A 110,810-nucleotide genomic window follows, 5' to 3' on the forward strand; every position below is an offset into this window, starting at 1 on the left:
TGCCTGCCGACACCCCGGTCCCTGCTGCCTCCGCGAAGAAGAAGCCGGCCCGCAAGGCGGCCGCCAAGAAGGCGCCCGTGGCGAAGAAGGCCGCCGCCGAGGAGGAGCTGGCTGCGCCCGTGGCCGAGGCCACCGTCCCCACCGAGGCCGAGGCGGCCGCCGACGAGCCGCTCGTCGTCGACCTCGATCAGCCGGAGTCCGTGGCCATCGCCGGCGACTTCGCCTCCCACCTGGGCGCCCCCGCCGACTGGGAGCCCAGCGCGGACGCCGTGCAGATGGGCCTCGACGCGGCCTCCCGCCGCTGGGTTCGCACCGTGGACCTCCCGGCGGGCCACTACGCCTTCAAGATCGCGATCAACCGCTCCTGGGACGAGAACTACGGAGCGTTCGGCGCCTTCGACGGCCCCAACCACGAGCTGACGCACGACGGCGGCCCGGTCACCATCGCGTACGACCACGCCACCAAGGACATCGCCTACTCCTGATCCAACCGGGGCGCCCGTCCACATAGGGGCGCCCGAGGCGGGGATTGTCGGCGGCCTCCCGTACGGTGGAACAGTCATGTCAACCACCGGCGGGGGGGCCGTCCATGCTTCAGCGTTCATCCCGGCGCCTCCCGCGCCGCGGACAGCGTTCCAGGACCGTGGGCGTGGTGGCCGCCGGGACCTTCTTGGCGGCGGCGCTCGGCTGGTTCGCCGGCTTCCTCCAGATCCCCGGCTTCGAATCCCCGCTGACGGCCCAGACGCAGATCGGCGGGGTCCCCGCTGCGCAGCTTTCGGCGGCGAAGGCCTCGCTCGCAACGATCCCCGTAAGGGGGCGCGCGCCGAAGACCGGGTACAGCCGGACGGAGTTCGGCCAGGCGTGGTCGGACACCGACCACAACGGCTGCGACACCCGCAACGACATCCTCGCGCGCGATCTCCGCGGCCCCGCGTTCAAGGCGGGGACGCGGGACTGCGTGGTCCTCTCAGGCAGCCTCGAGGACCCCTATACCGGCAGCACGATCGCGTTTCAGCGCGGCGAGCGGTCGGCGGACGTCCAGATCGACCACCTCGTGCCCCTCTCGGACGCGTGGCAGAAGGGCGCGCAGCAGTGGACGCCGCAGAAGCGCCTCGGCTTCGCCAACGATCCGGCCAACCTGCGTGCGGTGGACGGCCCGGCGAACCAGCAGAAGAGCGACGGCGACCTCGCCACGTGGCTGCCGCCGAACCGGTCATTCCGCTGCGAGTACGCGGTGAATGTCGTGGAGGTCAAGGCCGGCTACGGACTGTGGATGACCCAGGCCGAGCATGACAAGGCCGCGGAGCTGCTCGGTGCCTGCCGGGCCGAGTGAACGGGCGGGTGCTCAGGAGGCCTTGAGGTACCGTTCGCGGGCGCCCCGCGGCAGCTTCTCGACCGCGTACCGGAGGGCCACCCGGGCCATCCGCGGCGCGCAGCGGTCCAGGAATGCCTCCAGCCCCGGCGTCCCGACGGCCCGCAGCGCCCAGCCCGTGGCCTTCTGCACGGACTCGTCCGGGTCGTCCGCGAGCAGGGTGGCGATCTCGAACAGGTCGTGGGGATCGCCGAGCCCCACAAAGTACGTCGCCGCGACGATCGCGGTCCGCCGCTCGTTCGGCCGGGGTGACCGGGCGAGCCCGTACAGCGGCTCCCGCGGCTTGTCGGCCAGATAGCTGCCCACCACGTGCACGGCCGCACGGTCCACGAGGTCCCACGAGTCGATCCGGTCGTGGCGGCGCAGGTACAGCTCGTAGAGCTCCCGCCGCTGCGGCGGCGGTGTGCTGGGGCTGCGCGCCTGGAAGTCCATGATGCTCACCGCCCCTGCACGGGCCTCGTGCCATGGGCTGTCGAGGAGCAACTCGACCTCGTCGAGCGGCATGTCCGCGGAAGCCCGCGCGAGCTCGAACACGGAGCCCATCGGGACTCCGAGGAACCGGTCTCCGCCGCGCCGCGCGAGCGGGAACGCCCGCTTGTACTTCCTCAGTTCATCGCCGGAGCTCAGCGACTCCAGCGCCGCCAGGAAGGCCCCGGCGGTGCGCGTTCCGAAGGCCATCCGCACACCCCCGCGAGATGCTCATTTGTACAGGCATTAGGCTAACCCCGGCGGGGGGTGAAAGTGCCGGGTCTAAATGCCCTTCCCGCGGGCCTCCGCCGTCCCCTCGATCTCGGCCGCGCGCGCGGCGAAGATGGCGCGCAGCACGTCGTCGGGCACCGGGTGCGCGGCGGTGAACCGGAGGGTGCCCTTGGACCAGTCGAAGCCCTCCAGACGGTCGCCCAGGGCAGCCAGCGCCCGACCGCTGAAGGGGAAGACGGAGAGGTGGTGCTTGGCCTGCCGGGCGCTCGCGTAGCCCTTGCCGTGCAGGAGCAGGGCGGGCATCCCGTAGCTGTGCCCCTCGGCCGCCGCGGGCGACACCTCGAGGGCTACGGCGTACACGTGCCCGATCGCCGCTCCCTCAGGTCCGCTCAGGCCCGCGAGATAGTCCGTGACCTCTCCCATGTGCCCCATGGTCCACCCGTGGGTGCGAGGAGTGGAAGGAGGCCGCGCGCGGCGCGGCCAGGAGCCTCACCTGCTCAGGGGCGGTCACCAGCGGGGGCGCGCGCTATGGTGATGCGGGGGAGCGGCCTGGAAGGGGAGCGGGCGTGGTCAAGCTGCTGGATGTGCTGTTGCTCGGACGGGCCCGGTTCCACGAGCTGAGCTTGCGGGGACGGGTCATGCTCAGCCAGCTGCCCGCCAATCTTGCGCTGCTGCTCGTCGTCGCGATCATCGCCGTGGCGGCGCCCGGGAAGCTCACCGAGCCCGCCTTCGTTGCGGGTCAGGCGCTTGCCGTCCTGCTCCTCATGCTCTCCGGATCCCTGCCGTGGCAGCGGCTGCCATACGGGTCGTTCCTTGTGGTGCCGTTCCTCGATTTCGTGCCCATCGGCCTGATCCAGGCCTCGGCCTCGGACCAGATGCCAGGGCTGACCTTCCTCGCCCTGTTCCCGATCATGTGGGTGGCTGGCTCGGGCTTCCGGCCCCGGCTCATGGTGCCACTCAGCGGCGCCGCGGCCCTGGCGATGGTCTGGTCACCGCTTCTCCTTGCGGGATCCCCTGACCCGGCCGCTCTGGCGGGACACCTCCTCGCGCCTTTCATGCTGCTCGCCGTGGGGGTCGGAACGTCGGTGATGACTCTGAGCGGAATGACCCAGCAGGCGCGGGTGGAGGAGCTGCTCGCCCAGGCGGAGCGGCGGGAGCGGCTTCTGGACGCGGTGCTCGAGACCGTGGACGTCGGCGTCGTCGTGATCGACACCCAAGGCCGCGGAACCTTCACGAACACCAAGCAGGTCGAGGTGTACGCCGCCGCGGTGCCCGCGGAGGAGGACGGGCAAGAGACGGGAATGATGATCTACCGGGATGGCTCCGAAGACGCGCTGCCGCCCGAGCAGTGGGCGCTGGAGCGCGCGCTCGCCGGTGAGCGGGTGGAGCACGAGTTATTCCGGCTCGGTCGGGGACCGGGCGCCCGCACCGTGTCCGTGACCGCCAGGGACTTCCTCGACGCGGACGGCGAGCGGGCCGGGACGGTGCTCGCTTCCTCCGACGTGACCGACGTGGTCCACGCCGTGCGGGCCCGGGACAGGTTCCTCTCGACGCTCTCGCACGAGTTCCGCACCCCGCTGGCGAACATCCTCGGCTACGCCGAGCTCATTGCCGATGACCCGGACCTCTCGGATGCTTCCCGTGCTGACGTCCACGTCATCGCCCGCAACGCGCAGCACGTGACCAGCATGGTCGACGAGCTGCTCGTGGTGGCGGTGACCGGAGCCGGCACCGCCGTCCGCCTGCCGCTGGATGTCGCGGTGATCGTCCGGGAAGCCGCGGAGTCGTTCGATGCCGCTGGGAGGGTCCGGGGCATCGAGGTCCGCGTCGAGGCGGACGGAGCGCTCATGGTCCTTGCCGACCGCACCGGGCTGGTGCGGGTCGTGGACAATCTGGTCTCCAACGCGCTCAAGTACTCAGGCGACGGCACCGAGGTCAGGCTGAGCGCCGTCCGCGAGGGCCAATGGGCCGTGGTGACGGTCGAGGACAGCGGGATCGGCATCGCCGAGGATGACCTCGAGCACATCTTCACGCGCTTCGGCCGCAGTGACGGCGTGCTCGGCGAGGACATCCCGGGCACGGGCCTCGGCCTGTCGCTCTCGAAGGAGGTGGTGGAGGCCCACGGGGGCACCATCGAGTGCACGAGCACCGTGGGCGAAGGGAGCACCTTCACGGTCCGGCTCCCCCTCCGAGGCGATTCCCGCTCCGGCCCGAGTCCGGCCGAGGAGGCCCGGCTGATAGGTGAGCCCGGCTGATCTGGCTGGGGCCGCCGCTTCTCAGCACGTGCGGGTGAGGGTCCACGCCGTACCGGACCAGGACCCGAGGAGCGCCTGGACAGTCAGCGTGTAGTTCCTGTTCCCTGCCGAGGTCGAGGTCCGTGAAAGCGGTGCCGGCAGGGTGGTGTTCCCAGCGCTGTCCGCTGGCCCCACCGTCGAGGACGTACTGGTGCCGTCCGGCGCTGTCAGCACGAAGCGGTAGCCGGTGGCGCGCTGCACCGCGCTGTAGGCGGTCACCGTGGCGCTCGCGGACTTCCCGTTGGAGCTGGTGCAGGTGATGGTGGCACTGACGTTGGCGGGGGCTTGGATCTGGTACGTGCTTGCCGAGAGGCCGGACGAGTCGGTCGCGCTGAAGGCGCCCTGGGCCGCAATCGGAGACATGGCCAGGAAGAGCAGGGCGCCGAGGAGCCCGGCAAGCGTCCGCCGCAGTGCCATGGCCACTCTCCCTCTTCTCTCCGATCGGTGCTATCCGTGACTCCATCCTGCCAACCCGTCCTCAAGCCGGGCGGCCCGCACAGTTCAAGATTTGCTCAACCGGGCGTTCAGCGCGGCCTCCGCCGATCTGCGAGACTCTGTGGCATGGGGACAGATTCCGCCGAGCGGCGCGCCGTGGTTGTCGAGGACGATGCTGACATGCGCAGCCTCCTGGCCCGGACCCTTCAGCGCCACGGCTTCGACGTCGCGCTGGCCGGGACAGGAGCGGAGGGCCTCCGCATGGTCGGGGAGCACCGGCCCGACCTCGTCACGTTGGACCTGAACCTGCCCGATCTGGACGGCACCGAGGTCTGCCGCCGGATCCGTGCCGTTTCGGACGCCTACGTCATGATGATCACCGGCCGGGCGGACGAGATCGACGAGCTGATGGGCCTCCAGATTGGGGCGGACGACTACATCAGCAAGCCGTTCAGCCCGCGGACCGTCCAAGCCCGGGTGGAGGCCATGTTCCGGCGTCCCCGCACGGCAGTGCCCGCTTCCGCGGTGCCGTCGCAGGAGGCCACCGTGGCCGCGGCCGCGCCGGCCCCGGGCGGATCGAGGCTGGCCCACGGGGCGCTGGAGGTCGACGTCGACGCTCGGCTCGTGCTGCTGGATGGCGAGGAGCTGGCCCTGACCCGGACCGAGTTCGACCTCCTGGTCCTCTTGGTCGGGGCGCCGAGGCGGGTGTGGACGCGGGAGATGCTGCTGCGGTCGGTGTGGGGCGACGAGTGGGCCTCGGACGAGCACCTCGTCGAGGTCCATGTCGGCAACCTGCGCCGCAAGTTGGGGGACCGCGGCAAGGCCCCCCGATTCATCCGCACCGTGCGCGGGGTGGGCTATGGGATGGTCGCCCCGGCCGGTTGAGCTGGGAGGGCATGTTGACTCAGCCGCCGGCCAGGAGGTCCTCGAGCGCCTGCGCGACGGCGCCGGCGCTGCGCCGCAAATCCGGCACGGAGGCCCGGGCCGAGGGGAGGTCCACCGCTCGGACCGCACGGTCCGTGCACCGGGCTGCCCGTTCGAGCTGGACGGCCCCGACCATCTCGGCCGAGGTCGCGAGGCTGAGCAGCGCCACGTGGGCGTCGTCCGTCCGCCCCGCCTCGACGGCGGCCGCGACCGTCCTGAGCCTCCGGGGGAGGAGGTCCAGGAACAGGGCCGCGAAACTCAGCGCATCGGCCGCGGAGTCGAGGTCGCCGGCGATCTCCCGCAGGCGGCCCCGTTCGAGGATGGGCAGCTCATGGGGCTCCACGGTTCTCCCCCTCCTCCCGCGATGCCCCCGGTGGACGCCGCCAGATCGAGGACAGCGCGATTCCGACAACGAGCATCGGGGCGCCGACCACGAGGGCCAGCCGCAACGACGGTGAGCGCAGGGCACGGATCACGTCGCCGAGGTGCGGAATCGCGGCCTTCGTGGTGTACACGGAGTCGTCTGTGATGCCGGCGGCCCACGGGTCGGCGCCGTTGTTGGCGTCACCCTTGGTCCTGACCACGGTTGCCCCGGCGGGGTTGCGCGTGACCTCGACGACCCGGTGGGTCTCGATGCGCTGGTCGTCCACGGGGATGCGATAGGTGATGATGTCCCCGACCGCCAGCTGCGCGGTCGGGGTCTTCACGCTCACCACGACGTCTCCGGGATTGATGAGCGGGGCCATGGATCCGGTGAGCATCGTCGAGGTCTGGTAGCCGAGGAACCGGGGGCCCACCGCCAGGAACAGGAACGCTGCGGCGGCCGCAGCGAGCACGAGGGCGAGTCCGGCGCGGAGCGCGAGGCGTGCGGCCCTGCGCCAAGGGCGCGCCGTCCGGCCGCCGGACCGGCCCGTGGAGGGCTCGGACCGGCGGCGCCGCGGCGTGGCTGCTGTGCCGTCGCGGGACAAGGTGGTGCTCATGGCAGGTCCTCCTGAGGCGTGCCGCGGTCGGGGTGCTACTGGTTGGTGGCGCTGCGCTGCGTGCCGGTGAAGGCGAAGTTCACCGTGCTCGTGATGCCCTGGAACGTGTTGTCCGCGCCGGAGGGCAGCGTCAGGGTGGCGCGGAGGTTGTCGGTGTGGCCGGCGGTGACGGCGCCGAGGCCGGTCAGCGCCACGTTGGAGCCGACGACGGCCCGCGTCGCCAGGACGGAGGTCACCGTCCCGGAGCACGTGTAGGTGTAGGCCGGGGCGGTGCCGGCTTCGGTCCAGGGGACCGAGCAGGCATCGATCGCCAGCTGGAGGCCGTTGACGGCGTCGGTGTCGAGCTTCGACGAGGGCGCCGCCGTGGTGGTCAGGGTGATGCCGGCGAGGTTCTGCGTCCCGGAGTTGGCGAGCGTCACGGCGCGCTGCACACTGTCCCCCGGCACGAGGCCCGTGGCGCCCACGCTCAGACGGTTCGCGGTTCCGGAGGCACCGAGGTTGACCGCGACGGTGCCGGAAGCGACGTTCGTGCTCGCGGAGGTCGTGGACGTGAAGGCGCCGTAGGTGCCGAGGCCGGCGACGCTCGCGGCTGCGCCGATGAGGGCGGCGGAGGCCAGGAGCTTGCCGGAGGTGGACTTGAGGCTGAGACCCATGTTCTTCCCCTTGATCGGGCCGGGCAGCAGGCCCGGTGCGTTGTCGTCGCCAGCCCCATCGGCTGACACAGACAACTCTCCCGCCCGGGTTTCAAGGCCACCGGCCGCCGACGGACAAGAAAGCCTCAAGATCGGCTCAAGCCGCTGCCTACGCGGAGAGGTAGGGTGCCGCCGCCGCGATGAGCTGCTCCCGCACGCACACCGAGGCGACGGAGAGGTCCACGGTCGCTGCGCCGAGGCGGTGGCCCGAGGAGATGAAGGATTCGGTGAGCGGGCTGCCCGCGGAGGGGTACAGGAGCAGTCCGCCGGCCTCGAGCGACGCCGGGTCGGCGGCGGACTCCTGCTCCCGCACGTAGGTGTAGAGCTGGTAGAGGTGCCCGGAATCGAGGGTCTCGCGCGCGAACCGCCCCGGCCGGATCGCTGCGGCGAACCGCGTGTCCACGATGAGGCGGCGTCCGGAGGCGGGCGCGTCGATCCACACGTCGGTGACCATGTGCGGCAGGACGGCGGCCATGCCGAGGGTGGCCCCGCTGGCCTTCCATCCGACCTTGCGCCCGCGCTGGACGGACCACCCGCGGCCGCGCCCGTGGACGGCGTAGAAGCCGCCCACCGCGCGCTCGAACAGGTGGCGGAACTGGCGCTCGTCGAGGGTTCCGCGGCCATGGCCGGGATTGGTGCGGCCGAAGGGCAGCGAGAGCTGCAGGGCGAGCCGGGCCGCGAGCAGCACGGAGCGGTCCTGCTGGTCGTTGCGGGTCAGCCGTGCAGCGGCTGACGCGGACTGGTCGCGTTGGCCTGCGCGGTCGTCGAGGATGCCGACGCCGAGCTGGGCGAGGCGCTGCGACTGCCCCTGGCAGCGGCGCACGAGCTCCTCATCGCCGCACAGGCGCGCGATCGAGGCCAGCGCCGTGCGGATGAGCCGGTTGCGGGGCGTGTCCACCGTCAGCTCCTCGAACCTGCACGCCACGAGCCCGCGCGAGAGCAGCTGGTGGGACTCGGTGCGCAGGGTGTCAATGCCGCCGCGCACCCGCGCGAGGTCGCGCGAGGTCTTCCTGAACGACGGCGTGAGCGGCCGCCGGAGGCGGTCCTCGGCGCTCGCGACGAGCAGCTCGGCGAGGAGCTCGGGCAGCTTCTCGGGGTAGTCCTCGATCCCGTCGAAGGCCTCGGGCCCGGACTGGTAGAACTCCGACGCGTACAGCAGCAGGAGCCAGACGTTGCGGACGGGGATGCGCACCCCGCCGGCGACGACGACGGAACCGTCGGCGGCCGCCGTCGTGCGCTCCGGACCGGAGGGGCCCGCAGGCGTCACGCGAGGCCCTCGAGGAGGGCGGCCGACGCCGACTCGGCCTTCGCCGCGTCGTCGAACCAGTACTCCTCGAGGGTCGGCACGATCTCGGTGTCGACGACCCCGCGGAACCAGTCCGCGAAGGAGGCGACGCGCTCCTCGGCCGGGGGCGTGACGAACGAGTGCCCGAGGCGGAACTCGGAGCCGAGCGCCGGGTCGTCGGCGATGCGGTCGTTGAGCGCCTCGAAGCGGAAGCGCACGAGCTCGAGCTCCTTGGGGTCCACGCCGTGCCGGGCGGACATCCACGCCTGCCACGCGTCGTTGACGCTGGGCTCGAGCGAGACGAACGCGAAGCGGCGGCGGAACGCGAGGTCCATGATCGCCAGCGACCGGTCCGCGAGGTTCATCGTGCCGATGATGTACAGGTTGCTCGGCACGTGCACGCTCTCGGTGCCCGAGCGGGGATAGGCGAGCTGGAGGGACTCGCGCGGGGAGCGCTTCCCGGCCTCGATCAGGGTCAGGAGCTCGCCGAAGACCTGGACGGGGTTGCCGCGGTTGATCTCCTCGATGAGCATCACGTGGGGGACGTCCGGGTTCGCGTTGGCCCGCTCGACCATCTCGAGGAACGGGCCGTCCACGAGCGTCAGCTTCCCGTCCGAGCCGGGGCGCCAGCCGCGCACGAAGTCCTCGTAGCTGGAGTTGGGGTGGAACTGGGTGGCGCGCAGGGCGGACTTGTTGTCCCGTGTGCCGATGAGCGCGTATGCGAGGCGGCGCGCGAGCCACGTCTTGCCGGTGCCCGGAGGGCCCTGCAGGATGAGGTTCTTCTTGGACCGCCACCGGGCCAGGTACCCGTTGAGGTCGGACTCGTCGACGAAGCAGCCGTCCGCCACGATGTCGCGCACCGTGTAGCTGGCCTGCGGGGACATCGGCGTCGGGTCGTCCTCGGGCTCCGGGGCCTCCCCGGCGCTGCCCGAGTCGGCGTGCGCGCCGTGCCCGTAGCGCTCGAGGTAGGCGGTCCAGGACAGCTCCGGGAAGGAGTGGACGGCGAACTGCGGGTCCTCGAACTTGGAGGCGAGGGTGTCCAGCAGCGTCACGTACGCGGTGCCGTCGGCCGTGAAGAAGTCCTGGTCGAGCATGAGCTCGGTCTTGAGGTACTGGCGCGAGCGGCCGTCGAGCGGCAGGTAGTTCCAGGGGCGCACCCAGAACAGGCCCATGGTGAGCTTGGTGCCGACGCGGTAGATGTCCCTGGCCCGGTCGTAGGCCGCGGCGAGGCGGAAGCGCTCGTGGTCCTCGCTCGAGTCGGCGGCGGCGAGGGCGGCCTCGAACACGTCCCAGAGGCTGTCGATGTCGTCCTTCTGGCGGGTGCCCGCGGGCGGGAAGAACCACGAGTTCTGGTTGTTCAGCAGCGGGATGCCGTCGAACCCCGTCGGGGCGGGGGCGGTGATCCCGAGGAAGGCCGCCCAGTCGGCGGCGATCTCGGTGCGCTTGGCCGGGCTCGCGCCGCGGTTGAACGTGCCCATCACGGTGAACGGGCAGATGTCCTTCAGCGGCACGGGGTTGTCCCGCCAGTCGCGGTCCATGAGGAAGCCGAGCTCCTCGTGCCGCTCCTGCATCGCGCGCAGGTGCGCGAGGAGCTCGCCGCGGCGGCGGCGGAAGCCGAGCAGCGCCGTCGCCATCGCCTCGTAGAAGGCGGTCCACTCGAAGCGCTGCTCCGGCGTGGGGTCGACGTCGCCGAACCGCTTCGCCCAGGCCGGGTCGTTGCGGAAGCGGTCGGTATCCTGGGGCTCGCCGAGGAAGGTGAAGCGCAGGAGGGCCTCGCGCATCCAGTGCCCCGGGGTGACCTTCCAGATGGTGTGCCGGCCGGTGTAGAGGTACCACTCGCGCGGCCGCCCCGCGCGGGTCCAGTCGACCCCGATCTTGCGGCCGTCGCCCGGATTGGCAGTGATCACTCCGACGGCGCGGACGGCCAGGACGGGGACGGCGTGTCCGTGGGCCTCGAAGGGGAGCCCGGAGCGGCGGACGTAGGTGGACTTGAGGGCGATCCTGTCGCCGACCTTCATCGACTTGACCGTGTCCAGGTAGCGGTCCTCGAAGCCGTTCTCCCAGATGCCCTGCGAGATGAACCGCTCGGCCTGGTCCTGGGACTCCTGGTCGGCGCCGGAGGCCCCGACGAACCAGTACTGACCCTCGGGAACGCCCGCTTCCACCATTGACTGCCCTGCCTTCAGATCCATGCCGCGTCCACGGCACCCAGAGCATTAGATCACGTTCTGCTGGACGACGCGCCCGGGATCCGGGGGCGCTGAGGGCCCCCCGCGGGGCCCTCCCGGCTAGGCGCGGACGGTGTAGTGCACGTACACGAAGCGGCCGATCCGGCGCTCGTTGACGAGCTCGAGGTCCAGCCTCGCCTCGGGCAGCGCGGGTGTCCCGCCGCCCACCGCGACCGGGGCGATGAACAGCCGGACGTCGTCCACGAGCCGCGCCCCGAAGGCCTCCGCCGCCAGCCCCGCGCCGCCGACCTCGAGGTCGGTGTGCTCCTTGAGGGCGCGCACCGCGGCGGGGTCGAAGCTGCGCTCGAGCCGGGTGCGCGCCGTCGTGACCTCCGGCAGCGTGCGTGAGTAGACCACCTTCTCCGCGGCGCGCCAGATCTGGGCGAAGTCGCGGACGACGCCGGCCGGCCCGGCATCGATGACCGGGTCCGCCCAGGCGCGCATCACCTCGCAGACCCGCCGGCCGTACAGGTAGGTGCCGACGGGCCGGAGGATCTCGTTCACCGCGGCATGGACGTCCTCGTCCGGCGCGGCCCAGTCGAAGCTGCCGCTGCGGTCGGCGATGTAGCCGTCGAGGGACGCGAGGTTCATGTACAGGAGCCGGCCCATGCGTCCACTCTCGGCTCCAGCGGCGCGCCCGGGCAAGGGCCCGCGCGCTCAGCCCACGTGGACCCAGGGCCGCTGGGTGACGTCCGGGACGGCCTGGCGGAGCACCTCGCGGGTCACGGGTGCGATCTCGCCCTCGCCGAAGAACATGAAGCGGAGCAGGTTGCGCACGGGGTTGCCCTCGGTCCAGCGGAAGTAGATGTGCGGCATGAGTCCGGTGACGTCGCGGATGTGGAGCAGCACCGAGGCGATGGTGTTGGGGATGACGGGCCCGTGGACTTCGAGTACCCGGTAGCCGTGGCGCATGATGCCGTGGACGTCGAGCTCGGTCTCGAAGTCGGAGGAGTCGTCCACGATCACCTCGAGGAAGATGACGTTCTCGTCGAGCGGGAGGTGGCTGACCTCGCTCGCGGAGGCGAGCTTGTCGCGGTACGCCTGGCTCGTGAGCCTGAGCGGCTCGTGGGCGATGATCTGGATGGGCCCGGATTCCGCCGAGGCGATGAACTCGATGGCCTTCTCGTCGAAGTGGATGCGGGTCGCGTGCAGCTCGAAGGAGCGGCGTGCCCTCGAGATGAAGGAGATCACGATGATCGCGGCGATGAAGATCGCAGCGATCTGGATGCCCTCGGGCCGCTCGATCATGTTCGCCGCGGTGGTGTAGACGAACACCGCGGCGATGATCCCGAAGCCGACCGTCAGCTTGCGCTGCCCGCGGTGCCGCGCGGAGAGGGTGACGGCGATGGCCGCGGAGGTCATCAGGACGAGGACCCCGGTGGCGTAGGCGCCGCCCTGGGCCTCGACGCTCGCCCGGAAGATGAGCGTGACCAAGAATGCGACGAACGTGAACACCAGGACGAGGGGCCGCGTGGCGCGCGTCCACTGGGGTGCCATGCCGTAGCGCGGCAGGTAGCGGGGCACGAGGTTGAGCAGGCCTGCCATGGCCGAGGCCCCCGCAAACCAGAGGATGGCGATCGTGCTGATGTCGTAGACGCTGCCGAAGCCCACACCCATGTACTCGTGGGCGAGGAGCGCCAGGGCGCGCCCGTCCGCCGCGCCGCCGGGCTCGAACTCCTTCTGCGGGATCAGCACCACGGACGTGAAGCTGCTCGTGATGAGGAACGTGCTCATGATCAGTGCCGCCGTGGTCAGGAGCCGCTTGGTCCCGCGGATGCGCCCGGCGGGATTCTCCTCGGTGTCGCTCGCGTCCCCGCGGATCTGGGGCATGACGGCCACGCCGGTCTCGAACCCGGACATGCCCAGCGCCAGCTTGGGGAAGACGAGGAGGGCCACGGCGACCATGAGGACGGGGCTGCCGTGCGAGGTGGTGAGCGCGTGCCACCAGTCGCCGACGAGGAGCGGATGGGCCAGGGCCTGGCCGAACGTGACGACCACGAGGACGGCGTTGAGGATGAGGTAGGCCCCGACGAGGACGACGGCGACGCCGATCGCCTCCTTGAACCCGCGGAGGAATACGGCCGCGAGCAGCGCGAGCAGCACGAGGGTGACCACCAGGTTCTGGTCCTGGAGCCACCCGGGCATGAGCGGGTTCGCGATGAGGTGCGCGGAGGCGTCAGCGGCGGAGAGCGTCATGGTGATCATGAAGTCGGTCGCCGCGAAGCCCAGCAGCGCGAGCACGAAGAACTTCCCGCCCCAGCGGGGGAGGAGCCGCTCGAGCATCGCGATCGACCCGGAGCCGCTGTGGCTCTCGACCGAGACCCGCCGGTAGACCGGGAGCGCGCCGAAGAGGGTGACGATCACGAGCACCACGGTGGCCAGCGGGGACAGCACCCCCGCCGCCACCACCGCGATGGCGGGGGCGTAGCCGAGGGACGAGAAGTAGTCCACGCCGGTGAGGCACATGACCTGCCACCACCGGTGCTTCTTCTCATGGCCCTGCGGTATCGCGTGCGGTCCTTGGTGGACGGCCTGTGGCTGCTGCAGGTCGTGCAGCAGCCAGGCGCGGAACGAGTGGGCCCGGGTCTCCCGCCCGAATCGGGGTTCGGCGGGTGGGCGGCTCAACGTGGTCACCGGGGTACCTTCCTGCTTGCGCCGCTAGTGCGACAGCCGAAAACGTACCCCGTCTACAGGTCCGCAGACCCGGTGTTTTACGGGATCTTTATGGCTCAGGCGGCTGCCGACTCCGGTGAGAGGACGTACACATCCCCGCGCACGCCGATGCGCACCGGTTCGCGCACGGGGAGGGCGCTCATGACGTCGATGCCCACGGCGAGCGTCCCCGAGCGCCGCTCGTCGCTGCGTGGGCTCCACAGGACGGAGCGCTCGGTGCCGTCGACCGAGACCGTGACGACCGAGGGCACGGTCGGGAACGCGGTCAGTGCGCTGCCCGGGATCCGCAGGACCTCGGAGTTGCGGTCGGACTCGGTCACCGGCTGCGAGGCCACCACGCGCTCATAGTCGTTCTCCCACGTCTGCATGCCTCAACGACTATCACAGACTTTCCCCCGGCGGCGGGCGGCAGGGCCGCGCGTGCCGGCCGGCCGCCGTCGTGCGGGCCGGGCTGCTAGGCGCCGACGGTCTTGACGATGTAGACGTCGCACGGGGCGGAGTGCGCCACTTTGTTGGCGACGCTGCCCAGCAGCCGCCCGAGCCCCTGCATCCCGCGGTTGCCGACCACGATCATCTGCGCGTCGATCCGCTCCGCCTCGGCCACGATCGCCTCGGCCGGCTTGCCGCGCGCGGCGGCGTAGGTGACGGTCAGGCCCGGCGCCTCGAGCGCGCGGGCCGTCTCCTTGGCGATCGCGACGGTCGTGTCGGCGTCCGAGACGATCCACGTGTCGCTGCCGCTGCCGAGGACCTCGGTGCGGTCGGTGTCGAACGCGGAGACGATGTGCAGCCGCGCCCCCAGCGCGAGAGCGAGCTGCTTGGCCTGCGCGGCAGCGCGCTCGGCAGTCTCGCTCCCGTCCACGCCGACCACGATCGGTCCAGTCATGATGTGCCCCTCCTCAAGGATGACCTGATGTGGCCACCGTACCCGGCGCCGCGCACGGGCCGCGCGAGGCGGCCCCGCCCGCGGGTCAGAGCGAGGCGAGGGCGTCCGCGATCGGGGTCTGGCCCTGGTTGAAGCCGACGAACTGGCGCACCGTGCGCGGCTCGCGCAGGGCGGCTGCCGCGACCGCGGCGACGTCCGCGCGGCTCACGTTGCGCGAGTCGGAGGAGTCCGCGAGGTCGATCCTGCCGGTGGCGGGATCGGAGGTGAGCGTCGAGGGGCCGAGGATCGTCCAGTCCAGCGAGGTCCCGCGCAGGTGCTCGTCCGCCGCGGCCTTGGCCTCGGCGTAGTGGAAGAACGGGTTCGACTCCGGGACGCCGTGGTCGGGCCGGGCGCCGAGGTAGGAGACCATGATGTAGCGCGGCACATCCGCGGCCGAGGCGGCGCGCATGGAGCGGATCGCGGCGTCGCGGTCCACGGCGCGCGTGCGCTCTGGGCTGCCGCCGCCGGCGCCGGCGGACCACACCACCGCGTTGTGGCCGGCGAGGACCTCGGCCAGGCCCTTCTCGTCCAGCGACTCGACGTCCGCGACGACCGCCGTGGCGCCCGTCGCCTCGACCTCGGCCACGTGCTCGGCGTTGCGGACGATCGAGGTGACCTCGTCTCCGCGCCGGACGAGCAGGGGTGCGAGGAGGAGGGCCACCTTGCCGTGGCCTCCGATGATGGCGATGCGTGACATGCGCTGCTCCTTCTTGCCGGTGGGCTCAAGACCACGTCCCACCTTGCCACGGCCCGGCCCTTCCGCCCACTTCCGGGGCCCGCGGCGCCCCGGACCCTAGCCCCGGCGTTCGGCCTCCCACTCGTCCAGGAGCCCCGGCATCCGGCGTGTCAGGAAGCGGTAGAAGTCCGCGGTCTCCCGCGCCCGGGCCCGCGCCGGGCCGTCGGGGAGCTCGTCCGCCAGGGTGCCCGCGAGGCCCGCGAGCCGCTCGTAGACGGGGTTCTGGCGCAGCGTGGCGACGTACCAGGGGTCGTCGGGGAGGGCGTAGCGGTCGCGGCGGCTGCCCGGCTGCGAGACCCGGTGGACGAACCCGACCGTCTGCAGGTAGCGGACGGCGCCGGAGACCGCGGCCGCGCTCGCGCCGAGGGCGTCGGCGAGCTCGGCCGCGGTCAGTGCGCCCTCGTCGGAGGCCACGAGGGCCAGGAGGGCCCGGGCGGGCATCCTGGGGAAGCCCGCGGCGGCCATGACCGCTGCGGAGGCCTCGGCCGCGTCGGGGAGGCGCGGCTGCTCAGGGCCCGAGCTCACGTCGCCCCGACCTCGCGCCGCCGCATGAGGGCCAGGGCCGCGGCCGCGGCCACCACGGAGATGCCGAGCATCCAGAACCCGCCCGTCCAGTCACGGCCGCCCGGGCCTGGAACCGGTGTATGCGAGAACGGCGAGACGTCGGTCATCGACTGGTCTACGCCGATCAGCCCGCCGAAGACCCCCAGCAGCACGGCGACTCCCAGGACGGTCCACCCGACGGGGATGGTCGCCTGCGGCCACACGACGAAGACGAGCGCCGGGACCGCCAGGAAGATGAGCGCGGCCGGGATCTGGTCGATCGCCGAGATCCAGACATCGCCCACCGCCGCCGAGGTGTCTCCGGAGGCAACGAGCGAGACCCATGCGCCGGCCGCGGTGAGGAGCATGACGGCGACGATCGTGAGCGCACCGAGGGCGAGGTAGTCCGCGAACCACCGGATCCGGCCGAGCGGCTGGGACACGAGCCACGGAGCGGTGCCGGCCGCTTCCTCCTGGCGCGCCCGGATCACGGCCTGGAGCGCGCAGGCAGCGGCGAGGACGCCTGCGAGCAGGAAGAAGACCGAGACAAGGAGCTGTGACGTCGAGACGCCCTGGGCCTCGACCATCCTGCGGAGGGCCTTGGTGGCCTCGGGGTTGGTCTGGGTCACCGCATCGACCGCCGTGCCGAGGCCTCCCGTGAGCAGGCCTGTGGCCAGGCCGCCGACGCACCAGCCGACGATGGAGCCCATCTGGAGCCGCGCCGCGAGGGCGAACGAGCCGTTCAGCGTCAGCCGGGCGTCCGCGCGTCCCGTGCGCCCTGCCACGAGCGCGGCACCGACGTCTCGGCGGTCCATGATCAGGGCGGTCACTGCGAGGCACAGGGCACCGAGGCCCAGGGGGAGGAGCAGGGGCCACCAGCGGTCCCCCGTGTAGGCGAAGGTCTGCTGGCCCCATCCGATCGGCGAGATCCAGCTCGGCCACGCCGCCGTCATCGACATCCCGTCGGCGCCCGGGGTGCCGGCGGCGTCGCCGAAGCCGCGGAGGAGGTAGGCGACGAGCACGAGGGAGGCCGAGACCGCGTTCGCGCCGCGTGAGGTGCTCATGAACTCGCCCGCGAGCAGCCCGATCCCGAGGAACGAGATCCCCACGGCGCCGGTGGCGGCGCCGGCGAGCACGGACCCGCCCGGGTCGAGGTTCTCCGCGATGAAGGCGAGGGCAACGACGGCTGAGGCCAGGACATTGGCAACCACACCGTGCAGCACGGTGGCGGCGAGGGGGAGCATCCGGCCGGCGGGCGTCGACGAGATCATCTCGGCGCGGCCGGCCTCCTCCTCGGCCCTGGAATGGCGCACGGCCATGAAGGTGCTCATCCAGCCCGCAAGCAGCGAGAGGAACGTGAAGATCTCGAAGAACGTGAAGGAGCCGAGGCCGGGCCCGCGCGCCAGGCCGCGGAAGACTAGGATCGCGGGCGTCGCGAGGGCGACCTTGAGGATCTCGGCCTGGGTGGCATAGTCGCCGTAGGTCTTGGCGACCGCGGCGACGGAGAACAGGGCCATGAGGGCGATGCCGAGGATCCACCCCACGAGCTGCCAGCGGTCACGGCGCAGCCGCTGTCGGTAGAGCATCAGGAAAGTACTCACCTCAGGCCCCCGTGCTGGTGCTGGCCGGGGCCTTCTCGGCGGCGCGGCGCCGGCGGCGGTGGACGTCGTCGTGCTCCCCGCTCTCCGACCGGGCGACGGTGTCGCCATAATGCCGCAGGAAGAGCTCCTCGAGCGAGGCCGGCGCGACGAGCAGGCCCTGGACGCCCAGGCTGCCGAGCAGCGGGAGGACCTCGGCGACCCGGTCGGAGTCAGCGCCGAACTTGACCCGGCCCTCCGCCACGGTGAGGTCGTGGACCTCGGGCCGGAGCCCGAGCGCCGCGGTATCGATGTGGTCCGCCGCAAAGGAGATCTCCGTGCGGGTGAGGTGGCGCAGCGAGTCGAGGGTGCCGCCGTCGACGATCTTCCCGGAGCGGATGATGCTCACCCGGTCGGCGAGCCGCTCGACCTCGGAGAGGATGTGGCTCGAGAGGAGCACGGTGGCCCCATTCTGGGCGAGGGTGCGGACCTCCCGGGTGAAGACGGCCTCCATGAGCGGGTCGAGGCCGCTCGTGGGCTCGTCAAAGAGGTACAGCTCGGCGTCGGTCGCGAGGGCCGCGATGAGGGCGACCTTCTGGCGGTTGCCCTTCGAGTAGGCGCGGCCCTTCTTGGTGGGGTCGAAATCGAAGGTCTCGCACAGCTCCTTCTTGCGCGCCCGGTACTTCGCACGGTCCGCCGTGCCGCCGCGGAGCCGGGAGATGAGGTCGATCGCCTCGCCGCCGGAGAGGTTGGGCCAGATGCTCACGTCGCCGGGGATGCTCGCGATGCGGCGGTGGAGCTCGACGGCGTCGGTCCACGGATCGCCGCCGAGGACCGTGGCCGTGCCCGAGGTGGCCCGTGCGAGCCCGAGGAGGATGCGCAGGGTAGTGGACTTCCCAGCGCCGTTGGGGCCCAGGAAGCCGTGGATCTCTCCGCGCGCGACCTCAAGGTCGAGGCCGTCGAGGGCGTGCACCCGGCCGAAGTGCTTGTGGAGCCCGGAGGTGGCAATGACGGTGTCCATGCCTGCAGTGTGCGCCCGTTTCACAATCTTGTGAATGTTCAGCAGCGCAAAGAAACCGCAAGGGTTTCCGGCCCCGGCGTATGCGAAGGTAGTGCGCATGACGTCCCCCGCCCTGACCCTCCCCAAGGCCGAGCTCCACCTGCACATCGAGGGCACGCTCGAGCCCGAGCTCGCCTTCGAGCTGGCCGACCGCAACGGCGTGCGCCTCCCGTTCGGCTCCGTCGAAGAGCTGCGGTCCGCGTACCGGTTCGCCGACCTGCAGTCCTTCCTCGACCTGTACTACGCGTGCATGGACGTGCTGCGCACCCGGGAGGACTTCCGCGACCTCGCCGCCGCCTACCTCCGCCGGGCCGCGGCGGAGGGCGTGCGGCACGCCGAGCTGTTCTTCGACGCCCAGGCGCACACCGCCCGCGGCGTGGCCTACGCGGACGTCGTCGCGGGGCTGCGGGACGCGCTCGACGACGCCGCGCGCCAGGGCGTGACCGGCGGCCTCATCCTCTGCTTCCTCCGCGACGCCCCCGTCGCCGAGGCCGAGGCGGTCTGGGCCGAGGCGAGCCGGCGCCCGGAGGAGCTGCTCGGGGTGGGCCTGGACTCCGCCGAGGTGGGCCACCGGGTCGGCCCCTTCGCCCACATCTTCGCCGAGGCCCGCGGGCTCGGCCTGCACGCGGTGGCGCACGCGGGGGAGGAGGGCGGGGCGGACTATGTCTGGGAGGCGCTGCGGGAGCTCGGCGCCGAGCGGATCGACCACGGCATCCGGTCCCTCGAGGACCCCGAGCTGGTCCGCCACCTCGCCGAGGAGCGCGTGCCGCTGACCGTGTGCCCGTTCTCCAACGTGCGCCTCCGCGCCGTGGACACGCTCGCGGACCACCCGCTGCCGGCCATGCTCGCCGCGGGCCTGCACGTGACCGTCAACTCGGACGACCCCGCCTACTTCGGCGGCTACGCGGGGGAGAACCTCGCGGCCGTGGCGGAGCAGTTCGGGCTGGGCAGCGCGGAGCTCGCCCGGCTGGCCCGCAACTCGGTCACCGGCAGCTTCGCGCCCGAGGCTCGCCGGCGTGAGCTCCTGGCAGACGTGGACGCGTGGGAGGCGTCCGCCCGCTAGCGACCGCGTGCGCGATGCCCGCCGCGGCTCCCGGGTCGATCACACCGTCCGCGCCGCGGGCGGAGGCGTGCACCGCGTGCACCCCGGCGTCGACCAGCGCGGGCACGAGGCCCGCGGTCACGCCGCCGCCGGCCATGATCTGCAGGCCCGGCGCGTGCTCCCGCGCCAGCGCGACGAGATCGCGCAGCCCTGCGGCGCCCTGGCCGCAGTCCGGGGCGCCGGCGCTGGTCAGCACCCGGTCTGCCCCGGCCGCCGCGAGCCGGGCGAGGGCCCCGGCGCGGTCCGCGCCCGCGGCCAGCGCGGCGTCGAACGCGCGGTGGAAGGTCACCTCCGCGCGCGGGTCCGCCCCGCGCACGACGCCGGCCACTCGCCGGAACGCCTCGGCGTCCGGGCCGCCGTCGGACGCCAGCATCCCCACAACCACCCCCGCGGCGCCGGCCCGGACGGCGAGCACGCAGTCCCGCTCGATGGTCCGCAGCTCCTCGCCCGAGTAGGCGAAGCCGCCGGCGCGGGGGCGGACGAGGACGTGCACGGGGACCCCCACCGCGCACGCGGCCTCGATCGCGGCCTGGCTCGGCGTGATCCCGTCCGTGGCCGCGAGCGCCGCGCACAGCTCCACGCGCGCGGCGCCCGCGGCGGCCGCCACCCGGGCGCCCGCGGCGGACTCCACGGCGAACTCGAGGGCCGGGGTGCTCAGAAGCCCTGCCACGCCGGCTTCCGGCCGAACGTGTACTGGTAGTACTCGGTGTGCGCGAGCCGGGATGCCGCCGCCGCGTCGACGAGCACCGTCACGTGCGGGTGCAGCTGGAGCGCCGAGGCGGGGCAGAGGGCGGCCACGGGTCCCTCGACCGCGGCCGCGACGGCCTCTGCCTTTGCCTCCCCGAGGCCCAGGAGCAGGAGGTGCCGCGCCTCGAGGATCGTGCCGAGGCCCTGCGTGAGGACGTGCTCCGGGACCTCATCCGGGCTGGCGAAGAAGCGCGCGTTGTCCCGCCGCGTCTGCTCGGTGAGGGTCTTGATTCGGGTGCGCGAGGCGAGGGAGCTCATGGGCTCGTTGAACCCGACGTGCCCGTCGGTGCCGATGCCGAGCAGCTGGACGTCCACCCCGCCCGCGGCGGCGATCGAGGCCTCGTAGCGGCGGGCTTCGGCGGCCGGGTCGGCGGCCTCGCCGTCGAGCCCGTGCACGGCGTCCGCGGCGAAGTCCACGTGGCCGGCGAACTCGCGCCGGATCACGGAACGGTACGACTCGGGGTGCTCAGCGGGCAGGCCCACGTACTCGTCGAGCAGGAATGCCTGGGCGTCGGCGAAGCTCAGGCCGTGCCGGTGCCGTTCGATGAGCTCGCGGTAGGTGCCCAGCGGGGTGGATCCGGTCGCGAGGCCCAGGACGGACGGGCCGCGGCGCACCCGCTCCTCGATGATGTCCGCGGCCGTGCGCGCCACCGCGTCGGGGTCGGGAAGGACGATGATCTCCATGCCTACTTGGCCGCCTCGGTGTCGACCGTGACCTCGTCGTCCTCGCGCCCCGGCGTGCGCAGGTTCCAGCGCTTGATGACGAACGAGAAGAGGAAGTAGTACACGAGGCCGTAGCCGATGCCGATCGGGATGAGCAGCCACGCGTTCTGGGCCTTGCCGAAGTTCAGGATGTAGTCGATCAGGCCGGCCGAGAAGGTGAAGCCGTCGTGGATGCCGAGGGCATTGACGAGGGCCAGCGAGGTCCCGGTGAGGAAGGCATGGACGATGTAGAGGGGGAACGCGACGAACATGAACGAGTACTCGAGAGGCTCGGTGATGCCCGTGAGGAACGCGGTGAGGGCGGTGGAGAGCATGATGCCGCCCACGATCTTCTTCTGCGACGGCTTCGCATGCCGCCAGATGGCCAGCGCGGCGGCGGGCAGGCCGAACATCATGATCGGGAAGAAGCCGGTCATGAACACGCCCGCGGAGGGGTCGCCGGCGAAGAAGCGGTTGAGGTCGCCGCGGACGAGGTGGCCGGAGGCGTCGGTGTAGTCGCCGATGAGGAACCAGACCACGGAGTTGAGGATGTGGTGCAGACCGGCGGGGATGAGCATGCGGTTGGCGAACCCGTACACGCCGCCGCCCACCACGGAGTTCGAGGCCACGGCCTGGCCCACCCAGCCCAGGGCCGAGTTGAAGATCGGGTAGAGCAGGGAGAGCACGACGCCGGCCACGAGGCTGGTCACGGAGGTCAGGATGGGCACGAGGCGGCGTCCGGAGAAGAAGCCGAGGAAGTCGGGCAGCTTGGTCCGGTAGAACCTCTGCCAGAGGCTCGCCGAGAAGAGGCCGACGATGATGCCCGCCAGGACGCCGTAGTTGATGACGGCCGGCTTGCCGGTCGGGTCCACCTGTCCGGCGAGGACGATCGGGGACATGGCCTTGAACACGCCGTCGATCACCATGTAGCCCACCACGGCGGCGAGCGCCGTGGAGCCGTCGGACTTCTTCGCCCAGCCGATCGCGATGCCGACGGCGAAGATGAGCGGGAGCCACTGGAACACGGCGTTGCCGGCGGCCGAGATGACGGACGCGCCCTGGCCGAAGCCGGGGATCGCGCCGAGGAGGTCGGCCTGGCCGAGCCGCAGGAGGATGCCCGCGGCGGGCAGGACCGCGATGGGCAGCATGAGCGTGCGGCCGAGCCGCTGCAGGGTCGCGAAGACCACGTTGGGCTTCTTTTCCGGCGCCTGGGCCGAGGTGTCAGTCGACATGGGATGCACCTTTGCGGGTTCGGGTCGAGGGGTCTTGTGGCGGGCCGGTCTCTGCCGGTACTGTCTGGTTATGACCAGTTCAGTGTGAGACGGCCCACCACGGGGTGTCAAGGGGGTGACCCCGTCGGCGGTTCCGCCCACACTGGTCCCACACGGGACCGGCTGGTCCCGGCAACAGGGTCAGACCAGCAGCACAGTTGCACCAGCAGCACAGTTGCACCAGCAGCACAGTCAGAGAGGACATGCCATGTCGAAGGCAGAGAAGATCGTCGCGGGCCTGGGCGGCGCCGCCAACATCGTGGAAGTGGAGGCCTGCATCACGCGCCTGCGCACCGAGGTCAAGGACGCCTCGCTCGTGAACGAGGCCGCGCTCAAGGCGGCCGGCGCCCACGGGGTGCTCGCCGCCGGCAGCGCGGTCCAGGTGATCGTGGGCCCCGAGGCGGACACGCTCGCCGAGGACATCGAGGACCTCCTCTGATGCCCCCGGCGCTCGTGGTCCGGGCCCCGCTCGCGGGCCGCTCCCTGCCGCTCGCCGAGGTCCCGGACCCGGTGTTCGCGGCGCAGATGGTCGGCTCCGGTGCGGCGGTCGAGCCCCCTGCGGGCGCGCCGTTCGAGGTCGTCTCGCCGGTGGCCGGCACGATCGTCAAGCTCCTGCCGCACGCGTTCATCGTGGTCGACGGCGCGGGGCGCGGCGTCCTGACCCACGTGGGGATCGACACCGTGAAGCTCAAGGGCGAGGGGTTCGAGCTGCTCGCCGCGAAGGGCGACACGGTCGACGCCGGCGCGCCGGTGATGCGCGTGGACCCGGCCGCCGCCGTGGCCGCCGGGTACTCGATGGTGAGCCCCGTCGTCGTGCTCGACACGAAGCCGGACACCGCGACCGTGCTGGCCTCCGGCGAGGTGGCCGCAGGGGCCGAGCTGTTCTCCGTCAACGGCGCCGGCTGAGCCAGGCCCCGGGCCCTACAGCCGCACCTCCATGCTGAGGGCGTACCGGTCGGAGCGGTACCACGAGCGGGCGTGCTCGATCGGCAGCTCGCCGGAGTAGGAGACGCGGTCGAAGAACAGGATCGGGGCCCCCGCCCCGGTGCCCAGGAGCACGCCGATGTCCGAGGGGGCGCCCTCGGCGCGGACGGTCTGGCGGGCGCGGTCGATCTGGTGGCCGAACTCGGAGGCGAGCGCCCTGTAGACCGAGCCCGTCAGGTCGATCCCCAGCAGGCCGGCTGCGTGCACCGGGTGGTACCACGCGTCGTCGACGCTCACCGGACGGCCGTCGGCCAGGCGCAGGCGGCGGAGGTGGATCGCCTCGGTCCCGGGGGAGAGGCCGAGCGCCTCGGCGGTGTCCTCGGGCGCCGCCGCATGCTCGGCCGTGAGCACCACCGTGCTGGCGGTGAGCCCGCGACCCTCCATCTCCTGCGTGAAGGAGGCGAGGTGGAGCGTGGACTGGATCGCGGAGTCGGCCACGAACGTGCCCTTGCCGGGCGCCCGGACCAGGTGCCCCTCCGTGACGAGCCGGCCGATCGCGGCGCGGACGGTGATGCGGGAGACCCCGTAGGCATCCATGAGGGCCCGCTCGCTGGGCAGGCGGTCGCCCGGTTCGAGCTCCTCCTTGGCCAGCCTGAGGATGATCGAGCGGAGCTGCTCGTGCTTGGGCACGCTCGAGTTGTTGATCGCGCTGCCCGTGGTCCGCGCGTCAGACGGAGTCGCTGGCACTGAGGCCTCCTCGCTGCTGGTTCGATCCAGATAGGACCACTACGGGGATTATGCCATGTACGGTGGAGACCCAGGAGGAGAACGCATGACCTTTGAGACCATCGCCGCCCGCGCCGTCCTGCTGGACATGGACGGCACCCTGGTGAACTCCGACGCCGTGGTGGAGCGCCTCTGGGCCGAGTGGGCCGCCGAGCACGGCCTCGCCTGGGCCACCGTGGAGCCGCTCATCCACGGCCGGCAGGGCTGGCTCACCATGTCCCTGCTGCTGCCCGACCGGCCGCACGCCGAGAACCTCGCCGACGAGGCCCGCATGCTCGACGCGTCCCGCGAGGACGTGGCCGGGGTGGTGCCGGTCCCGGGCGCCGCGGACCTCCTCGCGGCGCTCGCGGGCATCCCCCACACCCTCGTCACCTCGGCGGACGACGACCTCGCGCGCCGCCGCATGGCGGCCGCCGGGCTGCCCTTCCCCGACCTCGCCGTCACCGCGGAGCTGGTCGCCGCGAGCAAGCCCGACCCGGAGGGCTTCCTCCTCGCAGCCTCGCAGCTCGGTGCGCTCCCGGGGGAATGCCTCGTCCTCGAGGACTCCGAGGCCGGGATCATGGCGGGGCTCGCCGCCGGGGCGAGGGTGCTCGGCATCGGCGAGCGCGCGGCGTCGTACTCGCCGACCTACTGGGCCGCGGACCTCACCGGCGTGGCGCTCGCCAGGACCGACGACGGCGCCGCCCTCCTCACGCTCGCGGGCTGAGGGTTTCGGCTCCGCTCACCCCGCCGGGCCCCCGCCCGGCTACTTCGGCGGCAGGGACGCGGCATACTCGACGCCGATCCGGACCCAGCGGGCGAGGTCCTCGTCCGAGGCGACCGCGGCGTCGTCCACGCGCAGCCAGCCGTCCAGGGACCGGCCGCGCATCACCGCGCGCTCGGCCCCCGGCTCGGCGCACAGGGCGCCGCTCGAGGCCGGGTCGGCGCGCAGGAGCAGTCCGCCCTGCGCCGACGCGCTCACGGCCATGTTCCCGCCGATCAGGAAGGCGAGCCCGCCGAACATCTGCTGCTCCGTCGCGCCGCGGGCGCCGTCGATGCCGGCCAGGACAGCGCGGATGCGGTCCGCCAGCTCGTTGCAGTACACCACGCGCCCATGGTCGCAGCGGTGCCGTCCGCGGACAATGGGTGACCGCGGCGGTTCCCGGGTACGAGAACCAGCGTTGGACGAGGCGATTCAGGAGGATTACATGGCAACCACGGCAGCAGTGCTCGGGACCGGCATCATGGGCGCGGGGATGGCGAAGAACCTCGCGAAGGCGGGCTTCGACGTCGTCGTCTGGAACCGCAGCCACGACAAGGCGGCGGCGCTCGCGGACAGCGTCTCGCGGGTCGCCGGGAGCGCCAGGGAAGCGGTGGCGGACGCGGACATCGTGGTGACCATGCTCTTCGACGAGGCCGCCGTGAGGGACGTCATGGCCGATGCGCTGCCCGCCATGAAGGACGCGGCCGTGTGGGTGCAGAGCGCCACGATCGGTGTGGACGGCGCCCAGAGGCTCGCCGAGCAGGCCCGGTCCGCGCGCGTCGCCTTCGTGGACGCGCCGGTGGTCGGCACCCGGCAGCCGGCCGAGGAGGGGACCCTCACGGTGATGGCGGGATGCGCACCCGAGCTGCGCGACGCCGTCGCCCCCGTGTTCGAGGCTGTCGGCGCGAAGACGGTGTGGGTCGGCGACGAGCCCGGCGACGGGCAGCGGCTCAAGCTCGTGATGAACTCGTGGGTGCTCACGATCGTGGGCGGCACGGCGCAGGCGGTCGGCCTCGCCCGCGGCCTCGGCATCGACCCGCAGCTGTTCCTCGACTCGATCGCCGGCGGCGGGACGGACAGCCCGTACGCGCAGCTGAAGGGCAAGGCCATGCTCGCCGGCGAGTTCCCGCCCGCGTTCCCGCTCGACGGTGCCGCGAAGGACGCCGGCCTCATCGCCGACGCCCTGCGCGCCGCCGGAGTCAGCCCGGTGCTCATGGACGCGCTGCGGGACCGCTTCGAGGCTGGCATCGCCGCGGGGCACGGGGGCGAGGACATGGCCTCCGTCGTGGAGGCGTTCAGGGAGTAGCGCGCGCCCGCCGGAAGCCGCCGGCGGCCCAGTCCGGCGGTCGGGGCCAAGCCGGCCTCAGGACCGCGCCCGGCGGTACGAGTACTCCCGCAGCCGGCGGGTCCAGCCGTAGGTCCCGGCCGTGGGCAGCGGGTTGAGCAGCGGGTCGAAGCGCAGCGCGCTGTCCCGCACGGCACCATCGTCCCCGAGCGCGGGCGTCAGGTGCAGGGCGCCGAAGCGGTGCCAGCGGCCCAGCGGCGTGGCCCAGGACAGTGCCAGGGTCCACGTCGCGCTGTCCCGGAGGCGGCCCGGCGCCCCCGGGTCGGGGCCGAGCGTCCGCGCCCCGAGGAGCACCGGCCCGCGCGAACCGCGGTACGGCATGAGCGAGGTCAGCCGGGCGGCCCCGGCCGTGCGGTGCGCCGTCAGGCAGAAGCGGCCGGGCACCCGCCATCCGGTCGAGGCGAGCAGGAGGTCCGCGGCGCCGTCGTCCGTGGGGAAGCGCAGCGCGAGCCCGAGGATGTCCGGCCAGCCGGACGGCAGGCCGAGCGAGCGGGAGAGCCGGGCCGCCACCGTCCGCGAGGAGGGGGTGTCGAGGAACGGGATGCCCGCGGCGCCCCCGGTGATCTCGAGCGTCCCGTTCATCAGCACGCCCTGCGGGTGGATCGGGCGGTCCGGCCGGAGCGCCTTCACAGCGCCGAAGCCGGCGGCGAAGAGGCGTCCGAAGGAGGTGGTCAGACGGTGGGCCATGGGAACGTCCCTCTCTGGGTCAGCGGTGCGGCAGGAGCCGGTGGGTCACCCGGCCGCCGTCTGGGTAATACCCACCCGCATCCCAGCAATCGGCACATGGAGGAAGTATGAGCAGGATCCTGATGATCGTCACCGGCGCCACGGAGCTCCGCCTCGCCGACGGCACCTCGCATCCCACCGGCTTCTGGGCCGAGGAGCTCGCCACGGCCCACCGTGAACTGACCCGCGCCGGGCACTCCGTCGTCATCGCGACGCCGGACGGCGTGACCCCCACCCCGGATGCGGTCAGCCTCGACGCCGAGCAGGTCGGCTCCCAGGAGAAGGCCGACGAGCTCGCCGCCTACCTGCGCGAGATCTCCGGGGAGCTCGAGGCCGCCGTGCCCATCTCCTCGGTGGACGTCTCCGAGTTCGACGCGGTGGTGCTCCCGGGCGGCCACGGCCCCATGACCGACCTCGCGTTCGACGCCCAGACCGGCCGCGTGCTCGCGGCGGCGAACGCGGCGGGCACGGTCATCGCGCCGTTCTGCCACGGTCCCGCCGCGCTCCTGGCCGCCAAGGCCGAGGACGGCACCAACGTGTTCGCCGGGCGCAGGGTGACGGCCTTCACGGACGAGGAGGAGCGTACCGGCGGCACCGGCGAGAAGACGCCCTGGTGGGTCGAGTCCGCGCTGCGCGACGCGGGCCTCGAGGTCGAGACGGCGCCCGCCTGGAGCGACCACGTCGTGGTGGACGGGAACCTCATCTCGGGCCAGAACCCCCAGTCGAGCGCCTCGGTGGCCCGAGAGGTGATCGACGCCCTCGGGCGCGGCGCCAGCTGAGTGCCGCGGCCGGGCGCGCCCCGCTGGGCACCGAGGTGCTTGGCGGGGCGCGCTCTGCCTGCTTGACTGCCACCAGCGCACCCGACCCCGAAGGAGTCCGCATGCCCGCCTCCCGCACCATCCGCGGCGCCGTCCTGAACACCCTGGGCGCCGAGCCGCCCTACGCGGACTCCCGCCCCATCACGGTGGACGAGCTCGAGCTGGAGGGCCCCGGGCCCGGCGAGCTGATGGTCCGCATCGAGGCGGCGGGGCTGTGCCACTCCGACCTCTCGGTGGTCAACGGCTCCCGCCCCCGCCCCCTGCCCATGCTCCTGGGGCACGAGGCCGCCGGCATCGTCGAGGAGGTCGGCGAGGGCGTGGAGTCCGTGCGCCCCGGACAGCGCGTCGTGATGACCTTCCTGCCCCGCTGCGGCGAATGCTCCGCGTGCGCCACGGACGGCCGGCTGCCGTGCGAGCGGGGGAGCGCGGCGAACACGGCCGGGACGCTCCTCACCGGCACCCGGCGGCTGCGCCGCTCCGGGGAGACCGTCCAGCACCACTTAGGGGTCTCCGGCTTCGCGACCCACGCCGTGGTGGACGAGCGGTCCGTGGTCCCCGTCGGCGACGACGTCCCGCCCCACGTCGCGGCCCTGCTCGGCTGCGCGGTGCTCACGGGAGGCGGGGCGCTGCTGAACGCGGGCAGGATCACTCCCGAGACCACGGTCGCCGTGGTGGGCCTCGGGGGCGTGGGCATGGCCGGGCTGCTCACGGCCCTCGCCACGGGGTGCCCGGTCGTGGCGGTGGACGCGCAGGAGTCCAAGCTCGAGACCGCCCGCGCGTGGGGCGCAGCGGAGGCGCTCACCCCGGCCCAGGCCCTCGAGCGGGGCGTGCAGGCTGACGTGGTCCTCGAGGCGGTGGGCCATCCGCGGGCGTTCGAGACCGCGTACCGGCTGCTCGGCCTCGGCGGGACGCTCGTGACCGTCGGGCTGCCCGCCCCCGGCGCGACCGCTCAGATCGAGCCGCTGCAGCTGACCGCGAAGGCCCAGACCGTGGTGGGCAGCTACCTCGGCTCGGCGGTGCCCAAGCGCGATGTGCCCGCATTCGAGCGGCTCTGGCGCGAGGGCCGCCTCCCGCTCGAGCGGCTGGTGTCGCGCCGGATCGGCCTCGAGGAGATCAACGAGGGCATGGATGCGCTCGCCTCGGGCTCGGTGATCCGCCAGGTCGTGACGTTCGACGGCGTGTAGCGGCTGCCGCGCAGGCCTCGCCTCCGCGCTGCCTCGCGGGGCTCAGGCGTGGTCGTCGAGGAAGCGGGTCCACTCGCGCCGGAATCCGGCGCGGGCCTCGGCGGCACGCAGCTCCTCGAGGGCGTGGAGCCGGCCGAAGCTGAACGCGCTCTCCCCGTCGGCCTGGGCGGCGGCCGCGAGCTCGAGCAGGTGGGCCCTGCTCACCACGGTGTCCTGCAGCTCCCCGAGGGTGTCCTGGAGGCGCTCGGCGGACGCCGCGAGCTTCTTGGCGCGCTTGCCGAGCACCGGTTCGGCAGCCTCGCCCGCGTAGCGCAGCCGCTTGGCGCTCTTGCGCACCTCGTGGAGGGCCGCGTCGAGGGCGTCCACATCGAGGGGGTCGGCGTCCTCGAGCTCCTCGGCCGCCCGGACGGCGTCCTGCAGCCGCCCGACGTCCTTCGCGAGACGGCGCGCCACCGCCTTCCGTGCCGGCTTCCGGCCGCGGTCCACGAGCGGGGGCGCGTCGAGGAAGGCGTCGAGCGAGTCCAGGAGGCGGAAGTAGCGCTCGCTGTCCAAGGCGACCAGGCCGGCGTCGTGCGCCTGCCGGTAGCGGAAGTCCGACTCCTCCTCGATCCGGCGCACCACCGGCCCGAGCAGCAGCGCGTGCGGCTGGTCGCCGGCGAGGGCGGTCAGGCGCCCGCGCATGACTTCGACGTCGCGCGCCTGCCCGACGGTGCCCGCGAGCCACTGGAGCTCGTCGCGGAGCCGGTTCGCGGCGTCCGCGTCGACGAATTTCCTGAACGATGCGAGGGCCGAGCGCATGCGGCGTGCGCTGACGCGGAGCTGGTGCACGGCATCGGGCGCGTCGAGCCGGACGCCGGGGTCGTGGGCCAGGAGCGCCTCGGCGTGCCGGCGCACGTAGGCCACGAGCACGACGCCGGCTTCCCCCTTCCGCTCGGGCCCCGCCTGCTGCTCGGACGGGTGCTGGAGCGCGGGCCCGAGGGCGCGGACGAGCTTGGAGGGGAGCGCGGCGGGGTGGATCCCGTCGGCGGCGAGCAGCTCGTCGGCCGCCTCGAGCAGGTCCTCGCTGCCCGTGACGAGCTCGAGTTCCCATTCGCGCCACCGCTGGCCCGGGCCGATGCCGGGCGGGACCTGGGACTCGACGTGGTCGTCGCTGAACTCGGCGAGGACCCCGCCGGCGGCGTCGAAGAGCTCGGTCGCGGTGCGGCGGGTGGACAGGCGGGCGATCGGCACGAGGCCGGCGCCGCGGGTGTGGGCGCCCACCAGCCCGCGGAACCTGTCCGGCACCGTGGCGGTGTCCAGACGGAGGGGCTCGTGGAGCTCCTGCCGGGCGCCCGAGTCCGCGGGGAGCTTGAGGTGCCAGCCCGCGTCCGGACCGCCTGTCCGGCGCCGCAGCGTGATGCGGTGCCGGGCGAGGGCGAAGTCCTGGGTGTCGAAGTACACGGCGTCGAGCAGGCGCGTCTGGGGCGTGCCGATCCGTTCGACGCCGGGGAGCCCGGCGAGGGAGGGGACAGGCGTGTCCGCGTCGACGCTGTACTTGCGTTCCACCTCGAGGGCGTCCTGGCCGGCCATGGGCCCAGCCTACGGGGGCCCGGTGGGCAGCGCACCGGGCGGGGCCGCGGGGGGCGGGGCTGCTGCCGCGTAGGCGGCGGCGATCCCGGGGGCGACCGCCTGGAAGACGGTGGCACCGCCGGGCATGACCATGTAGGCGAGGAACTCCTCGTCGAAAGTGGTGATGCCCGCATCGACGGCATCGAGCTTGGCCTGGACGAGCGCGGAGAGCTGGCGCCAGCCGCGCCGGGCGGCCTCCTGTGCGTGGGGCAGGTCGGACGTCGCGGCCGGGAGGGCGAGGAGGAAGTGGTGGCCGCCGGAGCGGAAGGTGATCCTGGTCTTTCCGCGCTCGGAGGCGAACCGGATCCCGGTGGCCCCGGCGGAGGCGAGCATCGTCTGGATCTCGGCCTGGGAGGCCGAGCAGGTGACGGAGGCCCCGCGGATGTAGTTGCTTCTCATGGTGCGGAGTGCCCCCGGGGGCCGGCCCAGGTTCCGGGCGGCGATGTCGCAGCCTGCACAGTCGGCACCGCGCTGGAATGCGGTCTGCGCGCTGCAGGGTGGGACATCACGCGCGCCGGTACTGGGCGGTGATGGGGCACTCGAACGGGTCGCGGGCGGCGAGCCCGACCCGGTTGAGGTAGGCGATGACGATCCCGTAGGAGCGCCACAGGGTCGTCTCCGTGTAGGGGACCGCGAGGGCGCGGCATTGTTCGCGCACGAGCCTGCGGGCACGGCCCAGGTGGGGCCGGGGCATGCTGGGGAAGAGGTGGTGCTCGACCTGGTAGTTCAGGCCGCCCATGAGCCAGGTGGCCCACCAGCCGCCGGCGATGTTGCGGGAGGTGCGGACCTGCTTGCTGAAGAAGTCGAGCCTCGCGTCCCGGGCGATCACCGGCATCCCCTTGTGGTTGGGGGCGAACGTGGCCCCCATGTAGAGGCCGAAGACGGCGACCTGGACGCCGAGGAACGCGAAGGCCATGCCGACGGGGAGGAGCCAGAAGAGCGGGACCAGCAGGAGCCCGAACCGGAGGGTGAGGAGGCCGAGCTCGGTCCATCGGCCGCGGACCGGTCCGCGGGAGAAGAGGTGGCGGAAGCTCAGGAAGTGCAGGTTGAGGCCCTCGAGCGTCAGCAGCGGGAAGAACAGCCAGCCCTGGTGCCGCGTGATGAGCCTGCGCAGGCCACGGGCCTGGGACGCGTCCTCCTCGATGAACGAGATGGTGTCCACCTCGATGTCCGGGTCGCGGCCCACCCGGTTCGGGTTGGCGTGGTGCCGGGAGTGCTTGGAGTCCCACCACGAGTAGCTCATCCCGACGACGGCGGCGAGGGCGCGGGCCAGCCTGTCGTTCGCGGGGCCGGTGGAGAGGATCTGCCGGTGGGCGGCCTCGTGGGCCATGAAGGCGACCTGGGTGAACAGGATGCCCAGCCCTGCGGCGATGAGGAGCTGGAACCAGCTCTCGCCGAGGAGGACGGAGCCGGTGAGGAAACCGCCCAGAACGGCCAGCAGTGCTCCGCCGAGGAGCGAGTAGAACCACGGTGTGCGCCGCAGCAGGCCGTCGTCGCGCACCATCTGCGCCACGTGGAGGTAGGCCTTGGTCAGCGGCGGGAACGTATAGGTTCCTGCATGCGGCTGACGAGTCGAGGGGACTGCGGGGCTGGAGACTGTGGTTATCAGGCGACTTTCAGGTCTGGGGAGGGTGCTTGGAGTAGAAACGATGCCCGCGGGCGGGGCGCCGGCGGCGGCCCGCCCGCGGCGTCGCTCATGTCAGAGGGCGCGGATGTTCGCAGCCTGCGGGCCCTTGGGGCCGCGCTCGGAATCGAACTCGACGCGCTGACCCTCTTCGAGGGAGCGGTAGCCGGACGAGTTGATGGCGCTGTAGTGGGCGAAGACGTCGGGGGTGCCGTCCTCAGGCGCGATGAAGCCGAAGCCCTTTTCGGAGTTGAACCATTTCACGGTGCCAGTGGCCATGTTGCTTTCCTTCTGTGTGGATGTGACCCCTGTGCAGGGGCCGGTTGCCGGGCCGACGACGTCGACGCGGACAGCTGTGGTGGTGGGGGAATGATGTGCGAGGCAGTGCGCGGTGCGGGCGTCCAAGAGCGGTCGCGGCCCGGCGGTCGAAGGCCTTGCGGCAAGAAGTCTGAGAGGCGCCCTCAATCTGAGGGGCGGTGACCAGCCGCTTTTCTGACAGCTGGCGTTTGTATCACTCTACAGCTTTCCGGCCCCTGTGTCCCGCCAGCCCCAGGAGGGCGATGCCGACGGCCGCGATCCAGACCCACAGGAGCGGCCCGTAGACCGTGTAGAGGGCGGTGACGGCGAACCTGAGCACCTCGCTCGCCAGGCCGAGGGCCCCGGTGGCGATCCCGAGCCAGCCCATCCAGTGCGGGAGCGGGCCGCGGACCATGGGCACGCTGATGAGCAGGACGCCCAGCGGCGTGAGCGCTCCCGCGAGGGTGACGGTGTTGTTCTCTGCCACGAGCGCCTCCGCGGCCGCGACGAAAGCCGGCCGCGCGGCGTCGTCCGCGGCGGACCACGCATCGCTGAGCGTGACGAGCGAGAGGGTGCCCACGCTCGAGGTGGGCACCGCGAGCAGCGCCGTCCACGAGGCCGCCCCGACCACGAACCCCAGCAGCGCGAGGGCCGCGTTCGTGGGCAGCAGGGCGACCAGGAGCGCCGTGAACACCACGAGGCCGAACAGGGACGGGACGAGCCACAGGAGCTGCTGGGCGATATAGGAGGCCTTGTGCCCCGCGATGAACTGCAGCGTCGCCTCGCCGCCCGAGGCCGGGGGCGCGTCCACGGCGTAGAGCGCCAGCGCGGCCACATCGAAGAGGACGAACAGGAGCGCCGCCGCCCCCGCAACCCGGTACAGGGGAGTCCAGGTCCGGGAGGCCCAGGCACGGGTGCCGGGCCCGGTGGTCGCCGTCATGCTCTTCAGGCTAGGGCCGGCGGCCGCGGCCTGCTGGGGGCGAAGGGCCCGGCTCGGGGCGCGGCCGCGGCGGCGGGACTTGGTGCTCTGAACCGGGCGCCGGCGCCAGCCTAGCCTTGAGACCAGGTCCGTGCAGCGTCCGGGAGTGATCGCCATGAATCCGCTGGTCCAGATGGTGGTGTTCTTCGTCTTCGCCGTCCCCGCATTCCTCGGCAGCGTCCTCGCGGCCCGGTTCCCCTGGGCCAGGCGGGTGGGCCGCGTGGGGACGGGCCTGACCATGCTGCTCGGCGGGGCAGCCGTGAACGCCTCGTTCCTGATCGGGGGCGCCACCTACGCCGACTTCGCCGACGACGCGAAGTTCGCCTGGGTGACGGATGCCTGGCGGGCGGTGGTGCCCGGGGACTACGCCCTCTGGATCGGGCTGCTCATCGCGTTCGAGGCCGTGGCCGGGATCCTGATCCTTTCCGGCGGCCGCCCTGCCCGGGCCGGCCTCGTGGCCGCGATCGCGTTCCACGTGGGGCTCGGGGTGTTCTTCTCGTGGTTCCTGACGTACTACGCGGCGGTCATGCTCGTGGGCATGGGGCTCCTGCTGCGCGCCGAGTGGCGCCCGCGGGCCGCTGCGCCGCTCCGGGCGCCACCGCGGCAGCACCGCCTCGCGTAGGCGTGGACCTCAGTCCTCGTCCTCCCCGTCGTCGTCCTCGTCGTCCGCTTCGGCGAGGTTGAGGGAGGCTGCCTGCAGGATCGCCGCGACGTCCGCGTCCGGCGCGTCCTGCCGGTAGGCCTCGGCCACGGACTTGAAGCCGATCGCCATCCCCAGGACGAGGCGCGTGTAGTCGGGGGCGAGGGCCTCGATGATCTGGCGGATCACCTGGGGAAGGACCTCACGGAGCGCCGCCGCCTGTTCGGGCGAGCCGCCGCTGAAGGTCACGGAGACCGCGTCGTCCACACGGGCCAGGGTCTTGAGGGACTCCTTGAACATCTCCGTCGCCGCGGGGTCTTCCGGCTCCCAGGACAGGGCCGCCGTGAGGACACCGATGCCACGCTGGATCATCTCCGTCTCATCGCTCATGCCCCCATCCTGCCCCGCGGTGCCCCGCTGCAATCCGCGCGGCGCGGGATTCGGTGGCTGGCCGCCGGAAAGTAACCCACCCAGAGGTGCTGGATGGGTTACTTCTTGGAGGCGGGGCCGTCACCTTCCGCCGGTCGCGGCGTGCACCGGACGACGGCGGCCCTCGCCTGCCCGGTCAGCGGCTTCGGTCCGGATCCTCAGCCGACGGCGACCGTGAGCTCCGGGGAGTGCGTGAGTGTCGCGTGGACCGGGCAGTGCTGGCCCGCGCGCAGGAGGGCCTCCCGGTGCTTCTCGCTGAGGCCGTCGGGGAGGACGAGCTCCGCGCGGATCTCGCCCACGCGACGCGGCCGGTTCGCCATGGCGCCGGAGACCCTCACGCTGACCTCGCCCGGGAGGCCGATCCCGTTGCGCTCGGCGTAGTCCACCACCGTCCACAGGATGCACGAGCTCAGCGAGGCCAGCAGCAGCTCGCTCGGCCGCAGGCTGGCGTCCGAGACGACCGTGGCACTGCCCGTGGACACCGTGAACTGGTCGGTCCCGGTGCGGGTTGCGGTGGCGGTGTAGGAATCGGCCATGGGGAGGTTCCTTTTCGGTGGGCGGGGTGAGGGGGAGGCGGGGGAGGCTCAGCGGGTGAGGCCGCGCCGTCGTCCGCGCGCGTACTGCACCGAGGCGGCGGCCGCGCCGACCACGAGCCAGCCCGCGCCGACCAGGAGCGCATTCTGGTTCGCGAACACGACGATCACGGCCAGCACGACGATCGCGAGCGCGGGCACGGCCACGTGCACCAGCCGGCGGGTGCTGCGGCGGCGCACGGCGAAGTAGCCGATGACGGAGGCGTGCAGGAGCAGGAACGCGCTCAGCGCGCCGATCGAGACGGTCGAGGCGAGCAGGTCGAGCCCGTCCGGCTCATAGGCCGCCCACACGGCGAGGACGAGGGTGACGGCGGTGACGAGCGCCGTGGCGAGCATGGGCGAGCCGGACCGGTTGCCCACGCGCGAGAAGGCGCGGGGGAAGCGGCCGTCGCGGGCCATGGTCATGACCACCCGCGACCCGGCGGCCAGCCCCATCATGCCGGCGAAGCTCGCGCCGATCGCCTTCGCGACCGCCAGGAGCGTCGCGAGCCACGGCGCCACCTGGGAGCGGACCACGTCGTAGAACAGCGTGCCCTCCGAGGACGGGTCGGCGGCGAGGTCGGCCGGGGTGGCGGTGGTGAGGAGCTGGATCACGTAGCTCTGGAGGAAGAACAGGACGCCGGCCACCACGAGGCACGCGAGCATCGCCTTGCCCACGACCTTCGCCGCGCCGGCGGTCTCCTCGGCGAAGGTCGCGATCGCGTCGAAGCCCAGGTACGCCATGGCCGCGACCGAGACGGTGCCGACGATGGCCGTGGCGGAGAAGCCCCCCACCCCGGCGAACGGGGCCGCGAGGCTCTGCCGCGCCCCCGACGTGGCGAGGACGGCGAGCGCGCCGACGAGCACGACGGCGAGCACCGCCACCTCGGCGAGGACGACGGCGGCCGCCGCCCGCGCGATCGTCCTGCCGCCGGCGAGGTTGACCGCCGTGGTGACGAGCACGGCGAGCGCCGTGAACGCCCACGCCGGCACGGCGGGCAGGAACGAATGGAGGGCGTAGCCGGTGAAGAGGAACGCGACGCTCGGGATGAGGAGGTAGTCCAGGAGCACCATCCAGCCGGCGATGAAGCCCGCCGGCGCACTCAGCCCCGCTGAGGCGTACGAGTAGACCGATCCGGCCCGCGGTACCGCGGCGGACATCTGGGCGTAGGAGACGGCGGTGAGCGCCATGACGAGGGTCGCGACGAGGTAGACGGACAGGCTCGCGCCCTGGCTCTTGGCGTAGATGGTGCCGAAGATCCCCACCGGTGCGGCGGGGCCGATGAACACGAGTCCGTTGCCGATGAGCTGGCGGAGGCTGAGCGATCTCGGGAGGGAGGTCTGCGGCGGGGTCTGCTGCTGGGCGGTCATGGCTTTCCCTCTCAGTGGTCCTGAGCGCGGCGCGGTCCGGCGGGCGCACCTCCTCGGCAACGGGATGGGCGCCGGGGGCTATTCCCCGGCGGGTCCGGAACCGGGGCGCGGGGCCGTTGGCATGCTGATCCCCAGCCGGGCCATGCGCCGGTAGATGGTGGCCCGGCTGATGCCGATCTCCGTGGCGGCCCCGGCCACGGTGGCTCCCGGGCGCGAGAGGCTGCGGATGATTTCGTCCCGCTCGAGCGCCTCGAGGCGGGTCAGATGGGCCGGCGGCCGGCTGAGGACCTCCGGCGGGAGGTGCTGGAGGTCGATGGTCTCGGCGCGGGAGGCCGCGGACCGGACCGCACGGACCAGCTCGTCCGCGTTGCCGGGCCACTCGTACGCCGTCAGGGCGCGCTCGGCCGCCCGGGTGAAGGAGACCTCGCGCAGCCGGGCCTCGCGGGCGGCATGGCGGGCGATCGGCAGGACGTCGCCGGGGCGCTCCCGCAGCGGGGACAGCTGGACGAGGGCGCCCACGAGCGCGGCGATCGGCGCGGGGAGGTCCGCGAGCTGCTCGGCGGTGACGGCCCACAGGGGGCCGCCACCCGGGGCGGGGGAGCCCGCGTGGACGATCCGCTCCTGTACCTCGTGTGCGGCCCACGCCGGGAGCATGCCGGCATTCTCGAGGACGACTGCGGTGCCCGCCTTGGCGAGCTCGGGCCCCCAGAGGGCGAGCCACGCCTCGACCTCTGCGGGAGCGGGCACATCGACGGTGAGGATGCGCGTGCCCGGGTGGGCCTGCCGCAGGGCCTGGGCGAGCAGGGTGGCCCGCCCGGAGCCGCGTTCGCCGAGGGCGGCCACGGCGTGGCCGGCGGCGAGCGCGCCGGCGGCGGTGGCGGCCACGTCCGCCCAGGCGGGGGACATGGCCCGCAGCGTCTCGGGGGCCGGTTCGAGGCGGCTCCCCTGGATGCGGAAGACGCCGCCCCTGGGCTGGCTGCGCGGGGTGCGGCCCCGGGAGCGGGCGAGCATGAGGGCGGCGGTGCTGCTGGCGGCGGACTGGGCCAGGGCCAGCAGCAGCCCGTGGGACTGCTGGGACCAGGTGGTGATGTTCACGCTGCCCTCGAGCCGGCCCGTCACGGGGTCGAGGACCGGCACCGCGGCGCACGTGTAGGTGGCGAGGCTCGCGTTGTAGTGCTCGGCCGCGCGCACGAGGCTGGGGGTGCGGTCGGCGAGCGCCAGCCCCAGGCCCGTGGTGCCGGCCTCCCGCTCGGAGAACGCGAACCCCGGGGCGAGGTGCACGGCGTCGAGCGCGCGCAGGAGTGAGGCGTCGGAGCTGAAGCGGTTGAGGACGAGGCCGTCGGCGTCGGTGAGCATGAGGCTCACCGGCTCGCCGGCCAGGGTGGCGTGCAGGTCTGTGAGCACTTCGTGGCCGCACTCGAAGAACAGCGAGTCGGAGACCACCTGGCCGGTCCACACCGGGTCGATGGACTCCGGGGAGACGCCGTAGTGCTCGCTGCGCTGCCACGAGGCCAGCAGCCGGCGGGACGCGGGCACCTCCGCCCCGTGCGGGGCCAGGGACGTAGCCGGCGGCCGCGGGTCCTGCTCCGGCATCGGCGACGCCTCCTTGCCCTGGACGCCAGGTTCTCGCACTCCCTCGAGGATAGCCCGCCGCGGGGCCGCCGTGTGATGTGAGTCTCAAAGTGAGACGCCGTCGCGGGCCCGGCGGCCCGGCGTCGTCCCTACCGTGGTGCTACCGCGACTACGGCAGTCGCGGAACGAGGAGGCCAGGCATGTACACCAAGGATGGCGAGAACTACTTCATCGTCGATGCGCACATCGCCCTCTGGGACGCGCGGCCCGAGAACCAGCGCAACATCCACGGCAAGCAGTTCATCGACTGCTTCTACGACTACCACCGCAACCTCTCACCCGAGGAGGAGCTCTGGGGGTACGACGAGTACCTCTACCAGGGCGGCGAGCGGCTCATGAAGGACCTGTTCGAGGACGGCTACGTGGACCACGCGATCTTCCAGCCGGCCTACCTCGGGGAGTTCTACAAGCGGGGCTTCGGGCAGACCAAGGAGGCGTTCGGGCTGGCCTCGGCCCACCCGGACAAGCTCACCTACAACCACTGCTTCGACCCCCGCAACGGCGAGAACGGCCTGGACCAGCTCCGCGCCGACCACGAGCGGATGGGCTTCACCGGGGTCAAGCTCTACACCGCCGAGTGGCACGGCGACTCCCGCGGGTACAAGCTCTCCGACCCGGAGACGTACCTGTACTTCGAGGAGTGCCGGAAGCTGGGCATCAAGAACATCCACGTCCACAAGGGCCCCACCATCCGGCCGCTGGACCGGGACGCCTTCGACGTCGCCGACGTGGACCACGCGGCCTCCGACTTCACCGACCTGAACTTCATCGTGGAGCACGTGGGCCTGCCGCGGCTGGAGGACTTCTGCTGGATCGCCACGCAGGAGCCCAACGTGTACGGCGGCCTGGCGGTGGCGATGCCGTTCATCCACACCCGTCCCCGCTACTTCGCGCAGATCATCGGCGAGCTCATCTACTGGCTCGGCGAGGACCGTATCTTCTTCTCGAGCGACTACGCCCTGTGGACCCCGCGCTGGCTCGTGGAGCGGTTCGTGGACTTCCAGATCCCCGAGGACATGAGCGAGTACGCCCCGCTCACGGTCGCGCAGAAGAAGAAGATCCTGGGCCTGAACGCCGCGGCGATGTACGGCATCCCGGTGCCGGAGGAGCTGCGGCTGCCCGAGGCGGACGAGACCGCCACGGGTCCCCGCCAGCCCGGCGCCGCGGACCTCGGGGCGGCGGAGGCAGCCCAGACCGGGGCCGCGCGGTGACCGCGGTCGAGGCCGAGCGCCCCGCCCCCGGCGCCGCTGCCGATCCCCTGGGCGCAGAGCCCCTGCGCGGAGCCGTCCTCGCCGCCCTCGCCACGGTGTTCGACCCCGAGCTGGACGAGCCGATCACGGACCTCGGGTTCGTCCGCTCGGTCGCGCTCCGGCGGACGGACGACGGCGTGCCGCACCAGGGCGGCCCCGGCGCCGAGGCGGTGGTGCACCTGCGCCTGCCCACCTCGTTCTGCTCGCCCAACTTCGCCTACCTCATGGCCTCCGACGCGAAGGACGCGGTCACCGCCGTCCCCGGGATCCGCAGGGTGGTCGTCGAACTCGACGACCACCACGACTCCGAGCTGATCAACGCCGGCCTCGCCGCCGATGCCGGCTACAGGGGCACGTTCAGGCACGAGGCCGAGCAGGACCTCGAGGAGCTCCGGCTCACCTTCCGCCGGAAGGCGCACACCGCCGCGATGGAGCGCTGCCTCACCGGGCTGCTCCGCGCCGACGCCTCCCTGCCCGAGGCCGCCGTGGGGGCCGTGACCCTCGCCGACCTGCCCGAGGGCCGGCACAAGGACGCCCTGCTGCGCCGGCGGGAGGCGCTGGGCCTGCCCGGCCGGCCCGACGCCGTCGTGCTCGTGGACCACAGCGGCCGGGAGTACGCGCCCGAGGAGGTGCCCCTCGCCCTGCGCCGCGCCCGGTCCACGAGGATCTCGATCGACGGCAACGCCCACTTCTGCCGGGGCCTGCTGCGCACCCGCTACGAGGGCTCCGGGACCGACCAGGCGCCGAGGGCTGACGGCGCCGAGCCGGCGGACTACCATCATCTACTTCCCATCCACGTCAAGGAGAGCTGACATGAGCACGATGCGCGCTGTGCAGGTCGTGGGGTACCACGACGACCTGAAGATGGCCGAGGTCCCCAGGCCCGAGGCGGCCGGGCCGTGGGACGTGGTGGTGCGGATCGGCGGGGCCGGGGTGTGCCGCACCGACCTGCACATCCTCGAGGGGCAGTGGGAGGAGAAGTCCGGGGTGCACCTGCCCTACACGATCGGGCACGAGAACGCGGGCTGGGTCGAGGAGATCGGCAGCGCCGTGAGCAACGTCAAGGTCGGCGACAAGGTGATCCTGCACCCGCTCATCACGTGCGGGCTGTGCCGGGCGTGCCGCTCCGGCGACGACGTGCACTGCGAGAACAGCAGGTTCCCGGGCATCGACACCAACGGCGGCTACGCCGAGTACCTGCTCACCTCCGCCCGCTCGGTGGTGAAGATCGACGACGCGCTCGAGCCGGCCGACGTCGCCGCCCTCGCCGACGCCGGCCTGACCGCCTACCACGCCGCCGCGAAGGCCGCGAAGCGCCTCACGCCCCGGGACACCTGCGTGGTGATCGGCGCCGGCGGCCTCGGGCACATCGGCATCCAAGTCCTCAAGGCGCTCACCCCGGCCCGGATCGTGGTGGTGGACCGCAACCCGGCCGCGCTCGAGCTCGCGAAGTCGATCGGCGCGGACGAGGGAGTCCTCGCCGACGGCTCCCAGGTGGAGAAGGTGCTCGGGCTCACCGGCGGCAACGGGGCCGAGGCCCTGATCGACTTCGTCGGCGAGGGCGGCGCGACCGCCGAGGGCGTGCAGATGCTGCGCCGGGCCGGCGACTACTACGTGGTGGGCTACGGGGAGAACATCGACATCCCCACGATCGACATCATCTCCACCGAGATCAACATCATCGGCAACCTCGTGGGCTCCTACAACGACCTGCAGGACCTCATGGCCCTCGCCGCCCGCGGCGCCGTCACCCTGCACACCCAGAAGTACGCGCTCGCGGACTTCCAGCAGGCCATCTCCGACCTCGACGCCGGCAAGGTCCGCGGCCGCGCCATCCTCGTCCCGTAACCCGATCTCAGGAAGGATCCCCGTGATCTACATCAGCGCCAAATTCCCGGTCAAGCCCGAGCACGCCGACGCGTGGCCGGAGATCTCCCGCGAGTTCACCGAGGCCACCAACGCCGAGGACGGCTGCCTGTTCTTCGAGTGGTCCCGGTCCCTCGCCGACCCCACCACGTACGTGCTCCTCGAGGCGTTCCGCGACGACGAGGCCGGCGGCGAGCACGTGAAGTCAGCGCACTTCAAGAAGGCCACGGAGGAGCTGCCCGCGTACCTCGCGCGGACACCGGACATCATCAACGTCAAGGTGGACGGCTGGTCCGAGCTGGGCGAACTCGCCGTCAAGTAGGCGCGGAAGGCGGATCGGCGGGCGGACGACGGCGGGTGGGGCCCGGCGTCGTCCGCCCGCCCTCCTCTAGCCGGACATCTCCTCCGAGGCCCCCGCCGCGGCCCAGGCCTCGTCGACAAGCCGCTTTGCGGCGGCCGCGATCGCCATCCCGTCGGCGTAGGGGGAGCGCCAGATGGCGAGCATGTCGCCCGCCTCGGGACGGAGCACCGAGCGCGAGAACGCTTCTACGCCGACGCGGCCGCCGTAGCCGTCGCGGAACGCTGAAGCGAGCACGCGTGGCAGGTCGACGGCGCCCGAGGACACATCGCCTCGGCCCGACTGCCCGACCTCGAGATAGCCGAGCTTGGGCAGGGCGTGCCGGATGGCTCCCTCGAGGTCCTCCTCCTCAACGGCCATGTGGAAGGTGTCGAGATGGATCTGCAGGTGGTCTGAGCCGCTTGCGGCGACGAACTCGCGGGCCTGCTCGGCGGTGTTCACGACCGACGTCTCATACCGGTTGAGCACCTCGAAGGTCATGCGCACGCCGTGCGCGTGGGCATAGTCGGCCACTGCGCCGACCGCCGAGGCCGCGCGCCGGAACGTCTCCTCGGACGTGCGTCCCCGAGGGTGCCCAAAGAGCCCATACGGCACCCCGTTCATCTGGTCGCCGCCGAGGTCCGCGGTGAACTCGACAAGGCGCTGCAGGCTCTTGGCCCCCGCCCGGCGGATGTCGGGATCCTCCGAGGAGACGTCGGCGTCCGGTCGCTGTCCCGCGATGGTGACGACGCCGAGCCCCCGATCCGAGAGCAGGCGGCGCACCTTCCTGGCATCCGTCGCGTGGGGATCGAGCGGCGGCATCACGATCCGTGCGTAGCCGAGCGCTGCGAGCGCGTCGAGCGCGGCCGGGAGTCCCGGGTCCTCGAGGTCGGGCATGACAACGTTGAGGTGGCATGCGACGTCAGGCGTGGTGGGGTCGGTCATGCGCTGTGGCCTTTGCTCTAGAAGACGGGCAGTTCGAGGCGCTGCTTGAACACCGAATAGCCGTCGTCGACGTGCACGACGGTCCCATTGATGGCGTTTGCCTCGTCCGAGGCGAGGAAGGCCACGACATCGGCGATCTCGTCCGGCTCGGTCATCTTGCCGCGCAGCTGCTCGGCCGCGAACGTCGACTTCAGTTCCTCGCTGAATTGGTTGATGATCGGGGTTCCCACTCGACCGGGGGTGATGGCGACGGCCCGGATACCGTACTCGGCAAGCTCGTAGGCAGCCGACCGGGTGAAGGAGATGACCGCGGCCTTCGCTGCACTGTAGGTGAAGGAGAGCTCCGCGGCCTGCTCGCCGTAGATCGAAGACGTGCTGATGATGACGCCACCTGTGCCCTGCGCCCTGAACTGGCGGCCGGCTGCGAGGATGCCATAGTAGACGCCGTTCTGGTCGATGCGGATCATCGGCTCGTAATCGGCCGCGGGGTCGTGCTCCAGCAGCGGCTTGCCTCCGGCAATTCCCGCGTTGTTGAAGATGACGTCGAGGCGCCCGAAGACCCGCACAGCCTCGGCGACGGCGGCCTCGACCTCCGCGTAGGCGGAGACGTCGACACCGACAGCCGCAAGCGAGCCGTTGTGGCCCTCTTCGGCGATCTGCCGGGCGGCCTTCTCCGCACCCGCCTTGTCGATATCGGCGATCATGACCTTCGCACCCTCGCGGACGAACTTCCGCACCGTCGCCAAGCCGATTCCGCTGGCTCCGCCGGTGATGAGCGCTACCTTGCCGTCAAGACGCATCATGTCCTCTTTCTTCAGCTCATGGTGGTGGGGGTGGGGGGCGGCGCGTGCCACCCCCCACGTGGCGTGCAGAGGGCTAGCCCAGCTTGTCCGAAGGCGTCACGCTCGCGGCATTGGAGGCGTCGACGATGGCCGCATCCACCGCCTTGAACCGCTCCTTCGGCAGCGTCTTGTCCTTCTGGTAGGCCGTGACGTCCTTGATGACCTCATCCGTGATGGACGGCCACGGCTGGTTGATCGTGGCCAGGAAGTTTCCTCCCGACTTGATCTGGGCGAGGGCCTCGCTTGTCGCGTCCACGCCCGTGACCTTCGCACTCGAGCGGGCCTCGGAGAGTGCCTTGGTTGCGCCGAGAGCGGCGTCGTCCCAGCCGACCCACACGGCGTCGAGCCCGTTCGGGTGAGCGCTCAGGTAGTCGGCGACCAGGGCGAGGGCTTCGGTGCGCCCGGTCGCCGGCGACTTGACCTTCTGGATGTCTCCGCCCGCGATGTTCGCACCGGCCGCCTTGAGCTCCTTCTCCGCGAGGCTGGCCCGCATACGGATCCCGGGGTGCGGATCGTGGCCGATCACCATGACGTTCTTGCCCTTGAGGCCACCGAGGGACTTGTCGAGAGCGCCGACCGTGGTGTCAGCGATCTGCTGCTGGTTGGTGGTGATGTTGACGGCGAATCCGTCGGTGTCCGAGGTCGAGCTGTCGACGGCAAAGATGGGAATGCCGGCGTCCTTCGCCGCTGAGACGATGGAACCGATCGACGCAATATCGGTGTAGCCGTCCAGAATGGCATCCGCGCCCTGGCCGATGGCGCTTTCAACGGCGGGATTCATTTTCTGGAAGTCGAAATCACCCTGGATCATCGTGAGGTTCCACCCCAGCTCTTTGGCCTTGGCTGTCACCGCCTTGACCCACCATGCGCCGATAGGCGTTTGGTTGCCCGAGGTAAAGGCGATGACCTTGAACGGCTTGCCTGATGAACTTCCTCCTGCGGCGCCTCCGCAGCCTGTCAGGAAGAGAGTCGCCGCGGCGATGAGGGCCACGAACATCCCGAATTTTGCACGCATGTATCTACTCCTTTGTGATGATTGCGTTTCTTTGTCTCGTATTCCGGCGCGTCCTGATGCTGCAGGCGCCGCCGACGGCGGCCGTTACCGGCGGCGCGTCCGAAGGGAGGAGAGCGTCACGGCCGCGATGATGATCGCGCCTGTCACCACCTGTTGGACGTACGAATTGACCCCGAGGATGTTCAGTCCGTTGCTCATCACGCCGATGATGGCGACTCCCACCATCGTTCCTCCGAGATTCGCAGCCCCGGATTTGATGACGGTCATGCCGAGGAACACCGCCGCGACCGAGAACATCATGTTGTCGCTCCCCTGAACGGCGCTCGCGCTCCCGAGCCTCGCAGCCAGGAGGATGCCGCCGAGGGCGGAGATCAGGCCTGCGATCGCGAAGGCGAGCATGCGCGCGAACCTGACGTTGACTCCTGAGAGCCGCGACACCTCGACGTTCCCGCCGATTGCGTGCCACCGGCGCCCAGTGGTGGTGAACTGCAGTACGGCCCACAGCACGACCGAGATGACGATGGCGATGTACACGGGCAACGGGATGTTGAGCAGTCGTCCCTGACCCAGATAGTTGAAGCCGGTCGGGAGATTGAACAGAGTCGTCCCGGCGGTCACGAGGTATGCGAGTCCTACCACCGAGGTCATTGTCGCGAGGGTCGCAACAAACGCCGAAAGGTTCACGTAGGCGATGAGGAGCCCGTTGACAAGGCCCACCAGGAGGCCGACTCCCAGCCCTGAGAGGATGGCCATCTCAGTAGGCGTTCCGTTCAGCATCATGGAGGCGCTCACTGCGCCAGCAAGGCTTGAGGTCGCACCGACGGAGAGGTCGAAGTCGCCGACCACCATGACCACGGTCTGGGCCCCGGCGATGATCGCGAGGATCGAGATCTGGAACAGGATGTTCTTCACGTTCACGAAGGTGAGGAAGACATCCGGGCGCATCGCGAAGAAGAAGGCGATGAGGACGATGAGGGCAACCACGGTGCCCCCATGCAGGAGCACACGGCCGGCCGACCGGACCGGGCTGATGGCTGACGTGGTTGTTGTCATGGTCATTCTGACTTTCCGTAGCAGTACGAAAGGAGGAGTTCGTCGTCGGCGACCTCGGCGGCAACCTCTCCCGAGATCCCGCCCTCGTGCATGATGAGAATCCGATCGCTCATGCCGATCAGCTCGGGGAGTTCGGAGCTGACCGCGATCACCGCAGTGCCCTCGCGGGCCAGGTCGCGGATCAGCCGGTAGATCTCCGCTTTCGTGCCCACATCGATCCCCCGCGTGGGCTCGTCCATGAGGAGGACCTTGGGGCGGCGGGCCAGCATCTTCGCCAGCACCACCTTCTGCTGGTTGCCTCCGGACAGCTCTCCTACGTGTTGCCGAGGATTCCTCGCCTTGATCTGCAGGTCTCGCATCCCCCGGTTGGCGATGTCGGCGATTCGACCGCCGGAGACGAGTCCCAGACTGCTCACCGCGGGCATGTTGGCGAGCGCGATGTTGTCCTGGATCGATGCGCCTAGGATGACTCCTTCGCTGCGGCGCTCCTCCGGGACCAGCGCGATCCCTGCCCTGAGGGCCTTGGCCACGCCGGGCGAGCGGGGGAGCGGGGCGCCGCCGACCGTGACGGTGCCGGACTTGTGCTTCTGCGCTCCCGAGAGGATCCGCAGCAGTTCGCTTCGACCCGACCCCGCCAGCCCGCCGATTCCCAGAACTTCGCCCGCTCTGACTGTGAAGGAGACGTCCTTCACACGCGAGCCGTGGAGGCCCTCGACGGACAGCGCTACCGCCGACGTGGCCGTGCCCCTCGGTGGGTAAAGCTGGCCGGCCGAACGGCCCACCATGGCCGAGATGACCTCGTCGATCGTGGAGTCCGCGACCGTCTTCGTGAGAATCGTCTCGCCGTTGCGCATGATCGTGATCCGGTCACAGAGCTCGAAGACCTCCTCGAGGCGATGAGAGACGTAGACGATCGCCACGCCTTGGTCCCGGAGCGAGCGGAGCACGGTGAACAGGTCCTGGATCTCGGAATCGGTGAGCGAGGCGGTCGGCTCGTCGAGGATCAGGACACGCGCCTCGGCGGCAAGGGCGCGGGCCACGGCGACCATGGTCTGCTGGACGGGCGAGAGCTCGCCCGCAAGCTGCCCGAGGGGGATCTTCTGGTTGAGGCTGTCCAGAAGTTCCTGCGCCCTGCGGCGCAGCAGCTTCCACCGGACGAGACCGCCCCTGCTGGGCGTCTGCTCGCCAAGGAGAATGTTCTCCGCGACGCTGACTGTCGGGATGGTCGAGAGCTCCTGGTAGAGCGCGACGACGCCGGCGGCCTGCCCCTTCCGGACGCTCGAGAACTCAACGGCCTCGCCGTCGCGCAGGATCACACCCGAGTCCGGCGCATAGACGCCGGTGAGGATCTTGATCAGCGTCGACTTGCCTGCGCCGTTCTCGCCGAGCAGTGCGTGGATCTCTCCCGGCTGCACCGACATCTTCGCTCCGCGGAGCGCGTGCACCCCTTCGAAGCTCTTGACGATCCCACGCGCTTCGAGCGCCGCGCGCGGCTCCTCGACGCCCATCTGCGCTGCCCCTCGGATCGCGGTAACGAGGGGGCTCTCCTGATCCGTCATGCCTGCCTCCCGGTGTCCGCGACGTCGTTGCAGCGGATGACCACCTTGGGATGGACGCCGCTGACGTGGACCCGGAACGCCTCCGCCGCGTCCTCGAGGTCGAAGACGGCCTGGGTCAGCTCTGCCAGCTGAAGGTGCGGGAGGATCTGCAGCGCGCGGGGGAAGGCATACGGGGAGACGAACACGCCGGTGAGGGTCAGTTCCTTGAGATACAGGTACTCCGAGAGATTCAGCGGCATCTCGAACTCGTGGGGGTACATGGCCCCGTAGACGACGGTGGCGCCCTTGGCTGCGATGTCCAGCAGACCGCGCACCGCCCGCGGTGACCCGGAGGCGTCGATGACGACGTCGAAGCCAAGGCCGCCCGTGATCTCCTGAGCGCGGTGCAGCTGGTCCTCCGCGACTGGATCGATCACCACGTCGGCCCCGTGCCGCCTGCCCATTTCCCGGCGCTCGGCCATCGGCTCGATGAGCGTCAGCGAGGTGGCCCCGTGCATCTTCATGACCTGCAGGACGAGCTGTCCGATCGGCCCCCCGCCGCAGACCGCCACCCTGTCGCCGACCTTGATGTTGGTCTTGTCAGCGATGCGCACCGCTACCGAGGTGGGCTCGAGGAGGCATCCCTCGAGGAGGGAGACCTCCTCGGGCAGTCGGTACAGCTGCGATTCGTGCCAGGTCACCGTCTCGGACATGCCTGGCCGGTTGTACTCCTGGATGTACTCGCAGAACTGCTGGCGGCCCGCGCGGCAGGGGGTGCACGTCCCGCAGAACCGAAGGAAGTTCCCCGCGACCCGGTCGCCAACGCGCAGGCCGGTCCGGTGCGCGCGTTCCCCGAGGGCCTCGACGATCCCGGACAGCTCGTGGCCGAGGCCGATCGGCACGTCCTCGCCGAAGAACCCCTCCGCGAGGTGCGGGTCCGAGCCGCAGATCGCCGCGTAGGCGACCCGCACGCGTACGTCCTCAGGTCCGAGGTGCTGGTCCGGGAAGTCGACGACGCCGATCCGGCCCCGGGTTGCCTCGTCGGGATCGCGAAGGCTGCCGATCTTGGTGACGGCGACAGTTCTCATGGTCTCTCCCTTGAGCTCGAGCTGACGTCAGGAAGCCGCGCGGACGGCCCGGTGGACGGCGGCGACGGTGGCGGAGAGGCCGTACCCGTGCTTGTCGCGCAGCTGCTCGTCCTCACCGAAGCCGGCGTACACCTGGGGGATGCCGAGCCGTTCGAAGGCCTGGAGGTGGATGCCGCGGTCTGCGACCACGTCGGCAATCCGCGAGGCCAGACCGCCATAGGCGAGGTGGTCCTCGAGAACGACGAACCTGCCGCCGGTCTCCTCGGCGCAGCGGACGACAAGCTCCTCGTCGATGGGCTTGAGGGTGAACATGTCCACGACGCGCACCGACACCCCGTCCCGGGCGAGGTCCTCGGCAGCCTGGAGGGCCTGCGCAACGACGGTGCCGTGCGTGAAGATCGTCGCGTCCGTGCCGTCCGCGGCGAGGATGCCCTTGCCGATCGTCACCTCATGCTGGCCGGGCTCGTAGAGCACCTTGTCCTTCTTGCCGACGGCGAGGCGGATGTAGATCGGGCCCGCCATGGACATGGACTGGCGGATGACCTCGCCCACCATCAGGGGATCCCCGATGGAGGTCACCGTCATGTTCGTGAGGGCGCACATGAGGGCGAGGTCTTCGACCGCGTAGTGGGTGGAGCCGCCGTTGCCGACCAGTCCGCCGTGGGTGCCGATGATCTTCACCGGCAGGCTGGGGTAGCAGACGTCGCTGCGCACCTGCTCGAGGGCCCGCATGCTCAGGAATGGCAGCATTCCGGAGACCACCGGGATGTTCCCGTCGTAGGCGAGGCCGGCGGCGATGCCCACGCAGGCCTGCTCGGCCAGCCCGACGTCGATGAAGCGGTCTGGGTACTTGTCGCGGAACTCGACGAGGGTCGCGCCGATATCCGGGGTGAGGACCCAGAGGTTGTCATGGGTGTCGCCGAGCTCGGCGAGGGTCGATCCGATGACGGACCGGGCAGAGAGCATCTCTCCGAATGTGAACGTGACCGGCATCAGACCGTCTCCTTCTTGCGCGAGGCTTCGAGGGCGGACATGGCCCGCTCCAGATCAGCGGCTCCCAGGGAACCGGCGTGCCAGGCGAGGTTCCGCTCCATGAAGTCGACCCCCTTGCCCTTGACCGTTTCGCAGATCACGACGGTGGGACGCTTGCTGTCGGTGGCCGGCAGGTGGTCGATCGCGTCCACGAGCTGCTTCATGTCATGGCCGTCGATCACCACGACGTTCCACCCGAAGGCCGCCCACTTGTCCGGGTAGGGCTCGAACACGACCCTCTCCTCGGCGAAGCTCGTCATGAGCTGGCGGTTGCGGTCCACAAAGGCCACCAGGTTGCCCAGCTCGTTGCTGCGGGCCGCCTGGGCGGCCTCCCAGACCGAACCCTCTCCGGTCTCGCCGTCGCCGAGCAGGCAGGCCACCCTGTGGGGCTCGTTGCGTCCGCGCGCGCTGAGGGCCATGCCTACCGCCAGGGGCAGCCCGTGCCCGAGCGAGCCGGTCGAACATTCGACGCCGGGCAGTTGGACCTTGCAGGGGTGCATCCCGTACGCGCTGTCGAGCTGGCCATACGTGCTGACGATCTCCTCGTAGGGGAAGAACCCGCGCATCGCCATGGCAATGTACATGCAGACCGCGGCGTGGCCCTTGCTGAGCACGAAGCGGTCCCGGAGCGGATTGGTGATGTCGGTGGGATCGACATTCAATCCGTAATGGAAGAGGGCGGTGAAGATATCGGCTGCGGAAAGATCGCCGCCGATATGAACGGCCCCCTCATATGTTCCGCAGAGTTGCAGGAGCTTTGATCTCAGTTCGAAGGCAAGGTCTTCAAGCTCATCTACGGTGTGCGGATTTCCGCCCGTTGGCAGGCTCATCTGGCCCATCACATGCCTCTCCATTGAATGACATTGATGTCGGTTGCCGCCCGAGTGTGGCGTCTTCGTCGACTCACATTGATTCCGGATTGGGGGGTGTCTCCAAGCCGGCAGGAACGACGCTACACCGGTGTTTACATCTAAACAAGATTAGATCTAAACTGATTTTCCGGACTCCGTTACCGGTGGTTGCATGCCTGCTCGGCGAGCCCGGACTGCTTCCGAAGGGGTGCTCGTCGCCACATGGAAGCCTCTTCAGATCTGACACAGAGAGGTGCTTGATCGTCATGAGTGATGGAAGCGTGGACGTCGCCGTGCGCACGGGACTATTCATCGGGGGCCGCGAGCGGGAGACGGCAGAGGTGCTGCCCGTGCTCGATCCGGCGAAGGCCGGCCGGATTGTGGGAGAGGCGGCGTCAGCATCGCCGTCGGAGGCCGCCGAGGCGGTGGCCGCCGCCAAGGAGGCATTCCCCGCGTGGGCCGCTCTGCCGGCGACCGAGCGGGCTGCGATGATGGCCACGGCCATCCAGGGCATCGCTGAAGCCCGCGACGAGGACGCCGCAATCCTCTCCCAGGAGAACGGCAAGGTGCGGTTCGAGGCTTGGGTGGACTCACTCGTCTTCGAACTCCGCTGGAACCTCGCGCTTGCGCTCGCCGAAGAGGTGGATCGGCACAAGGTGCTCGAGCCGGCCCCCGGGATTCCCGTGACTACCGAAGTCTCTTACCAGCCTCTTGGCGTGGTCACGGTCATCGTCCCGTTCAACTGGCCGATCGCGATTCTCGGGGCCGCGCTGCCCCACGCGCTCCTCGCGGGAAACACCGCGATCGTGAAGCCGCCGCCCTCGGCACCGCTGGCTACTGTCAGGGTGGTCCAGCGGATTGCGGAGCAGCTGCCTCCCGGCGTGCTCAACGTCATCACCGGCGAGGACAAGAACATGACGGCGCTGATCCAGAACACCGATGTAGCCAAGGTCTGCTTCACGGGCAGCGTCAACGGGGGCAGGCGAATCATGGAGATGGCGGCCAAGTCCCTCACGCGGGTCACCCTCGAACTCGGCGGGAACGACGCAGCGATTCTCCTCGAGGATGCAGTACTCGACGACACGCACCTGGACCGTCTCTACGCGGCGATCTATGACACGACCGGGCAGATCTGCATGAATGCCAAGCGCGTCTTCGTGCATCGGTCCCGGATCGACGAGCTCGTGGCGGGCCTGTCGGCGCGGCTCGAGAAGGTGGTCGTCGGCTACGGCCTCGAGGAGGGCACCACGATGGGCCCCCTGCACTCTCCCGTCCAGAAGACCTTCGTCGATGAGCTCATCCGGGAGGCCAAGGAGTCGGGAGCCGAGGTGCGCGAATTCGGCAGTCTTCCCGGCGGGGAGCTCGCGGACGGGAATTTCGTGCGCCCGGCGATCGTCATTGATCCCCAGCCATCGCTCCGGGTCGTGACAGAGGAGCAGTTCGGTCCCGTCATCCCGGTGATCCCCTTCGACACCGAGGCAGAGGCCGTTGACCTGGCCAACGGCACGTGGGGAGGCCTCTGTGGGTCTGTCTGGACGTCGTCCCCCGATTCGGCGCGCCGCATCGGTGCGCAGCTGGTCTGCGGCTACGTGTGGGTCAACGATCACGGTGCGACACGCCTTGATCTGCGGGCGCCATTCGGCGGCATGAAGCAGTCTGGAATGGGCCGAGAGCAGGGCATTGAAGGTATCAGGGCGTTCCAGGACACTCGATCCATCGCAACCCTCGACGAAGCCGCCATCGCTTCGGCTTCCCAGTGAGCCCGGGAAGACCGTTCCCGAGCCGGCGCAACCTTAGGAGCGCAATGCCTGATCAACGCGACGGGAGTCCCAGCGCCCTTGTCCCAGACGGGGCGGTGGGGGAGCCCCTCGAAGTCAGCGTCGACCCTGAGGAATTCACCCCGAGGCTCCTTGCGCTGCTGTCGAACGCGCTCGTCTGGCGGGAGTCCCGCGAGCTGCGTCAGCGGTTCTCCCTCGGAACGAACGAGTGGCGGGTTCTGTCCTCGCTCGCGTCCCGGCCGGGGATGTCTGCGACCGAGGTGAGCGAGTTCCTCGATATGAACAAGGCGGTCGTTTCGAAGAGCGTCAACGTCCTCGTCGAGCGCGGCCTCGTCGTCCTCTCCGACGGCCCGCGCGGCTCGCGTCCGCTCTATCTGACACAGGCTGGAGCTCGCATGCACGACGGGATGCTGCCGATATCGATGCGGGGCCAGGAGATCATCCTCGGGCAGCTCTCCGAGCGAGAGTCGAAGCAGTTCAACGCGCTCCTGCGCGGCATGCTGGTTCGGCTGAAAGAGGAAGGCCTGCGGGACGAGGAGGCCCTGGCCGCCGGGTAGTCCAAGGGCTGCAGGTTCCGAAGGCATCCTCAAGGCGGGCGGACGACGGCGGGTGGGCCCGGCGTCGTCCGCCCGGGTTTCACTTCGCGGGATAGTTCCATTCCCAGCCGCCAGCCTGTCCTGCACCACCAGCCGATCGTCTCCCTCGACGACGGGGCGATGGTCGGGGTCGAGGCGCTGGTGAGGTGGCGCAGGTCGGAGTCGGAGCTGGTCTACCCGGACCAGTTCATCCCGGTGGCGGAGGAGACCGGCATCATCGTCTTCCTCGGCCTCTGGGTGCTGCGCGAGGCGTGCCGCACGATGGTCCGCTGGCAGCGGGAGTTCCCCCGCGACCCCTCCCTCACGGTGGCCGTCAACGTCTCCGCCCGCCAGTTCGCCCAGCACGACTTCGTCGAGCAGGTCAGCCGGGTCCTCGCGGAGACCGGCATTCGCCCCGACACGCTCAAGCTCGAGATCACCGAGAGCGTGTCGATGATGGACACCGAGTACACGGTCGAGGTCCTCACCCAGCTCCAGCGCCTCGGCGTCTGCGTCAGCATCGACGACTTCGGAACCGGCTACTCCTCACTCGCGTACCTGCACAGCTTCCCGATGGACACCCTCAAGATCGACAGGTCCTTCGTCGCCCAGCTCGACCGCGGCGAGCAGGGCCGTCAGATCGTGGGGACCATCATGAACCTGGCCCGTGACCTGAAGATCCGGGTCATTGCCGAGGGGGCCGAGACGTCCGAGCATGTCGAGGAGCTGAAGACCCTGGGCTGCGACTTCGCGCAGGGCTACTACTTCTCCCGGCCCGTCGAGCCGGCCGTCATCTCCGGGCTGCTCGCGGCGGATCCCGAGTTGGCTGGGTCAGCCCGGGGATCCGAGTGCGACGCGCTGCCCGCCTGAGCGGAACCGCTGGATTGCGAGGCAGCCGCTTGGCAGCATAGGCGTCGAGCCCACGAGCAGGATCCCGTCAGCAACCAAGTGCGAACGCCGCCAAGGAGAAGCCATGACCGACCCCGGCCCCGCCAGCCCCCACGCCGATCCAGCCGCCGACCCCGAGTGGTTCCGCAGCGCCGTCGTCTACCAGATCTACCCGCGCAGCTTCGCGGACTCCGACGGGGACGGGGTGGGAGACCTCCGCGGCATCATCGGCCGGCTGGACTACCTCGAGCGCCTCGGGGTCGACGTCGTGTGGCTCTCGCCCGTCTACCGCTCCCCGCAGGACGACAACGGCTACGACATCAGCGACTACCGGGACATCGACCCGCTCTTCGGCTCCCTCGCCGACCTCGATGAGCTGATCGGGGGCCTGCACGCCCGCGGGATGAAGCTCGTCATGGACCTCGTGGTCAACCACACCTCCGACGAGCACCCCTGGTTCGCCGAGTCCCGCGCCTCGATGGACTCGCCCAAGCGCGACTGGTACTGGTGGCGACCCGCCCGGCCGGGCCCCGAGCCCGGCACCCCGGGCGCCGAGCCGAACAACTGGGCCTCCTTCTTCTCCGGCCCCGCCTGGCAGTTCGACGAGGCCACCGGCGAGTACTACCTCCACCTCTTCTCGAAGAAGCAGCCCGACCTGAACTGGGAGAACCCCGAGGTCCGCGAGGCCGTCTACGCGATGATGAACTGGTGGCTGGACCGCGGCGTGGACGGCTTCCGCATGGACGTCATCAACTTCATCTCCAAGGATCCCGCGCTCGCGGACAAGCCCCTCGCCGAGGGCGAGCTCTACAGCCACGACCGCAGCGGCTACGTCTGCGGCCCGCGCATCCACGAGTTCCTCCAGGAGATGCACCGGGAGGTCTTCGCGCACCGGGACGCCGGCCTGCTGACGGTCGGCGAGATGCCCAGCGTCACGGTCGAGGACGCGGTCCTCTTCACCGACCCTGCCCGCGCCGAGCTGGACATGGTCTTCCAGTTCGAGCACGTGAACCTGGACCATGGCAACGGCAGCAAGTGGCAGCCGGGCATGCTCCGCCTCACCGATCTCAAGACCTCGTTCAACCGGTGGCAGGAGGGCCTGGAGGAGCGGGGCTGGAACAGCCTCTACTGGGGCAACCACGACCAGCCGCGGATTGTCTCCCGCTTCGGCGACGACGGCGAGTACCGGGACCTCTCGGCGAAGATGCTCGCCGGCGTCCTGCACCTGCACCGCGGCACCCCGTACGTCTACCAGGGCGAGGAGCTCGGCATGACCAACATGGCCTTCCCCGGGATCGACGCGCACCGGGACATCGAGGTCCTCAACCACTACCGCGAGGCCACCGGCGCGCTCGGCCTCGACCCGGTCCAGGTCCTCGAGGCCATCGCCCCGCTCAACCGGGACAACGCCCGCACCCCCGTCCAGTGGGACGCGGGCCCCAACGCAGGCTTCACCACGGGCACGCCGTGGATCGCGGTCAACCCGAACGCCGCGGCGATCAACGCCGCCGACCAGGTGGACCGCGACGACTCCGTCTTCGCCTTCTACCGGCAGCTCATCCGGCTCCGCCACCAGCTGCCGGTCATCGCGGACGGCGACTTCACCATGCTCCTGCCCGACCACGAGGCGGTCTACGCCTTCACCCGCCGCCTCGACGGGACCGAGCTGCTCGTCCTCGGCAACTTCTCCGGAGAGCCCCAGCGGGTGGACGTGGGCGACCCGGCCTGGGCCGCTGCCGAGGTGCTGCTCGGCAACTACCCCGACGTCCCGGGGCTGGACCTGCGCCCGTGGGAGTTCACCTGCCGCCTCCGCACCCACGGCGGTTGAGCGGAGTCGAATCCTCCGTGGCGGAACGGTGCCGGAAGCACGACGCCGGTGACGCGCCCGCGCGGGTGCGTCCCCGGCGTCGTGCGCGGGTAAGGGGAGCGGGTTGCGCCCTTGGCGGGCCGGAGGAAATAATTTGTCTCGACTGTCTAGCAATACGCTTGTCGAGATGAATCTCTCGGCCTGCACCCAGTTGGCGCCAAGGCGCCGCTGCTAGCTTGTGCCGCGGTCAAGCAAGCCCTTCGACGAAAGGTGTCACCATGCGAGCCATCCAGATCCCCGCCGCCGGCGAGTCCCTCGAAGCAGTGGACCGCGACGTCCCCGAGGTCCCGCGAGGACACGTCCTCGTGCGCGTCTCGGCGTGCGGCGTCTGCCACAGCGACGTGATGGCGGGCGCCGGCATGGCCTCGTCCTATCCGCGGATCCCGGGCCACGAGGTGGCCGGCACCGTCGAGACCGTCGGCGAGGGCGTGGAGCAGTGGGAGCCCGGCCAGCGCGTGGGGGTGGGCTGGTTCGGCGGCGCGTGCTTCGTGTGCGACGCCTGCCGCGACGGCGACTTCATCTCCTGCCGCGTCGGCAAGGTCACCGGGCTGACCTCGGACGGCGGGTACGCCGAGTTCGTCGTCGCCCCCGCGGACGCGCTCGCGGCCGTCCCGGACGGGCTCAGCGACGCCGAGGCGGCCCCGCTCATGTGCGCCGGCGTCACCACGTTCAACGGGCTGCGCGAGAGCGGCGCCCGCCCCGGCGACGTCGTGGCGGTCCTGGGCCTCGGCGGCCTCGGCCACCTCGGCGTGCAGTTCGCGGCCCGCATGGGCTTCGAGACGGTCGCGATCGCCCGCGGGGCGGAGAAGGAGAAGTTCGCCCGCGAGCTCGGCGCGCACCACTACATCGACAGCACGGCGGACGACGTCGCGGGCTCGCTCGCGGCGCTCGGCGGCGCCACTGTGGTGCTCGCCACCGTGACGGACGCGGAGGCGATGACCGCCACGATCGGCGGCCTCGCCCCGCGCGGGAAGCTCGTGGTGCTCGGCGTCCCGCAGGAGCCGCTCTCCGTCCACGCCGGGGCGATCATCGGCGGCAGCCAGTCGCTGGCCGGGCACGCGTCCGGGTCGGCGAAGGACTCCGAGGACACCCTCAGGTTCGCGGCCCTGACCGGCGTGCGCCCGCTCATCGAGACGTACCCGCTCGAGAAGGCCGCGGACGGGTTCGAGCGCATGATGTCCGGCAAGGCCCGCTTCCGGGTGGTCCTGACCGTCGACTGACGCAGGGCAGGAGGCGGCGTCCCTACCGGGGCGCCGCCTCCAGCTCTGCCGCGAAGTCCTCGGCGAACCGCCGCACGCCGTCCCACTCGGTGTACACGTAGTCGCGCGAGAGGTCCGTGCCCAGATTCCCCGGCTTGCCCTCCACGATCCGCTTCATCATGTGCCGGCTGACGAAATTGAGGTGCTTGTACGGCAGCCCGCCGCCGAACAGGGCGATCCTCGTGGGGAGCCAGCCCGTCTCCTCCTCGAACTTCTCGACGTAGCCCTCCGCCTCCTGCGTGTCGCCGCTGGCGGAGGAGAGGCTCACGGAGAAGAACGCCGAGGGCAGCCCGGTCAGCGCGTGGCGGTTGCCGCGGACGTAGTCGACCACGTGCTTGTCGTGCTTGCCCACGTGGACCGATCCGCCCACGATCACGCCGTCGTAGTCGATGAGCGCGGGGTCGGCGCTCTCCTTGACGTCGCACGTGTCCACGTCGAGGCCCCTGCCGCGCAGGACCCCGGCGATGAAGTCCGCGATCTTCGCCGTCTGCCCTTCGTGCGTGCTGTAGGCGACCAGGACCTTGCTCATGCCGGCTCCTCCTCGGGCTGCGTTACCCCTCATCGTGCGCTGCCCGGCCCGCGGGCTGAAGTGCCCAAGGTCCCGCGGCGCCGCGTCCCCGTGCGGCGGCTTGAACCCGTCCAGCCTCCGGTGTCCGATAGGGGCAGGCCCGTTCGTTGCAGGGGTGAGCGGCCGCCCGCGCCGGGCGCCCCGAGCCACAGGAGATGATCCTCATGCAGTACTTGGTATCCGTCCTCAACGACACCAGCGACCTCGCCACCGACGAGGAGGCGGCCGCGATCGACGCCTTCAACGACCGGCTCCAGGCCGAGGGGCACTGGGTCTTCGCCGGCGGCCTCAGCGCGCCCGCCTCGGCCACGGTCATCGACAACCGAAACGGCGAGGCCGTGATGACCGACGGGCCGTTCGTGGAGACCAAGGAGTGGATCGTGGGCTTCTGGATCATGGAGGCCCCGGACCTGGACGCGGCGCTCAGGCTCGCCGCCGAGGGCTCCAAGGCCTGCAACCGCAGGATCGAGGTCCGGCCGTTCCTGTGAGCGCGGCCGGCGGACGCGACCCGGGGGAGGCGCTCGCCCGGGCCCATCGCGAGGAGTGGGCCCGGGTGGTCGCCTCGCTGGCCCGGCGCTTCGGCGACCTCGACCTCGCCGAGGACGCGGCCGCCGAGGCGTTCGCGACCGCCGTCGAACGCTGGAGGGCCGACGGCGTGCCGCCCAACCCCGGCGCGTGGCTGACGACCACCGCGAACCGCAAGGCGATCGACCGGATCCGCCGGGAGAACCGGCGCGGCGACAAGTACCGCGAGGCGCTCATGCTCCACGACGACAGCCCGCCCGAGCCGCTCGGCGCGGTGGGCGACGACAGGCTCCGGCTCGTCTTCACCTGCTGCCACCCGGCGCTGGCGATGGAGGCCCGGGTGGCGCTCACGCTGCGGCTGGTCGGCGGCCTGACGGTGCCCGAGATCGCCCGCGCGTTCCTCGTGCAGGAGGGCGCGATGGCGCGCCGCATCACGCGCGCGAAGACCAAGATCGCCGACGCGCGCATCCCGTACCGCGTGCCCTCCGCCGAAGACCTCCCGGCCCGCGTCTCCGGCGTGCTCGCGGTCCTGTTCCTCGTCTTCAACGAGGGCTACCTCGCGACCGGGCCCGACGCCGATCCCGTGCGCCCGGCGCTCTCTGCCGAGGCGATCCGGCTCGCCCGCCTCGTCCGGGAGCTCCTCCCGGACCACGGCGAGGCGGCCGGCCTGCTCGCGCTCATGCTCCTGACGGAGGCGCGCCGCCCCGCGCGGGTAGCGGCCGACGGCGCGCTGGTCCCCTTGGGCGAGCAGGACCGCTCCGCCTGGGATGCGGCGCTCATCGCCGAAGGGCACCGGCTGGTGCGGGAGCGACTGGCCTCGGGGGAGGCGCCGGGCCGGTACCAGCTCCTCGCGGCCGTCAACGCCGTGCACACCTCGGCCCGCACCGCGGCGGACACGGACTGGCGGCAGATCGTGGCCCTCTACGACCAGCTCGTCCGGCTCGACCCCTCCCCGGTGGTCGCGCTCAACCGGGCCGTGGCGGTCGCCGAACTGGACGGACCCCAGGTGGGGCTCGCGCTCCTCGGGCCGCTGGGGGAGGCCCTCGCCGGGTACCGGGCCTACCACGCTGCCCGCGCCGAGCTGCTGCGCCGTCTGGGCCGGGCTGCGGAGGCGCGCGCGGCGTACGAGTCGGCCCTCGAGCTCCCCGGCAACGCGGCGGAGACCGCCTATCTCACGCGGGCGGTGGAGCGGAGTCGCGACGGTGGTGGAGCGGCGTCGGAACCCCAGCCGGACGATCGCGGTCGCGCACCCACGTGACCACATGGCGGGCGACCGCCACGAGCTCGTCCTTCTGGTGCGCCTGCACGGTGGCGATGGCACGGCGGGACTCAGGGTCGTAGCTGTCCCATTCGTGGCGGAAGGAGAGGGTCTGCCCCGGGAACACCGGCCGGATGAAGCGGATGCGGTCGTAGCCGAGGGAGACGGGAGTGAGCCCTTCCGGACGTGCATCCTCGAGGGCACGGGCCGCGACGGCGGACATGAATCCGACGAGGAGCGCGCCGTGGATCTGCCGCGTGCCGAAGGGCGTGGCCCGCATGTACTCCTCATCGGTGTGGTTGCTCGCGAAGTCGCCGGTGATCCCGGCGAACAGCACGAGGTCCGTCTCGGTGACGGTCTTGCGGAAGACCGCCACGTGGTCTGGGTCGAACGGGGCCTGGTCCATGGGTCTCCTCCTGGTGGTGTCCTCGGGTGGTCAGCGCGCCGCCGGGCGCTACATGGTGAGGCCGCCCGAGACGGAGAGCACCTGGCCGGTGGTGAAGCCGGCATCCCGGGAGGCGAGGTAGGCGACGGCCGCCGCGACCTCCTCGGCCCGTGCGGCCCTGCCCTTGGGCACGGCCCTGACGGTCCCGGCCATGACCTTGCCGGTGAGGCCGTCGGCGGCGAGCATGCCCGCGAGGAGCCCGGTGTCGGTGGGCCCCGGGGAGACGACGTTGATGGTGACGTCCGTCCTGGCCGTCTCGCGGGCCACTGACCTGGCGAGGCCGTGGAGGCCCGCGCGCGCCGCCGACGACGCGGCGTCGCCGAGGGTGCCGGCCTTGCCGCTGTCCGAGCCCACCAGCACGATCCGGCCGAACCCGGCCTCGAGCATGACGGGCAGGACCGCGCGGACGAGGAGCATCGGGCCCACGAGCTCGGTGCGGACGATCTCCTCGAGGGCCGCCGGGTCCGTCGCCGTCAGGGGCGCCAGCGGGTGGCGGTGCCCGGCGGTGACCACGAGGGTGTCGATGCCTCCCAGGGCGGCGGCCGCGCTCCCGCCCGGCCCGACGACGTCGGCCACGGACGCCGGATCCGCCGCGTCGAGCGGCGCGGTCCCGGCCCAGGTGCCGGCCGGGAGCCGTGCGCCGAGGGCCGCCGCCCCGTCGTGGTCGCAGCGGTAGGTCCCGAAGATGCGGGCGCCCTCGCCCGCCAGCCGGGCGGCGACCGCGGCCCCGATGCCGCCCGTGCCCACGAGCAGGACCATCCGGTCCGCGAAGGCTGGCTCCTCGCACGGCATCAGAACGCCGACCTCCCCGTGACCTTCCGCCCGATGAGGAGCGACTGGATGAACTCGGTGCCCTCGTAGGTGTGGACCACCTCCATGTCCGTGAGGTGGCGGGCCACGTGGAAGTCGAGGAGGAGGCCGTTGCCGCCGAGGAGGTCACGGGCCTGCTGGGCGATGGTGCGGGCCTTGTTCGAGGTGTGCATCTTCGCGATCGAGGCCATGGTTCCGCTCCACGTCCCTGCCTCCTGGAGCTCGGCCATGCGGAAGCAGATCAGCTGCATCGCGGTGAGCTCGGAGAGCATCGAGGCCAGGGTGGACTGGACGAGCTGGTAGTTCGCGATGGGGTGCCCGAACTGCTCGCGGACCTCGGTGTAGGCCACGGCGGCCTCGAAGCAGGCGACCGCGTGGCCCAGGGCCTCCCAGCTCGCGCCGCCACGGGTGGTGGCGAGCACGCGGGACGTGTCGCGGAAGCTGTTCGCCCCGGGGAGCCGGTTTGCCTCGGGCACGCTCACGTTCTCGAAGGCGAGGTCCGCCTGGAAGATGGCGCGCTTGCCGATCTTGCCGTCGATGGTCCGGGCCGAGAACCCCGCGGGCAGGTTCTCGGGGTCGCGCGGGTCCTCGCGCTCGAGGACGAAGGCCTTGACCTCGCCGTCGGCCTCGTCGCGGGCCCAGACGACCGTCACGTGGGCCATCGAGCCGTTGCCGATCCAGCGCTTGGCTCCGTTGAGGATCCAGGAGTCGCCGTCGCGCCGGCCGGTGGTCTCGAGCTGCGCCGAGTCGGAGCCGTGGCGCGGCTCGGTGAGCGCGAACGCGCCGATCTTCTCGAGCCGGACCATGCCGGGGAGCCAGCGCTCCTTCTGCTCCTCGGAGCCAAGCAGGTTGATGGTGCCCATGGTCAGGTTGGCCTGGACGCCGAGGAACGTGTTCATCGACCCGTCGCCGCGGGCGAGCTCCACGGTGGCGAGTCCGGCGGCCAGCCGGGAGAGGCCTGCGGCGCCGTGCCCGTGGATCACCCCGCCCACGAGGCCGGTCGCGGCGAGGTCGGGCAGGAGCTCCCACGGGAACTCCGCGCGCTCCCAGTAGCCGTTGATCACGGGCAGCACCTTCGCGTCGACGAAGGCGCGCATGCGGGCCCGGGCGGCCGCGGCGTCGTCCGGCAGGTCCTCGGCGAGGAGGAGGTAGTCCGTGTCCCGCGGGACTGTGAGACGCTCGCGGAGCGCCGCGAGGTACTCGTCGGTCTCGGCGAAGCCGGTCCTGGGCCCGGCATCGAGCAGCTCATCCATACGTGTACCAGCCCTTCCCGGTCTTGCGGCCGAACTCGCCGGCCTCGTACTTGGCAGCCACGAGCGGATGGGGGAGATCCTTCTCGTCCCCGGTCTGCGCGTAGGCGGCTTGGCGGATCAGGTAGGTGACGTCGAGGCCCACGAGGTCCATGAGCTCGAAGGGGCCCATCGGGTAGCCGAGCGCGTCCTTCGCCGCCGTGTCGATGTCCTCGAGGGAGGCGACGCCGCCGGCGTACAGGGCGAGCGCCTCGTCCCGCACCGCGCCCATGAGCCGGTTCGCGACGAACCCGGGGATCTCGCGGTTGAGCAGCACCGGGGACTTGCCCATGGCCCGGGCCACCGCGGTGACGGCCGCGACGGTCTCGTCCGAGGTCTGCGGGTTCCGCACGATCTCCACGGCCTTCATGACGAGGGCCGGGTTGAAGAAGTGCAGGTTGCAGACCTTGTCGGGGCGTCCGGTCGCGTCGGCGACCGTCGAGGAGGCCAGCGTCGAGGAGTTGGTCGCGAGGACCGCGTGCGCCGGCGTGAGGGCGTCGAGCTCGGCGAAGATGGACCGCTTGACGTCGAGCCGCTCGGTCGCCGCCTCGATCACGAGGTCCGCGTCCGCGGCCGCACCGGCCAGATCGGTGCTGAACGTGAGCCGGTCCCACGCGTCCGCGGCGTCGGCCTCGGTGAGCCGGCCCTTCGCGACCCGCCCGTCGAGCCAGCGGCGCATGTCCGCCTCGGCGGCCGCGGCGGCGTCGGCGCTCACGTCCCGCACCGCCGTCGTGAATCCCGCGACGGCGGCGGCCATGCCGATCTGGCGGCCCATCGCCCCCGACCCGACCACGAGGATCTTCCGCACGTCCACCGCGGTCACCGCCCCACGAATTCCGGCCGGCGCTTGGCCAGGAACGCCGCGGCGCCCTCGGCCTTGTCCTCGGTCGTGTACAGCAGCGTCTGGGCGAGCCGCTCGAGCAGCAGGCCGGTCTTCTGGTCCGTCTCGGCGCCCTGGCGGATCACCAGCTTGCCGAGCCGGACCGCGAGCGGGCCCTTGGACAGGATCGTGGCGGCGGTCGCGGCGGCGGTCGCCGCGAGCTCCTCGCGGGGCACGACGGCGGTCACGAGCCCGTAGCGCTCGGCCTCGGCTGCCGTCAGTGCCCGGCTCGTGAGGATCATCTCGACGGCGCGGCCCGTTCCGACGAGCCGGGTGAGGCGTTGGGTCCCGCCGGCGCCCGGGAGGACGCCGAGGGTGGCCTCGGGCAGCCCCATCTTCGCGCCGTCGGCGGCGATGCGGATGTCGCAGCTCATGGCGAGCTCGAGGCCCCCGCCCATGGCGACGCCGTTGATCGCGGCGATGGTCGGCTTGGGGTACTCCTCGACGCGGTCGAAGAGCTTCTGCATCTGGGCGGCGAGCCCGTAGGCGAGGTCGTAGCCGGCGAGCTGGCCGATGTCGGCGCCGGCCACGAAGGCCTTCTCGCCGGCGCCGGTGAACACGACCGCGCTGACCGCGCCGTCGTCCTCCCACGCGTCCAGGACGGCTCCGATCTCGGAGAGCACGGTCTTCGAGAGGGCGTTGCGCACCTCGGGCCGGTTGACCGTGATGGTGCCGACGGCGCCGTCGAGCGAGGCGGTGACGGTCTCCAGGGTTTCCACGGGCCTACCTCCCCGCTGCCTGGAAGGCGCCGAGGCCGGTGAGCGCGCGGCCGAGGATGAGCTGGTGGACCTCGTCGGTGCCCTCGTAGGTGCGCACCGACTCGAGGTTGTTGGCGTGCCGCAGCGGCGAGTAGTCGAGGGTGATGCCGTTGCCGCCGAGCATCTCGCGCGCGTCGCGGGCGATCCGGATGGCCTCGCGGCAGTTGTTGAGCTTGCCCACCGAGATCATGGTGGGGGAGAGGGTCCCGGCGTCCTTCGCGCGGCCGATCTGCAGCGCGAGCAGGTAGCCCTTGGTGATCTCCACGGCCATGTCCGCGAGCTTGGCCTGGGTCAGCTGGAAGGCGGCGAGCGGCTGGCCGAACTGGGTGCGCTCGGAGCTGTACCGCAGCACCTCCTCGAAGCTGTCCCGGGCGGCGCCCATGACGCCCCAGATGATCCCGTAGCGGGCCTCGTTGAGGCACGAGAAGGGGCCCTTGAGCCCGATCGCGGTGTCGGCCGGGAGGATCGCGTCCGCGGGGAGGCGCACGTCCTCGAGCGTGATGTCGCACTGCACGGACGCGCGCATCGAGAGCTTGGGCTCGATCGCGGTGGCCGTGAACCCCGGGGTGCCGGTGGGGACCACGAACCCGCGCACGCCGCGGGCGTCGCCGTGCTCGCCCGTCTGCGCCCAGATGATGGCGACGTCGGCGATCGTGGCGAGCCCGATCCACCGCTTGGCGCCGTTGAGCACCCAGTCCCCGCCGGGCTGCTGGACCGCCGTGGTGCGCATCGAGGCCGGGTCCGAGCCCGCCGTGGGCTCCGTGAGCCCGAAGCAGCCCACGGCGCGGCCGGCCGCCAGCTCGGGCAGCCAGCGCTGCTTCTGCTCCTCGGAGCCGTGCTTGTGGATCGCGGACATGGCGAGCGAGCCCTGGACCGAGACGAACGTGCGCAGCCCCGAGTCGCCGGCCTCGAGCTCGGAGGCGGCGAGGCCGTACATCACCGCGGAGCGCCCCGCGCAGCCGTAGCCGGTGAGGTGCATGCCGAGGAGGCCGAGCCTGGCGAGCTCGGGGATGATCTCCCGGGGGAAGACCGCCTGCTCGTACCAGCCGGCGATGTTGGGGCGGATGTGCTCGTCGACGAGCCCCCGGACCGCGAGGGCGAGGTCCTTCTCCTCGGTGCTGAGCTGGCCGTCGAGGCCGGTGAGGTCGGCGGGGCCGAACACGGAACTGAGGGTGGTCATGGTGGTCACGCCGTGGCCTCCTGGCTGAACTCCTCCGACAGCTCCTGCCGGATCTTGTACTTCTGGATCTTGCCGCTCGGGGTCCGGGGCAGCTCGGGGACGACCTTGAGGATTTCGGGCCAGTACGGCTTGGCGAGCCCCTTGGCCTCGAGGAAGGCCCTGAGGTCCTCGAGCGTGAACGGGTCGGAGTCGTTGAGCTGGACGACGGCGCCGCCGATCTCCTGGAGGCGCGGGTGCGGGACGGCGACGAGCGCCACGGCGGCGACGCGCGGGTGCTCGTAGAGGACGTTCTCCACGTAGGCGACGGGGACGTTCTCGCCGCCGCGCATGATGATGTCCTTGGTGCGCCCGGCGAGCCGGACGTACGAGTCCTCGTCCTGGGTGCCCAGGTCGCCGGTGTCGAACCACTCGCCGTCGAACTCGCTGAGCGTGGCGTCGAGCTGCTCGAGGTAGCCGCGGAAGAGGAAGGAGCCGCGGATCTGGATGCGGCCCTCGGTACCCGTGGGCACGGGCTCGCCGGCGTAGTCGACGAGGCGCAGCTCCATGCCGGGGAGCACGCGCCCGTCGGAGTCGAGGACCTTCTCGACCGGGTCTTCCGGGCTGCCCATGGTGACGAGGCAGCACTCGGTCTGGCCCCATCCGCCGAAGACGTTCAGGCCAGGAAGCTTCTCCTTGGCGGCGTGCACCACGGCGCGGGGGATCGGCGCTCCCATGCAGCAGAACCGGGCGAGGCTCGAGACGTCGTGGTCGGCGAGGTTGGGCGCGGTGAGGATGTCCTGGAGGAACGGCGTGGCGCCGGAGGTGTGCTGGATGCCGTGCTCCTCGACGAGCTCGACGAACTCCGCGGGCTGCCAGACCTCCTGGAAGACCCCCGTGGCGCCGAGCATGATCGGGAGCGCGACGCCGAACAGGTAGCCGGTGAGGTGGCCGAAGGTGGAGGCCATGTGGATCACCGAGGTGCTGTCCATCCCGAGCCGGTCCGGCCAGGGCAGGGCGCCGGAGAGCACGGTGTTGTGGCTGTGCATGGCGCCCTTGGGCCGACCGGTGGTCCCGGAGGTGAACATGACCAGCGCCAGGTCGTCCGGGTCGGGCCGGCGGCCGGCGGCCTCCGCGGCGGTGAGGCCGCGGGCCCTGCCGCGCTCGGCCAGGTCGGCCCAGGACAGGAAGCCGTCCGCGGCCGGCGCCGCGGGGCCCGTTCCGAGGACGACGGCGTGGCGCAGCTGGGGCAGCGAGCCGCGCAGCCGCCCGATCATCGCCACGTAGTCGAAGTTCCGGAACGTGTCCGGGATGAAGATGACCTTGGCGCGGGCCTTGCTCGCCATGTACTCGATCTCGCGGTCCCGGTAGATGGGGATGAGGGCGTTGGTCACCGCACCGACGCGCTCTGCGGCGAGGTGGGCGACGATCCACTCGTGCCGGTTGGGCAGCTGGATCGAGACCGTGTCCCCGGCCTCGACACCCAGGGAGATCAGGCCCGCGGCGATGGCCTCGACCTCGGCCGCCATCTCCCGGTACGTGGTGGGGCCGGCGGCGTCGATCGAGGCGATCTTGTCCGGGTCTGCCGCGACGGCGTCGTCGAAGTAGTCGAGGAGGAGACGGTTCTTCCAGTACCCCTTGGCGCGGAAGTCGGCCGCACCCTGTGGCAGCGGAAGCATCTCGAAGGGCGAGCTCATGGTGGTGTCCGTTCGGCTAGTGGAGGCGGGGATGCGGCTCAGGCCATCGTGAGTCCACCGGAGACCGAGAGGGTCTGGCCGGTGATGTACGCCGCCTCGTCCGAGGCGAGGAAGGCGACGGCGTTGGCGAGGTCTTCGGGCTGGGCCAGGCGGCGCAGCGGGATGGCCTTCTCCAGCGCCGAGCGCAGCTTGGGATTGTCGGCGCTGATTCCCGCGAAGAGGGGGGTGTCCGCGGGGCCCGGGGAGACGCAGTTCACGGTGAACCCCTGGCGCGCGGTCTCGCGGGCGAGGGTCTTGCTGAAGGAGATGATGCCGCCCTTCGCCGCGGAGTAGACGGCTTCTCCCGAGGACCCGACCCGGCCGGCGTCGGAGGCGATGTTCACGATCGTGGCGCGCTCCTGGTCCGCGACCGCGCGCAGGAAGGCCTGGCTGCAGTGCAGGGTGCCGTACAGGTTGATGGCGACGACGCGGTCCCAGTCCGCGACGTCGCTGTCCACGAACGGGCCGACCTTGTCCCAGCCGGCGTTGTTGACCAGCACATCGATCCGGCCGAACTCGGCGTGGACGGCACGGACCATCTCGTCCACCGACTCGCGGGAGGTGACGTCGGTCCGCACGCCGATGGACTGGTTCCCGAGAGCGGCGGCGGTCTCCTTCGCCGCGGGCTCGTTGAGGTCGCTGACCACCACGGTCGCGCCCTCGGCGGCGAGCTTGGTGGCGATGCCCTTGCCGATGCCGGAGGCTCCGCCGGTGACGATGGCGATCTTGTTCTCGAGCTTTCCCATGATTCTCCTTCGAAGAGGGGGCAGGTCAGGGCGCGTAGGCGCGGCCTGCGATGTTCCTGGCGATGATCATCTTCATGATCTGGGCGGTTCCGTCGCCGATCTGCAGGCCGAGGACGTCCCGGAGTCGCTGCTCGATCGGCTTGTCCGTCCGGTAGCCGAACTGGCCGTGGAGGAGGAGGCACGCGTTGATGACGTCGTAGGCCGTCTTGGGCGCCCACCACTTGCACATGGCCGCCTGGGCGGTGTGGGGCAGCCCGTTGTCCTTGAGCCAGAGCGTCTGGTGGCACAGGAGCCGGGCGGCGGCCAGGAGGGTCTCGTTCTCGGCGAGCGGGAAGGCGACCCCCTGGAAGGTGCTCAGCGGCCGGTCGAAGGCGGCCCGGCCCTTGACGTACTCCCAGGTCTCCTCGAGCGTGACGGCCGCGGTGCCGATGCACTGCAGCCCGATGAGTGCCCGGGAGAAGTCGAAGCCCTGCATGACCTGGGTGAAGCCCTGGCCCTCGGCGCCGAGCAGGTGCTCGTCGGGGATCCACGCATCCGTGTAGTGCGCGTACCCCCGGGTCACGGCCTTCGTGCCCATGTCGTCGACGGCCTCGAGCTCCACGCCGTCGGCGGCCAGGTCGGTGACGAAGGCGCTGATGCCCCGGCCGCGGCCCTGCTCGGGGTTCGTCTTCGCGAAGACCACCGCGGCGTCCGCCTGGAGGGCGAAGGACATCGACTTCGTCCCGTTGAGCACCCAGCCGCCGCGTTCCCGCCGGGCGGTGAGGGAGGGGCTGCCGGCATCGGAGCCCGCGTTGGGCTCCGAGAGCCCGATCGCCACGATCCCCTCGCCGCTTGTGATCCGCGGGACCCAGTGCGCCGCGACCTGGGGCGCGGCATTGGCTGCGAGGATCTGGCCCACGAGGGAGCCGACCACCTGGACGTAGGCGACGTTGAAGTCGCCGCGGGCGATCTCCTCCGTGATGAGGCCCGAGGTGAGGCGCTGCTCGCCGCGTCCGCCCAGCTCCTCCGGCAGCTCGGGGGCGATGAGGCCCCGGGCGCCCATCTCGCGGCGCACCTCCGGCTCGATGCGGCGCTCGGTTTCGCGCTGCCGGTACCCGGGGGCGAGCTGCCCGGCGACCTCGCGGGCTTCCTTGATGTACTGCTGCTGGGATTCCGTGACCGTGAAGTCCATGGATCGCTGCTCTTCTCTCGACGCTGAGGTGGGGCGGAAGCGGTGGGGGGCTGGCTGCTAGTGGTACTGGACCTTGCTGGCGAAGTCGGGCGTGCGCTTCTCGGCGAAGGCGGCGGCGCCCTCGGCGCCCTCGGGCGAGGCGACGAACAGGTCGAGGGCGGACATCGCGAGGTTGCTCAGCCCGGCCTGGTGGTCGGTGTCGGCGTTGAAGGACTGCTTGAGGAAGCGGAGCGCCGTGGGGCTCTTCGCGGCGATCTCGTCGGCCCAGGCCATCGCCTCGTCCATGAGCCGTTCCGGCTCGACCACCGCATTGGCGAGGCCCCAGCGTTCGGCGGTGGCGGCGTCGTACTGGCGGCACAGGTACCAGATCTCGCGGGCGCGCTTCTCCCCGACGACGCGGGCGAGGTACGCCGAGCCGAACCCGGCGTCGAACGATCCGACGCGCGGGCCGGCCTGTCCGAACCGGGCCGTCGAGGAGGCGATCGTCAGGTCGCACAGGACGTGCAGCACGTGGCCGCCTCCCACCGCGATGCCGTTGACGGCGGCGATGACGGGCTTCGGGATGTCGCGGATGAGCTTGTGGAGGTTCCCGATCTCGAACATCCCGGACTCGGTGGGCCCGTAGTCGCCGGTCTCGGCGCGCTGCTTGACGTCGCCGCCCGTGCAGAACGCCTTCTCTCCGGTGCCGGTGAGGATCACGGCCTGGACGCCGTGGTCGGCCCACGCGAGGCGGAAGGCCTTGATGAGCTCCTCGACCGTCTTGCCGCGGAAGGCGTTGTAGCGCTCGGGCCGGTTGATGGTGATGATCGCGGCGGCGTTGCGGCGTTCGTAGAGGATGTCGTCGAAGGCGGGAACCGCGGGGGCGGTCGTGCTGCTGGGGGCGGTGGTCTGGCCGGTCATGGAAATGTCCTTTCAGGCGAGGGGGCCGAGGAGGTCGGAGTAGGCGGCCCGGTGTTCGGGCCGGACCACGGAGGAGAGGGCGAGGGCCGTGTGCTCGGCCACGTACTGCTCGTGGGTCATGAAGCGGCTGAAGTACCAGTGCTTGAGCGCCCAGAGGTGGGCGGTCGTCAGGAGGCCGTAGGCCAGGACTCTCGGGTCGACGTCGCCGAGCAGCCCCGCGTCGATGGCCTCGCGGGCGGCGGCGATGAGCGGTTCGGCGCTCTCGACCTCCAGGGCCTTGATCCTCTCGCGGCCCTCGGGCTCGAGCGTCTTGGACTCCTGGTAGGCGAGAACGGCCGCGTCCCGCAGCTCCTGCACCACGGAGCAGTAGCCGGCGAACGCCGCGGCGAGGCGGCGGACCGGGTCGGCCTCCTCCTGGACGGGCTCGGCGACGCGGAGGCTGAACTCGTTCAGCACATCCTCGATGACGGCCTGCACGAGCTCCTGCTTGTTGCCGAAGTAGCGGTAGATGAGCCCGACGCTCACGCCGGCCTCGTCCGCGACGTTCTGCATCGACACCGAGTGGGATCCGCCGCGGCCCAGGAGCCGGGCCGCGGCATTGAGCAGCTGCCTCCGCCGGGTGTCGACGAGGGCGGTGCGGGCCGCCACCGCGGCATCGCTGGTCTGCACAGGAGTCCTCCGTGTGAATTGCCGTTCAGAGTGAATGAAGATTCATTCACTCTCCTCAGTATGGTGATGCACGCCACACGAGTCAAGGGGTTCACACGCCCGCTGAGCAACCCGTCGGCAAACCCGACCGATAGCGTTCGGAAAAAGTTGCTTTACCTGATGGGATGGATCTCCGGATACTGTTCGGGGTCGATGTGGCCGGCGTCACGTTGGATGGGGAAGCCGCCGCCCGCGCAGGCCGTGTAGTTCGTGAGGGTCCGATCCGCGGGCCCGGAGCACAGGTGGGAGTTCTCGATGAGTGGGCACAATCCTCAATCAGTGTGGCGCCGCAAGCCGCTGGAGGAGATGGAAGACGAGACCGGCAAGAGCGGGCTGTTCAGGAGCCTGGGGCTCTGGCAGCTCACGGCGATCGGCGTGGGCGGGATCATCGGCGTCGGCATCTTCTCCCTCGCCGGGCTCGTGGCGCACGGCGACGCCGACAACCCCGGGGTGGGCCCGGCCGTGCTGATCTCGTTCCTCGTGGCGGGCCTGGCCTCGGCCGCGGCGGCGCTCTCCTACGCGGAGTTCGCCGGCATGATCCCGCGCGCGGGGTCGGCCTACACGTACGGCTACGTGGCGCTGGGGGAGATCACCGGCTGGTTCATCGGCTGGGACCTGCTGCTCGAGTACATCGCCATCGTGGCGGTCGTGGCCATCGGCATCTCGGGCTACCTGGACGCGTTCCTGGGCGGCTTCGGCGTCCACCTGTCGGCGTGGATGGCCTCGACCGTGGATGAGGGCAAGGGCGGCATCATCAACCTGCCGGCCATCCTCATCTGCCTGCTCGTGACGCTGATCCTCAGCCGCGGGACCAAGGCATTCGGCCGCTTCGAGCTCGCAGTCGTGGCCGTCAAGGTGGTCCTGATCCTGTTCATCGTGGGCCTGGGCATCTTCTACATCAACACCAACAACTACACCCCGTTCATGCCCAGCGGCTTCGGCCCGGTGATGAGCGGCGCCGCCACGGTCTTCTTCGCCGTGTTCGGCTACGACGCGATGAGCACCGCCGCGGAGGAGGCCACCGAGGGCAAGAAGCACATGCCCAAGGCGATCGTCCTGTCCCTCATCATCGCGATGCTCCTCTACGTCGCCGCGACCCTCGTGCTGACCGGCATGCAGAACTACAAGGACATCGACCCCAAGGCCGGCTTCGCCTCCGCGTTCGCCGGGGTGGGCCTGCCGGTGATCGCGAGCATCATCTCCGTCTTCGCGGTGCTCTCCATCCTCACCGTCATGCTGACCTTCCTCCTCGGCGTGACCCGGGTCTGGTTCTCGATGAGCCGCGACGGCCTCCTTCCGAAGTGGTTCTCGAAAGTGGACCGCGGCGGCACCCCGCAGCGCGTTACCTGGATCGCGGGCCTCGGCTCGGCGTTCCTGGCCGGCGTCTTCCCGATCCGCGCCGTGGCCGACCTGACCAACATCGGCATCCTCGCCGCCTTCGTGGTGGTGTGCGTCTCCGTGATCGTGTTCCGGCGCACCAAGCCCCACGCCCCGCGCACCTTCCGCCTGCCGTGGATGCCGGTGGTGCCCGCCTTCGGCGTCCTGGCCTCGCTGTTCCTCATCTGCCAGCTGCACTGGGAGACGTGGCTGCGCTTCGTGGTCTGGCTCGCGATCGGGCTGGTCATCTACTTCACCTACGGGCGCAAGCACTCGCTCATGAACCCGGACAGCCCGCGGCACCAGGCCGAGGCGAGCCTGCGCGGCTGAGGTTCCCTCCCGGGGAGGCGGGCGGACGACGGCGGGTGCGCACCCGCCGTCGTCCGCGCGCCTTTCGCGGTGCTACTTGCGCATCTTGCGGGGCTCCATCATCCCGGCGGCGAGGATCGCGGCCGCGAGCTGCGGTGCGTCCTCCCTGCGGAAGTGGATGGCGCGGCTCGTCTCGCACATGCAGGCGTGGTCGGGGTCGATCTGGAGGACCGGGTAATCGCCGACGGTCGGCCACACGACGAGCTTGTCGCCCATGCCCTCGGCATCGACGTAGGAGAGGACGGGCACCACCGGGTTCTTGGCGTGCTTGGACTTGGACTTGACCTTGGACTTGGCCATGGGACTTCCTTTCACTGGCGGCTGCTGCCGCTACGCGGAACGCGCTCCGCGTAGGTCCCATCGATTGCGCAGGGGCCTTCCCAGAGGTGAAGAGCAAGTTGATGCCATACGAGGATGGTGGCACAGGCCTCCGACATTCCTCGGCCGCCACCCTCAGCCCTGCGCGGCCTTCCACGCGCGCCCGGCCTCCATGAGGATCTGGCCCATGGCCGCCCCGGCCGGGGAGAGCCGCTCGCCGCGCCGGCGGGCGAGGACGATCCGGCGCGTCGGCGGGCGGGGCGTAACGGCGCTGATCACCGCGATGTCCTCGCGCAGGCTGTAGAGGGAGAGCTGGGGGACGAGGGCGATGCCCATCCCGACGGCCACCATGGCCTGGGCCTCCTGGTAGCTGCGCGCCTCGAAGGAGACGACCGGGGCGAAGCCGGCGGCCTCGCACGCCTCCTCGAGCACGGCCAGGACGTTGGGGGAGGTGCGGATGATCCACGGCTCGTGCCGGAGGTCCTCCATCTGCACAGTGCGCCGCTGCGCGAGCTCGTGGCCCGCCGGCACGAGCAGCACGTTGGGCTCGCGGAAGATCAGCTCGGTGCTCGTCCCGGCGGTGTCCGAGGTGTCCTGCACCTCCCGCATCCACGTGATCGCGAGGTCGATCTCGCGCGCCTCGAGCAGGTGCCCGATCCCGGAGCGCTGGGCGCTGTGGATCCGCAGGTCCACGCGGGGGTGGCGCTCGCGGAAGGCGGCGATGGCCGCGGGCAGGAACGACTCGGTGACCGTGGGGATCGTGCCCAGGCGCAGAGTCCCGGTGCGCAGGCCGGCGATCTCCTCGAGCTCCTCGTGCGCGGCCTGCACAGCGCGCTCGATCTGCTCCGCGTGGCGCACCACGGCGCGCCCGGACTCGGTCAGCGTCACCCCACGGGGCCGGCGCTCCACGAGCGGCTGGCCCGCCTCGTCCTCGAGCTGGCCGATCTGCTGCGAGACCGCCGAGACCGTGTAGTTGAGCCGCCCCGCCGCAGCCGTGAGCGACCCGGCCCGCGCGACCTCGACCAGCACCAGCATCCGCCGGATGTCCATCGCCATGGCCTCATCCTACAGCAGCACTTAAAGAGCCTTCAGAAACTTTAGCTGGTGCGGATCCAGCGCCGGTCCCACGATGAAGAGAGGAACAGCCCAAGAGCCTGAAGGAGTACACCGGTGGAGGAACTGAACGGGACCGTCGAGGTCGCGGCGGCATGGGTGCGCGGCGGGACCAGCAAGTGCTGGATCTTCGCCGCCGAGGCCGTCGACGCCGCGCCCCTGGCCCTGGAGACGCTGCTGGAGAACGCGCTCGGCGCAGGCGACGCGCGGCAGATCGACGGCGTGGGCGGCGCGACCTCCACCACGTCGAAGATCGCGGTCGTCGCCCGCTCGGAGCACGCCGAGGCGGACGTGGACTACCTCTTCGGCCAGGTCGGCATCGCCGACCGGGTGGTGGAGTGGGGCAGCAACTGCGGCAACTGTGCCACCGCCGTGGGGCTCTACGCGGTCCAGGAGGGCCTCGTTCCCCTCGACGCCGAGCAGACCACTGTCCGGCTCCGCAACGTCAACACCGGCGCCATCCTGAGCACCTCCGTCCCCACCCCCGGCGGCCGCGCCCCCGAGCGCGGCGACGCGCACGTGCCCGGCGTCGCCTCCGGCGGGATCCCCGTGGACCTCACCTTCGAGGGCCCGTTCACCCGGGACCGTGCGTTCCCCACCGGCCGCGCGTCCGAGGCCGTCCAGGCGGGCGGCCGCACCGGCGAGGCCACGATCGTCAGCGCCGGCGCTCCCGCCCTCCTCCTCGACGCCGCGGGCCTGGGCCTCACCGGCGCCGAGGGGATCGCGGAGCTCGCCGAGCGTGTCCCGATGCTCACCCCGTTCCGCGCGGAGGGCGCTGTGCTCCACGGCATCATCGCCCCCGGGGAGCCGGCGCCGAACGCGGTGCCGAAGACCGGTGTGGTGGGCCCCGCCCGCGACTACGTCGCCTCCGACGGGACGGCCGTGGCGGCGGGGGAGTACGACGTCTCCGTGCGGATGCTCTCCATGCACGCCCCGCACCCGGCGATCGGCCTCACCTCCGCCGTCGCGGTGGCCGTCGCCGCCGCGACCCCGGGGACCGTGGTCGCCCGCTATCTGCCGGCGGGCTCCCGCACGGTGCGGATCGGCACGGCGTCCGGCGTCGTCGAGGCCTCGTGGACCACCGCGCCGGACGGGACGGTCGAGGCCGTCTCGCTCCACCGCGCCGCCCGCCGCCTCGCGACGGCAGTGCTGCACGTGCCGACCGCCGGCGCCCTCGCCGCCGCCGGCCGAGAAGCCCCAGCGGAAGGAGCCCAGCACCGCCCCGCCGCGGCGCCCCTGGCCGTCCCGGCCTGACCCGCCTTCCCGACCAGCACCACCTCTGGCGCAGCCCATCCCGGGCTGCTTCCATCGAACTGAACGCTTCTATCAAGGAGGATAGAGTTGCTCACCGCATCTTCGGCGGCCGCCCGCGTGGACCGCCTCCCCATCACCCGAGCGCACAAGATCGCGCTCGTCACCCTGGCCTTCGTGTTCCTCTTCGAGTTCGGAGACCTGAACACCTTCGCCTACGTGGCCCCGGCCCTCGTCAAGCACCTCGCGTTCTCCGTCCAGGACGTCGCGACCGTCACCTCGGCGGCGTTCCTCGGCATGGCCATCGGCGCGATCTTCGGCGGCCGCATCTCGGACCTGATCGGCCGCAAGCGAGCGCTGCTCTTCTCGACGCTGATGTTCTCGACCTTCTCGCTCGTCAACGCGGCCGGGATCAACGTCCCCACGTTCTTCCTGTTCCGCTTCCTCACCGGCGTGGGCCTCTCCGCCATGGTCGTGGCCGCCACCACCTACATCTCCGAGGTGATGCCGGGGGCGCGCCGCGGCCGCATGCAGGCCGCCGTCATGGCCGTGGGCCTGGCCGGCATCCCGGCCATGTCTTTCTCCGCCCGCGCCATCGTCCCGCTCGGCCACGACACGTGGCGCTGGGTGTTCGTGCTCGGCAGCCTGGCCCTGTTCGCGGTCCCCGCGCTCCTCGTCCTCCCGGAGAGCCCGCGCTGGCTCGTGCACCGCAACCGGCTCGACGCCGCCGAGGCCTCGCTCGCCCGGCTCGAGGCCGGCGCCGGGCAGCTCCCGCCGCTCGCCCCCGTCCCGGAGCGCACGACGACGGCCGGTACCGCGGGTGCCACCAGCTACCGCGCGCTGTTCACCGGCAAGACGGGCCGGACCACGCTCTTCCTCGCCGTCGTGTGGATCTTCCAGACCCTGGGCTTCTACGGGTTCGTGGCCTGGGTGCCCACGCTGCTGGCCCAGCACGGCTTCAGCGTGGCCGAGTCGCTCGGGTTCTCCGCGCTGACCACCATCGGCGCCGTCCCCGGGGCCCTGCTGGCGTGGCCCGTGACGGACAGGTTCGGGCGGAAGCTGCCGATCGTCGTCGTCAGCCTCGCCACGGCGGCGAGCGGCCTCGCCTACGGGCTGACCTTCAACCCCGTGGCGATCGTGGTGTTCGGCTTCTGCGTGAACCTGCTCATCCAGACCTTCGCGACCCTGCTCTACACGTACAGCCCCGAGCTGTTCCCCACCGCCCTCCGCAACGCCGGCCACGGGCTCGTCTACGGCACCGGGCGCCTGGCGAACATCTTCGGGCCGATGATCGTCGCCGCGATCTTCTCCTCCTTCGGCTACCAGGCGGTGTTCGTCTACATCGCCGCGTGCTGGCTCATCGTCGCGGTGGCCGTGGCCGTCTTCGGCCCGCGCACCGGACGGCGGGCGCTCGAGGAGGTCTCCGAGGAGGGCGTGGGCCGCCCTAGCTCCGCGGCCGCCGTCCGCACGGAGTCCTCGCCCGCCTAGGGTCCCCACCCCGACCCCGCAGTCCCGCTGCCGCCACCTCATAACGGGCAGCACCACCCACGGAAAGAACGGAACATCCCTGTGACTGAGTCGAACCTGCCCCGCACCCAGGCCAAGGCGGCGGACGTGATCGTGGTCGGGGGCGGCAACGCCGCCTTCACCGCGGCCCACGCCGCCGCCGTGCGGGGCCGCAAGGTCCTCCTGCTCGAGAAGGCGCCCCGCGAGCTCTTCGGCGGCAACAGCTACTACACCGCCGGCGCCACCCGGATCGCCCACGCGGGCCTGCCGGACCTGGTGGACTTCATCGAGCCGGATGAGCGGCACACAGTCACCGAGGTGCCCCCGTACAGCGCCGCCGACTACGCCGCGGACATGGAGAAGGTCACCGACGGGCGCAACGACCCGGCCCTGACCGAGGTGCTCGCCGCCGAGGCCGCGCCCGGCCTGCGCTGGCTGCACTCCCTGGGGCTCAAGTACCGGCTCATGTACGAGCGGCAGGCCTACGAGCGCGCCGACGGCAGCTACCTGTTCTGGGGCGGGCTGCACGTGGGCAACGTGGGCGGCGGCGAGGGCCTCATGCAGGACCACCTCGCGGTCGCGCAGCGGCTCGGCACCGAGGTCCGGTTCGGGCAGGACGTGGTGGGGCTCGTGAGCGAGGGCGGGGCCGTGGTGGGGGTGACCGTCCGCGAGGCCGACGGCACCGAGGTGGAGCTGCGCGCCGACTCGGTGGTCCTCGGGGCCGGCGGCTTCGAGGCCAGCCGCGAGCTGCGGGCCGAGCACCTCGGCCCCGGCTGGGAGAACGCCAAGGTGCGCGGCACCCCGTTCAACACCGGCCAGATGCTCACCGCCGCCCTCGCGCTCGGCGCGGGCCGGGCGGGGGACTGGTCCACGTGCCACTCCACCCAGTGGGACGCCTTCACGCCCGGCAACGAGTCCAACCGCGAGCTGACCAACCGGCTCACGCGCCAGAGCTACCCGCTGGGCATCATCGTCAACGCCCGCGGGGAGCGGTTCGTGGACGAGGGGGAGGACTTCCGCAACTACACGTACGCCAAGCTCGGGCGGGCGGTGCTCGAGCAGCCGGGCTCCGTGGCGTACCAGATCTTCGACGCGGCCCTGCGGCCCATGCTGCGCTCCGAGGAGTACGACATGCCGGGCGTCTCCGTCGAGACCGCTCCCACGCTCGAGGCGCTCGCGGAGCAGATCGGGGTGGACCCGGAGGCGCTGGCCAAGACGGTCAACGACTACAACACCGCGATCGACCTCTCCGTCCCGTTCGACCCCAACGTCAAGGACGGCCGCCGGGCCCGGACCACCCCGGTCAAGAGCAACTGGGCCATACCGCTCACTGAGGGCCCGTTCTACGCCTACCCGGTCACGTGCGGCATTACGTTCACGTTCGGCGGGCTGAAGTCGGACACCGACGGACGGGTCCTGGACGCCGCGGGCGAGCCGATTCCTGGGCTGTACGCGTGCGGCGAGATGCTCGGCGGCCTGTTCGCCGGCAACTACCCGGGCGGGTCCGGCCTCGCGGCCGGGGTGGTGTTCGGCCGGCGGGCGGGCGCGCTCGCCTGACGGTGGTTGCGGTGGTTGAGCGGAGTCGAAACCCCGGGGTTGAGCGAAGCCGAAACCACGGCAACGGTGGTTGAGCGGAGTCGAAACCCCGGGGTTGAGCGAAGCCGAAACCACGGCAACGGTGGTTGAGCGGAGTCGAAACCAGGCGGACGACGGCGGGTGCGCACCCGCCGTCGTCCGCCTGCCTCTGTTGGTGGTGCGAGACTCAGGCCGCGTAGACGGTGTTCTCGACCTTCCACCGGGTGATCCGCGGAAAGACCCAGAAGCTGTAGATACCCAGAGTGACCACGATCAGGAAGAACCACTTGATCCAGAGTCCGAATAGGCCGACGCCGGTTCCCTTGAAGTAGAGCCGGCGACCCATGAGGATGGTGTGCTTTGCACGCCAGCGCTCCAAGAGCACCAACGCGTACGGATAGCAGATTCCGATCGTGCACACCGTGACGAGGGTTGCGAGGATCTGGGTTCCGAGGTAACCGGCGGCGCTGCCGTCGAATTCCATGATCTTGACCTGAGGAGTCGCCGGACCTCCGGCATTGATGGTGATGTTCTGGGTCATTCGTGAGTCTTTCTGATGATGGCTGCTTCTGAAGGATCTTGCGGGAGCGAAGTTGATTTTACATGTCTAACAGATGTGCAATTTCGCCTTCGGTGACGCGCCGGAGGCCGCGGTGGTACCGGAGGAGAGGAGCGCGGCGCACGTCGGCGCCGTGCGCCGTGTCACGTTGTAGCCTTCGTCCCAACGATCGGCAGTGGCCGTGGTGGGTTCCCTACAAAACGGTCGCTTGCGCTGCTTCATAGCCTTTTTCCAGGACCCTTTCCCGGACCTTCTGGAGGAATCATGAGCAACCCGACGACGCCCGCCCCCGCGCCGCACCGCCCGGCCGAGTCCGGCCCCCGCAAGCCGCGCCGGATGTGGGACTCGCAGTCGCTGGCCCTCGTCTCCGTGTTCGCCGCGCTCATCGCGGCCTCGGCGATCGTCCCGGGCATCCCGGTGGGCGGCCTCGGGGTGCCGATCACGCTGCAGACCTTCGCGATCATGCTCACCGGCCTGGTCCTCGGCGGGGCGCGCGGCGCCGCCGCAGTGGGCCTCTACCTCGTGGTGGCGTTCGCCGGGCTGCCGATATTCTCCGGCGGCCGGGCGGGGCTGCAGGTCATGGCCGGCGGGTCCGCCGGGTACATCGTGGGCTTCGTCCTCGCCGCCTTCCTCGTGGGCGTCGCCGCCGAGCAGGTCATCCGCCGCGCCTCGGCCAAGCGCCGGGCGGTCTGGTTCTTCCTCGCCGCGGCCGTGGTCACCGTGGTCGCCTCGCACCTGCCCGGCGTGCTCGGCATGATGCTCAACCTCAAGCTCTCCTGGCAGGCGGCCTTCGCCGCCGACCTCGTCTTCTACCCGGGCGACCTCCTCAAGGACGCCGTCGCGGCCGTCGCCGCGGTGGCCGTGCACCGGGCGTTCCCGGACGTGCTCGTCCGCCGCGTGAAGTGAGGCGCCCGAGGTGAGCGGGGAAGCACGGGCCGTGCCGGTCTTCGGCGCCACCGTGGACGACCAGACCCGCTGCGTCCACTACCGCACCGAGGTGGACGTGGTGGCCATGAAGTTCGCCTGCTGCGGGCGCTACTACCCGTGCCACCTCTGCCACGCGGAGGACGCGCACCACGAGGCCCGGACCTGGCCGCCGGAGCAGTGGGCGGAGCCCGCGGTGCTCTGCGGGGTCTGCAAGGGCGAGATGGCCATCGCGGAGTACTTAGCGACGACATCGTGCCCGCGCTGCGGGGCACTGTTCAATGAGCGGTGCGCGGCGCACCGGCACCTGTACTTCGGGTGAGGAGACGCGGACGACGGCGGGCGCGCACCCGCCGTCGTCCGCTCGCCAGTTCTGTCGGTGTTAGCGCGCAAAGTGGCCCCATCGCGCAGGATTCGCCCGTGTTTCTTCAGGTGATGACTCTCGCCTAGCACTCTGCGGAGTTATTGGCGCACGTCGCCCTCGGTGTGATTCTTCATGACCACTCGGCCCTTCGGCCCCTCGGTCTCGCGATGGCGCGGTGGCACCTCTGCTCAGGCCTGTCCCCCGAACCCCGGGGAAGCGCTTGGATAATGCCTACGCAATGCTGGGGTGTGCGACCCGGATCGGCGGCACCGAAGCGAAGGGGCAACTCGGACTTCTGTCTTCAGTCACCGGCGCTTCTTCTTCTTCAGGTCCAGTATGACGTGGTTGGAGGACGTCGTAACGGCGGTCTGCTGGACATAGCTGACGCTTTTTGCGGCGACCGCATGCCCCGCAAGGGCTGTAGCCGCCGGGACGGCGCCGACACCGGCCCCCGCCACGGAGAGTGCGCAGGCGGCCAGGGCGCTAACGACTCGGTGCCTGATGCTCCTCGGGTGGCCGGTGAAGGTGGTTTCTTCGATGGCGGACATGGCAACGCTCGATTCATCCGTGACCTATTGGCACCATCATTGTCGGGCGCCGGAAGGTGCCATTGAATACGCATTTGTGCGTACAGCAGGGGCTCCCCTCCTCTTCATCGCCAGCTCGAACCGTTGCGCAGCCTGCGGTAACTGAACGAGGTCGACCGGGGGGACGAGGACGGCTCCTTCCCGCCGCCGTTCGCTGGTCTGTGACGAAGGGCGGTGACGCGACGAGGCCGAGGGCAGCCCTGGCAAACGTGGACGACGAGTCCGCTCGTACTGGTGGTACTCGGCCAAGCCGTTCGCACCCGCCATGGAGCGCGTTAGCTCTCCGAGCCGCCCGCGCACCGGCGCGGCCCCGCTGTACGCGGGCCGGCCCGGATACCGCATCGACCTTGACCGTGACCACGATGGGGTCGCCTGCGAACGCTAGAGCCTCGAGGTGGTCCTTAGGACCCCGCTCACTGACGACGACGGTCAGCTGGCATGCTTCCAGGTCCGCTCGGCATTGCGCTTGAGAACCGCGAGCATCCGGGCCTGCATGACCCACACGATCGGCGGGAAGATCCACTCCGCGAGCAGCCAGCGGGCTGCTCGCGGCCGGAAGGTCTCGTAGCCGCCGATCACGAGGCGCGTCCTACCGCCAGGGAGCTCCTTGAGCTGGAAGCCCCAGAGGCCTTCCGTGTAGGCCGAGGGGCGAGGCTGCGCGGGGTCGAGCCGCCGCCCCATGAGGTCGCTGAGCCCGTGGAGTCCGAGGAAGCGGTTCGGCTCGAGGACGGCGACGGTCCAGGCGTCCACCGCTCCGTAGCGCTTGGTCCAGTACTTGACGGTGTCGCCGAGCTTGAGGTCTTGCCATTCGGGATGAATCCGGTCGGCGCTCGGCCGGCCGCCATTGTCGAGCCGGTCCCACGAGTACCAGCCGCCACGGTCGCCCCCGAGCTGGACGAGCCAGGGCCAGACAGCCTCCGGCGGCGCATCGACCGTCACGGCCATCGTCGCGCCCCGCTCGCCGTCGGGGACGATGTCCGCCCCCGGGTAGGGGCCGCTGACCTCGGCACGGCTCGCGCCCCAATGCCTGAACAGCGGGCGGAGGGCTGCGAGGCAGGCGATGGCCGCCGCAGCGGACGCGCCGAAGGCGGTGAGCACCTTCTTCATGCGTCCAGCGTCCCGAGCGACCCGCGGGGCCCGCAAGGGGACAACGTCACCGCATGGTGCAGTTCCGTCTACAGGCCGCAGCTACCTCCGGGATTCCGAGAGGTGCGACGGAGCGCGACACCGAGTCAGAGTGGGGCGCCATGGCGCGAGGACGCTCGATGCTCCCTTATGGTGACCGGGTGGATGCACAGCAGAACCGACACGTCGTCGCAGCAGGAACTTCGACGACCACGGACGCGCTCCGAGCGATCCCGAACTTCACAGTCGGCGACGTGCTCACCCGGATTGGTGCGCGCCATCATCCCCCGATCGGGCTGGAGGACTTCCTCCTGATCCGGCATACCTTCGTGCCAGGCGATCCCGAGCAGTTGCAGGGCCCCGGAGACGTCACCGCCGAGCGGGTTCTCGGGAACACCAGGAAGCAGGCTCATTCGACTCGGCTGATCCCGGAGACGCCCCCGAAATACTGGGTGATCTTCATCGCCGATGGTCAGCGGAGGTCCCGCCTCTGGAGCGTGTTCGAGAACAAAGGCCTGGCGCCTGGCGAGCAGGGCGGCCCTTGGCGCGTCTTCGACCTGCGTCCCTGTGACCTGCTCGCCCCGTTGGAGGGCCGGCTAGTCATCGAGTGGAACAAGAACGCAGTGCTGTGGTGTCGGAAAGCGATCAACGCCGCAGACCTGCCGGTGCTGGAGCTCGGCGAGGGTGACGATGTCTCCTTCCCCTGGTTCAACCGGGTGCTCCGCTCCTAGGACGAGCTGGGACACTCCGGAAAGCCCCGGTGGCCGACCAGCGCGTCGCTCTCATGTACGTGCCCCTGACCGGTGGGTCCCCCAGAGGCGAGTCACCGGCGTCGTGCGTGAACCAGAAGACCTACGCCGCCGTCGACGCCCCGAGCAGCCCCGACAGCGCGGCCGCGGAGGCCTTGAGGTCGGGGATGTGCCGCCCGTCCGCCGCGGTGTCCAGCACCCCGACCGGGGCAACGAGGGCGAGGGTCGCGATCACGCTCCCGCCGGCGTCGAACACCGGGGCAGCGACCGCCGCGACGCCGTCGATCACGGCCTCGCTCACCGCGAACCCGACAGCCAGCGCCTCGGCGAGCTTCCGCTCCACCTCGCCCCGCGCGGCCCCGAGCTTCGCCAGCGCCCGCTCCCGCACGGATGGCGACCCCCACGCGAGGAATGCGAGCCCCTGGGCGGACTGCGGCCCGAGCGGCGCCCCGATCCGCACCGTCATGTTCACCGACTTCCCGGCCGGCTCCTTGGACGCGACGGCCACGGCGCTGGAGCCCGTCCAGAGCCCCAACACCGCGGTCTGGCCGGTGCGCTCGGCGAGCGCGGCCAGGAGCGGCTCGGCCACGTCGATGATCTTGGGGCCGGTCAGCATCGAGGCGGCGATGCCCATGATGAGGGGCCCGGGCCGGTAGTCGTTGTCGTTGATCCGCTGCAGGAACCCTTCGGAGGCGAGGGACTGGAGGTAGCGGTGGGCGGAGGTCCGCCCGATCCCCAGTTCCTCGGCGACGTCGTTGATGCGCACCTCGGTGCGGTCGGAGCTGAACATCCGCAGGATCTGGGCGCTCCGGCTCACCACCTGCAGCCCGCCGGCCGGCGCGGCGTCATCCCTCTCCGTTGGCATAGCCCACACTCTAGCCCGTGAGCTGCCCCGCGCCGGCGCGGCCGTCACGGCTGGCGCCCGACGGCGACCGTGTGCTCGGCGAGGTTGCGGTCCTTGGTCTCGGGCCCCCACAGAGCCCCCACGATGAGGCAGATCCCGCCGACGGCGAGCAGCACCGTGGGCGTGAGCTTGAGCGGCATGAGCCCGGAGAGCGCGGCCATGTAGAAGGCGTAGAACGAGGGGATGATGAGCGCCAGGGAGTAGCCGACGCCGTACCCGGTCGCCCGGATCTCCACGGGGAACCGCTCGGACATGTAGGCCCCGATGGCCCCGAACGCCGGCACTCCCAGGAGCGCGATCGCGGCGACGGCCACGGTCGCGGCCCAGAAGCCCCTGACCGCCCCGGAGGCGAAGAGCACGAACAGCGGGATCGCCAGCAGCGAGCCGACGCCGCACAGGACGAAGAACGGCCGGCGCCCGATCCGCTGCGAGAGCATCCCGAACAGCGGGTATGCCACGGTCACCACGGCGAACGCGATGATCATCAGGGTCGAGACCTGCACCGCGCTGAGCCCGGTGGTGGTCGCGATGGTGGGCGGCAGGATCACGATCGAGGCATTGGAGGAGAACCACACGCCGGTCATGAGCAGGAACGCCTGCGCGAGCGGCTTCCGGTTCGGCCCGGCGAGGAGCTCCTTGAACGGGTTGACCCGCTTGGTGGAGGTGTTCTCCCAGGCCGGGCTCTCCTCGACGCCGCGGGCGTAGGCAATGGCGAAGCCGATCGAGATGACCGCGCCGACGATGAACGCGATCCGCCAGCCCCACTGAGAGTAGGCCGAGGCCGGGCTGCCGGCCGGGGCGAACGTGAGCACGAGCAGCGTCAGCGCCGAGATCACCACGTAGGAGGACGGGAACCCGAGCGCGATCAGGCCCGCGTTGCGGCCCCGGTTCCGCTTGGCCGAGTGCTCCATCGCGAGCGGCACCGCGCCGGTGTGCTCGCCGCCGAGGAACACCCCGCCGATGAACCGCAGCACGATCAGCGCAACCACCCCGGCGATCCCGACGCTCTGGTAGCCCGGCAGCGCGGCGATGAGCCCGGTCGCCACACCCGCGCCGGCGACGGCGACGACGGTCGCCTTCTTGCGTCCCACCTTGTCCCCGAGCCAGCCGAAGATGATGGACCCCAGTGGGCGCGCCACCAGGGTGGAGGCGAAGACGAGGCCGCCGAGGATCGCCGTCGTGCCCGCATTGATTGAGGCGGGGGTGAAGAACGCCATCGCCGGGGCGAGCGCGATCACCGGCAGGTAGATGTCGAACATGTCGATGAAGAACCCGGCGCTCGCGCCCACTACGGCGCGGCGCTCGTGGCCCGAAGCTGCGCTGCTCACGGTCCCAGTGTGGCCGTGCAGGGCAGGCGCCGTCATGACTGCGCCCCGATCGTGAGCGGCTCCCTGTTGGCCAGGTTCGCCACCCACGCGGTGAGGTGGGCGTAGTCGGCCCGCGGCGGGACGAAGATGTCGATGTTCACGCACGGGCCGGAGGTCACGTCGATGTAGTGCTCCTTGCCGCGCTCCACGAGCATGAGGTCGCGCGGGCCCATGCGGTGGGCCACGCCGTCCACGTAGTAGTCGGCCTCGCCCTCGAGGATGAACACGAGCTGGTCGAAGTCCTCGTGGGAGTGGGGGCGGAGCTCGAGGCCCTTCTCCACGGTGTTCCACACGATCATGACCTCGTCCGTGGCGTAGGCCTTGCGGGTGATGCCCGGACGTGCGACTTCGAGCGGCACGTCGTCGAAGCTGACGACCTCCGAGTAGAGCGATTCGTTGAGGGACACCACGATCTCCTTTGACCTTGTGTTCCGTTTTTCGGAACAGCTTGTGCGCAATGTGGAACGAGCGTAGCATCGTGATCACGGTCACTGTCAATGCCCCTCGAGGGCAGAACCAACGGAAGGACAGCAACGATGCTGAAGCCCGAAGGCCACGAGCCCGTCACCATCGACGACCCGGAGGTCGCCGCGATCCTGGACGGCGCCGTCGACCTCCACGTCCACCCGAGCCCCTCGCCGTTCCCGCGCCGGCTGCCCATCGCCGAGGCGGCGTGGCAGGCGCACGAGGCCGGGTTCCGCGCGATCCTGGTCAAGAGCCACCACCACTCGATGGTCACGGACATCCGCGCGGCGTCCGAGGCGCTCGGCGGCCTGCCGATCCCGGTGGTCTCCGGCGTCGCGCTGAACAACTACGTGGGCGGCCTCAACCCGTACGCGGCCGAGCTCGCGCTCGCCCAGGGCGGCCGGATGGTCTGGTTCCCCACCATCTCCTCGCACGCCCACATCTGCGTGCACGAGGCCGAGGGCCAGAACATGCGCTTCCCCACCAACAACCTGGGCCTGCGCCACACCACCGAGATCGGCATCCTCGACGCCGAGGGCGCCCTCAAGCCCGAGGTCCTGGACATCCTCGAGGTCATCAAGGCGCACGACGCGATCATGTCCTGCGGCCACCTCGACGCCGACCAGACGGAGCGGCTCATCGAGCAGGCCTCCTCCATGGGCATCAAGCGGATCCTCGTGAACCACCCGAACTTCGTGATCGGCGCCGAGCCCGAGCGGGTGCGCCGCTGGGTGGGCCTCGGGGCGCGGATCGAGCACTCGATCTGCCAGTACGACGACCGCACCTCCTTCTACCAGTGGGGCCTCGACACCCTGCTGGGCTTCGTCAAGGCCGCCGGCGTGGAGAGCACGCTCCTCGGCTCGGATCTGGGCCAGGCGAACAACCCGCTGCCGGTGGACGCCTACGCGCGGATGGTCCGCGGCCTGCTGGACGCTGGCGTGTCCAAGGAGGACGTGCGCCGGCTCATCGCTGACAACCCCGCCGACCTGCTGGGGATCTGATGTCGCTGCCTGTGTCTTTGCGCGAGCTGATGGCCGAGCGCCCCGTCCTCGGCACGTTCCTGAAGATCCCGCGGTTCGAGATCGTGGACATCCTGGCCCTCTCCGGCTTCGACTTCGTGGTCTGCGACTACGAGCACTCGCAGATGTCGGTGGGGGAGGCATGCGACGTCGTGCGGGCCGGCCTCGCGCGCGGCCTCCCGGTCCTGGTGCGGGTCCCCGCCCTGGACAGGGGGGACATCAACCGCCTGCTCGAGGCCGGCGCCGCAGGGATCCAGCTCGCCCGCGGCTCCGGCGCCGCGGCGGGGGAGCTGCGGAAGCTGGTCTCGTACCCGCCGCTCGGGACCCGGTCGGTCTCGCTGGCGCAGCCGGCGGCGGACTACGGCATGGGGGTTTCGCTGGCGGAGCACTTTGAGCGGTCCAACTCGACGGTGCTGGCCGTGGGGCAGTTCGAGACCGCCGACTACGCCGACGGGATCGACGCCGCGATGGCCGCCCTGGATGTGGCGTTCATCGGGCCCGTGGACCTGTCGGTGGACCTCGGCACGCCGGGGGAGCTGGACTCGGCGCCGATGCGGGCGGCGGCGGAGGCGATCGAGGCGGCCGCCGCTTCGCGTGGGGTGCCGATGGGGATTTTCGCGGGCTCGGCGGAGGCCGCGGCCGACGCCGTGGCGCGCGGCTACCGCTACATCGTCGCCGGCTCGGACCTGACCATGCTCGGGGGCGGGGCCAGGCAGTTCAGTGGGCTGCTGCAGCCAGTCGGTGGTTGAGCGAAGCCACGGTGGTTGAGCGGAGCGAAGCGGAATCGAAACCACGCCGACGGCGGGTGCGCACCCGCCGTCTCTGGGTTCGGGTCTGCTGGGCGGGAACCGCCTGATCCCAGGTGGTGCACCTGGTTGACCGCGCGTTCCCTGAGATGAACACTCAGGGGATGGCGACCGTGGCGGTGGGCATCGACGTCGGGCTACTCGCAGGCAGGGGGCTCGACCTCGTCGCCTTGGACGTCTCACGCGAGGTCCTCCACACCGCGAGGCACCTCCGGGACCTCGATGAGCTCGCACGGATCGTGAACGCGATCTCGCCTGACGTCGTCTGCATTGACTCGCCGTCGCAATGGGCGGTTCCGGGGCACCGCCGTCCTACCGAAGTGGAATTGAATCGCCGCGGAATCAATCTGTACGCCACGCCTTCGGCCGACCAAGCCAGTCCTTTCCATAGTTGGATGAAAGACGGGTTCAGGGTCTACAGCGCCTTGGCCTACCGGTATCCGCGGTACACCGGCGGGGAGGTCCTTGGAAAAGCAGCCGAGTACTACCCGCATGCCTCGGCAGTCGCACTGATGGGACATGTCGGAGTGTTCACCGATAAGGCTCAGATCCGTCGAGAGTTGCTGACCGAGCAAGGGGTGGACACCGATTTGCTCGTAGGCCTTGACCAGGTCGACGCCGCACTGGGGGCGCTGACGGGGCTCATCGCTCTCGAGGGACGGCACTCGTGGGTCGGCGACGGAAGTGACGCGATGCTTGTCCCCGTCCAAACGTTGGCCGAGAGATACCGCCGCGACGAGACCTCAGCCCGGGAACGGACTGTGAGTGATTCTGCGGATAAGCCCATCGCGTCTGATGCGGTCCGCGCCGCGTGTCTGTGCGGCTGCGGCAACTTGCCAGCGGGGCGCCGCTCCCGCTTCATGCCCGGCCATGACAACCGTGTGAACCCAGCAACGGGCAGAAGGTGGAACGAATTGCCCTGAGCCCTTGTGCGAGTTCCTCGGCATCATCGTCGCCCTCGGCGCCACTGGGCACCCGCGGTGGTCCGCAGACGACGAGAGGTGCGCGACCGCCGTCGTGCATCTATCTGCACAAACAGCGAGCCACCCTCATCGACGCCGATAATCTGGCTATATTCCGGTCATGTGCGCCCTCTGTGAAATTGACGTCGACTACTTCTTCTTCGATGACACGCCGCCGGACAAAGACCCCGACAGCCACAGCCCCACTCTTCGGCGATATCACCAGCTCCTCTGGAGCAAGCCGCTCCCCGATGGACGCCCCTTCGAACTCCATCCCGGACGGGCCCTCTCGCCCTACCTCGTGTACGAGGCGGACGGCACACGCATCGTCCTCGGAAGCGACACCATCGCGACCCGTCACCGGCGGAAGCTGTTCCGCCTCTACGAGCAGCTCCCGAAGGAGGTCAACGACGCGTTCCTGCGCCGCTCCTACACAATCTGCGGCTTCATGGTCTTCCCCGTCTCGCGCGGCAGCATCAACCAGAACCGCGGCACCCACCCGCGGATCCAGGACCGGTGGGACCTCACCCTCGAAGCGATCAGGCGCTTCTACGACGGCGGCCCGAGCCCCTTGGCCTCGACCTTGGACCGCCATGCCGGCTTCTTCGAGCTCTTCGGCTCCTTCGCCGGGTATGTCGACCACTTCGTCCTAGGGGACTTCATCGACGAGCGCGGTGCGGTGCGCTTCCTGCTGCCCTTCGACGACTTCAAGACACCGGCACTGCCCTCGGACCTGCCGACCTACGAGCGCTACCGGAAGAACAGCCTTGCGTTATTCGAGGCACGGCGCCTGAGCATCCTGAAAGAGATCGAGCGCCGCTGCACCGACTGACGCCGGTGACTCTGTCACCCGCACCGCCCTGACTGGACGCGCTCAGGGACGCACCACGGCGGGCGCGCACCCGCCGTCGTCCCCTCGGTTGCGCTCCCGGGACCCTTCGAGGCGCGGGCCGCAGTCCCGGCGCCCTCAGGTCGGCGCGCGGCGAACCCGACCTCTGCGAGCGCAGCGTCGGTACTCGGGCGACATGCCGCCCGAGCTGAGCAATACGTCGTTCATCGGCCGACTCCTGGAGGAGATCTCCCGGGAGACAGCCGTTCGGTACCGCAGCGGCGGCCGCCGCCTCGAGAACGTCCTGACGGCTGAGGTCCTGATGCCGCTCTCCTACCTCCCGAGGGACGTGTTCCTCGGAGAAGTGCTGAGGAGCGCCAACGGTGCCGATGCCGCACGCGCCCTCGCAGCGGCCGAGATCGAGGCCGCCGAGGTTGGTCTCCTCCCCGGTGAGTTGACCCCGCTGCTCGGGGTCACGGTCCAGCCGGACGCGGAGCTCTCGGGACCGTCGAGCTACGTGCTCATCGAAGCCAAGCGCCAGGGCAGATCGTCGTTCCAGCCGACGCAGCTGGCCAAGGAGTTCGTGGCGGCGAAGGCTGCCGCGGCGGATCGCAGGCCGCTGGTGCTGCTCATCCTCGGTGCACCCCCGCCCGCCGCCGTGAGGGGGTACGGTTCGCTCATGCCCGAGGACGCTGTCGCTGATTACCTCCCGGCGGTCACGGGGACACCGGCGGCCGAGACGGACCGGGATGCGGTCACCCGAGAAGCCCTCGACACCATTGCGTGGACCACGTGGGGCTGAGATTGCTCGAGTGACTGTGGGACAGCGCGAGCTCTTCTTGGACGAGGGCCATGCCCCCGCTGTAGCCCGAACAGTCGAGCGCCTCGCCCAGTCGGTTGTTCAGGCTGTGACGTGGCGTTCCTAATCAGGCTGGGGTCTGAGTCGAAGGGAGTCAGTGCGCCGCGCCGGCCTCGTCCTGCCCACCGCTCTAGGGCCGACCTTCAAGCTTCGGTTGGCTCAATGAGATCCGTCTTGGGTGAATCCGGATCTCAGCTCAACGGCATAATCGGAGCCGTCTGCTCTCGTGATTTTGAAATGTGGCTTCCTAGAATTACTCATGGCGACAGAAACCTTCCTGATGCTCTGGAATCCGGACACGTTCCGAGAGTTTGCAGCGGAGATCCCGGTGCTGCGAGCAGAGATCTCGGCAAATGGTACGGTCAGCGACTGGTGGTCTACCGGAACTCGGGTTCATGGCATCGAGGAGGGTGACCGAGTCTTCCTAGTCCGCACGGCGGTGAAGCCGTGGTCCGTCATTGCCTCAGGGCGTGCTTCTGGGACGGTTTATCATGCCCCTAGACATAGCGCCGATGAGGTGGGTTACAACAACAGGGTCCGGATCGAGTGGGACCACGTGCTCGACCAAGAGCACGCTATGCCGATCCCTGAGCAGGAGCCCGAGTTGTACGCCTACGTGACTAAGCGTCAAGCGAGCGGGAACAAGCTGAGTCCGGAATGGGCGGCGACGCTGAGCAAATATTGGGAGAGCCACCTTCGGCTGCACGCCTGACATCTCGCCCGGCGTCGACGTTCAGCTTTCCTCGGCGCGCTCCTCTTCCTTGATCGCCGCGCGGAAGGCCCGAACCCCGGTGGAGAGCCGGTTCTTGGTGGACTTGACGCGGTCGAGCGCATCGTCGCCCAACTGCTTTGCGGCGTCGACGCCCTCGGCACCGGTGTCGATCACCTTGTCCCTGACATCCGCAACCGCGTCAACCCATCGCTGCGTCTCGCGAAGCTCGATACTGCTCTCGATGCCTAGCCGCTCCTGGAAGTCGATGACGCCGGTGGCGGTGCGGTTGCTCGATGTCACCACCGAGCGCGCCGACGTCGGGTGCAGAAGCACCCTCGTGTTCGCCCACTTTGCGGCCGCATCAATCCGGCGCAGCATGTGCTCGGTGGTCTTTGAGATGAGCTTCCGTCGATTCTGCCGCGCGGTCTTGAGGCCCAAACGGTGCTCGTTGAGCTCATCCGGAGAGGCATCTAGCACTCGGTCAAGTTCTAGGACTGCAATCGCGTCCTGCAGCTGAAAGCACTGCGCAAGGATCGCAAGCCACTCGTGGACCTTGGACTCTACTTCCTTAGACACCTTGGCGAGATCCCCAATTTTGGCCTTGTCGTCGACCTTGTCCGCGAGTGCATCTAGCTGACGCAGCGCGTACCCCTGGGTCCGTGCGATGGTGGCAGACGTTGCCTGCACCTTTGACCACGTGACCTCGGAGACTCGCCCCACCTGGTCGCGGATGGTCATGGCCTCCTCGATGACGAAGTCCACGCCGATCATGTCCGCGAGTACCGCATCTTTCTGGGCGCGGAGGATGTCGTCGACCTTCTCGTCGATGGTCTTGAGATAGTCCGTGATCTCGTCCATGGTTTGCTGCACAGCGGCCTGTTGCATCTGGGCGGCGAGAAGTGCGAGCCCTGCAGGATTGGTGGCGAGAGCGGCTCCTCCGGCAAACTGCACGATGCCCTTGATCTGGCCGTTGGCTGCCTGAACCACACCAAGATTCAGGCCCGTCGTAGAACTCTTCATGAGCCCATACTTCTTGACGAGCTGAGCGGATTCCTCGGTGATCTTCACCCATCGGCCGGAGTTGGCCGACAGTTCCGAACCCGCCTGCGCGGCTGAGGCTGCGATCCCCAAGACCGAGCCCAGCTTTGGCCTCCTGAATTCACGCGAAGGAAGGCCCTCAGAAGCGAGGAATCGCTCGACTGCACCCGACTCCCCAATGACCGCCAGACCATCCCCGTCGCTGATCAGCTGAATGTCGTTGTCCACCGTCGGCTCCCCATGATGCGAATGATGCTCCCGGAGAAGTCCGGGCCCCGAGAGAATCTTACCGGCACGCGGCCGGGGTCTAGCGGACGACGGCGGGCGCGAACCCGCCGTCGTCCGCTCCGGCAGCGCGGCCTCCGACCGGGGCGCCGACAAGCCGCTTGAGCTCGGCTACTTCGGCGCTGAGGTCCTGGACTTGCCGCGTCACCCGAAGGAATTCGGCCTTTCGACGCTGGGCCACAAAGAAGCTCACCACGAGCGACGCGATGCATAGGGGCACCGCGATGGCGAAGGCCCAGCCCGCCGAGGCGAGGAAGCCCGCGGCCACGGGGAGGGCGGCCTGGACATCGTTGAACTCGTTCACGCCGTCCGCGAGTCCGCTCAGGAGCCCGTCCACGGGCTTCAGGAACTGGCCAATCATCGGGGTGCCGCCGAGCGTGGGAGCGACGAGCCGCTCGTGCGCGTCGCCGCCCCAGCGTCCATCTCCCAGATGGAACAGGACGTATACGCCGGCTGCGATATTGGCCGCGGCGAAGACGAGGACAGCGCCAAGGGCGGCCAGGTCAGGCCGACGGTACCGCCACAGGACCAGCAGCAGCCCGGCGACCACCGCCGCGATCCACGTCAGGTTCTTCAGCCACTCGCTGTTCACGCCGCTCAGAATGTCCATCAGATGATTCCCTCCCTCAAGTCCTTTGGAAGGCTACCGTGCCGTCGTACCGCTCCGCGGCCAGTCCGACCCTTCCGCGCCTGCGCGTCGGTCAATAGACTGCCCGCACGCTGATATGCCGTTCCCAGCGTTTGGAAGGAAGTCCTGATGCGGCAGGACCAAGCATGGACTCTCCCACGGCTGGAGAAGGAAATCGCTCAGGCTGCACCGGACGCGATTGATCCTTTTGACGCTTTCCTTGATGAGGCGGGGCGTCCCAATGTTTGCGTCACCGGAGTAGTCGAGCCCGCTGCCCGCATACCCATCAACGCGGATGGTGGCCGTCTTGGTTGGCTCTACGTGCGACTCTATGGCGGCCCCGACTCACTGCGATCCGGGGGTGTGGAGCTTGAGTTTGATCTCGGGCGAGCATTGGGCCACGGCCACGAAGCATTCGCTGAGAGGTTCATGCGCGACGTCGGCAACTATCCGGAATTCGCTGACGCGGCGCGCGAGTTCGCCGAGCGCGGCGCAACGGCGCGTCGCCCAAACGTCCCGCTGAACAGCTCAATTCCGGCTGAGACAATTCGCGCGGTAGTGCGACTTGCCCGTGGCGGCGGCACGACCGTATAGCGGCGGCCTCAACGTACTGGTACCAACGGTTGTTCGAGGATGCGAGCAGGGAGCCCGAGCCCTTCCAACGCCGTCTTTACGACGGCCCACGCGGGGCTGTCCGAGCCGCCATGCTTGGCAACGAGCGTGAGCAGATCCTCCCGCAGCTCCCGGTCGTGTGCAGCGAGGCTCTCGCCGTATTTCTCGGCGAGCAGATAGGTGTGCTCCTGGGTCGCATGGGCCATCATCGCGTCCAAGAAGATCTCGAGCCTGCGAGCAGCCACCCCGAAGTCGGCCTTGGCGACAGGATCCGGCGTCATGCGCACCATGGCGAGCCGGCCCTCCCAGGCCTTGGCATGGAGGCCGTCGGCGGCGACCATGATGGCCGTTCCCAGCTCGCGCTTGCCGCCTTCGGGAAGCGCCCGGTGCACCGCGTGGACGATCTCGTGGAAGTGGTCGTCGGCGAGGCCGAATCCCACGAACAGCAGATGGTGCGTCATGAGGTGAGCCTTCACCAGCGAAGACAGCGCTTCCCTGTTCGCATTGAAGCCGAGGTAGTCGTCTCGCGTCAGGACGATGGTCTTCGGCTTCTTCGCGTCCCCGTGCAGCTTCAGGAGCCAGCGGCCCTCTCCCGATTCGTTCGGGATGACGAAGCGCGGCTCGCCTGCGTCGTCGCAGGCCTTCTCGAACAGCCCGTCGTAGTTGAGCGTGATGGCACCCTCGGACGGCAAGGATGCCAGAAGCGCTGGCGCGAGTCCGTACCGGGGGACCTCCACACGCTCGGCGATGCTCGACCGGTAGTCGGTGGTGACTCCTCGCTCGGCATAGAGCGTTTCAAGGAGGCTTGCCTGATCGAGTGGGTTGAGGCTGCGGAGTTCCTTCAGTTCGTCCGCGGAGAGGTTCAGCGGGACGGCGAGGTCAGCGAGCAGTTCCGCCCACGAAGGGGCCCCGGCGCTCATGCTCACGCCCGCGCCCAGGAACGGCACGATCCGACCGAGGCCAGCCTTGCGGCCGAGTTCCTCCGCTTGGGCCCTGATGCCGGCATCCAGCTCTTCCCACCACTCGCCGGGATGGTCGCGGCGAAGCGCCTGGGCCAGGGTGTATGCGGCAGGATCGCGCACGACGACGGCGACGTCCACCGCTTTCTCCCTCGCCACCTCGCGGCTCGCCTCGAGCAGGGCACGCATCTGGGCCGTCAGATCCTCTGCAGAGCCGCCCGCGCTGCCGAGGAAGGGCAAGGCCAAGAGTCGCAATGAGCGTCTGCTGCTCGCTTCGGGAAGCGCCTCCAAAGCTGCCTGTGCGAAGGCGCGTACGCGTTCCCGCACCTGCTCGGGCCCCCAATGGTTGTCCGAAGGGACCGCTGTCGCGATCGGGATCGGCTCGCCGACCTGCAGCGTGGGCACTGCAAAGGCGAGGGTGTCCCCGCGCCGGAAGTCGTCAGGAGCGGCGTCGTCTGCACGACGATGAAGACCAGCATCGCGGGACATCCACCCCGGCTCGATCTCTACCCACCGATCCGTCGGCAGCAGCCAGGCATCGGCATTGAGATTCAGCAGGTCGGCGCGGAGGACGAAGACGTGGCCCGTGGTCATGAAGTTGTCGTATCACGCGGAACGCTTCGGACCGTGCTTCTGTCGACGGCGGCTCACCAGCTGAATCCTCTCGTCAGCCGGAATGACTGAAGTTCTAGAAGAAAGACGTACGAGAAGCCATCTCGCTCGTCCCACGCCGCGGTGGCATCTTGGGTGACCTCGATCAGGGGAAACTGATCGATCATGACCCGGAGGCCGTGGGGAAGAGGCACCCATTTCTTGCCATCCCTGAAGTAGAGGCGTCCCTCAGCCCTGACCTCCTTGAGCAGGGCGAGCGCCACCTTCCCCGTGGGTGCGAGGAAGAAGCGGACACCGTCTACAAGCCGTGTCCTATTGAACTCAACCTCGTCCACCGACGGGCTGTAGTGGTGGTTGTTAGGGTCTGGCTCTCGCCGGTAGATCACAGGGGACGGCTGATCTTCACTTTCCAGCTCGCCCGCTCGGTTCGTCGGGTCCGGGGCACGGCTCGGCCCAGCGGACTCCATCGCCCTGAGCTCTGCCTGAATGTGGGCGGTCCGCCGCTGGAAGCCCGCCTCCTGCTCCCACGTCGCCGCGACGTCCGCGTAGTGCATTCCGCCGTCCAAATACCGCGAGACATCCACCGGATTCTCGGCTGCGGCCTCCGTTACCTCCTGCGACCACTCAGAGTGGATACGCCCCAGTTCCGCGAGCAGTTCCCGGCGTAGTTCATTCGACATTTCTCGCCTCTCAGTCGGCCGAGCTTACAGAGCGAAGCGCATCGCCCCAGCTGCTGAAGACGTTGCGGATGGACGCCACGGACGGACGGGCCCGGCCAGCCTGTGCCTCGACGATGACCCACTCGTGGTAGCTCTCCACGGTCTTCTTCCGATCGGCATCCGCGACAAAGTCGCGCATGGCCACCCGGTAATCGTCCTCGGTGAACTTCAGCAGGCCCTTGGAACGTCCCCGCGCACTCGTCCCGAGGCCGATGGCAGCCAGGCCGTCATTCCACCCGCCGAACCGCTTCTGAACGGTCTGGCGGGTCGGCGGCCACGGGGTGGCGCCCTTGCGGGACTCGAAGCCCATGACCGTCACCAGCTCCTCCCGGAGGGTCCCGTACCGCTTCCCCGTGATCGTCGCGTCCGGATGCGCCTCGACGTGGGCCTGTGCGGACGCGACCACCCCGAGGATCGTGGCAACATGCTCAGGCTCGAGGGCGGCCTCGGCCAGCACCGACCGGAGCTCAGAGATGAGCGCCAGGGGAAGATCCGTGGCTGCGCGCTCCAGGTCGGGGGCGAGCCCGAGCTCTGAGCCGAGCAGGTACCAGATGCCGGCTGCAATGGCCTCGTCCGAGAAGATGTTGTCCGAGTCCTGCTTGTCGAACACGATGTCCGATTCCTTCAGCGCCTCGTCCGCGACGTCCGCGTCGATGGTGGGATAGACAGACTGGAGGCGCTCGATGGCCTCGGGCCGCGTTGCCCCGGTCGCCGCGATGCGACGGGCGAGCTGGCCGTACTCGAGGAGAAACGCGGCTCGCCCGGCCGCACTCGCGGACTCCCGTGCAGCCAGGCGTTGCTTCCGGGACTCCTCGGCGGTCGCCCCGCCGAGCTTCGCCACGATCTGGCGCACCCGCTCGCGGGTCACGCCGGAGCTGGCGCCGATGGACTCGAGCGTCTCGCCGGCGGCATACCTCTCGACCATCTGCGCATTGCGCTGCTGGAAGGTCAGCTCAGCCGCGATCCCCAGCTCAGGTGAGGTGCTCATGGTCAAACTCCTATCGCGTGGGTCCGACATTTCTCGTCAGCGGCACTCACAGGCCACGCAGCACCTCCATGAACGCCCGGTTCGGTGACGCAGCAGGCAGCACTGCCCGCACCTCCTCGAGCGCCTCCAGCCCAGAGACGCCGCGAACCTTCGCCCCGTGCAGCGCCGCCACGGTCGGCGTGCGCGACTCCATCCGCACGCAGTGGAGGAGCACCCGCTTGCCCTCGGCGCGGAAGGCTGCGACGGCGTCGGCCGCGTCCTGGAGCACGAACTCGAGGTGCGCGTTGTACTCCGGGACGGCCGAGTCGATGAGCCAGAACCGGGCGTGCTCGGCCGCCGGGACGCGGGCGTCCTCGGAGCCGACGCGGCACAGGCTCACGACGGCGTCGTAGTCGTCCCGCCGCAGGGCCGGCGCTGCGCCGAGCAGCACGCCCGGGTCGGCCGGGTGCTCGACCACCTCCGTGGCCGAGGGGGACACGTAGTCCGAGTGGTCGAAGCTGGCCGCTGCCGGCCACGCCCACGGGCGGCGCCCTTCCCCGTGCGCGAGCTCCATCCCCATCCGCTGCAGGTCCAGCGCACCGAGCCCCGGCCAGCCGTGCAGCCGCCGACGCCACTCGAACGGCACCGCCGAGAGCCCGTACGCCGCCCCGAGCAGGCCGCCGGCGATCGCGGCGACCGTGTCCGTGTCCCGCCCGCCGCGCACCGCGTCCTCGAGCGCGGCCCGCAGGTGCGCCGGCCCCGCGTGGGCCGGGGCGGTGGACGCGATGGCGCTCCACGCGCCCTGGAACGCCTCGACCACCCAGCCGTTGTTGGGGAAGTCGGCCGGCCGCGACGCCTCCGCCACCGCGATCCGCTCTTCCCACACGGCGCGCCGCTCGGGCGCCAGGAGCGGCAGCCCTGCCCGGACGTCCAGCTCGCCGGTCAGCACCGCGCGCCGGATCGCGAGGCACCACAGCACGCACGCGTCGGCGGCGTCGGGGTCCGCGTGCGTGAGCGCCGAGGCCTCCGCCGCGGCCCGGGCGAGCTCCTCCTCCGGCCGGCCCAGGTACGCGAGCGCCACCGGCGCCGTCCGCATGAGCGAGCCGTTCCCCGCCCCGCGACCCGTCCGGGCGAGGAACTCGGCGGCCGCGGCGGTGAAGTGCGTGGCGGTGACGTCCGCGGACGACGGCGAGCGGTCGCCGTCGGGTTTCGGCTCCGCTTCGCTGCGCTCAACCACCGGTTCTGCGGAAGCGAGACGGCGCGCGGCGGAGATGACGGCGCGGGTCTGGGAGCCCACGTCCTTCGCGTCTCGCGCCCAGGAGGCCCAGCCGCGCACGGCGGGGGTCCAGTCGATGGTCTCGCCCGCGGCGACGGCGGCGGCCTGGCCGAGGAGGCATTCGGCAAGGGGGAGGGCCATGGAGGTGTCGTCGGTCCACTCGGCGGGGGCGAAGCCGAAGGGGCCGCCGCCGATCATGGCGACCGGGGCACCGTCGGGGAGGGGGCTGCCGAACTCGTAGCCGGCGCCGAGCGCGTCGCCGGCGGCCATGGCGACGAGGGTGCCGGCGGCGCGGTCGTTCTGGAGAGGGGAGAGGTTCATAGGGGCTCCTTGGGTTCGAGGGCTGATGGGTGCTGGAGAGGTCACGCAGTGACGAAGGGGTGGGTGGCGTCCCAGGCGCTCATGTGTGCGATCTGGAACGGCCGCGGGAACTCGCCGCGGAGCCCGAGGCCCCGCAGGGCGATCCGCCCGGCCGTGCCTCGGAGCGCGTAGGTCGAGGCTTCATCGCCGTAGTCCCGCATTTTCGCGATCAACGGGTCTGCCGTGGCGGGCAGCGCGGCGACGAAGTCACGGGCGGCGTGGCCGGGCGTCGGGTGCTGCGGGAGCTCGAGCGCGTGGCCGGCCTCGAAGCGCAGCGCGTCGGCGAGCTGTGCCCAGTGCCGGGCGAACATCGTGGACGTGCCGAACAGCTCGAGCATCAGCGCCCGCCCGGCCAGGCCGATGACGACGCCACGCTGGCCCTCGAGCGGGCCCGGAACCTCCAGGTCGGGGCGCGGGGTGGCATCAAGCGCCTCGACGAGGGAGCCGGTTGCGCTCACCTCCGACGCGAAGCGCCCGACTCGCTGCCACACGCGGCCCTGGTCCGGGTGGCGGTCGCCGTGTCCCGGGCCGCCGAACCCCGCGAGCTCCGCGCGGACGTGCAGGGGAGCGCGGCGGCCGCGGCGCCCGTGCTGCGCGCTCGGGCCGCCCCAGCGGCCCTGCTCGACGCAGAACGCGGGGACGTCGGCCTGTTCGCCGGCGCCGAGCACGAGGCTCTCGGCGGCGACACGGTGCTGGTGGCCGCCCTCAAGGAGCTCGCCCTCGACCAGAAGGGCCGATCTTGGCCCCGCGTTGCGGACGGTGAGGCGGTTGACCTCGGGGCCGCTGGCGAGCTCGGTGACCTGCAGCTGGGCGTGGGCACCGGTGCTGAGGCCGAGCTTGCCCCGAGCGTCCGACCAGACCGGGAAGATCGTGAACGGGCCGAACTGCCGGCCGATGCCGGCGTGGAGCTGGGGGAACTGCATGGCGCCTCCTCGGGGCCGAAGCATTTTGCGCTGATCTGCGCTAAATCAGACTGTAGGGTACGGCTGGCAATTTGCGCAAGAGTGCGAATATTCTGATGCCCATGGTGTGGCGCGACGAGCACGGCAAGCGACTGGAGGACTACCCGCGGCCCAGCGTCGCGGTGGACACGGCGGTCCTCACGGTCGACGACGGCCGGTTGGCGGTGCTCCTGGCCGGCGGCGCGCTGCCGGGCACCTTCCTCCATCCGGGGGAGACCCTTGCCGATGCGGTGCTCAGGTCGCTGCGGGACAAGGCGGGGGTGGTGGGCCGGTCGCCCCGACAACTGCGCGTATTCGACAAGCCCTCGCGCGACCCGCGTGGCTGGGTCCTCTCAGTGGCGCACGTGGATATGGTGCCGGTCGCGGAGCTGGCGGCGGCTCTGACGCACGGCGGCGTCCGGCTGGCTCCCGCCGACGACGCTTCGGTGCTCGTGGGCCTGCCCTACGAGCAGGGGGAGATCGTGGCCGCTGCGGTCGAGGCGGTGCGCGCTGAGTACCGGGCGGAGCCGGACCCAAGTGCGCTCTTGGACGAGCCGTTCACACTGGCTGAGCTGCGGGGACTCCACACAGCGGTGCTGGGAGAGGAGCCCATGCGCGACACGTTCCGCCGGTATATGGAAGCCAGGCTCAAATCGACGGGGGAGACGACCGACGGTGGGCGCGGGCGCCCAAGCCGCACCTGGCGGCGTATGTCGGCAATACCCGCCGCCGCAACTCGGGGTTAGCCTGTGGAAGCAGATCCCTACTTGGCCTGCGGAGTGTTCAGTATGGGCCGGCGTACCATCAAGGGGTCTGGAGTGGATCAGTGGCACGGGGGACAGCATGAACTTCCTTGAACGCTTGCGACAAAACAAGATTGTCATAAGAGACGAATACACGCTGCGCTACATCGCCCGATTGTGCAAAGAATATCCGGTGGCACAGTACCACAGGCGGGTCTTCCAGGAAATGGGCTGCGACTTTTCGTATGCATTACGAGACGACAGACTCGGCGTGTGGCATGCTGTCGTCGAACTCAACCCAGAGTTGCAGGGCGTGCTAGGTTCGACTTCGGGAATTCAAGTCACGTACACCGATTATCATGACGTGCAGCCGAGAACAATCGATGCTATGCGTGCGGCCAAACTGGAGCGAAAGCACAGCGAAAGCATATATCTCCTCTATTCAAAAGACATGTATGCGCAGAGGAAAATAGATGAATGGACTTTGCGCGAGCCCTATAGCGTGCTGACCCTTCGAAAGGGCGATATGCCCGCCGCAGACTATGCCGCGCGCTTGCTGCAACAGATAGTGGATGTGTCGAGCCGAAATAACCCATATGAAATTACTACGCCCGTATCGGGTGCCGAGTTCTTTGGGCGCCATCAGCTCCTTAAGAGCCTCGTGGCAGAAATCAAACTAGGCCGAGTGTGCGGTGTATTTGGCCTACGAAAAACAGGGAAGACAAGTCTTCTGACGGAACTCGGTAGACAGTTTGAGCTCGGCGATTCTAGCAATGCTATCTTCAGTCTCCACGATCTGGAGGTGCTGCCTGGCGATGAATACCAGAAGGTACCCCAGCTAATGGTAGACATCGCCAACGGCCTAAAGATCGATTTTGCGAAACATGGGATGCGTGTCCATGATCTGGCAAAAGTTACCCGAGAATCCACGATCGGGGACTTCAGGCAAGCAATTGGCACCGCGCTCAAGAAAGGCCCAGGACCAAGTAAGCTAGTTGTTGTCGCTCTGGATGAGATCGAATCTCTCGTCGGTAGCAACGCTGCGGAGGTTACCTCTGAAAACCAGGTGCCCGAGTTCTTCGGCGCGCTTCGGTCGCTAGTCCAAGAGAACACCAACTTCAACGTTGTTATCTCTGGTATAACGACTGCCCCTATACTATACCCGTCTCTCTACGGCCGTGAAAACCCGTTGTTTGCGTGGGCACGAACTATTTTTATATCGAATGTCTCCGAGCGGGAGTCGGGTCAGATGATTCAGGCGTTGGGCAGTAGGATGGCTGCACGCTGGTCGCCCGAAGCGCTTGCCGAAGTGTATAGAATCACCGGAGGGCAGGTATTTCTTGCTAGATCTCTAGCCGGCTTTGTGGCCCAGCGGTTGTCAAATGACATCGCAAACCGAGAGATCGATTTAGACATGGTTCGGGCAGCGAACAGGTCTTGGCGGCGCGAAGCCGTGCCTTTGGTAGATGGCATGATTGATAGCTTGAGTCGTTTCTACCCGGACGAGCTTGCCTTGATAACACTAGTGTGCGATTCGCCGGATCTCAGCAGTATTGAGAACGATTATCCCGGTGAAGTGACGAATCTGTTGAACCTCAACGTTCTTGAGGAGAGCGGCGGTACGTTGGGGCTAGCTCCATGGACGCAGTTGGGTTCAAAGCTTAAGGTCCGGAATGGATAGAATTGCGTGGTTTGATTCCGTTGTTCGGGCAGCGACGCGCCGGCGGCACGTATTCTTCCATCTGAATGCTCTAGCAGCGACGGTTGATGACAGATCAGCATTCGCTGACTCGGCTGCGAACTTGACCGTGAAATTCATTGATTGCTACAAACTTCCGCTGAATTCGGACGGCGACCTTGAAGTCCTTGAAGACGTTGCTTCTGACCTTATTATAGTTCTTGGCTTTGATGCATTACTTCGTGCCCGTAGGGGGGAAGCGTGGATGCGTCAGCTTCGTCCGATGCTATTTGATGCAATGGCGGGAGGCGCAGCCCTTATCATTTCGAGTAAATTGCCGCAGAAGGCATACCCGGCGATCGACGGCAGTGGACTCGCCACGGACTGTTACGCTACGCCAGTACCTCGCCTGACTATAGATCACATGGTCGGTATGGATGAGGTGAGGGCTAAAGATATTTTGGCTGTCTCAATGGGCTACCCAGGTCCGGCATCGAGATTGTTGGCCGGTGGCGGATCTGGCGCTTCCCTATTAGAAGGCTCGGACATTTTTATAGAATGCCTGGCAGCTTCTATTGTGGAGTGCGGCGCGGAGACGCTTTCGAGTCTCGAGTCATGCTACCTTCACGGGATCTCGCTCCCAGAGGGACCTTACTCACACCCTGACGATGTTCAGTCAACGCTGATCGCTGCGGGAATGGCGGAAGTTGACTACGCTAGCGATGCTGTTAATGTTCTACCTTGGCTTTCTGTGAATACGATTTGCCGCGCAATCGTTAAGGCGGATCTGATGATGTTGGATGCGCCCGCTTCTTGGGGTGAGATCGCTAACAAGTTGTTCCGGATCGAACGGTCGCTTCGCGCGATTATCTCTCGGAACAGCGTCTACTCGTCCCGACGAGAACAATTTCTAGAATCCCGTCGTAAGAAGATACGCGACAACTATTCGAATGAGACTGGAGTTGCGGCGCCATCTCTCGAGCAACTGGCCATTCCTGAGAAGTGGTTGGATTTGTCTGACCTCTTGGATCTGCTGGCTGAATTGGCTGAAGGGGGTCGGATTAATGGTATGTCTTCAAAGCAGTGGGCCAAGGCGAAAGCGGACTTGCTGCCCGTAAGGAACCGGATTCAACACATGCGCTTGCCCCGATCCGGGGACGCTGAGGTGGTTCGGGCCTATCTGTCGCGACTGGGCTCATCGTAGTCAAATGAGGTACGGGTCTCACGCTGCGTCATCGCCAAAAAGTGCTAACTATGATGACGCGGTGTAGGCAGACGGTTCTGCGGTGACGCTTGTAGTTAAGATTCTTATCTTCGCGAGGATAACGTTCGGCTCCAGCGACAGATCTAAGGGACACTCGACTATCTCGACGTTTGAGTTGCGAATTTCCCTCGGCCTGACCTGCCCTGAGTCAGCGTAGATCAACCATGCCCGCTTAACGCCCAGAGCCGTGCAGTAGGCGAGCATCTGGTACTGGTCGGCATTGGAATACCCCGTGGCCCCGGACGCCTTGTATTTGGCGTCGAATATCGTCTGGGGAACCCCGCCGACGGAGTACACGAGATCCACATACATATTGACCCTCGAGCTATCTTGATGTGAGGGCACGTCAAGATAGCACTGGTACTGAGCATCAGTGCGCCCGGGCGACGAAGCCAGCGCCTCGGTCAGCGCGACGGTGACGAAGTCCTCGAACACCTTCGCCATGTCGACGATGAAGGAGGCTACGGTGAGGCCACCGGTTCCCGTCTCCGCGGACATGTTGTGCAGCATGAGCTCAGCCAGGCGCAGCGCCGGCTTGTAGTGCGCATTGGCCCGGGATGCCGTCCAGCGTGGAAGCGGAGCTCCGGTGGACAAGATGGTGACGCCGCCCAGCTTCGCATCGAGGTGAGCAAGCCGGCGCCTAGCATCGTCGCTGAGCCGGGGAAGCCGGAGGGCGAGGCGGATAGCGGTACGCACGATTCGGTTCTCCGGAATATCTTCCGTGTATTCGTCGTAGGAGACCTCCAACGGCAGCAGCATGCCCGGCCGCCGGGTCACTTGGTCGGTGACGCGGATTCTCCCCCGCACGGTCCGAAGGGCGTCGTCAAGGTGTAGGTACCCGGCCAGCGGTCCGCGAGCCAATGCGCGTTCCCCTTGACGGGCTAGTGCGAGGGCGAGAGCCGAGAACAGGTCGTCGAAGCCCTCGCCGGTGACATCCTCTTCTCGGAACCCGGGATCTTTGGCGTAGCCCAGAAGAAAGAGCATGCGGTCGAGGCCCACACGCGCTTTGGGTTTCACCTCCACTAGAAGGTTGCCCACCTGAACCGCACCCACCAGTCCAAGAGTTGCGATCGAGTATCCGCCGCCCCAGGCCGGGTCGACGGCTACAAGCTTCGTCTGTCTCAAGGCGCCCGCGGTGATCGGATCGATGGCCGCGACTACAGGATTCGGTTGGAGCTCGTCGAGGATCAGATGGGTCAGCACGTCACGAGAGTCCAGGCTGGGACTGATCACCTTCAAGGCCGTTGCCGTCTGTGTCAGTAGGCGCCGCGTCGGCCACCGGTTCGGCAACCGCGGGGCCATGCACCTTCTGGAGAATGGCCTCGAATCCGAAGCGCTCGTGCACCTTCTTCCGGTCCAAACGGCCAAAGTAGTGCTCCTCCAGAAGCGGCAGAAGTTCGTAGCGCCAGATGCGGCGTAGACCTTCCTCCGTTTCGGCATGGTCGCGCATGAAGTACGAAGGCCCGACCATCAGGTCCCGATCGCTTGACTCGATCTCGGCGTTGAGGGCATCCAGAAGCTGGGCTCGAAGCGGGCTCTTCCCATTCGCCTCGAGATACTTGGCCAGCATCCCGCGGATCATGCCGTCTTCGGGATGCAACTCGACGAAGGCGAACCGGCGACGTATCGCCGCATCGACCATCGCGATGGACCGGTCGGCTGTGTTCATGGTGCCGATGATGAAGAGATTGGGCGGGAGAGCGAACTTCTCTGCTGGGTTGTACTGGAGGCTGATCGAGTCATTCCGGTACTCGAGCAGGAAGTAAAGCTCCCCGAAGACCTTGGCGAGGTTGCCGCGGTTCATCTCGTCAATGATCAGGAAGAAGGGCTTGTCGCGGTTTCCCTCGGCGGCTGCTTCCGCTGCAATTCTTCGCAGCGGTCCGGGCTCCAGGGCAAACCCTACGTGTCCATCATCCGCAGAAGCCGGCCGGTACCCCTCGAAGAAGTCCTCATAGGCGTAGGAGGGGTGGAACTGAACCAAAGTGATATGGCTGGTATGCTCCTCGCCGGTGAGGTACCTCGCTATCTTTGTGGCGAGAAACGTCTTTCCCGTTCCCGGCGGACCATAGAACACGATCTGATTTCTCGTCTGCAGGAGATCGATGATCTCCTGCAAGTCTTCACGGGCCACATGCAGGCTTGTTGATAGGTCATCGCTCGCAGCACGGAGGTGAGGCACGACGGCGGTAGGCGGCTGTGAAGGGTCGCCAGCCTCTCCGGGGCTATCCCCCGGAACCGGTTCGGGCATCAACCGATCGAGTGCTGTCAGGGCGTCGGTGAGGTCGACGACGACGCCAGTCTCGTCGAGCAGCTTGGGAAGTGGCGCAGGGAGACCTGAGTTCGGCACGGGACGGTCGACCCACTCGACATCACGCCATAGGCGTGCCTCCTCATGCTCGGCATACTCAGCCTCGCCGGTGATGACTCCGAGGTAGAGGCTCTCTTCATGGAGCGTCACCACACGATCGTCTGGCTTCATGAGGGTGAGGAACCGGTAGTACTCCTGAGCGCGCTGCTTCCGCTCGGCGTAGTCCACGTGGTCGTAGCCCAGATTGACGGCCTCCTGAATGGCTTTGAGGTCGCTCCCGGCAGGTGGGGAACCGAGGTGCTGGGCGCGGGTGGACACCCTGCCGTTCTGGAGCCAGCCCTCCAGCATATTCAGGCCACCTTGATTCTGGCGCACAAGCCATGCGCGCCTTCCGGCAGGCTGCTGACCGTTCCATACGTGCAGGTATGGTTCGCTGTACCACTCGGCGCGGGCGCCGTCTCGCGCTGTCAGAGCTTGTTGGATCTCATGGAGGTCGTTTGCGATGGCCCAGTCATCATCGCCGGATGCTCCTCCGATAAGGCCGTCGAAGGCGTCCCGGATCTTGACGCGATGAGTTCGATTCACGATGGGCTCGAAGAACCATGGCGCGGCCATGTACTCAAAGCTGTATCGGATGGCCTGAACATCGTAGGACGGCGTAAGCGTGGCCTGGGACAGCAGTTTGGGGTCGTTGAGGAGTTCCGCGCCGTTGTAGTCGGCTTCGCGCAACGCGACGATGAGGGTCGCGAGCCAACCAAGATGTTTGTACTGGACCTGGTTGAATCCTTGGCCTCCGTTGAATGCGCCCTGCGCCGAGAAGCCGTCGTCAATGACGGGGGGAAGGCCGGGCGCCCCTCCGGGAAGCCACGAGAGGACCTCGTTGACGCGCCCTCGTTTTGTGGCGGGACGAAGATTGGTCAGCGGTAGCGACTGCAGCGCCACGAGCTCGGCAGCAAGTCGAACAACACCTGCAGCGGCACCGCTGAGCTGGTCCTTCAGCTTCTCCAGGAAGCTCCTACTGCCGAGATCCTCGCTGAGGATCACCCGATTGTAGATTTCCTGCGCGTTCTCTGCGGTCCATGTCGGCTCTCCGCCGCCGAAAGGCGACGGATCGAGGAGCAAGCCGGGACGGATGATTGCCTGCGCCGCGGATTCGACGCCCGGGAACGGGCCCGGACGGGTCGGTGTTGCGGCTGCGAGCGGGTCGGCAGTCACTTTGTCTCCTCGCCAGCTGTGAAATTCAGCGATATCTTGGGCGCTCCAGTTGCTCGGGGGGTCGACATTCATGACCGTCCACATGAGCCCCTGCGCGTCGAGGCGGTCTTTCAGGGCGATGCCGTACTGGGGTGCAAGACGAAGGACTTCATCCATCGCTTCAAGCAAGAGCCCGTAGCGTTCCAACGCCGAGCCGTTTGCTCCACGGTCCGCCCATCCAACAAGCTTCAGGAACTTCTTGACCGCTTGGGCTCGGTAGGGCGGGTATAACTCAGGATCTCGCCCGAGGAGGAGGATCGATGCAAATCCAACGACGCCGCCGACCGAGAAGTTTTCTGGGTTCTGCTCTCGGAGGCGCGCGGCAAAATCGTCGAGGCTGTCGGTGGGGTGATCGCCTCGCCATAACAGGTCGATGATTGGCTTCAAAACCTCGGGCTGGGATCGGCCGAGCTCAACCAGACGCATCATGAAGTACTGGTTCATGAGGTTCGACGAGGAGATATCCCGACGAAGCCTTTCGAACCAGTCGGGCTCGTCGCGGAGGAAAGCCTCGCGCGTGAACTTGAGGCGGACGGAGAGTTCAATCTTGTAGTCGTATTCCTCAGCATCGAGCAACGCGCGATCATAGAAGGCAGCGCCAAAGCGAAGGAACTTTGCCCACTGTGGGTCAGACATTGATATCGTCGCTGACGTTCGACTGGTACGTTTCCTTGTTCTCCCTAGCGGCGGCCATCCGATCGTAGGCATCAACTATGAGATTCAATGTGCGAAAGTCCCCGTAATCCCTGTCATCCTTGCGCCTAATGATCGGAAACGTCCCCAAAATATACTTAAGCTCATCGCGTTCGATTCCGTAAAGGTGGAAGACTGTCGCGTCAATTTCAGCACGAATATAGTCCAGCCTAGCCGGGTCGTGGTCCAGTATCCGGTCATCAACACCGAGTTCTGAGCCGATGCTCGCCATGCTCCGGGAATGTTGGCTCAGTTCGAGAACTCGGGGAGCAAGCCAGCATGCGGTGCTTTGGCCGCCGAAGATTTCTTCCGGCTCCCGCATGCGCTGTCGGGAGATTATCGGAATCTGCTCAGCGACTCCTTGAGGAATGGAAGGCTGCGATAGGGAATTGCGCAAACAGTAGTCCACGGCGAAGGAGTTGTACATGGCGGCAAGGCAGAGGAGGTCCTCGATACTCGGGCCGCTTGTAAGTATCCAACCGTAAGAACATGCCCCGTAGGGAAGCAAGCTCGCAATCATGGTTCGTTCATCGGTGCTTCTGGCGACCCGCCTAAAGCCCAGTAGCGCGGATGTAGTACCGTGCGATCTTCGCTTCAGTCGTTCTTCAGTTTCATGCTCACTTACCCAATATCTTGGCATCGGGTCGTCCTGCGACCCAGGGTCGATTGGTGAGAAGTCGTCATTGCCCGTGCCGTAGAAGCTCGCTGAGTTGTCCCTAAACTGATGTCCCATCTTTCCTTCGTAGAGCGGGAGCATCTTGTTTGTCTTGCCATTGACCATGCGCTCGAAGACGTTGCCCTTGAGCTCCCAGCCGTCGGCCTCGAGCTCGTCTCTGGTGTGGAACAGGTGAGAGTCGTTGGACATGTGAAACATGGTTGAGAACGAAACGCCCCACGGGTTGCCGTTCACGGGATCGTTCTCATTGATCAGCACCGGTACGCGCCGATAGATGCCGAGCGTGATCTCGGCATCGCGTCGTGTTCGGAAGATCGGCAGCGTTCCCGTGTTCGGGTTGATGAGCTTGATCTCGTCCGGCGTCAGCTCGAATTCCTTCGCCCCGATGTCGGCCGGATCGTGGAGGAAGAAGGCGAAGGACGCGGCCTCCTCGCGGGTGAGCCGACCGGCCATGGTCAGCAGACAGAACTTGAAGCTGCGATGCACACCGTGGAAGATCGGCACTGCGTTCTCGAAGTCATAGAGGGCCGCGATCGTGCTGGTCTCGACGAGGTCCTTGAAGAAGTACTGCGTCGTCGCGTCGGTCGCGATCCCGGTCGGAACGATGATTCCCGAACGCCCCTTCGGGCCGGTGAGCGATCGGAACAGCTCGGCGAAGACGGCGTACGTGTTGACGTCACCGCGGCCATTGAGCGGGTAGCGTCCAGAGAGCCGCAACATGAGGCTCAGACCTTCAGCGCGGCGTCGGGCGGTGAGGAACTCCGTGTGGAGCTCGGGGAAGTCCGTTTCCAGCTTCTTGATGAGTCTGCCGCGCGCTGCCGCGTTCGGTGCCGTCGCGATCTCGGGGTCGCGGGCTGCGAAGAATTCCTGTTCTTGCAGCTTGACGCGCTCCCACGGGGGATTGCCGAGCAAGCAGGAGAAGCCGCCCGGCCAACCGTCGGCGCCGACGTCGTCGGAGTCTGGGTCGCCGAACACCTCCGGAAACTCGAGGTGCCAATGGAAGAAGCGGTAGTCGTCGGCGAGTTCACGGACCTTGGCGACGGTTGCTCCGAAGCCGGCCGACGCTCCCGCGTCGCCGATCTGCCGGACGATCGACGTTGTTGGAGGCTCCGGCTCATCGTCCCGCAGCGGCCAGACGAACGCGGCCGTCCAGGCGTCGGCGTGAAGGCGCCGTCGTTCCAGCTCTCCGGAGTGGTCGAAGGCGGCGTATTCGGCTGCCAGCCTACGGGCATCGTCGGCGCTGGACACAGGGCGGAGCAGCCTGTGGCGCTGCTCGATGAGTCCTTGGACCGTGTGCTCGACGCCCCCTAGACTGAGGACCTCTTGGCCTAGGGAACGGAAGCTCCCGCGGGCCTTGGCCGAATTCTCCGCCTTGTTCCGCTTCCGGACAGCCGAAGCGCGCTTTTTGTCATCCCCCTCGAGTTCCTTGAAGGCCTCGTCCGGGACGCCTGCGGCGAGCAGGGCCGGCGTCGTGCCCATGAGGCTGTTGCCCACCTTGATGCGAGCGTCGAGGAAGCCCAGGGGCTTGCCGGGTTCCATGGCCTCGAGCCAGAGCGAGACTTTAGCGAGCTCGGCCGCTAGGTCGTTGAGGTCGACTCCGTAGATGCAGCGCTCGACGACGTCGTGCAGCGCGTGCTGGATCGCCTGCGGCGTTGGTTCGTCTCCCAGTGCTCGGACTTCGGCGAGCCTCCGCGCGATCCGGCGAGCCGCTGCGACGAGGAAGCCCCCGGATCCTGAGGCGGGATCGCACACCGTCAGGGCGAGGAGGTTGCTCTCCTGTTCCTCGGGGCTGCCCCCACTCGCTACAGCCTGGTCGAGCACCGGGTCCAAGGCGGTGTCGAGGAGCGCAGACACGAGTGACGGCGGGGTGTAGTAGGAGCCCGTGACCTTGCGGTCGTTGCCGCCGACGCGCTCAACGCCGTAGTCCCGGGCCTCGAGGTCTACGCGGGGAACCAGTTCGAGGAGGGACTCGTAAACCGAACCGAGCTCCTCGGCACCCAGATGGCGATAATCCACCGGCTGGTAGCGGTTGGAGTCGTCGGCAAACCAGGACAGCTGCCGCACGGCCTTCAAGAGGTGCATGTTGGACATCTCGGCAGCGAGCACCAGATCGTCGCCAGGCTGGCCGTCCAGCCGTGGTGCGCGAGAGTCCGGGTCGAAGAGGCCGCCGAGCGCGGGCACCGCAATGGGAGCCAGGCCGCTGCCGCCGAGCGCGGCGAGCACCAGCCTCTGGGTGCGCCACAGATCGGGGTGGGGGCCGCCGTCGCGCGTCCTGGACACCCGACGGAGCCGAGCGGTCGAGAAGTAGTCCGTGTAGCGTTGGCGTGCCTCGGCCGAGGCTTCGGGGTCGAGCAGTGCTCCGCGGTCCTCCACGACGAAGCAGAACAGCAGACGGTACACGAGGCGGAGGAGCGCTTTGTGGAACTCCCGGTCGGTGAGCTGTCGCGACGTCAGCGCCGCACGGAGCCACTCGTTGTCCGGGTGCTGAAGCAGTCCGGTTCCCAGAGTTCCGAGGGCCTTCTCCACTCCGCGGCCCAGCTTCTCGAGGACTCGCGTGCCTTCCTCGACGGATTCATTGCGCCACGCTTCGAGCCAGCAGTCCGCCGGCGATTGCTCGGGGCCTCCGCGTTTCGCCAGGCGGGACTGGTGGCACACCTGCCACACGAGCTGGAATTCGGAGTAGAGGTCGTTCTCGAAGATCTCCTCGAGATCGAACTCCACGTACGCGGAGCCGGCCAAGGACGTCGAGTCGCGGAGGAGACGGAGCCTAAGGCCGTTGCTGAGGATGGCCCACAGGTACTCTTCTTCGCGGTTCAGGAACTCCTGGAGCATGGCCTGCGGGGCGCGGGCGGCGCCTTCGACGCCCTTGTTCTTCCGGTCGAGGTCAACCCCTGGCCCGAGCAGGTGGATGGCCACATGCTCCCATCGATGCGACACCGGGTATTGGGCGTCTCCCGTCGCGAGGCCGCCCGGAGTCGGTTGAACCTGACCGTAGCCGAGCTCCCTCAAGAGCACGAGAAGCCACTTCTGGCGGGCCTCGCCGGTCCCGACGCCGGTCAATCGCTTCGCATCTCCGTCCCGCCAGGCGCGCCACGCACCACCGAGGTAGCCCCACGAGCGTGAGGCAGCATCACGCAGTGTCTCACTGCCGGCAAGGTTGAAGCTCGACGGCTTCATGCTCGCTTCGCTGACTTGCCCGGCCTGGATCCTGCCGAGAAGCGACGGGGGGAAGACCCCGCCAGTGACGGTAATAGCCTGGAACGCGGCCGTGCTCATTTCGCTCCCTGGTCGGGGGTGTAGAGGTAGACGCCGAGGATGTCGGCGGGAAGGTTCGGCTGGACTTCGAGGCCTCTCACGCCCAAGCGTCCCGCCCGGGACGTGCCGCGGGCGGCCAAGCGGACTTCGACGTGAGCCTCCCGGATCTCGTCCGCGATCGCCTGGGCCTTCTCGTTCAGGAGCGGCTCCATCGCTTCGAGGGCTGCGAGGACCTTAGGGACGAGAGCCTTGGCGGTTTCGGAGGGGTTGGCCGTTGGCCGGGCATCCATGAGCGTCTCGATCTCGGCGTCGTCGAGCCACGTCGGATCCGAGGGTGCGCCGGTGAACGCGAGCAGGCGGGCCTCTTCGGCGATGTCGGTCCGGTCTCCCAGCCGAGCAGGGAGGATCAGCTTCGTGCGGAACCGGACGAGAAGCGCCACGGTGGTCTTGGCAACGGCGGACGTGGTGATGATGCCGGCCCGGCGCGCGGGCCGATCCGCGCCAGTGAGCTTGTCATCGAGCGCCGAGTTCAGCACGTAGGCAGCGAGGGCCGTGACCTTCGGGTCCGTTCTCACAAGCACCCCGGCGCCGCGGGGGGCCGGATAGTCCGGGACGAACTCAACGGCGTCGCGGCCGCCGAGGGCGTTCTTCACACCGGCCGCAGCGACGCTGAGGCTGGCCTCGAAGCCCTCTTGCTTTGACGTGAGGTGCGCTCCCGTGTCCTCGAGTGCTGAACGGACGAAGAACGGAATCTCCCGGGGCTCCCCGAGGCTTCGCTGTGCGGCGTCAACGGCTGTCTGGACCTGTTCGGGGCGGATAGCGTTCTGCGCGTACCGCGCTCGGCTGGCCTTCTCCGCTTCCGCGGTGCTTCGCCATTCGGCGTCGAGCTCCTTGGCCGCGACGTCCAGCCCGAGGTCCAGCTGGCCCTGCTCAGGATCGTGCCCACGCATGAGGAGGCCCTCGATGAGGGCAGCCATGACCTGATCGCTTCGCGGCGGTACGGGGACGCTGACGCCGAGATCCTTGCGGATGCTCTCGTGCTTCCGCAGGAGCACCTGGAGCACGAGACCGTCGATGCCGTTGTCCTCGCCGTAGATCGTAACGGCGCGGACGGTCTCCGAGAGCTGCCCGAAGCGGTCCACGCGACCTTCGCGCTGCTCATGGCGGGTGGGATTCCATGCGAGGTCATAGTGGACGACGGCCTGGAACCCATCCTGCAGGTTGACGCCTTCGGACAGGCAGTCGGTGGCCACGAGGACCTTCTGCGACGAACCGGCCCTCTCTGCGAGTGCCTCGATTCGCGCCGCCCGCTCCTCCGAGGGGAGCTCGCCGGTCACAACGTCGATGGCGACGCTGCTCTTGAGCTGCGTCCGGAGGAAGTCAACGACGTAGTGGGCAGTGGGGATATAGCGGCAGAAGACGATGGGTTGGAAGCCTGCCTGGAGGAGCTCGCGGACGTTCTTCACCAGTGCGGCGAGTTTGGCGTCCGACGCCGGATCGGCGGCGAGCTTCTCGGCTCGCCGTGCGAGGCTGGCGAGCGTCGAGAGCTCCTTCTTCTCGCCCGAGTCGGCGTCGGGCAGCGCTCCGGGGACGACGTCAAGTCCCTCCGCGCCATCGTCCTCCATCTGGTCCATGACCCCGGCCATTCCGAGGAGGTCCGCCTCGCCGGCAGTCGAGGCGGTCTCTGCGATGGCACGGGTCCGGAGAGTAGCGGCAGCTGCGGCCGGGCTCGAGGCCAGAGAGCGGAGC

General features: G+C 69.6%; 111 protein-coding genes (2 of these 111 cut by a window edge). 41 read left to right on the plus strand and 70 right to left on the minus strand.

The annotated features are described in order from the left end of the window. Positions 1–485, plus strand: partial view of a pullulanase X25 domain-containing protein gene (locus J2W20_RS11200; RefSeq protein WP_307006679.1) — the 3' portion only. Its footprint begins 343 nt before the window's first position; 485 of the gene's 828 nt are visible here — the last part of the coding sequence; its start codon lies beyond the left edge, outside the window; the stop codon is at positions 483–485. A 167-nt stretch (positions 486–652) separates the two neighbouring features. Then, complete coding sequence (locus tag J2W20_RS11205) at positions 653–1,333, plus strand: HNH endonuclease family protein (protein ID WP_307006680.1); 681 nt, start codon at positions 653–655, stop codon at positions 1,331–1,333. Between the two features lie 12 nt (positions 1,334–1,345). On the opposite strand, the gene J2W20_RS11210 is transcribed toward J2W20_RS11205, so the two are convergent. Next, positions 1,346–2,050 carry a DNA alkylation repair protein gene (locus J2W20_RS11210; protein ID WP_307006681.1) on the minus strand — a complete coding sequence of 235 codons (705 nt, stop codon included), beginning with the start codon at positions 2,048–2,050 and terminating at the stop codon, positions 1,346–1,348. A gap of 72 nt (positions 2,051–2,122) precedes the next feature. Next, complete coding sequence (locus J2W20_RS11215; protein WP_307006682.1) at positions 2,123–2,494, minus strand: iron chaperone; 372 nt, start codon at positions 2,492–2,494, stop codon at positions 2,123–2,125. Positions 2,495–2,637: 143 nt separating this feature from the next. Here J2W20_RS11215 and J2W20_RS11220 point away from each other — a divergent pair, with 143 nt between their 5' ends. Further along, complete coding sequence (locus J2W20_RS11220; RefSeq protein ID WP_307006683.1) at positions 2,638–4,326, plus strand: sensor histidine kinase; 1,689 nt, start codon at positions 2,638–2,640, stop codon at positions 4,324–4,326. 21 nt (positions 4,327–4,347) lie between these two features. Here J2W20_RS11220 and J2W20_RS11225 read toward each other — a convergent pair whose 3' ends face one another. Further along, the gene (locus tag J2W20_RS11225; RefSeq protein WP_307006684.1) at positions 4,348–4,782 is read right to left on the minus strand and encodes a hypothetical protein; all 435 of its coding nucleotides are present in this window, start codon (positions 4,780–4,782) and stop codon (positions 4,348–4,350) included. 144 nt (positions 4,783–4,926) lie between these two features. Here J2W20_RS11225 and J2W20_RS11230 point away from each other — a divergent pair, with 144 nt between their 5' ends. Then, positions 4,927–5,685 carry a response regulator transcription factor gene (locus J2W20_RS11230; protein WP_307006686.1) on the plus strand — a complete coding sequence of 253 codons (759 nt, stop codon included), beginning with the start codon at positions 4,927–4,929 and terminating at the stop codon, positions 5,683–5,685. 19 nt (positions 5,686–5,704) lie between these two features. On the opposite strand, the gene J2W20_RS11235 is transcribed toward J2W20_RS11230, so the two are convergent. The 13 genes from J2W20_RS11235 to J2W20_RS11295 all read right to left on the minus strand — a co-directional run bounded on the left by J2W20_RS11235 (position 5,705) and on the right by J2W20_RS11295 (position 18,381). Next, positions 5,705–6,067 (minus strand): hypothetical protein, encoded by a 363-nt coding sequence (locus J2W20_RS11235; protein WP_307006687.1) that lies wholly within the window; start codon positions 6,065–6,067, stop codon positions 5,705–5,707. Then, positions 6,054–6,704, minus strand: coding sequence for a signal peptidase I (locus J2W20_RS11240; protein ID WP_307006688.1), 651 nt, complete (start codon positions 6,702–6,704; stop codon positions 6,054–6,056). The genes J2W20_RS11235 and J2W20_RS11240 overlap by 14 nt, the downstream gene beginning before the upstream one ends. Before the next feature lie 35 nt (positions 6,705–6,739). Beyond that, positions 6,740–7,357 (minus strand): TasA family protein, encoded by a 618-nt coding sequence (locus tag J2W20_RS11245; protein ID WP_307006689.1) that lies wholly within the window; start codon positions 7,355–7,357, stop codon positions 6,740–6,742. A 148-nt stretch (positions 7,358–7,505) separates the two neighbouring features. After that, a complete protein-coding gene (locus tag J2W20_RS11250) occupies positions 7,506–8,663 on the minus strand; it encodes a 5-methylcytosine restriction system specificity protein McrC (protein WP_307006690.1) in 1,158 nt (385 codons plus the stop codon). Continuing rightward, entirely contained in the window at positions 8,660–10,873 is a 2,214-nt protein-coding gene (locus tag J2W20_RS11255) for an McrB family protein (protein ID WP_307006691.1), read from the minus strand. The genes J2W20_RS11250 and J2W20_RS11255 overlap by 4 nt, the downstream gene beginning before the upstream one ends. Positions 10,874–10,969: 96 nt before the next feature. Continuing rightward, positions 10,970–11,518, minus strand: coding sequence for a dihydrofolate reductase family protein (locus J2W20_RS11260; RefSeq protein ID WP_307006692.1), 549 nt, complete (start codon positions 11,516–11,518; stop codon positions 10,970–10,972). A gap of 48 nt (positions 11,519–11,566) precedes the next feature. After that, positions 11,567–13,543, minus strand: coding sequence for an amino acid transporter (locus J2W20_RS11265; RefSeq protein WP_307006693.1), 1,977 nt, complete (start codon positions 13,541–13,543; stop codon positions 11,567–11,569). A gap of 95 nt (positions 13,544–13,638) precedes the next feature. Next, a complete protein-coding gene (locus J2W20_RS11270) occupies positions 13,639–13,950 on the minus strand; it encodes a hypothetical protein (protein WP_307006694.1) in 312 nt (103 codons plus the stop codon). Between the two features lie 86 nt (positions 13,951–14,036). Then, on the minus strand, positions 14,037–14,465 hold the full coding sequence (locus tag J2W20_RS11275) for a universal stress protein (RefSeq protein WP_307006695.1): 429 nt from the start codon (positions 14,463–14,465) through the stop codon (positions 14,037–14,039). A gap of 85 nt (positions 14,466–14,550) precedes the next feature. Beyond that, entirely contained in the window at positions 14,551–15,201 is a 651-nt protein-coding gene (locus J2W20_RS11280) for an NAD(P)H-binding protein (protein WP_307006696.1), read from the minus strand. Between the two features lie 96 nt (positions 15,202–15,297). After that, a complete protein-coding gene (locus J2W20_RS11285) occupies positions 15,298–15,765 on the minus strand; it encodes a GbsR/MarR family transcriptional regulator (protein WP_307006697.1) in 468 nt (155 codons plus the stop codon). Further along, positions 15,762–17,369 (minus strand): ABC transporter permease, encoded by a 1,608-nt coding sequence (locus tag J2W20_RS11290; protein ID WP_307006698.1) that lies wholly within the window; start codon positions 17,367–17,369, stop codon positions 15,762–15,764. Before J2W20_RS11290 ends, J2W20_RS11285 begins: the two co-directional genes overlap by 4 nt. A 16-nt stretch (positions 17,370–17,385) precedes the next feature. Then, a complete protein-coding gene (locus J2W20_RS11295) occupies positions 17,386–18,381 on the minus strand; it encodes an ABC transporter ATP-binding protein (RefSeq protein ID WP_307006699.1) in 996 nt (331 codons plus the stop codon). A gap of 97 nt (positions 18,382–18,478) precedes the next feature. Between J2W20_RS11295 and J2W20_RS11300 the strand changes: the two genes are divergently transcribed. Further along, entirely contained in the window at positions 18,479–19,483 is a 1,005-nt protein-coding gene (locus J2W20_RS11300) for an adenosine deaminase (protein WP_307006700.1), read from the plus strand. Here J2W20_RS11300 and J2W20_RS11305 read toward each other — a convergent pair. Genes J2W20_RS11305 through J2W20_RS11315 form a run of 3 tightly spaced genes read right to left on the minus strand, consistent with a single transcriptional unit; the run spans position 19,404 to position 22,203 of the window. Further along, complete coding sequence (locus J2W20_RS11305) at positions 19,404–20,192, minus strand: copper homeostasis protein CutC (protein ID WP_307006701.1); 789 nt, start codon at positions 20,190–20,192, stop codon at positions 19,404–19,406. The genes J2W20_RS11300 and J2W20_RS11305 overlap by 80 nt on opposite strands. Continuing rightward, on the minus strand, positions 20,177–20,953 hold the full coding sequence (gene nagB, locus J2W20_RS11310; protein WP_307006703.1) for a glucosamine-6-phosphate deaminase: 777 nt from the start codon (positions 20,951–20,953) through the stop codon (positions 20,177–20,179). The genes J2W20_RS11305 and nagB overlap by 16 nt, the downstream gene beginning before the upstream one ends. Positions 20,954–20,955: 2 nt before the next feature. Further along, positions 20,956–22,203 carry a PTS transporter subunit EIIC gene (locus tag J2W20_RS11315; RefSeq protein ID WP_307006705.1) on the minus strand — a complete coding sequence of 416 codons (1,248 nt, stop codon included), beginning with the start codon at positions 22,201–22,203 and terminating at the stop codon, positions 20,956–20,958. A gap of 214 nt (positions 22,204–22,417) precedes the next feature. Here J2W20_RS11315 and J2W20_RS11320 point away from each other — a divergent pair, with 214 nt between their 5' ends. Then, the gene (locus J2W20_RS11320) at positions 22,418–22,681 is read left to right on the plus strand and encodes a PTS glucose/sucrose transporter subunit IIB (RefSeq protein ID WP_307006707.1); all 264 of its coding nucleotides are present in this window, start codon (positions 22,418–22,420) and stop codon (positions 22,679–22,681) included. After that, positions 22,681–23,148: a PTS sugar transporter subunit IIA gene (locus J2W20_RS11325; RefSeq protein WP_307006709.1), complete on the plus strand. Its 468-nt coding sequence runs from the start codon at positions 22,681–22,683 to the stop codon at positions 23,146–23,148. The genes J2W20_RS11320 and J2W20_RS11325 overlap by 1 nt, the downstream gene beginning before the upstream one ends. 15 nt (positions 23,149–23,163) lie before the next feature. Here the strand turns inward: J2W20_RS11325 and J2W20_RS11330 are convergent, their stop codons facing one another. Continuing rightward, on the minus strand, positions 23,164–23,913 hold the full coding sequence (locus tag J2W20_RS11330; protein ID WP_307006710.1) for a GntR family transcriptional regulator: 750 nt from the start codon (positions 23,911–23,913) through the stop codon (positions 23,164–23,166). A gap of 85 nt (positions 23,914–23,998) precedes the next feature. On the opposite strand from J2W20_RS11330, the gene J2W20_RS11335 reads away from it, so the two are divergent. Continuing rightward, positions 23,999–24,658 (plus strand): HAD-IA family hydrolase, encoded by a 660-nt coding sequence (locus tag J2W20_RS11335; RefSeq protein ID WP_307006711.1) that lies wholly within the window; start codon positions 23,999–24,001, stop codon positions 24,656–24,658. Positions 24,659–24,697: 39 nt separating this feature from the next. Here J2W20_RS11335 and J2W20_RS11340 read toward each other — a convergent pair whose 3' ends face one another. Further along, positions 24,698–25,039, minus strand: a complete 342-nt coding sequence (locus J2W20_RS11340) for a TfoX/Sxy family protein (protein WP_307006712.1) — start codon at positions 25,037–25,039, stop codon at positions 24,698–24,700. Positions 25,040–25,073: 34 nt separating this feature from the next. On the opposite strand from J2W20_RS11340, the gene J2W20_RS11345 reads away from it, so the two are divergent. After that, positions 25,074–26,000: an NAD(P)-dependent oxidoreductase gene (locus J2W20_RS11345; protein WP_307006713.1), complete on the plus strand. Its 927-nt coding sequence runs from the start codon at positions 25,074–25,076 to the stop codon at positions 25,998–26,000. 57 nt (positions 26,001–26,057) lie between these two features. Here J2W20_RS11345 and J2W20_RS11350 read toward each other — a convergent pair whose 3' ends face one another. Then, a complete protein-coding gene (locus J2W20_RS11350) occupies positions 26,058–26,726 on the minus strand; it encodes a hypothetical protein (RefSeq protein WP_307006714.1) in 669 nt (222 codons plus the stop codon). Positions 26,727–26,833: 107 nt separating this feature from the next. On the opposite strand from J2W20_RS11350, the gene J2W20_RS11355 reads away from it, so the two are divergent. Then, positions 26,834–27,544 (plus strand): type 1 glutamine amidotransferase domain-containing protein, encoded by a 711-nt coding sequence (locus J2W20_RS11355; RefSeq protein ID WP_307006716.1) that lies wholly within the window; start codon positions 26,834–26,836, stop codon positions 27,542–27,544. A 101-nt stretch (positions 27,545–27,645) separates the two neighbouring features. Then, positions 27,646–28,767: an alcohol dehydrogenase catalytic domain-containing protein gene (locus tag J2W20_RS11360; RefSeq protein WP_307006717.1), complete on the plus strand. Its 1,122-nt coding sequence runs from the start codon at positions 27,646–27,648 to the stop codon at positions 28,765–28,767. A 42-nt stretch (positions 28,768–28,809) separates the two neighbouring features. Here the strand turns inward: J2W20_RS11360 and J2W20_RS11365 are convergent, their stop codons facing one another. From J2W20_RS11365 to J2W20_RS11385, 5 genes are all read right to left on the minus strand, one after another. Next, positions 28,810–30,336 carry a CYTH and CHAD domain-containing protein gene (locus J2W20_RS11365; protein WP_307006718.1) on the minus strand — a complete coding sequence of 509 codons (1,527 nt, stop codon included), beginning with the start codon at positions 30,334–30,336 and terminating at the stop codon, positions 28,810–28,812. 9 nt (positions 30,337–30,345) lie between these two features. After that, positions 30,346–30,774 carry a hypothetical protein gene (locus J2W20_RS11370; protein ID WP_307006719.1) on the minus strand — a complete coding sequence of 143 codons (429 nt, stop codon included), beginning with the start codon at positions 30,772–30,774 and terminating at the stop codon, positions 30,346–30,348. Positions 30,775–30,880: 106 nt separating this feature from the next. Next, complete coding sequence (locus J2W20_RS11375) at positions 30,881–31,984, minus strand: fatty acid desaturase family protein (RefSeq protein ID WP_373458006.1); 1,104 nt, start codon at positions 31,982–31,984, stop codon at positions 30,881–30,883. Positions 31,985–32,074: 90 nt separating this feature from the next. Beyond that, complete coding sequence (locus J2W20_RS11380; RefSeq protein ID WP_066496547.1) at positions 32,075–32,278, minus strand: cold-shock protein; 204 nt, start codon at positions 32,276–32,278, stop codon at positions 32,075–32,077. A gap of 232 nt (positions 32,279–32,510) precedes the next feature. Next, positions 32,511–33,236 (minus strand): DUF4386 family protein, encoded by a 726-nt coding sequence (locus J2W20_RS11385; protein ID WP_307006720.1) that lies wholly within the window; start codon positions 33,234–33,236, stop codon positions 32,511–32,513. A gap of 145 nt (positions 33,237–33,381) precedes the next feature. Here J2W20_RS11385 and J2W20_RS11390 point away from each other — a divergent pair, with 145 nt between their 5' ends. Further along, positions 33,382–33,897: a hypothetical protein gene (locus J2W20_RS11390; RefSeq protein ID WP_373458005.1), complete on the plus strand. Its 516-nt coding sequence runs from the start codon at positions 33,382–33,384 to the stop codon at positions 33,895–33,897. Between the two features lie 9 nt (positions 33,898–33,906). On the opposite strand, the gene J2W20_RS11395 is transcribed toward J2W20_RS11390, so the two are convergent. From J2W20_RS11395 to J2W20_RS11410, 4 genes are all read right to left on the minus strand, one after another. Further along, complete coding sequence (locus tag J2W20_RS11395; protein WP_307006721.1) at positions 33,907–34,305, minus strand: hypothetical protein; 399 nt, start codon at positions 34,303–34,305, stop codon at positions 33,907–33,909. A 197-nt stretch (positions 34,306–34,502) separates the two neighbouring features. Beyond that, complete coding sequence (locus J2W20_RS11400; RefSeq protein WP_307006722.1) at positions 34,503–34,880, minus strand: OsmC family protein; 378 nt, start codon at positions 34,878–34,880, stop codon at positions 34,503–34,505. Positions 34,881–34,928: 48 nt separating this feature from the next. Beyond that, positions 34,929–36,287, minus strand: a complete 1,359-nt coding sequence (locus tag J2W20_RS11405) for an APC family permease (RefSeq protein ID WP_307006724.1) — start codon at positions 36,285–36,287, stop codon at positions 34,929–34,931. A 78-nt stretch (positions 36,288–36,365) separates the two neighbouring features. Further along, complete coding sequence (locus J2W20_RS11410; RefSeq protein ID WP_307006725.1) at positions 36,366–37,919, minus strand: GAF domain-containing protein; 1,554 nt, start codon at positions 37,917–37,919, stop codon at positions 36,366–36,368. Positions 37,920–38,059: 140 nt separating this feature from the next. Between J2W20_RS11410 and J2W20_RS11415 the strand changes: the two genes are divergently transcribed. The 4 genes from J2W20_RS11415 to J2W20_RS11430 are packed head-to-tail and all read left to right on the plus strand — an operon-like array spanning position 38,060 to position 41,357. Next, complete coding sequence (locus J2W20_RS11415) at positions 38,060–39,130, plus strand: amidohydrolase family protein (protein ID WP_307006726.1); 1,071 nt, start codon at positions 38,060–38,062, stop codon at positions 39,128–39,130. Further along, positions 39,127–39,981: a metal-sulfur cluster assembly factor gene (locus tag J2W20_RS11420; protein ID WP_307006727.1), complete on the plus strand. Its 855-nt coding sequence runs from the start codon at positions 39,127–39,129 to the stop codon at positions 39,979–39,981. Before J2W20_RS11415 ends, J2W20_RS11420 begins: the two co-directional genes overlap by 4 nt. A 1-nt stretch (position 39,982) precedes the next feature. After that, complete coding sequence (locus J2W20_RS11425) at positions 39,983–41,017, plus strand: NAD(P)-dependent alcohol dehydrogenase (protein WP_307006728.1); 1,035 nt, start codon at positions 39,983–39,985, stop codon at positions 41,015–41,017. 22 nt (positions 41,018–41,039) lie between these two features. Next, positions 41,040–41,357 carry a putative quinol monooxygenase gene (locus J2W20_RS11430; protein WP_307006729.1) on the plus strand — a complete coding sequence of 106 codons (318 nt, stop codon included), beginning with the start codon at positions 41,040–41,042 and terminating at the stop codon, positions 41,355–41,357. Positions 41,358–41,423: 66 nt separating this feature from the next. Here J2W20_RS11430 and J2W20_RS11435 read toward each other — a convergent pair whose 3' ends face one another. The 8 genes from J2W20_RS11435 to J2W20_RS11470 form a co-directional block, all read right to left on the minus strand. Then, positions 41,424–42,317 (minus strand): sugar phosphate isomerase/epimerase family protein, encoded by an 894-nt coding sequence (locus tag J2W20_RS11435; RefSeq protein ID WP_307006730.1) that lies wholly within the window; start codon positions 42,315–42,317, stop codon positions 41,424–41,426. A 17-nt stretch (positions 42,318–42,334) separates the two neighbouring features. Continuing rightward, the gene (locus tag J2W20_RS11440) at positions 42,335–43,120 is read right to left on the minus strand and encodes an SDR family NAD(P)-dependent oxidoreductase (RefSeq protein WP_307006731.1); all 786 of its coding nucleotides are present in this window, start codon (positions 43,118–43,120) and stop codon (positions 42,335–42,337) included. 73 nt (positions 43,121–43,193) lie between these two features. Further along, on the minus strand, positions 43,194–44,174 hold the full coding sequence (locus tag J2W20_RS11445) for a sugar ABC transporter substrate-binding protein (RefSeq protein ID WP_307006732.1): 981 nt from the start codon (positions 44,172–44,174) through the stop codon (positions 43,194–43,196). A gap of 84 nt (positions 44,175–44,258) precedes the next feature. Beyond that, positions 44,259–45,227: an ABC transporter permease gene (locus J2W20_RS11450; RefSeq protein WP_307006733.1), complete on the minus strand. Its 969-nt coding sequence runs from the start codon at positions 45,225–45,227 to the stop codon at positions 44,259–44,261. Positions 45,228–45,229: 2 nt separating this feature from the next. Then, entirely contained in the window at positions 45,230–46,786 is a 1,557-nt protein-coding gene (locus J2W20_RS11455) for a sugar ABC transporter ATP-binding protein (protein ID WP_307006734.1), read from the minus strand. After that, positions 46,783–47,853: a zinc-dependent alcohol dehydrogenase gene (locus J2W20_RS11460; protein ID WP_307006735.1), complete on the minus strand. Its 1,071-nt coding sequence runs from the start codon at positions 47,851–47,853 to the stop codon at positions 46,783–46,785. The genes J2W20_RS11455 and J2W20_RS11460 overlap by 4 nt, the downstream gene beginning before the upstream one ends. A 27-nt stretch (positions 47,854–47,880) precedes the next feature. Next, positions 47,881–48,846 carry a transketolase family protein gene (locus J2W20_RS11465; protein WP_307006736.1) on the minus strand — a complete coding sequence of 322 codons (966 nt, stop codon included), beginning with the start codon at positions 48,844–48,846 and terminating at the stop codon, positions 47,881–47,883. After that, positions 48,846–49,724, minus strand: a complete 879-nt coding sequence (locus tag J2W20_RS11470; RefSeq protein ID WP_307006737.1) for a transketolase — start codon at positions 49,722–49,724, stop codon at positions 48,846–48,848. Before J2W20_RS11470 ends, J2W20_RS11465 begins: the two co-directional genes overlap by 1 nt. A gap of 293 nt (positions 49,725–50,017) precedes the next feature. On the opposite strand from J2W20_RS11470, the gene J2W20_RS11475 reads away from it, so the two are divergent. The 5 genes from J2W20_RS11475 to J2W20_RS11495 all read left to right on the plus strand — a co-directional run bounded on the left by J2W20_RS11475 (position 50,018) and on the right by J2W20_RS11495 (position 56,064). Beyond that, positions 50,018–51,496, plus strand: coding sequence for an aldehyde dehydrogenase family protein (locus J2W20_RS11475; protein WP_307006739.1), 1,479 nt, complete (start codon positions 50,018–50,020; stop codon positions 51,494–51,496). 44 nt (positions 51,497–51,540) lie between these two features. Continuing rightward, positions 51,541–52,071 (plus strand): MarR family winged helix-turn-helix transcriptional regulator, encoded by a 531-nt coding sequence (locus tag J2W20_RS11480; RefSeq protein WP_307006740.1) that lies wholly within the window; start codon positions 51,541–51,543, stop codon positions 52,069–52,071. A 120-nt stretch (positions 52,072–52,191) separates the two neighbouring features. After that, positions 52,192–52,959, plus strand: coding sequence for a putative bifunctional diguanylate cyclase/phosphodiesterase (locus J2W20_RS11485; RefSeq protein WP_307006834.1), 768 nt, complete (start codon positions 52,192–52,194; stop codon positions 52,957–52,959). A gap of 103 nt (positions 52,960–53,062) precedes the next feature. After that, the gene (locus J2W20_RS11490; protein ID WP_307006741.1) at positions 53,063–54,805 is read left to right on the plus strand and encodes a glycoside hydrolase family 13 protein; all 1,743 of its coding nucleotides are present in this window, start codon (positions 53,063–53,065) and stop codon (positions 54,803–54,805) included. Between the two features lie 257 nt (positions 54,806–55,062). Then, positions 55,063–56,064, plus strand: a complete 1,002-nt coding sequence (locus tag J2W20_RS11495; protein WP_307006742.1) for an alcohol dehydrogenase catalytic domain-containing protein — start codon at positions 55,063–55,065, stop codon at positions 56,062–56,064. Positions 56,065–56,086: 22 nt separating this feature from the next. Here J2W20_RS11495 and J2W20_RS11500 read toward each other — a convergent pair whose 3' ends face one another. After that, a complete protein-coding gene (locus J2W20_RS11500) occupies positions 56,087–56,632 on the minus strand; it encodes a flavodoxin domain-containing protein (protein WP_307006743.1) in 546 nt (181 codons plus the stop codon). 203 nt (positions 56,633–56,835) lie between these two features. Between J2W20_RS11500 and J2W20_RS11505 the strand changes: the two genes are divergently transcribed. Together J2W20_RS11505 and J2W20_RS11510 are read left to right on the plus strand one after the other, a co-directional pair. Next, entirely contained in the window at positions 56,836–57,159 is a 324-nt protein-coding gene (locus J2W20_RS11505; RefSeq protein WP_307006744.1) for a YciI family protein, read from the plus strand. Then, complete coding sequence (locus tag J2W20_RS11510) at positions 57,156–58,454, plus strand: RNA polymerase sigma factor (protein ID WP_307006745.1); 1,299 nt, start codon at positions 57,156–57,158, stop codon at positions 58,452–58,454. Before J2W20_RS11505 ends, J2W20_RS11510 begins: the two co-directional genes overlap by 4 nt. Here the strand turns inward: J2W20_RS11510 and J2W20_RS11515 are convergent. From J2W20_RS11515 to J2W20_RS11565, 11 genes are read right to left on the minus strand one after another with little or no spacing between them, the layout of a single operon-like run. Then, a complete protein-coding gene (locus tag J2W20_RS11515) occupies positions 58,369–58,860 on the minus strand; it encodes a MaoC family dehydratase (protein WP_307006746.1) in 492 nt (163 codons plus the stop codon). The two genes, J2W20_RS11510 and J2W20_RS11515, sit on opposite strands and share 86 nt — an antisense overlap. A 48-nt stretch (positions 58,861–58,908) precedes the next feature. Next, positions 58,909–59,691 carry an SDR family NAD(P)-dependent oxidoreductase gene (locus J2W20_RS11520; protein WP_307006747.1) on the minus strand — a complete coding sequence of 261 codons (783 nt, stop codon included), beginning with the start codon at positions 59,689–59,691 and terminating at the stop codon, positions 58,909–58,911. After that, positions 59,691–60,962, minus strand: coding sequence for an acyl-CoA dehydrogenase family protein (locus tag J2W20_RS11525; RefSeq protein ID WP_307006748.1), 1,272 nt, complete (start codon positions 60,960–60,962; stop codon positions 59,691–59,693). Before J2W20_RS11525 ends, J2W20_RS11520 begins: the two co-directional genes overlap by 1 nt. After that, positions 60,955–61,821, minus strand: coding sequence for a 3-hydroxyacyl-CoA dehydrogenase family protein (locus J2W20_RS11530; RefSeq protein ID WP_307006749.1), 867 nt, complete (start codon positions 61,819–61,821; stop codon positions 60,955–60,957). The genes J2W20_RS11525 and J2W20_RS11530 overlap by 8 nt, the downstream gene beginning before the upstream one ends. After that, the gene (locus J2W20_RS11535) at positions 61,818–62,597 is read right to left on the minus strand and encodes an enoyl-CoA hydratase/isomerase family protein (protein ID WP_307006750.1); all 780 of its coding nucleotides are present in this window, start codon (positions 62,595–62,597) and stop codon (positions 61,818–61,820) included. Before J2W20_RS11535 ends, J2W20_RS11530 begins: the two co-directional genes overlap by 4 nt. A 4-nt stretch (positions 62,598–62,601) precedes the next feature. Continuing rightward, positions 62,602–63,816: an acyl-CoA dehydrogenase family protein gene (locus J2W20_RS11540; RefSeq protein WP_307006835.1), complete on the minus strand. Its 1,215-nt coding sequence runs from the start codon at positions 63,814–63,816 to the stop codon at positions 62,602–62,604. Between the two features lie 5 nt (positions 63,817–63,821). Further along, positions 63,822–65,489 carry an AMP-binding protein gene (locus tag J2W20_RS11545; protein WP_307006751.1) on the minus strand — a complete coding sequence of 556 codons (1,668 nt, stop codon included), beginning with the start codon at positions 65,487–65,489 and terminating at the stop codon, positions 63,822–63,824. Between the two features lie 38 nt (positions 65,490–65,527). Then, a complete protein-coding gene (locus J2W20_RS11550; protein WP_307006752.1) occupies positions 65,528–66,274 on the minus strand; it encodes an SDR family NAD(P)-dependent oxidoreductase in 747 nt (248 codons plus the stop codon). Positions 66,275–66,299: 25 nt separating this feature from the next. Beyond that, positions 66,300–67,445 (minus strand): acyl-CoA dehydrogenase family protein, encoded by a 1,146-nt coding sequence (locus tag J2W20_RS11555; RefSeq protein ID WP_307006753.1) that lies wholly within the window; start codon positions 67,443–67,445, stop codon positions 66,300–66,302. A gap of 57 nt (positions 67,446–67,502) precedes the next feature. Further along, positions 67,503–68,345 carry an enoyl-CoA hydratase-related protein gene (locus J2W20_RS11560; protein ID WP_307006754.1) on the minus strand — a complete coding sequence of 281 codons (843 nt, stop codon included), beginning with the start codon at positions 68,343–68,345 and terminating at the stop codon, positions 67,503–67,505. A 12-nt stretch (positions 68,346–68,357) separates the two neighbouring features. Then, the gene (locus J2W20_RS11565) at positions 68,358–69,014 is read right to left on the minus strand and encodes a TetR/AcrR family transcriptional regulator (protein WP_307006755.1); all 657 of its coding nucleotides are present in this window, start codon (positions 69,012–69,014) and stop codon (positions 68,358–68,360) included. A 294-nt stretch (positions 69,015–69,308) separates the two neighbouring features. Here J2W20_RS11565 and J2W20_RS11570 point away from each other — a divergent pair, with 294 nt between their 5' ends. Beyond that, positions 69,309–70,760 carry an amino acid permease gene (locus tag J2W20_RS11570; RefSeq protein WP_307006757.1) on the plus strand — a complete coding sequence of 484 codons (1,452 nt, stop codon included), beginning with the start codon at positions 69,309–69,311 and terminating at the stop codon, positions 70,758–70,760. 72 nt (positions 70,761–70,832) lie between these two features. Here the strand turns inward: J2W20_RS11570 and J2W20_RS11575 are convergent, their stop codons facing one another. Beyond that, positions 70,833–71,099, minus strand: a complete 267-nt coding sequence (locus tag J2W20_RS11575) for a hypothetical protein (RefSeq protein ID WP_307006758.1) — start codon at positions 71,097–71,099, stop codon at positions 70,833–70,835. A gap of 153 nt (positions 71,100–71,252) precedes the next feature. Continuing rightward, positions 71,253–72,173 (minus strand): LysR family transcriptional regulator, encoded by a 921-nt coding sequence (locus tag J2W20_RS11580; RefSeq protein WP_307006760.1) that lies wholly within the window; start codon positions 72,171–72,173, stop codon positions 71,253–71,255. Positions 72,174–72,287: 114 nt separating this feature from the next. Between J2W20_RS11580 and J2W20_RS11585 the strand changes: the two genes are divergently transcribed. From J2W20_RS11585 to tcuA, 3 genes are all read left to right on the plus strand, one after another. Then, the gene (locus tag J2W20_RS11585; RefSeq protein ID WP_307006762.1) at positions 72,288–73,484 is read left to right on the plus strand and encodes a PrpF domain-containing protein; all 1,197 of its coding nucleotides are present in this window, start codon (positions 72,288–72,290) and stop codon (positions 73,482–73,484) included. An 87-nt stretch (positions 73,485–73,571) separates the two neighbouring features. Beyond that, positions 73,572–74,969, plus strand: coding sequence for an MFS transporter (locus J2W20_RS11590; RefSeq protein ID WP_307006763.1), 1,398 nt, complete (start codon positions 73,572–73,574; stop codon positions 74,967–74,969). 81 nt (positions 74,970–75,050) lie between these two features. After that, complete coding sequence (tcuA, locus tag J2W20_RS11595; RefSeq protein ID WP_307006764.1) at positions 75,051–76,544, plus strand: FAD-dependent tricarballylate dehydrogenase TcuA; 1,494 nt, start codon at positions 75,051–75,053, stop codon at positions 76,542–76,544. Positions 76,545–76,749: 205 nt separating this feature from the next. Here tcuA and J2W20_RS11600 read toward each other — a convergent pair whose 3' ends face one another. Continuing rightward, entirely contained in the window at positions 76,750–77,103 is a 354-nt protein-coding gene (locus tag J2W20_RS11600) for a DUF898 family protein (protein WP_307006765.1), read from the minus strand. A gap of 282 nt (positions 77,104–77,385) precedes the next feature. Here J2W20_RS11600 and J2W20_RS11605 point away from each other — a divergent pair, with 282 nt between their 5' ends. After that, a complete protein-coding gene (locus J2W20_RS11605; protein ID WP_307006766.1) occupies positions 77,386–78,027 on the plus strand; it encodes a biotin transporter BioY in 642 nt (213 codons plus the stop codon). A 10-nt stretch (positions 78,028–78,037) separates the two neighbouring features. Then, complete coding sequence (locus tag J2W20_RS11610; RefSeq protein WP_307006767.1) at positions 78,038–78,367, plus strand: CHY zinc finger protein; 330 nt, start codon at positions 78,038–78,040, stop codon at positions 78,365–78,367. A gap of 347 nt (positions 78,368–78,714) precedes the next feature. Here the strand turns inward: J2W20_RS11610 and J2W20_RS11615 are convergent, their stop codons facing one another. Beyond that, complete coding sequence (locus J2W20_RS11615) at positions 78,715–78,957, minus strand: hypothetical protein (protein WP_307006768.1); 243 nt, start codon at positions 78,955–78,957, stop codon at positions 78,715–78,717. A gap of 304 nt (positions 78,958–79,261) precedes the next feature. Here J2W20_RS11615 and J2W20_RS11620 point away from each other — a divergent pair, with 304 nt between their 5' ends. Continuing rightward, complete coding sequence (locus J2W20_RS11620; protein ID WP_307006769.1) at positions 79,262–79,381, plus strand: excalibur calcium-binding domain-containing protein; 120 nt, start codon at positions 79,262–79,264, stop codon at positions 79,379–79,381. 44 nt (positions 79,382–79,425) lie between these two features. Here the strand turns inward: J2W20_RS11620 and J2W20_RS11625 are convergent, their stop codons facing one another. Continuing rightward, a complete protein-coding gene (locus J2W20_RS11625; RefSeq protein WP_307006770.1) occupies positions 79,426–80,103 on the minus strand; it encodes a hypothetical protein in 678 nt (225 codons plus the stop codon). A gap of 179 nt (positions 80,104–80,282) precedes the next feature. Between J2W20_RS11625 and J2W20_RS11630 the strand changes: the two genes are divergently transcribed. Then, positions 80,283–80,852: a hypothetical protein gene (locus tag J2W20_RS11630; RefSeq protein WP_307006771.1), complete on the plus strand. Its 570-nt coding sequence runs from the start codon at positions 80,283–80,285 to the stop codon at positions 80,850–80,852. A gap of 121 nt (positions 80,853–80,973) precedes the next feature. Here J2W20_RS11630 and J2W20_RS11635 read toward each other — a convergent pair whose 3' ends face one another. From J2W20_RS11635 to J2W20_RS11645, 3 genes are read right to left on the minus strand one after another with little or no spacing between them, the layout of a single operon-like run. Continuing rightward, positions 80,974–81,735: an IclR family transcriptional regulator gene (locus tag J2W20_RS11635; RefSeq protein WP_307006772.1), complete on the minus strand. Its 762-nt coding sequence runs from the start codon at positions 81,733–81,735 to the stop codon at positions 80,974–80,976. Between the two features lie 44 nt (positions 81,736–81,779). Continuing rightward, entirely contained in the window at positions 81,780–83,102 is a 1,323-nt protein-coding gene (locus J2W20_RS11640) for an MFS transporter (protein WP_307006773.1), read from the minus strand. A gap of 32 nt (positions 83,103–83,134) precedes the next feature. Further along, positions 83,135–83,548, minus strand: a complete 414-nt coding sequence (locus tag J2W20_RS11645; protein ID WP_307006774.1) for a cupin domain-containing protein — start codon at positions 83,546–83,548, stop codon at positions 83,135–83,137. 129 nt (positions 83,549–83,677) lie between these two features. On the opposite strand from J2W20_RS11645, the gene J2W20_RS11650 reads away from it, so the two are divergent. From J2W20_RS11650 to J2W20_RS11675, 6 genes are all read left to right on the plus strand, one after another. Further along, positions 83,678–84,607 (plus strand): DUF6282 family protein, encoded by a 930-nt coding sequence (locus J2W20_RS11650; RefSeq protein ID WP_307006775.1) that lies wholly within the window; start codon positions 83,678–83,680, stop codon positions 84,605–84,607. After that, positions 84,607–85,374, plus strand: coding sequence for an HpcH/HpaI aldolase family protein (locus J2W20_RS11655; RefSeq protein WP_307006776.1), 768 nt, complete (start codon positions 84,607–84,609; stop codon positions 85,372–85,374). The genes J2W20_RS11650 and J2W20_RS11655 overlap by 1 nt, the downstream gene beginning before the upstream one ends. 161 nt (positions 85,375–85,535) lie before the next feature. Further along, complete coding sequence (locus J2W20_RS11660) at positions 85,536–86,354, plus strand: DUF429 domain-containing protein (RefSeq protein ID WP_307006777.1); 819 nt, start codon at positions 85,536–85,538, stop codon at positions 86,352–86,354. 160 nt (positions 86,355–86,514) lie between these two features. Continuing rightward, entirely contained in the window at positions 86,515–87,225 is a 711-nt protein-coding gene (locus J2W20_RS11665) for a DUF6994 family protein (RefSeq protein WP_307006778.1), read from the plus strand. Positions 87,226–87,418: 193 nt separating this feature from the next. Continuing rightward, positions 87,419–88,024 (plus strand): hypothetical protein, encoded by a 606-nt coding sequence (locus J2W20_RS11670; protein WP_307006779.1) that lies wholly within the window; start codon positions 87,419–87,421, stop codon positions 88,022–88,024. A 316-nt stretch (positions 88,025–88,340) separates the two neighbouring features. Next, on the plus strand, positions 88,341–88,793 hold the full coding sequence (locus J2W20_RS11675; protein WP_307006780.1) for a hypothetical protein: 453 nt from the start codon (positions 88,341–88,343) through the stop codon (positions 88,791–88,793). A gap of 21 nt (positions 88,794–88,814) precedes the next feature. On the opposite strand, the gene J2W20_RS11680 is transcribed toward J2W20_RS11675, so the two are convergent. After that, positions 88,815–90,059 carry a hypothetical protein gene (locus J2W20_RS11680; protein WP_307006781.1) on the minus strand — a complete coding sequence of 415 codons (1,245 nt, stop codon included), beginning with the start codon at positions 90,057–90,059 and terminating at the stop codon, positions 88,815–88,817. Between the two features lie 79 nt (positions 90,060–90,138). Continuing rightward, positions 90,139–90,726 carry a hypothetical protein gene (locus tag J2W20_RS11685; protein WP_307006782.1) on the minus strand — a complete coding sequence of 196 codons (588 nt, stop codon included), beginning with the start codon at positions 90,724–90,726 and terminating at the stop codon, positions 90,139–90,141. A gap of 147 nt (positions 90,727–90,873) precedes the next feature. Between J2W20_RS11685 and J2W20_RS11690 the strand changes: the two genes are divergently transcribed. Next, a complete protein-coding gene (locus J2W20_RS11690; RefSeq protein WP_307006783.1) occupies positions 90,874–91,338 on the plus strand; it encodes a hypothetical protein in 465 nt (154 codons plus the stop codon). Positions 91,339–91,346: 8 nt separating this feature from the next. On the opposite strand, the gene J2W20_RS11695 is transcribed toward J2W20_RS11690, so the two are convergent. The 5 genes from J2W20_RS11695 to J2W20_RS11715 are packed head-to-tail and all read right to left on the minus strand — an operon-like array spanning position 91,347 to position 97,172. After that, positions 91,347–92,909, minus strand: coding sequence for an SIR2 family NAD-dependent protein deacylase (locus J2W20_RS11695; protein WP_307006784.1), 1,563 nt, complete (start codon positions 92,907–92,909; stop codon positions 91,347–91,349). A gap of 53 nt (positions 92,910–92,962) precedes the next feature. Continuing rightward, positions 92,963–93,607, minus strand: coding sequence for a hypothetical protein (locus tag J2W20_RS11700; RefSeq protein WP_307006785.1), 645 nt, complete (start codon positions 93,605–93,607; stop codon positions 92,963–92,965). A 10-nt stretch (positions 93,608–93,617) separates the two neighbouring features. After that, positions 93,618–94,634, minus strand: coding sequence for a hypothetical protein (locus tag J2W20_RS11705; RefSeq protein WP_307006786.1), 1,017 nt, complete (start codon positions 94,632–94,634; stop codon positions 93,618–93,620). A gap of 46 nt (positions 94,635–94,680) precedes the next feature. Then, positions 94,681–96,210 (minus strand): ADP-ribosylglycohydrolase family protein, encoded by a 1,530-nt coding sequence (locus J2W20_RS11710; protein WP_307006787.1) that lies wholly within the window; start codon positions 96,208–96,210, stop codon positions 94,681–94,683. A gap of 41 nt (positions 96,211–96,251) precedes the next feature. Then, positions 96,252–97,172 (minus strand): ARPP-1 family domain-containing protein, encoded by a 921-nt coding sequence (locus J2W20_RS11715; protein ID WP_307006788.1) that lies wholly within the window; start codon positions 97,170–97,172, stop codon positions 96,252–96,254. A 101-nt stretch (positions 97,173–97,273) separates the two neighbouring features. Between J2W20_RS11715 and J2W20_RS11720 the strand changes: the two genes are divergently transcribed. From J2W20_RS11720 to J2W20_RS11730, 3 genes are all read left to right on the plus strand, one after another. Beyond that, complete coding sequence (locus tag J2W20_RS11720) at positions 97,274–97,936, plus strand: NrtR DNA-binding winged helix domain-containing protein (protein WP_307006789.1); 663 nt, start codon at positions 97,274–97,276, stop codon at positions 97,934–97,936. Between the two features lie 97 nt (positions 97,937–98,033). Then, positions 98,034–99,614, plus strand: a complete 1,581-nt coding sequence (locus tag J2W20_RS11725; protein ID WP_307006790.1) for a hypothetical protein — start codon at positions 98,034–98,036, stop codon at positions 99,612–99,614. A 121-nt stretch (positions 99,615–99,735) separates the two neighbouring features. Beyond that, the gene (locus tag J2W20_RS11730) at positions 99,736–100,815 is read left to right on the plus strand and encodes a hypothetical protein (RefSeq protein ID WP_307006791.1); all 1,080 of its coding nucleotides are present in this window, start codon (positions 99,736–99,738) and stop codon (positions 100,813–100,815) included. A 48-nt stretch (positions 100,816–100,863) separates the two neighbouring features. On the opposite strand, the gene J2W20_RS11735 is transcribed toward J2W20_RS11730, so the two are convergent. The 4 genes in view from J2W20_RS11735 to J2W20_RS11750 are tightly spaced (at most 52 nt apart) and all read right to left on the minus strand, a layout consistent with a single transcriptional unit that may run on beyond the window. Continuing rightward, the gene (locus J2W20_RS11735; protein WP_307006793.1) at positions 100,864–102,078 is read right to left on the minus strand and encodes an McrC family protein; all 1,215 of its coding nucleotides are present in this window, start codon (positions 102,076–102,078) and stop codon (positions 100,864–100,866) included. 1 nt (position 102,079) lies between these two features. Then, positions 102,080–105,013 (minus strand): McrB family protein, encoded by a 2,934-nt coding sequence (locus J2W20_RS11740; RefSeq protein WP_307006795.1) that lies wholly within the window; start codon positions 105,011–105,013, stop codon positions 102,080–102,082. Between the two features lie 52 nt (positions 105,014–105,065). Continuing rightward, the gene (locus J2W20_RS11745; RefSeq protein ID WP_307006797.1) at positions 105,066–109,082 is read right to left on the minus strand and encodes an Eco57I restriction-modification methylase domain-containing protein; all 4,017 of its coding nucleotides are present in this window, start codon (positions 109,080–109,082) and stop codon (positions 105,066–105,068) included. Continuing rightward, positions 109,079–110,810, minus strand: partial view of a helicase-related protein gene (locus J2W20_RS11750; RefSeq protein WP_307006799.1) — the 3' portion only. Its footprint extends 1,130 nt past the window's final position; only the last 1,732 of its 2,862 coding nucleotides appear in the window; the start codon falls outside the window, past its right edge — the gene reads right to left on this strand; its stop codon occupies positions 109,079–109,081. Before J2W20_RS11750 ends, J2W20_RS11745 begins: the two co-directional genes overlap by 4 nt.

This window comes from Sinomonas atrocyanea (assembly GCF_030812675.1).
Classification (GTDB): domain Bacteria; phylum Actinomycetota; class Actinomycetes; order Actinomycetales; family Micrococcaceae; genus Sinomonas; species Sinomonas atrocyanea_B.

Bases quoted from the DNA above. Each gene is read 5' to 3' on its own strand.
- J2W20_RS11710 (WP_307006787.1), bottom strand. From the start codon at position 96,210: ATGAACCTCTCCCCTCTCCAGAACGACCGCGCCGCCGGCACCCTCGTC.
- J2W20_RS11270 (WP_307006694.1), bottom strand. From the start codon at position 13,950: ATGCAGACGTGGGAGAACGACTATGAGCGCGTGGTGGCCTCGCAGCCG.
- J2W20_RS11605 (WP_307006766.1), top strand. From the start codon at position 77,386: ATGAGCAACCCGACGACGCCCGCCCCCGCGCCGCACCGCCCGGCCGAG.
- J2W20_RS11690 (WP_307006783.1), top strand. From the start codon at position 90,874: ATGCGGCAGGACCAAGCATGGACTCTCCCACGGCTGGAGAAGGAAATC.
- J2W20_RS11295 (WP_307006699.1), bottom strand. From the start codon at position 18,381: ATGGACACCGTCATTGCCACCTCCGGGCTCCACAAGCACTTCGGCCGG.
- J2W20_RS11480 (WP_307006740.1), top strand. From the start codon at position 51,541: ATGCCTGATCAACGCGACGGGAGTCCCAGCGCCCTTGTCCCAGACGGG.
- J2W20_RS11700 (WP_307006785.1), bottom strand. From the start codon at position 93,607: ATGTCGAATGAACTACGCCGGGAACTGCTCGCGGAACTGGGGCGTATC.
- J2W20_RS11345 (WP_307006713.1), top strand. From the start codon at position 25,074: ATGGGTGACCGCGGCGGTTCCCGGGTACGAGAACCAGCGTTGGACGAG.
- J2W20_RS11255 (WP_307006691.1), bottom strand. From the start codon at position 10,873: ATGGATCTGAAGGCAGGGCAGTCAATGGTGGAAGCGGGCGTTCCCGAG.
- J2W20_RS11545 (WP_307006751.1), bottom strand. From the start codon at position 65,489: ATGAGCTCGCCCTTCGAGATGCTTCCGCTGCCACAGGGTGCGGCCGAC.
- J2W20_RS11435 (WP_307006730.1), bottom strand. From the start codon at position 42,317: ATGACCGACCCCACCACGCCTGACGTCGCATGCCACCTCAACGTTGTC.
- J2W20_RS11490 (WP_307006741.1), top strand. From the start codon at position 53,063: ATGACCGACCCCGGCCCCGCCAGCCCCCACGCCGATCCAGCCGCCGAC.
- J2W20_RS11500 (WP_307006743.1), bottom strand. From the start codon at position 56,632: ATGAGCAAGGTCCTGGTCGCCTACAGCACGCACGAAGGGCAGACGGCG.
- J2W20_RS11280 (WP_307006696.1), bottom strand. From the start codon at position 15,201: ATGTCACGCATCGCCATCATCGGAGGCCACGGCAAGGTGGCCCTCCTC.
- J2W20_RS11440 (WP_307006731.1), bottom strand. From the start codon at position 43,120: ATGATGCGTCTTGACGGCAAGGTAGCGCTCATCACCGGCGGAGCCAGC.
- J2W20_RS11600 (WP_307006765.1), bottom strand. From the start codon at position 77,103: ATGACCCAGAACATCACCATCAATGCCGGAGGTCCGGCGACTCCTCAG.
- J2W20_RS11395 (WP_307006721.1), bottom strand. From the start codon at position 34,305: ATGAGCGATGAGACGGAGATGATCCAGCGTGGCATCGGTGTCCTCACG.
- J2W20_RS11705 (WP_307006786.1), bottom strand. From the start codon at position 94,634: ATGAGCACCTCACCTGAGCTGGGGATCGCGGCTGAGCTGACCTTCCAG.
- J2W20_RS11400 (WP_307006722.1), bottom strand. From the start codon at position 34,880: ATGGCCGATTCCTACACCGCCACCGCAACCCGCACCGGGACCGACCAG.
- J2W20_RS11240 (WP_307006688.1), bottom strand. From the start codon at position 6,704: ATGAGCACCACCTTGTCCCGCGACGGCACAGCAGCCACGCCGCGGCGC.
- J2W20_RS11550 (WP_307006752.1), bottom strand. From the start codon at position 66,274: ATGGGAAAGCTCGAGAACAAGATCGCCATCGTCACCGGCGGAGCCTCC.
- J2W20_RS11540 (WP_307006835.1), bottom strand. From the start codon at position 63,816: ATGACCACCCTCAGTTCCGTGTTCGGCCCCGCCGACCTCACCGGCCTC.
- J2W20_RS11665 (WP_307006778.1), top strand. From the start codon at position 86,515: ATGTGCGCCCTCTGTGAAATTGACGTCGACTACTTCTTCTTCGATGAC.
- J2W20_RS11575 (WP_307006758.1), bottom strand. From the start codon at position 71,099: ATGGCCAAGTCCAAGGTCAAGTCCAAGTCCAAGCACGCCAAGAACCCG.
- J2W20_RS11660 (WP_307006777.1), top strand. From the start codon at position 85,536: ATGGCGACCGTGGCGGTGGGCATCGACGTCGGGCTACTCGCAGGCAGG.
- J2W20_RS11405 (WP_307006724.1), bottom strand. From the start codon at position 36,287: ATGACCGCCCAGCAGCAGACCCCGCCGCAGACCTCCCTCCCGAGATCG.
- J2W20_RS11515 (WP_307006746.1), bottom strand. From the start codon at position 58,860: ATGGACCAGGCCCCGTTCGACCCAGACCACGTGGCGGTCTTCCGCAAG.
- J2W20_RS11525 (WP_307006748.1), bottom strand. From the start codon at position 60,962: ATGGATGAGCTGCTCGATGCCGGGCCCAGGACCGGCTTCGCCGAGACC.
- J2W20_RS11495 (WP_307006742.1), top strand. From the start codon at position 55,063: ATGCGAGCCATCCAGATCCCCGCCGCCGGCGAGTCCCTCGAAGCAGTG.
- J2W20_RS11745 (WP_307006797.1), bottom strand. From the start codon at position 109,082: ATGAGCACGGCCGCGTTCCAGGCTATTACCGTCACTGGCGGGGTCTTC.
- J2W20_RS11555 (WP_307006753.1), bottom strand. From the start codon at position 67,445: ATGGACTTCACGGTCACGGAATCCCAGCAGCAGTACATCAAGGAAGCC.
- J2W20_RS11415 (WP_307006726.1), top strand. From the start codon at position 38,060: ATGTACACCAAGGATGGCGAGAACTACTTCATCGTCGATGCGCACATC.
- J2W20_RS11560 (WP_307006754.1), bottom strand. From the start codon at position 68,345: ATGACCGGCCAGACCACCGCCCCCAGCAGCACGACCGCCCCCGCGGTT.
- J2W20_RS11380 (WP_066496547.1), bottom strand. From the start codon at position 32,278: ATGGCCACTGGCACCGTGAAATGGTTCAACTCCGAAAAGGGCTTCGGC.
- J2W20_RS11580 (WP_307006760.1), bottom strand. From the start codon at position 72,173: ATGGCGATGGACATCCGGCGGATGCTGGTGCTGGTCGAGGTCGCGCGG.
- J2W20_RS11465 (WP_307006736.1), bottom strand. From the start codon at position 48,846: ATGCCGGTCACGTTCACATTCGGAGAGATGCTCTCTGCCCGGTCCGTC.
- J2W20_RS11695 (WP_307006784.1), bottom strand. From the start codon at position 92,909: ATGACCACGGGCCACGTCTTCGTCCTCCGCGCCGACCTGCTGAATCTC.
- J2W20_RS11615 (WP_307006768.1), bottom strand. From the start codon at position 78,957: ATGTCCGCCATCGAAGAAACCACCTTCACCGGCCACCCGAGGAGCATC.
- J2W20_RS11300 (WP_307006700.1), top strand. From the start codon at position 18,479: ATGACGTCCCCCGCCCTGACCCTCCCCAAGGCCGAGCTCCACCTGCAC.
- J2W20_RS11225 (WP_307006684.1), bottom strand. From the start codon at position 4,782: ATGGCACTGCGGCGGACGCTTGCCGGGCTCCTCGGCGCCCTGCTCTTC.
- J2W20_RS11715 (WP_307006788.1), bottom strand. From the start codon at position 97,172: ATGCAGTTCCCCCAGCTCCACGCCGGCATCGGCCGGCAGTTCGGCCCG.
- J2W20_RS11350 (WP_307006714.1), bottom strand. From the start codon at position 26,726: ATGGCCCACCGTCTGACCACCTCCTTCGGACGCCTCTTCGCCGCCGGC.
- J2W20_RS11460 (WP_307006735.1), bottom strand. From the start codon at position 47,853: ATGAGAACTGTCGCCGTCACCAAGATCGGCAGCCTTCGCGATCCCGAC.
- J2W20_RS11725 (WP_307006790.1), top strand. From the start codon at position 98,034: ATGAACTTCCTTGAACGCTTGCGACAAAACAAGATTGTCATAAGAGAC.
- J2W20_RS11675 (WP_307006780.1), top strand. From the start codon at position 88,341: ATGGCGACAGAAACCTTCCTGATGCTCTGGAATCCGGACACGTTCCGA.
- J2W20_RS11275 (WP_307006695.1), bottom strand. From the start codon at position 14,465: ATGACTGGACCGATCGTGGTCGGCGTGGACGGGAGCGAGACTGCCGAG.
- J2W20_RS11315 (WP_307006705.1), bottom strand. From the start codon at position 22,203: ATGTCGACTGACACCTCGGCCCAGGCGCCGGAAAAGAAGCCCAACGTG.
- J2W20_RS11425 (WP_307006728.1), top strand. From the start codon at position 39,983: ATGAGCACGATGCGCGCTGTGCAGGTCGTGGGGTACCACGACGACCTG.
- J2W20_RS11215 (WP_307006682.1), bottom strand. From the start codon at position 2,494: ATGGGAGAGGTCACGGACTATCTCGCGGGCCTGAGCGGACCTGAGGGA.
- J2W20_RS11520 (WP_307006747.1), bottom strand. From the start codon at position 59,691: ATGCCGTGCGAGGAGCCAGCCTTCGCGGACCGGATGGTCCTGCTCGTG.
- J2W20_RS11685 (WP_307006782.1), bottom strand. From the start codon at position 90,726: ATGGACATTCTGAGCGGCGTGAACAGCGAGTGGCTGAAGAACCTGACG.
- J2W20_RS11335 (WP_307006711.1), top strand. From the start codon at position 23,999: ATGACCTTTGAGACCATCGCCGCCCGCGCCGTCCTGCTGGACATGGAC.
- J2W20_RS11230 (WP_307006686.1), top strand. From the start codon at position 4,927: ATGGGGACAGATTCCGCCGAGCGGCGCGCCGTGGTTGTCGAGGACGAT.
- J2W20_RS11210 (WP_307006681.1), bottom strand. From the start codon at position 2,050: ATGGCCTTCGGAACGCGCACCGCCGGGGCCTTCCTGGCGGCGCTGGAG.
- J2W20_RS11355 (WP_307006716.1), top strand. From the start codon at position 26,834: ATGAGCAGGATCCTGATGATCGTCACCGGCGCCACGGAGCTCCGCCTC.
- J2W20_RS11470 (WP_307006737.1), bottom strand. From the start codon at position 49,724: ATGGGCCAGATGAGCCTGCCAACGGGCGGAAATCCGCACACCGTAGAT.
- J2W20_RS11290 (WP_307006698.1), bottom strand. From the start codon at position 17,369: ATGCTCTACCGACAGCGGCTGCGCCGTGACCGCTGGCAGCTCGTGGGG.
- J2W20_RS11455 (WP_307006734.1), bottom strand. From the start codon at position 46,786: ATGACGGATCAGGAGAGCCCCCTCGTTACCGCGATCCGAGGGGCAGCG.
- nagB (WP_307006703.1), bottom strand. From the start codon at position 20,953: ATGGAGATCATCGTCCTTCCCGACCCCGACGCGGTGGCGCGCACGGCC.
- J2W20_RS11620 (WP_307006769.1), top strand. From the start codon at position 79,262: ATGGAGCGCGTTAGCTCTCCGAGCCGCCCGCGCACCGGCGCGGCCCCG.
- J2W20_RS11245 (WP_307006689.1), bottom strand. From the start codon at position 7,357: ATGGGTCTCAGCCTCAAGTCCACCTCCGGCAAGCTCCTGGCCTCCGCC.
- J2W20_RS11445 (WP_307006732.1), bottom strand. From the start codon at position 44,174: ATGCGTGCAAAATTCGGGATGTTCGTGGCCCTCATCGCCGCGGCGACT.
- J2W20_RS11670 (WP_307006779.1), top strand. From the start codon at position 87,419: ATGCCGCCCGAGCTGAGCAATACGTCGTTCATCGGCCGACTCCTGGAG.
- J2W20_RS11325 (WP_307006709.1), top strand. From the start codon at position 22,681: ATGCCCCCGGCGCTCGTGGTCCGGGCCCCGCTCGCGGGCCGCTCCCTG.
- J2W20_RS11505 (WP_307006744.1), top strand. From the start codon at position 56,836: ATGCAGTACTTGGTATCCGTCCTCAACGACACCAGCGACCTCGCCACC.
- J2W20_RS11650 (WP_307006775.1), top strand. From the start codon at position 83,678: ATGCTGAAGCCCGAAGGCCACGAGCCCGTCACCATCGACGACCCGGAG.
- J2W20_RS11635 (WP_307006772.1), bottom strand. From the start codon at position 81,735: ATGCCAACGGAGAGGGATGACGCCGCGCCGGCCGGCGGGCTGCAGGTG.
- J2W20_RS11570 (WP_307006757.1), top strand. From the start codon at position 69,309: ATGAGTGGGCACAATCCTCAATCAGTGTGGCGCCGCAAGCCGCTGGAG.
- J2W20_RS11450 (WP_307006733.1), bottom strand. From the start codon at position 45,227: ATGACAACAACCACGTCAGCCATCAGCCCGGTCCGGTCGGCCGGCCGT.
- J2W20_RS11720 (WP_307006789.1), top strand. From the start codon at position 97,274: ATGGTGTGGCGCGACGAGCACGGCAAGCGACTGGAGGACTACCCGCGG.
- J2W20_RS11360 (WP_307006717.1), top strand. From the start codon at position 27,646: ATGCCCGCCTCCCGCACCATCCGCGGCGCCGTCCTGAACACCCTGGGC.
- J2W20_RS11365 (WP_307006718.1), bottom strand. From the start codon at position 30,336: ATGGCCGGCCAGGACGCCCTCGAGGTGGAACGCAAGTACAGCGTCGAC.
- J2W20_RS11260 (WP_307006692.1), bottom strand. From the start codon at position 11,518: ATGGGCCGGCTCCTGTACATGAACCTCGCGTCCCTCGACGGCTACATC.
- J2W20_RS11655 (WP_307006776.1), top strand. From the start codon at position 84,607: ATGTCGCTGCCTGTGTCTTTGCGCGAGCTGATGGCCGAGCGCCCCGTC.
- J2W20_RS11385 (WP_307006720.1), bottom strand. From the start codon at position 33,236: ATGACGGCGACCACCGGGCCCGGCACCCGTGCCTGGGCCTCCCGGACC.
- J2W20_RS11625 (WP_307006770.1), bottom strand. From the start codon at position 80,103: ATGAAGAAGGTGCTCACCGCCTTCGGCGCGTCCGCTGCGGCGGCCATC.
- J2W20_RS11370 (WP_307006719.1), bottom strand. From the start codon at position 30,774: ATGAGAAGCAACTACATCCGCGGGGCCTCCGTCACCTGCTCGGCCTCC.